An 88424-nucleotide genomic window follows, 5' to 3' on the forward strand; every position below is an offset into this window, starting at 1 on the left:
CGTTACGCCTGCGCCACAAATCGCGATCTACGCCTATGAGGCCTTGCTCGCCAAGCTCACGCTGGCCCGACGCGAGTATGTGGCCCAGATCAGAACCGGCAAGCGGCGCAGCGCCTACTCCCCTGAGACAGCCGGCGATCATTTCGCAATCGCCTGGGTTTCGGCGGTGCACGGCAAGATCCATGAACTGGTGCCCCGCGGCGAGGAAGATCCGGCCATCGAACAGCACTCCAATGGGAGCGACCTCGTCGCAGTGGAGAGCGAGGACAATGTACTGATCGAGCAGTACCTAGCCGGCAAGGAAATTGGCAAGCCACGCAAGGCGCGCCCGATCGAGCTCGACATGGCAGCTCAGATCGCAGGAATGCTTGCCGGACAACGGGTCAAGCTGAACCCTGGCCTGCCGACGGGCGGCGAAACACAGCTCCAGCTGACAGGCGCGTGAGGCACACCATGACCACAGCAATTGACCTGTTCGCCGGCCTCGGCGGATGGAGCATCCGATACGCGCCGCAGGGAAGCACATCCAGTCAGTCTTCAATCTCGAGAAAGAGCAGATCGGCAGCTATCGCGTCATTAATTTCCTCCGCGCTCAACCGCGCCCCCTTAAGATCACTTCTCCTGAGGACTTTTTTACCTATCGCAAGGAAATTACTTCTAAAAGAAAGATATTCCCTAACACCCTCATGACCTAAATTAAATAAACGATTACGCTCTTTCACCCCAAAGTCTTCAGCAGTTCGCAACGGATCTTCATAACCTACCGGAAAGCTCATGAAGGTATAAACCACATTAATTATCCTCGTGGGAATCCAACTTCTACCGCCTTCTGGATGAGCAGGACTACTAACAACCTCACCAATGGTCTGACCTTGCACGCCGCCGCAAAAAAAAGCACCACAAATTTCATCACCATCAAGCCGCAACAAATCATGGAATTTGTGCCGCTGGAAGTCACGCTCAGCTTCAAAAATCAAATTATGGGTTTCAGTTGTGATTTTGCTGCTCAACGCCTCAGCTCTAGAGATCAAGCGGGCACAGGTTACCCACGCAACTCTGTCGTTAGTTAATCTGCCATCGGACACGAGGACACTAGCTGCTCTATCAATCAACGACAAAGCACTTTCCAAGTTAGTAGCCGATTGCGAATACTCTTTTTCATGCCTATAAGATCCAATGCCAACAACCATCGTGCCAGCAATAAATAGCATAATAACCACTTGTATGCAGTCTGCTAGCTGCATGGTTTGAACCTTTAGGGCGCCGCCCCACATGAACAAGATGCACACAAGAGAGAATACTACCCCAATCATTACAGGCATCATCTCACGAGAGCACACCAATAAAGCACGGAACCATTCTCGAATCCAGCTACGCATTCAAACACCCTATAACAACTATTTTTGGCACAAAACTTTCGCGTTTAGAGCTAATTTCCGCGCCGGCCGTCAGTCTTATTAGATCCGAAAGACTGGTATGACGCGAGATTACCATTCATATCAACTGGACTACCAACCCGGCGAGGTACAGCCATGCCCACAGAAAACCGATCCAGCAACACCGAGATGGTCAGCGTGCCGCGCGAGCTGGCCGAGCGCATCCAACTGCGCCTTGACCACGCGGCTTCAGCGTTCAAGGCTGCAAAGCCTGAGCGCGACCATTTCCGAGCCCTGTTGGCCAAGCCAGCCCCGCAGCCCCACGCCGAGCCGATAGCGTGGATGGTTGGTACTGCCATCTGGTGGACCAAAGAAGAGGCGGAGCGGGATGCGGCGGCGACTGGGCTGCCGATAGTTGCCATCGGCCCTGTTGCTGATCCAGGCGAGGTTGAACGGCTGAAGGCATGGGGCAAGGCCAATCAGGATCTTGCGCAAACTTGCATGGATGAGGTCGAAACCCTGCGCGCCAAGTTGGCCGAGCGGGATGCCCTGCTGGACAGGATGTACTACTACCTCTCGCCAGCGCTTGCATCGCATCAGTACTCCATGAGTGAGGAGACGATACATGACGCACTATCGGCCTTGCATGAATGGCGTCAGATAAAGGCCAGTGCAGAGCCAATATCGCCGACCTGGTCGTGCCAACCATGCCAGCTTGAGCAACCGACTGATCGCCCGTGCGATGTGTGCGGTCAGGCGACAGAGCGCACCAGCGCCAAATCCTGACAAGAGCACATCTGTACTCCATCCGGCTGTAACCCCTCTCCCCTCTATTCACTGCCGCGATATGGCGGCCAAGGCGAAGCTATGCCTCAACCCAAGCGGACCTACTTGATTGGCTACCTGTGCTCCGGAGGTGGCGGCCGTTTCTTCCACTATCGGGAAACTGACGACGCGCCCACCAGGGAGCAGGTTTTAAGCATGGAAGCCAAGCTCAATGCCGACAACGGCAAGCCTTGCGCGATCACGACCATCTTCCTGCTGCAAAACAGCGAGGTGCCGGAATGACCCGCCTCGCCCTCTGCCTCCTGCTGCTGGCCACCCTGGCCGGCTGCATCGAGCAACCCGGCCACCTGGAAGTGAAGGAAGACAAGGCCCGCGCCGTCACCTGTTGCCAGTCGGATAGCGGCATGGCCTGCCTGCCCAACTGGATGCTTGCCCCGCCAGAGCCGGAGAAGTGCCTGATCAATGATCTCGGCAAGTCCGAGGCCTGCAAGAAGCTATTCAGGGAAAACGCCGGCAACCAGCGCCAGCTCTCCCCGCACGAAACACAACCCGAACCTACACCCGCACTGGCGCCTGGGCGCTGGATTGATGAGAGGTATCAGCTGTGACGGAAGACGAAATCATAAAGCTCTCTGCCAAGGCCATGGGCTTCGAACTGGAGTACCGGCGCGGCAGTGACGCCTTCTATTACGACGATCCCGAAACAGGGCGGGAGGTTTGGCTTCCAATGCAGGACGACCGGCAGACGATGCTCATCATCGCGAAGCTGCGGATGGACATTTGCTGCCTGCACAGTCTTGCTCGGGCCACAGCCCATGTGCCGTATGTCGGCTTCAAGCAAAGTGAGGTGTCGCATGCAGACGAACCCGCAGCCCGGATGAACGCACTGCGCTTGGCAGTTGCAACGGTGGCTGCCAAGTACGGCCAAGGCATGCTCGTCGGCGGGACAGATGAGCGAGTTCTGGGGCACTTGATCGGCATCGAGGGATCAACTGCCCACGCCATGCGCGGCGCCATCCGCGAGTCTCGCGAAGAGATCAGCAAGGCATGCCAGCGCCTGAAGCGAAAGGGGTTGGTCACCAACAATGGGCCGTTCTGGCAGGCGGTGCAGCCATGACCGACCTGATCGAAGTGAAGACTGCCGACCTGGTCGGCGAGCAGCTGGCCTGGGCCGTCGGCAAGGCAGAAGGCCTGGACGTTCGCCTTGCACCACCCATCTACGGCAACCCGTGGCGGGTGTTCGCCCGCTACACCGGCGAGGTCACCATCCGTGATGTTCGCTATGACCCACACGAAAACTGGGCGCTGGCCGGCGGCCTGATCCGCAAACACCAGATCAGCCTGCACGCGCCCCAAAGCGGCGGGGACTGCTGGGCAGCCTGGAAGACGACCGACGATAAAGACGTGGTCATGGGCGGCGCAACCGAAACCATCGCCTGCTGCGCGGTCGTGGTCGCGGTGACGCTCGGCGATACCGTCCAGGTGCCGAAGGAGCTATGCCAATGACCATCGATAAAGAGCACCTCAAGGCGCTGGCCGAGGCCTGCGCCCCATCCAAATGCGCGGACGAAGCGGAAGAAGGCCGCCGACTGGCCGAACTCTACAGCGAGTGCGAACCCGAGCACATTCTGGCCCTGCTCGAGGAGATCGAGCATCTGAAAGGTCTCCAGCCGGCGATGCCACCCCGCCCACCTGAAGGTGGTGGCCTCCCCCGTTTTGGGCTTCGCTGGAACGGCCCGCAGCAGCCTTTGGCCGTACCCATGGAGGATGGCTATTGGACGCCTTGGCACCTGGCCGAACGGCTGCGGGAAGATCGCGACGGCCTGCTCGAAGCCGGCGCCCACCTGCTGTAACCCCTCCCCCTACAACTCAAGCCCGCCGACATGCGCGGGCATGGAGAGCTATTGCCGCCACCGGCGGTGTGGAGACCATCCCATGGAAACCGAGATCCTTTCGGATGAAGAGCTGGCCGACCTGACCGGCTACAAAGCCAGGGGCTGGCAGCGCCGCTGGCTCAGCGAACGCGGCTGGCACTTCGTCGAGAGCCGAGGCGGCCGGCCACTGGTGGGCCGCCAGTATGCCCGAATGAAGCTGGGCGTGACCCTTGAGGTGGTGCCGCTGGCACCGCCGCCCCCGCCACCCGTACCGGCGTGGACGCCGGATTTTTCTAAGGTGAGGTGATATGCGCCCCAGGAGCACAGAGAACAGGGATTTGCCGCCGGGCGTGTATCGGCGCAAGCGCACCAGCAAGAGCAAGAAGAACCCGAACAAGGCTTGGGTCAGCTATTACTACCGCGATAAGGACGGCAAGGAAATTCCCTTGGGCACGGACCTCAGTCTGGCCAGGATGAAATGGGCCGAACTGGAAGCCCGGGAAAAACCGCGTGACTTGCTACTGATGGGAGCGATCTTCGATCGGTATGCGCGCGACATTATCCCCAAGAAAGGCGAGCGCACGCAGAAAGACAACCTGGCGGAGCTCCGCCAGTTGCGGCCGTTCTTCGACAAAGCCCCCATCGAAGCAATTACACCTGCGCTTGTCGCCCAGTACCGAGATGCGCGCTCGGCGCCGGTACGCGCAAACAGGGAAATCGCCCTGCTCTCCCACGTGTACAACATGGCACGGGAGTGGGGACTCACCACCAAAGAAAATCCCTGCCAGGGGGTGCGCAAGAACAAAGAGTTGCCGCGGGACTTCTACGCGAATGATGCGATCTGGAGCGCGGTTTACGCGAAAGCAGTGGGTGAGTTGAAGGACGCCATGGACTTGGCGTATTTGACGGGCCAGCGTCCGGCGGACGTACTGGTGATGAGAAGGGACGACATCGAGGATAAAGCCCTCTGCGTGAAACAGAAGAAGACCCACAAGAAGCTGAGAATCATGCTTGAGGTGGATGGTGTCGAGAGCGGCCTGGGCGCACTGATCCGGAAAATGATGGAAAGGAACGCATCGCATGGATCCCCCTACCTGCTGCTAACAGAGGCAGGCAAGCGGGTCACAGCCGCCATGCTTCGCCATCGCTGGGACGATGCCCGAGAGGACGCCGTGAAAGAAGCAGTAGCCGCAGGCGATCAGGTTCTAGCAGGCCGGATCGGCCAGTTCCAATTCCGCGACATCCGTCCTAAAGCGGCTTCGGAAATCACCGACGTCGACCACGCCAGCCTTCTGCTGGGCCACACCAAGGGCGACATTACAGAGCGTGTTTATCGCCGAGTTGGAGCCTTGGCGAAACCCACCAAGTAGGAAAGTATCGGAAGCGCTTCCGATATAAACCATTCCCAAGGGTGTTCGCATGGGTAGTTTTTCTATACCCCAGAAACGCAAAAAGCCCTGAATAATCAGGGCTTTGAATATGGCGGAAGCGTAGAGATTCGAACCGTTATCCAAGGTTCTCCCCCCTTTCGGAGATCTTAGCGCTCTTGATCTCCTTCCGCTTATGCCACTCTAGCCTAACAAAATCGGGCCTTTATCGCAAATGCTGAATGGTGCTTCAAGCGTGCAGCTGACTGCACGCTTACCCGAAAGCGTTCGCTTCAATTCAGATATCTCAGACATACCCCCGTTGCCACCATACGGAAGGAGGACGGGTGCGAGTAATCGATAAATGAGCGCGAGAGGCATCGCGAGCCCCCCTTTGCGCAGGTCAGCAAAAAGGTCTGGCAACAATCCAACAGGTCTTTTCGAGCCCGTAGCGCCGATGAGTTTTACGAAGCGGCTCTCCCCCTCAGCTGATGACCAAGCCGTATATGTCCATAATGATTCGGAAGGCCACGCCATGAGCCTCAAATCCCGGCTTCAGCCATTCAGACCTGTAATGCACACAATCATGATGGTGTCCGTGCACGGCCATGTTTACACCCATTGCTTGGCGGAGATCATCAATCTCTGAGTAACCGAAAATCTGTCAGCTAGGGGCCTCATGAAATGCCAGGATGTCCGTCTTCGGGACATACGACCCGATTGGCTGCATGGGCTATAGGCGCCTTGATGGCCGATTGCTAGCCTCCAACATGAACTCGGCCTGGTCGGCCTTCATCAATTGCTGAACGACCTCAGGAGAACTGCTTGGGTACCTCCGCAGCGCTGGGCAAGGAATAAAGAACACCGCAAACTTTGGAGCTCCACAGGAGAGTTGATGAGCTCGTCGCTCAGATGGGGTCTGTATTGTACGGTGTCCGGCATGCTCGGCTTCCTACTGGCCAGTGGCCTGTATAAAAAGGGTTGACATCAGTATCAACCGCCGTAGGATTGAGAAATGGTTGGCACTGAGCTCCAATGAGCGAAAGCTTACGACTCCTTGCGTAGACCACGAAACACCCGCCCCGGCCTCGAGCCGGGGTTTTCGTTTCTGGATCACACGAACCGTTCTATCCCCAGATCTGTCGGTGATTCCTCTACAGGATCTTACAGCGGCAGTAGCCCCTTCGGGGATTGGCGAGGGTTTTTGGGCTTCAGGCAGTATCGCGCAGGGAGGGAGGAGTACGCGGAAGTTGTGAGCCCTGGTCAGTCACGACGTACTACGGGGTGGGTGACGTGGCGCCGTGATTTCACTAAAGAGCCACCAAGCCACCTGGAGTACAAATGTACTCTACGGTCAAAAAACCACTGCACCACCACATCCCAGCCAGGCGCCTCGCGAAGTAATATCCTGATCAGACTGACGAGGGGACTTAGGCTTATGGCTCAACACTAATGCGATAACATATCTGTAAATGCGTTAACAGCTCGAGAGGTATGCCAGCTGTTGCGCGAGGTCGTGTTCGGACGACGGGCAATGACCAAGGTTGGTAGCCAGTCCTGGGAGCAGCTTTAACCATGCCATTTCCAAGTCGATGTAGAGGGTTGGCGGATCACGACCTACAACGACTGTGATGAGCTGAACTAGTCGACTCACTGAAGCTCCCTCCACTGCATACAGAGTTGACGGGTGCTTACCGGATCGCCATTGAAATGCTTGAAGACGCTCCTTCACCAGGACAGGAGTATGGATACTTCAGCGCATTTATGGATTTCGCACCGCCCTCTCATGCCGCTCGAGAGATGCGTCGTCTGGCAGATGAGCTCATCCATTGGAGGCATCGCCACATCTGGAAGTGAGAAATAGGCGGTCACTTCGTGTCCGTAGCAGCGACATCCTCATAGCTTCGGCGTCTGTGCCGTCGACAGCGAGCTATTTAACTGCTTGTTCCACACAAACGGTGAAGGAGTACGCAGGCCTTCTCAACCCTACCAATGCCTATAAGCAGTGGTAGGGGAATCTGGGGAATAATCAGAAGTTTAATCATGCAAATCGCAGGGAGCTTTCCGAGGGCCTCACCTCACAATCAATCCCGTGAAAACTCAAAAGCTTAAGCAACCCAGCCTTTTTAAATTCATAATCCGTACAAGGCCCGATCACAATACTTCTGATACTGCTCCTGTTAAAGCTGAGTGGTGCATAAGGGTAGATGGCTCCATTTCTTTCTCTAAACCTCATCCCTACAGACTTGTATTCATCATGAGAACTTATGTTCTTCTGAATCATGAGGAGTCGTCTTTCATCCTCATGCGCAAAGCCTTTATCTTTATAGGAGCAACTAGAAATTATCAGCCTGGAGAAAAGACCTCGCATCAAATCATTTGAAAAACTCATAATGAATTTATCTACATGCGCATTATCATGATCCTGAACATCCAGCCCAATTAAATTTGCAGTTTTTTGCCCATCTAGCATTTTTTCAATAATCGAAGCCCTAGATATTACCCTGCTCAGGTTTTCTGAAAATGCTTCCGCGTCAGCATAATTTACATCTTCAAACCTGATAATGAATTCTGAATCAGCATCTTCACCTATAAATTCCTCTTCATCAAACTCAATGCAGTAGCCTTGATTTTTTTCGCAATAACTGAACCAGTGAGCGATACTGTCATTTTTTTTGAGAAAGATACAATGTAAGTCTGACGATCGATAACGTTCGCCTTAGACGAACTAATCAACTGTTGATAAAGTTGTTTTAGCCACTCCCCAAAGTCAGGATCATTTTCTACCCCCTTTAAGGCCTCTATATATTCTATCGCGGCTTTATAACCAAGCACATGCTCCTGATGATCGTTTAGAAAGTTTATATCGGTCGCTCAAAACTCGCTATTATTAATAATACCTAGAAGGGCCGATCCGGATGTGTAATGATAAATAGAAGTCATGACTACCTTATACACCTAACAGCTGTGGCTTGCATTGCCTAAACTTTAATATACCCATGCAACTCAGCCTTGACGATACGGAGTTGCTGGTCAAAATCCGGAGAGGCGGCTGAATCCAAAATTGGCATTCAGCGAATAGAAAGGACTCATCCAAACTTGATGCATACCTCACCGGACAATGTGGCGAAAGCAACCCTCTGACCGATCGCCCAGAGAGTTGCAATTACGTAAAATCTCAGGTTGGGAAAAACTGGAACTTAAAGCGGAGCCCCCGCTTCAGGGTCAAGTAAATCTACAATCTCAGGGATTTTATGTTCCAAGACTTTTATCAACCGCTGCCGTAGACGCGCATCCTCAGTTTTATGAAGCCGGATCTTCTCGATTGCCAACGCCATCACGAACTCCATCGCTGCTTCTCCTCGCTCGTACCCGTAGCCTGCCGCTAGGCGATAGATAATGTCCGACATAGCCAGGCTCTGAGTTTCATCGGCACGATAATCCAGTTCGGTCGGTAACGCAGCGTGGAGGAATGCCGCCTGAATAACGCCATCGTCGAAGCGAGAAAAGACCTCTGGCGACAAAAGCACCTGCTGGAGCTCACCTGACTCCAACCGTTTCGCATTAGCAACCTTTTCGCCATACCTCGCATTCTGCAGAATCCACAAGATGGTCAGGAAAATGTCTGTGGACGTTGCGACCGTGACGTCAGTTTTTCCGTCGGGTTTGCCGTCAACGAAAGCGAAGCCCCGGGCTAGCCCCATTGGCTCACCAGTCTGGCTACTTGGCCAGAAAGGATTCAGCGCCAGTCCTTGGGTCGGCACTTGGTCAAAGACCTCCATCCGCTTCGCGATAGGGTCAGAAAACTCTGAGCGAATCGAGTGCAACGAGCGAAGCAGAGCTCGCTCTTTCTCCCAGTGATCGGCGCATGCCAGTTCGGCAGCGGGAATCTCCATATAGGTCTTAACGATATATCGACTATGGTCTTTCGCCGGCTGGGTCAGATTGGCTTGCAGCTCCTTCACCATCTGATAGCTTCGACCAAATAGCGCTCCTGCTATGTAAAGGCGTGTACCGCTTTGCTGGGCCGTACGCAACCGGCGACTCACGCTTTGGAGGCGTGAGCCACGCTCAACTGCCGCAGCCAAGACAATCACAGAACCGTCAAATTTTGTTCCGGCGTCAAATTTATCAAAGGACACCTTGTTCTCGATCTTAACTCCACACCCTTTTAGGTAGGCAATGGTTTTGTCCGCTAGATGAATACTCGCTTCATCGTCGTCATGAATAATCCACCGAGTGGATGACACTGCCTCTTCAAGCAAAACGGTATCGAACCATTCCTTGAATCCTGGGGTGCCGATCAGCTTGGTCTTATCGACATGCACCGTTCGCGATCGGGCGCCAGGTTTGTCCTGTCTGAAACAGCTAAACAAGCCTTCACCCATGTACAGATAGAATTTGGGTTGAAGAGCTGTGGGGGCGTGCTCAGTGGTGATGTTCAGAAGCCGGGTTTCGCTGTGCTCAGCTACAAACCGCTCCCCATGGATGCGGATGAGCCGAGTGCCACCGGAATCCCCCTCCTTGAGCACCTCAAAGTCATCTGGTTGCTTTAACGTATGCAAAATCGAGCAGCTTTTCGACGTGGACTCGAACGACAAGATGGTAGTGACAAGGCAATGATCGGCACTGTTGATCGTGGCCCACTGGTCTGCCAGCCCGCAGCGAGTGGAGGCTGAGATCAGACACATTGCGGAGGCACCTTTTGGCAGAGGCCCATCTTTCACCAATCCCTCATGTGAATGGAACGAGCGTATGTCCGCGAAAACAGGCTGCTCGAAACGCATGAGGTACATTTGCAAAGCGAAAGCCAATGGCAGCAACGCGATCGTGTCCAGATACAAGGTATCGGGAACCGGCCGGCCTTCATCCTTGATCTTTTTGATTAATGGTAGGCACGCAAATGCTAAGAAGTGGGCGTGGAGAGTTTCCGACAACAGATCCTCAGCACGGATAAAATAGTTTGAGGCGCGAGAGGAAGGTTTCGAGTAGAAGAATCCGGGAGGTGCTTTTTTCAAGACGTCTGAACGCTTGACCAGGCTAGCTAGGCCAGCTTTTGCAATGGCTCTCGATTGAGCTTTGATCAGCGCACCTACCTTGATATCCGACCCTGAAATGTGGACATAGTCGGTAATCGCCCCCGTTTCATCGTAGAATCCCGCCCCGTACGTTTGGGGTGACCCGGGCCCCTTCCGCTCAAACTGAGCCATCAACGGTGAGGCTTTATCGACTTTATGTTTCTTGAATTCTTCAAGCGTGTACTTAGGAAGCAGGAACAGCAGCGCATCCGGCATTACGTGACGGGGCAACTGAATCTGAAGGGCATGGGCAATCTGCTTTCCGGTGAGGAAGTCAGGGCCTGTAAAAAAGACAGCAAGATGCAGGGGCTTACCGTCCTGACGAAGCTCGGCTTCGAAATTCATTAAGTCAAACATATCAATTCACCGGGATGCAAATAGTGAATACCGTGCCTTCAGCGGCTACCAATCGTTCCTTAGTACCCCTGGCTGATGGTTCGAATTCCATTATCCCACTGCGTCCTTGAAAAGCCTGATTTAACGAAAGTCGCCCTGTACGCACTCGCACATAAGCCTTAAGTTTGTTTAGCGCCTGCAGCGCGGTATGAAGACCTATGCCAGACCTTTCAGGATCTGGCTTGGATGAAACATGCCTCTTGAAGCACTCCAGTGTCGCGCTCAACTCCTCTTCAAAATCCAATTGTTCAAGGCTCCCGACGGGACGTCCCTGTTTGGCCGTAAGCCATCTCCGAGCAAGGCCAGGCCCGCTGTCGATCACAGAAATCTCTAGGAAGTCCAGCACTTCCGACCTCAAAAAATGCTTGAGTATGAAGCGCGCCAGTTCGGGCTCTCTAGCTGAGTAACCCAAAGCGTCCTGACGACTGATACGGTTGAGCTTTATCGATGTACCACGGAGCGCTTTTCTGTACTTATTGCCTACAACATCGGTGGTAGCGTGCTGATTCGCATTATCGATCAGTTCGTAAAGAACGCTCCCTAACTCAGGAAGACCTGCCCTGAGGAGCGCGGCCCTATCTTTGTTAGCCGTCATGAGATTCGATGAGTGTGCAATCAACTCTGAGAACCACGAAGGCGGCTGAACCTGTGGCGAATTGTGATCAAAGTAGAACGGTTTGATGAATTCCCGTTTAGCGTAATTGACGCTGAACAGGTTGATAGCCGTGGGGCGAGCTCCCTTGCTGCTGGACGTGTTACGGATGTCCCCATCGAACATCGCTTCGATCAAAGGCCTGATTGCTACCAGAGCTTCTCGACGGTCAACAATCTGATGATCCTGTGAATGGATTTCACTGCTCATGATTAGAGCGAAGAGCCCTGCTGCGCTCTTGGCTACTTGCGGAATCTGGGCGATCGCTTCCTCGACCGGAGCGTAAAGGTGCAGCACTGACTCATCATATGCCCGCGCCCAGGTAACAATAAACTGAGCCAAGGCTGCATCGACCCCGAGCCCGCCCCCATGGCTCATGCTGATGGGCAGCCTGAGATGAGGATCCGTACCTAATGAGTCGTACAGACTTTCGATGTCATACAGGTTTAACTTACGGTTGATCTGCATTCAGGCCTCACGTTCCCTCGTTGCTTACACACCGGTCGACTACTACTAGATGACGCTTGAGTAGCCAAAATTTGTGGCAAATGTACCCGGAATTGAAAAATTCGGCGATCACACCCTCTCGTGTGGAATCGAGGCGTGTCTGTACGGTCAGCGATCCCCGCAGCCAGTCCCGTTTGGTATCGACCAATATGCCAAAAATTGCTGATGTCGGCCAATTGCCATTAGTGACAGCGTTGGGAGGCACCACGCGACCTCGTCTGATTTGCAGAGATCCAGTGGATGCCTGGTTTCTAACAAGTTCTCGCAATAGAGGGATGTCATGCTGCGAATTTCTAATCCAGCTAACAAAGGTGGGCCTGCGGCAAGGCAAGGTTTCGAAAATCAACATCACGTACGTGGTGATGAGGCTAGTCATTGTACTGGGCACAGCTATCGTGGCAATGAGCCTCAAGACCAGGCCTGCTGGCCTCGAAATTTTTTCCGATAGTCAGCAAACTGCCGACGGACTACCGCATTTGCCAGACAAGGTCTGGTCTGAGCGTAAGGCAAGCCATGCGAAGCCGTTCATTCTGGTTGATAGGCATCGCGTTCTTCCTGGCAGCCCTGGCCTTTTCAATGCACTTTTTGCCCCTGCTTACCGACTGGACGCAGTGTTACCGCATGCAATGCTTCCCACTCTACGAACGAAAGCGTGTCCGTGTCGCTTTACCGAATCACTGCGTCTGTACGCCCCCCTTGCTCAAACAGGGCTCAAGCGCCGAGCAGTGTGGCACACTGCCGCACGACTAGGCCCAGATGGATCGTCCAGTCGGCACGTCCCGCAATGGCATGCACCTCAGATACCGGGAAGTCTCGGTACCAGAGACAATTAAACAACGTGATGAAATCCCGTTCGACTCGCTTCATGTGCTTCCTTATTGACTGAGACAACTCAGCACTTTTTCGGCTGAACTCATTCAAAAATGAGTGACCCGGCAGCCACCTGAGACGGCGCGTAGCATGAGTATGAGCAGATTAGAGTACAGGCCCAGATCTTGGCGATTGGGCAGGGACGCTCCGGGCCTTGATTTCGCCTGCTTCAAAAACGACGAAGCCCGCACTAGGCGGGCTTTCGTTCGTCGATTTCAGTTGGGGTTATCAAGCCCCAATGTTAGCTGCAACTGATCCTTCAGATGGGCCACACGATACTCGAGGCGCGGCTTCTTATTGCGCCACTCAAGGAGCCCTCTTCCATGCTCGCTTGCCTCACGCCGACCTTCGTTCAATACCTTGCAAGCTGCGTCGAAACGCTCTTTGATTGATGAGTTACCACGCGCAATCCTGTCGATGGTGATGTCGCACCAACGAGCGAGCTTACGATCGATCTCTCTGACAAACTCCACTGCCACCTTCGGATGTAACCAGGTGCCGTCAGCACTGATCTGAGTAAGCTCCTGGGCATCCTCAACGCCAAGTGCCTGAGCAATATCTACCAGGTACTCCTGCGTTTCAGGTGATCTCAACCAGCCATCTACGGAAGCCGAGTAAAGCTCCGCAACGTGACCAGCATTCAGCCACCCGCTGATGCTGAACACGATGGTTTTGTTTTGATACTCAACGTGGATCGAGTCTTTCATATCAGGGCTCCGCCATTTTCTATGGACGTGCGTATGCCTCACGAACGAGTAGTCGCGATTCTTCGGCCATAGGCACGTAAATTTAAGGTCAACAGATGCCGCAGAGATGCGGCGAGAGGGGAAATCCAAGGCACAAAAAAACCGGCCAAAAGCCGGTTTCAGTGTCTTGCTGATGCAGTAACCACATCATAGGGCTTAAATTATAGTAAAAGGCAATTTGACGCAAGCCCCTCACCTACAGAAGCTTTACGCCATTACTTTGACATGCGTCGCAGGCAGGAATGGCAGACGCGATAGCTCGACCCTCTGGAGTCTTTGGTGATAGTAGAGAGCTCCTTGGTGGTGGGATTGCGACAGGATCTGCACGCCATGGTTCGCCCTCTGCTAGAGCGAGTGACGAGGTTATCAGGCTCACAATTCAGGAAATCGTCGTCCTGCATAACCACCTTCTTGCCAGGCAAACGTCCGCCCTGGGCAATCAGTTCAGCAAGGGTCAAGTAATCCCCCTCCAACTCACCCGCATAGGTGATACTGAGTCTGGATAGACGACCTCGTTCTGCGAAGAGATTCTCGGCGATCTGCTCAAGCCAATGCTGATGAGTCCCTTCCGCACCAAACTCCTTCGCGAGATTTTCCTTTTCGAATGGCTTCAAGCTGCTGAACAAAGCCGCTGGCGACTGCGAGCGAATCAGCGACCTCCAACCCACACTAATTTCGATCGTGATGCCGAGTCTGTCTTGGGGGATCTCTCCTGGTGGTAGCGCGAGCCATTGCTTGGGTTTCCTATACCCATCTGAACTGAGCTCTGATCTTCTATCTAGGTAGATCCAAGTGTTCCAGTACGGAAAATACCCGTACAGCATGAGCTCCAACAGTCGCGTCGTAGGAGGCGCTAGATACTCTGCACCGTGGTATACCCGCTGTCGGCTGAAGTGATACGCATGGTGGACTCGCCGCTTCGAATCGGTCGGGGTGAGGAATTGACTCGCGGGTGGGCATTTGAAGATTCCGTCTAAGTGGGCGATGAATTGAGCCTCAGCTTCTATGGAATCCAAGCGATGGCCCTCCAGCCCGAAGAGCTGCCACCAACGAACCGAGGCCTCAAGCTCCATGCGTTCTCGCAGCTTGATCGCGAGCTCGCGATCTAAGAACTCCTCCTCTGCAATCGAGAGCCTTCTGGCGTCCTTCGCCTTGGCACGAAGCCAGTCTAGGTTTCTTTCATTGTAAATGTAATCCACGAACACCTAACCTTAGTGATCATCGGACTGCTACTTTGAGCCATCGCAGACGACAGCCGGACTCTGCCGGGCCTCAAGAATTCAGGCTACGAAGCCGCCCGCACTCGCATCACTAGGCTTCTGGGACTTCTTCGCGCTTTTGTTCCAGGAGAATTTCAAGAAGCGCTTCGTCAGTTGCCATTCCCGATCGAATTTTACCCGCCAGTACATCAATCGCTTTCCATGAGTCTGGCCCTTCCAATGCACCTTGCAAAAACGACTGCGCCAAAGACTGCAAATGCTGGGATTCAGCAGCTTCAGCATGCCACCCCAGACGATGGAACATCCCGATCACTGCCTGACCTGGCGTAGTCTCGTCGATACCAAAGAGACTCGAAAACACCATGCCTAGTGATCCGGCCACATGATGATCCGGTCGATTCCAGATGTGCTTGATTCCGCCGCTCTTATCGGCTTGCTCAACCAGCTTCCGAATTTTGTTGGGAATGGTCGCTGCTGCTTTGGGCCGGTTGTAGTACTGCATGTTGGCCAAGCTTGCCGCGTCCTTAACAGCCTTCCACATCACCGACCAAAGCTCGGAGACGCTGTAACTCCGTAAGGCATGCCTCACGTTTGCTTTGATCTTCTCAACTGCTTCTGCTTCGAGTTCATGCTGATAGATGTTGCATTGATCGTCAAAGTACCGCATCACATCATCAAGGGCGTAGTCCAACCAGAGATCAGTCAGGGCCTCGGTGTCTGTGAAAATATGCTCTTCGAGATGCCGAAGAGCAGCAGGGCCGCGCCCAAGGTCAGCGTCCGGAGGTAGAAAGTACTGAATCCCGGAGACGTACGACCAGAGGTCACCGTCTTTGATGAAGTAGGTGCCTGGTTTGGCTGCTATCGGATCATCGAGCAGCACGCCCTCCCGCAGAAGGCGGTCGATAAAGTGCTTACCACCTTGGGGTGATAAATCATCGCAATCGCTTATGGTGAAGGTTCCGTTAGCCAGCTTTTGCCCCAAGAGGGCGTCCAACGCTAATAGCAGGATCACTGCCCCATCGGAAAGCTCGCCATAACACAAGGATGCGGAGGCGTTTCGCTCATTTTTATGAGCAAGCCGCTTGGAGATCTCAGCTTGCTCTAGCGCTTGCTGCTCAGCTTGTTGACGGCGGAGCACATCCTCGCAGCTTTCGCAGGGAAGGCTAGATTTCTGGGAGGTCTTTTTGGCATCTGCGCGCCCGTTGACTCTAATTGGCCCGCCGCACATGTAGCAGCACTGATTGTCATCATAGGCAAGGCAGTATTCCCTGACTTGCCTGGCAATTTGACCCGACTGGACGACATCCCTGAACGGTACCAAATCAGCTACGCGCTCGAGAAACGCCCCCTCCTCGTCCATAGCCCAGTACCGCGTCGCCAGAGCTATTTCATCTGGATTTTGGGTCAAAAATTGCAACCTGACTGCCATGCAGAATCCTACTAACGGTGGTTGGTCAATGCTCTACCTGAGCCATGTGCTAGCGGGAAAGACGCCGAGAACAGGTACATCGAGTTTAACATCATAATGCCTTCATTCGAACCGGCCTTATTGATTGCAGGACGCCTCTACCCCCCTTAAGGATTTCACATCGGCAGTAGCCCCTGCGGGGAGTGGCGAGTTCGAATGAAGTATCAGCCAGAATCGTCCAGGGAGGCGTGCCAGTCAGCGTAGGCCGTTTTGATTGCCTTCTTTAGGCTGTAGTCCGGGCTACAGTCGCTCCACCATACCGGGCCCCTCTCCCCTAGTGCCCTTTTGGCCTGATCCACTATTGCTCGAGCGGCACGCATCTGACTTTCATCATTTGATGCCTTCGCTTTTTTCACGGCTAGACGTGCATCCATCTGATCGCGCACCAGGTGCTGACGCTTTTCATCGGATAGTGCGGGATTGCTGCAGCGCCACAGCTGGCCTTTGACTAAGAAGTAGCTACCACCTGGTGTTGTTGGATACATAGTGCAAATCTCGTCAGCTGATACACCAAGGACACCAAAGACGACTCAAAGGCTGCACAGGAGGGTTGGACGAATCACTACATGGCGTTAACCAATCGACAAAGCCACGCCGACTCAATGAGCGAGATGGGTGCGTTAGCCTACGCCAGCCCAAAAGAGCACATTTGTACTCCACCTTTTTTGTCGGTCACCTCACCCCCGGCCAACGTCTGCTCAAAGCCGGTCTGCAACCTGTGCCAGCTTTTGCACTGGGAAGTATCTTCCAATTGATAACCGAGCGGCTTGGGCTGCTTATGATTCAACATGACGACGTACCACCAAGCACCCTGACGGCTCGAGAAGTCGGCCAAGTGCTGCGAGAGGTGGTGCTAGGACGGCGGATCACGATCTACAACGACTGTGATGAGCTGGACTACTGCGAGCGATGCGTGAGCCCAGAAGGAAGGCGCTGGGACTTCGATCCAGGTGATCGGACAGATCCGATTGCTCTGCTATCGACGTGGGAGCATCAGACCCTGGAGCGGATGTTGAAAGCCCTGTAAGGCAATGAGGGCGTCCATCCGTCACGCCGGCGCGCTCCGCTTGCGACGATAGCTTCATAGCGGCTAGAGGATGACCTGGCCGTTTACAGCCATGACCGACCTGAACGCAACGCCGTAAGCCTCAAACCCCAGATTGGGCCACTCCGACCTGTAATCCAGACAGTCATGATGATGGCCATGCACGACCATTTTCGCGCCCATTGCCTGGGCGAGATCATCGATCTCTGAGTAGCCGTATGGATGACAGCTAGGGGCCTCATGGCAGACCAGAATGTCCGCTTTCTCCATTGCGAGCGTAAAATAGTCGTCCGGAAAAATTGCCGAAAGCGCGTTCTGCTTTTTGGTGGCGACGATGTCTGCATGCTGCGGCCTGAGAGCGAGGCGCTCGAGAAAGTCCTCATAATTCTGGATGCCAGTGTCAGGGCTTCCAGGAAGCCAGACTTGCCGTTCGAAGGTACCACCCAGACCAGCTATGCGATGACCTGAAATCTCCAATACTCGACCATGCAGGCTGCGGTCAGCGAAGCCGCTGCCATGCAGATTGTGCCAGTAGCTCCTTTGATCCGTGTCGTGATTGCCATGTATGAACCAGATCTCAGTGAAACCACGGATCGGACGCAGGATCGTGTCGAGGGGCAGGCTGCATTCAAGGTCACCCAAGAAGATAATTGCGTCGGGACGATGGACTTTCACGAGTCGAATCACATGATCGAAGTGCCCATGCACATCGCCGAGAAACCACATCATTCCTTAGACCCTGCTGAAATGTTGGAATGGGTTAGCGCCTGGACGAACCGCCCGTGTGGCGCGCCATCCTGTTGGACATTCCTCCACTATCGTATCACCGACCGGTTCGACTCCGTTTCACGTTCAAGCCACGATTAATCCCGGCGCCCAGAAATGCAAACTGGTTTGTATGTGCTCGCTGGCTAAACGGCCGGGTCTAGTCCGCTCGAAACACCGCTCTCACCTATTCGGCTACCTTCCCACGAGGATCGTCGATGTGCTGTTTAGCCACATCGTAACGAATTCCCTCCCTATCCAGGATACGGACGTTTTTCACAACAGTGGCCAACGCTGTGAGGAAGGATTCGGAATTCTCATGACGTTCATAAGCCTCTTCATCCGCCCATCCTTCGGTCAGGTGAAAATTGTCCGGATTGCTCAGATCCTGGGCAAATGCGTAGTAGATGCAGCCCGGCAGTCTCTGGGCCGCCAGCATCTCAGGAATCACGGCGTCGATGAACGTCTGGCGGTCGTCCGGGTGAACACGATAGTAGGCACTTACGAGGATCTTGGTCGGCAGGGTCTTGTCGTGGTCGGATGCAGCTGCAGGATGAATGTTTTTCATATCAGTAGTCCTCGAAGACAAAAACTCAGGCGTTGGTAACGGGGGAAAATGCATTGGCGGCTGCAACGGTATCCATTGACTCACGCAGTAACTGGATTTTTCCGTCACGCGCTACCAGGCGACCCGCGTAGGATTGCCGATAGATTCGCCCTGTCGCTGGAACCAGAGCTTCGACGTCATATTCGGCGAATGCTTGCTCAGGCGTATCAATCAGGAAGCGGACAGACCGGAATTTGAAGTCGGGGACTTTGGTGAGCAAGGACGCGATGAAGGCTTCAATCTGCTCAGGGCCTTGCGCACGGTGATTGATGCCCAGAGACTTCAGGTAGGGGATTTCCAAAGCCCCCTCCTCAGCAAACAGCTGAGCGGCGACGCGAGGGGATTGAATGGTGTCCAGATAGGTCTGGAAAAGCTGCACGGCGTTTTTCATGGGCACGGGCCTTTGGCGAGTTGGCCTCCAGCTGTAGTCGCTGGAGATGACTCAACGCTACCTAAGCCCTGGCCAAATCAAAATATCAAAGATTGAAACCCATCATTTCAATTTTATTAGCACGGGTTTACGCATACCCAGGAGCCCAGCGCCACGCTGGCTCAGACAGGTGCTCAAAGAAAAAATCGGAAACAGCCCTGATCTTCACTGGCCGAGATCGCGCCGACGGCGTTACGAAATACAAGCCGCCCCGAGTCATGCTCCACTCCGGCAGGAGCCTTTCCAGGCGCCCATCCTTCAAGTACTCGCTAGCGATGAACTCGGGGAGCTCGGAAATGGCCAACCCTTCTAGCAACAACGGGATCATTGCGTCCGAATTGGTAACACGCATCGGCCCGGAAGGGACAACATCCTCTTCAACTCCAGATAGGTGAGTGAACCTCCAGACCTGCGTCCTGGCGCGATAGGCGTAGCTTAGGCAGGGCGCATTCGCGAGCTCTCGAGGATGCTGAGGTCGCCCGTATTTTTCCAGATAGGCCGGCGAGGCGACAAGAAACTGGCTCACCGCACATAGCTTTCTGGCCACCAGTGATGAATCTGGCAGCGCAGCGATTCTCAAGGCAGCGTCAAAACCATCCGCGATCAGGTCGACTGAAGCGTCGGACAAGTGAAGATCTACCGAAAGCTCTGGATATTGCCGGATTAGCTTCGGCATCAGGGGTGCCACCCATCGCAAGCCGAACGACATGGGAATCGCCAGGCGAACCTGGCCGCGAGGCTGGACAGAGAGCTCCATCGCCTCGCCTTCCACCGCTTCAGCCTGCCGATAGATCTCCCCTGCTTTGGCAGCCATGCTGTGACCGAACTCGGTTAATGACAGCTGCCGAGAAGTGCGGTTGAACAGCCGCCCTCCTAATCGCTCCTCAAGGCGTGCGACTGCTCTGGATACCGTGGGCACTGAAACGCCCATGATTCTGGCAGCGGCAGCGAACGATCCTTCTTCAGCTACTTTGGCGAACATCGCCAGCCCTTCAAAATCCGGAAGTTTGCTCATTTCATTTCTGCAACGATGAGTTTCCGACAATTCTATTTTGGTTTCTCACACTCGTCGATAGGCTTTATCCAACGCAGCATTTCACCCATTGGAGAACGATCATGACGGGCAAGCTTGAGAACAAAATCGCAATCGTAACTGGTGGAACCTCGGGTATCGGGCTGGCGACTGCCAAGCTTTTCGCCCAGGAAGGCGCACTCGTGTACATCACTGGACGCCGACAAGCTGAGATGGATAAAGCTGTTGCAGAGCTTGGAAACGCAGTGGGCATTCGAGTGGACTCCTCGAAGCCAGATGAACTGGACGCTCTGTACCAACAGGTCAGCTCAGCCCACGGACGTATCGACGTCTTGTTCGCAAATGCTGGTGGGGGCTCGATGTTGCCGCTGGGCGATATCTCTGAAGAGCACTACTACGACACCTTTGACCGCAACGTAAAAGGCACGCTTTTCACGGTTCAGAAAGCGCTCCCACTCCTGTCTCAAGGCGCTTCCGTGATTCTGACCGGCTCCACGGCTGCCAGCTCGGGCACGCCGGCATTCAGTGTGTACTCGGCCTCCAAAGCTGCGGTAAGAGCGTTCGCCCGTAACTGGATCCTCGACCTGAAAGATCGCAACGTTCGGATTAACACCATCAGTCCTGGCGCTACTCGTACTCCAGGTCTGGTAGACCTCGCCGGCCCGGACGCAGCCCAGCAACAAGGCCTGCTGGATTACTTGGCGTCGCAAATTCCATTGGGGCGAGTCGGTGAACCTGAGGAGATTGCCAAGGCAGCCCTGTTCCTGGCGTCCAGCGACTCCAGCTTTGTCAACGGAGCTGAACTGTTTGTCGACGGCGGCCAAGCGCAAATCTAATCCCAGGAGGCCGCTAAAAAATGCAGCCTCCCCTCACTCATCCGAGACGTTAATTATGAAGCTTGTAAAACCCGTCCTTGTGGCGCTGTCCATTGCGTTCACTGCCTGGGCTCAAGCCGCAACATCCAGCACAGCCGCAACAGCTTCATCAGGCGTGCTAGAGGTTTCAGTGATCGACCACGTAGGTATGAACGTTCCGGACGTCGATGCTGCGATTCATTTCTTCTCCGAACTCACCGACGCAAAAGTCATCTCCGACATACGTCCAGGTGCCATCCCGGAAGAATGGAAAACACAGTTCCGGTGGCACCAATCCAGCAAGTTGGAGCGCTTCGCCATGGTACAGCTCAAAGGCGGTGCAAAAGTGGAGCTATTCCAATATCGCGGCCCGGATATCAACCCCGAGCATCCGCACGAAGATGACATTGGAGCCAGCCATTTTGCACTCAGAACCAACGATATGGCGCGTAGCCTTGCCTTCATCAAATCCCAAGGTCTGAAAGTACTGAACGAACCGATCACCAACCCTGATGGTGTGCAATGGTTCTATTTCCTTACACCTTGGGGTTCGCAGATGGAACTGGTGTCCATGACCGAGAAATAGACTCGTACCCCTCAACTCACCCATCAGAAAGCATCTGGCCGCGCACATGGCATAGGTGCTTTTCAGCTAACGAACACCGAGGGCTGGCAATCTTGGTGGAATACTGCTGATTCGGCCAATTGGCGACATGTGCAACAAGCAACGACGACAAAGGAATTCCGTCATGGCAATCAATGTAAACCTCAGCGGCATGGGGAACACTTCCCTGCTTTATCCTACATCTGCGCGCCCTGAACCAACGGTGGCAGACGATGACTCAACAACCAGTGATCTAAGCAGCATCAGAGCTGATGCCCAGGCCGGCTCCGAGGCTGGTGCTGGCTCGTCCAAAAAAGACACACTCGAAAATCTGCAAAAGCAAATTACTGAAGTTGCGAAGCACATGCGGCAGCTGCAACAACAACTGCAGCAAGCGAAATCTGGTCTAGGATCCAGCGAGGAAAAAAACACGCAGGTGGTCGCGATTCAAGCCCAGATTGCGAGTGCCAATGCAACCATGATGGCGCTGCAGGCAACGATGATCACGCTGCAGCACTTCGTCGACACCACTGCATAACTCACAGCCAAGCAGATTTTTCTTTGAGTTCGCGCCTTGTCCGCTTTCACGTTGACGCACGGTATGCCCTGTATCTCGCTGGCAGCGCGGCGACCGAACCAAGACAAGTCGCACTGATCCGACATCCGCGTTGACTGTGAGGCCGAACTCGTCGCGGAACAACACCATGATTGGTGCGATCCTGATACAGCCAATTCATCACTGCGCCGCTCGGCGAGTGCTGAAGATCATTTCCTCAGAGCCTTCTCGTCGCGTCGGCTCACTCCATAATAGGATTTGCCGTCCTTTGCCATGCGCCAAGGATCAGAAAATTGACGAGGGTGAGGGAGCTCAGCGTCAGGGTCATTCGCGAGCTGCCGGCGTACAGCTGTACGGTAACTGCAGTGCCATGCTTGCTTGTCGGAACGCTCGCTTGTGGCTGAGGTAATGCCGCGTATCGGAGTTTTGCGACGACTTCTGCTCATAGTGGGTTCAAGGCTGGTGAAGCACGTTCGTACGCACTTGCCCTGCTCTGCAGAACATTTGAGCATAACACGACCATAGAGAATCGAATACGACAGCGCCCTTGGACTGGGATAGTGCCGGCTTTTTTCTGCATTCCTAGTGGCTAGGCTCTGTTGGCCCGCCAAGCGCGTGCAGCTGGTAGTCAGTGACTGCCTGAAAGCCGTGTTCAGCTAACAGCCGTAGGCGCTCAAGCTCAGCGCCATCTACACCGTCGGCTTGGGCTTGGTGATACCTCTTCATAGCCTCCACAGCATCGATATACATCCGATGATCAGGAGGCAATACGCTGCTGAGATCCTTCTCTGCCATGTTCACTCCGAGGGTCTGTGTAAGGGGCGTTCGGTGTCGATGACTACGCTCGACTCTTTTCAAAGTCACGACCATCGAGATCAGCTAGGTACCAGCTCAACGTCGTTCGAATACCTACGTCTCAGTTTAATGTACCGACGCACCCAAGCCCCCGGCTTTATGAAGCTGGTAGTCGATCACTGTTTGATAGAGATGGTCTGCCTCAACGCGCAGGAGTTCAATCTCAGCAGCTGGTCGCTTGTGCTCCACCGCATCGTTATAGGCTCGAATCGCTTGGAGAGCCTGCCTAAGCAGCGGCTCACCCGCTTCAGCCATACCCAAAAGGGTTCGCTTCAATCCAGGCATTTCAGGTAAACCTCCGTTGCCACCATTACACGCGACGCCGCTGAATCTCGACACAGAGGGAGACCCGCCGTGAGCAATAGGCAGCACCAAAGGCATCAAGGTGAAATCGACCTCACGAATTCGGAGATCTGCCTCCAGTAGCGAAGCAGCAGATACCCGCTGATTACAATTGCCTCAGGGAACGCGACGTAAGCCACAACGGGGTTCACGAATCTGTCATCGACGCCACATATGGGCAGCTCTTCGAGGCACAGGATGATGCACGGTAACAGGACGACAGTGAACACAGTCATAGCCACGCTCACCGCGAATACCAACTCCATGATCGCCCGGAACACCAGGTGTAACTCCTTAAAATTGTGCCATCGCTTGGAGGCAGATCTAGCCGTTAATGCCTCTACAGGATTTTACAGCGGCAGTAGCCCCTGCGGGGATTGGCGAGCTCCATTGAGCATCAGGGAGTATCGCGCAGGGAGGCGTACCAGTCAGCGTACGGCGTATTGACTGCCTTGTGGCGGTTGTAGTCCGGCCTACCGTCGCTCCACCAGACCGGTTCCCTCTCCCCCAACGCTACTTTAGCTGCGTCGACCCTTGCTCGTGCGCTACGAAGGTGGTCTGCGTTATTCGAAACCTTCGCTTCTTTCACGGCTCGCCGTGCGTCCATGAGATCGTGCACTAGGTGCTGGCGTTCCTCTTCCGAAAGCGCGGGATTGCTGCAGCGCCACAGCTGGCCTTTGACAACGAAGTAGCGACCGTCAGCTGTCACAGGGTACATAGCGGAAACCTCTTGGCCTGTTTGGGTCTCAGACCATCTACCGACGAGTTCGATTTATTTCCTCTATCCGTTTTCAGGCGCTGCCGGCGATCGCACAGCTTCAGCAATTTCATTTAGCAAAGCGATCGCGTAATGAACGGGCTGGCCTCGCTCCATCTCAGCTAATGACTGGGCCCAGACGAGCCGCCCGCCGCTATGAGTTGGTAGTCAGTCACCGCCTGGAAACGATGCTCAGCAATAAGTCGCAGACGCTCGAGTTCGCCACCGGAGATACCTGCGGCCCAGAATGCCGTGTGCTGATCAATCACGCTCAGGGCTTAATGGTACCGAGAACGACGGCTAACGCTCATCCCCATTCCATGTGTCTACAGAGTACAACCGACAACTCGTGTCGACGGTGGTATCGGGTCGAATGCTCAGTATCCGTCAATACCGACATGGTGGTTACGGCCATTTGACCCCAAAATGAGTGCCATTGTAGGCCCACCCGAACGGTGTCATCATCTGGCCATCAATCGGACATGGATTTCCATGATGAGACCTTTCGGATTAGCGGGCCTTCAAGCCAACCGTAGCGTGCGTGTCAATGGCTGAGCCTACCCTCCTATGCCGCCATACGGGGCAGAAAATACCCTATCAAATTCACCAAGGGTTGCTTCCTAAGTATGTGCTCCAGTTGCAGGAGCAATGGGAGGCCGAGAAAACCAGGGCCGTACGGCAGCTTCTTACTGACTTCCCTGCGGCGGCAGTTGACCGGAAACTATTCAGCCAGCAGCTACCGTCCTATGGCTTGTCGGATATCGGCTGGCGCTGGCTCGACAAAGCCATGGTACTCAATACCGACGAGTATCACTGGTTTTTCCTAAGTGCCCAGGGGCGCATCCAGGCGACGTGTGTGATCTACCATCCAAAGGAGAGCCGAGTGGATGGTGAACGAATTTTCTACGTGGATTACGTTGCCTCAGCGTATTGGAATCGGGATCGACCAACCTATCAGAAGCAGTTCGGAAGCGTGAGCCGGATCCTAATAGCCCACGCCGCCCACTTTGCAATCCATACCCTGGGTTACCGACCGGGGTTCTGCTTGCACTCGCTGCCAACTGCCGAGGGCTACTACAGACTCCTCGGAATGATTGAGTACGAAGCAGATGCCGAAAAGGAAAACCTCCGCTACTTCGAGGCCCCCGCTGATATTGCTAATGGGCTAGCTGGGGAGGCGCATCATGTCTGATGTTCCAAACGGCCATCCAGAAGATTTTGAGGTTTATCCATCCTCAAGGGCTGCTGTCGAAGATTTCACGGCAGCGCTCGAAAGACTCCGGCAGATTCTGAAACCAGCCGATGCTAAAACGCATGCCCGCCCTGGTGAAGCGTATGAAGACTTCATAATCAGGCTTGCACTCAATGCAAGCAGCAATAATGCCGTGCTCTATAGAAAAAATGACTCGGCTGAAGAAACCAAAATTCAGGCTTGGCTATCGATGGTCAGCGAGAAATCAAAACTCGAGTTCTTGAGTCGAGCTATTCCTCGTTTCCAAGGTTTAAGTCATGAGCAGCTCAGAGAAATAGCGCTCATCAGCCTGCAGCCTGACCGCGTCTCCACTCTCATAGATCACTTGGCAGGAGCTTACGGAGTCATATTAGTGGTTGAGCCCGGCTTTAAGGCCATGAAAATGGATGGATGCACTTTCAAGCTTTCACAGGGCACACCGGTTATAGGCATAACCATTAGATACAATCGGTACGATAATTTTTGGTTTACTCTAATGCATGAGTTGGCACACATCTCTTTGCATTATGATCAGCTTGATCAGCCAATTCTTGATGATTTCGATGTGAGCGTTGACTCCGACATCGAAATAGAAGCCAACATTATCGCTAAAAAGAGCCTAGTCTCGACCGAAGACTGGCGACATATATGGAACGCACGAACTGATAAGCGCCAATTCCTACTGTATTGCGAGCGAGCAAATGTGCATCCCGCTATCGCTGCCGGAATGCTACGTCATCAAGCCAAAAACTACAAGCTTTACCCTGAGCTTGTCCAAGTTATGAATTTGCGCGAGGCTTTTGGGTTCATCGATGATTAAATACATCCCTTTTTTAAAATTCAAACAAAATGAGATTCAGGGTGTAGCCCAACTCGACTCTGCCATTAGAAGCCAGATCGCACCGCTGTATGATGTACCTCGCTCTCAAAACATAATGACGGAAGCGGAAGTTTTAAAAAGGATAAAACTGGCTTCAGCCGATCTCAAGAAATCCAGAGAATCTGGCTCTGAGTATTGGTTCTTTGTAGACAATTTTGATATCGATGAAAGCATAAGCCTCGCAGGAGTACCTCAATACCGCTACATCCTTAACTTCCTCAAAGATTATCAAACAATTCCTGTGTTAGCTTTGGATCGTAATCCTGATCACAATATAGCAGCCTTAGACTTCATTAAGACCAAGCCAGGATCTATTGGGGTACGACTTCAAGAAGAAGATATCGAAAGCTACGGCATTACCAAGCCAAGACTAGCATTGCTTTGGAATGAAATAACAGCTGCACAACCGGCCAGTATCATTCTTCTAATCGATCTTAGAATTGTTAGGGATGCAGATGAATCTCGCAAGAAAGTGGATCGCTTTCTGTCCCGCTTTCAAATAGATTTTCATGTTGACGGCACGTCAATATCTGGCTCTGTAATTCCAGGAAATATTGCAAACCTGATAGGCACGGACGCTAAAAAAAATGTGGTGCGAAAAGAATTCATTCTTTGGCGTTCTTTGACCACCTCACCAGGCTATGAAAATATTTTGTATGGAGACTACGGAGTGGTCAGCCCAGAGTACTCAGATCTCGACCTAGGCCCCGAACTGATGAATGGTGTTTCAACGCCTAAAGTTTTCTACACACACAGTGATAAATTTTATATATCACGCGGCAGGCGATTCAAAACCCATGGCTATGGGCAGTACTTTGACATTTCAGACGACATTGTAGGTCAAGCCTTTTATCGTGGAGCTGCGTACTCGTACGGCGATAGGTACATCCATGATCGAAGCCTCCTTTCAGCGCGCAGGCCTCCTAAAGGTGGTAGTCCTAGTGCTTGGATAAAATCACTTACCGCCGCTCACATCACCTTCATCGTGAATACGATTTAACGCCCTTCCGACGATTGCGCTCTGAATTCCGTTCAGAGCATCGTCCTTAGTTATCCCGAAACTTATCGCAGCAGCGATGTCTGCTCGCGTGTATGATTTTTTAAGTCGAACTTTGGGGTGCGAGTTGGCAATGGCGGTCAACTCGGCTTTCCAGAGCATCAGCAAGGCCTTCTGCTTCGAGAAGTTTGAGTTCGACCCGGCTCTCCGTACATAACTAAGCACGACACGACCGCAAACTTCTTTCGCCACCATCAACCCCCAGTGCTCGGGGGAATAGGCCTCAGCCCACTTTATATGATTCTCGGTGGTTACCAAGGTCAGTTTTGGGAACGACTGGGAATAGAACTCCGACTGGGCGAGCAATCTTCGGACGTTATCTGTCTGTCCCTTAATTTCATAACAATGCATCTCGCGGTAGCACGCGACCACATCGGCAATGGCATTGCCATTATCGATGGTCAGTTCTTCAATTACACGTGCGGGTCGAGGCGACCGCTTCATTAAGTGATCGACTAAAGCCGCTCGGATCTCTTTATCTCTGAGCACTCAGAGCTCCAGGTGAAGGCAAACGCAATATTTTAGCCTATGAGCCTCTGTGTTGGGAGTCTGAACAGATTAAGAATCCAGTATTCCGGCCAGCCCCCTGCTTATGTGAGGTTGAGGCAACCAACGAGTGTCATTTCAAAACACAGTTCATCCCAACGCCAGCGACCTGCGGGCTGTCGTCGGGGGCACCCCGGCCCCCAGCCAGCTTGGCTACGCAAACCTGCAGCCCATGCCATGCCTCAAGAATTTGAAACCCACTTCCCCACCGATGGCACAGCGCATATGTTTGAGCGCAGCCCTATGCGCGCCCCTAGGCGGTGCTGAGCAGCCCCTGAAGCTAGGAAAGACTTGCTCTTCGATGGCTGAGCCTACCTTCCTCTGTATTCACAAAGGTGATTAGTTTTGCGCGCTCTGGTCGATTTCTTTGACACTACGTTCAAGGTTTCGCAAACCTGGTCAGCGCTAGCGTCAAGCCATAGACCAAATCTCTCAACATCTGACGAGGTGACCGCCCTGCGGTCACCTCGTCACATTCACAACGCTTCGATTTCCGCCCTCAGAGAAGGTCGGATGGCTCTCTCGATTCGTTTCTTACGAATGCCGCTTGCCTTTTTTATTTCCATATCCATTAATCGCACAACTTCCTTGATCCATTTGAGCTCCGACCTTAGCCCGCCTGAAAGCTGGCCCGCGTTGTAACGGTGTTCAAGCCCCCTGGATATAGGCTGCCAATTTTTAGCACTCGACCCCATCCATTCTTGGACGAAATCGCTGGGATCTATACCCAAAAGCGCTGGAATGGAAGCAAAAGTATTGCCGCCGCTAAATGTCAAACTAATTTCGCGAGAAAAATTCTCACCATCGCCTGATACTAAACCAAGAAGATATCTTCCATATTCCGGAAGCTTATTTTCACCAGCCTTAATTTGAGAGTCCTTTAGGTGCTCTACGATTCGTTGAAAGTGCGGCTTGTAACTATCCTCAACCCAATACCCATGGCCGTTATATGAACTCATGAAGCCCTCGCCCCACACAAGATCATTCCCCATATATGGGGCTAGTTTGCCTTGCTCCAACAGTTCATCAAGATAAGTCTTGCAGCCTGCTTCGACACCCTCATAATCATCATCAATCAGTCGCATCTGAGATAAAAGGAAACGCAAAGAGAAAAGATGGAGAAACTCTCCCGCCTCCGTCAAGCTCCGCTGATTAAATTGAACAATTAATTTTTCGGCAGCCTCGGCGGACTCTTTGTCACTTATATTATCAAAGTTTATGAAAGCCAACCAAGCAGGAAGATCCGTGGTTTTTGAAAAAAATATTGACTCCTCTAGGGTTTGCTGGATATCTTTCCTGGAATAGAATCCTTTAATCAGCAGATTTACAAGATCACGATCTTTTAGCAACGTACTGCTCAAATCGATTGAAGGGTATCTTTGGTTTGCTACATAGATAGGAGGAACTTCAGCATTTTCTTTAGCGCCTCGCATCTGATAAGTTATTATCGCATCATAACGCTTGACAAGGGATGACTCATCTAGCCGTCCCGACCTTACTTCAAGAGAGAGAGCCAAAAACAAACCCACAATGACAGACATCGCCTCTTGATGTTCCTTTTGAACATCAGTAAGCAATCCCAGCAGCCTTGCAAGATCTTCGATGGAATGTTTGAGAATGCGAAGCGAGTGAGTTTCTGACTGATCGAAAACCCCAAGAATGGTATCCTTCAGGTTATGCAGCAACGAGCTTGCCTGGCTGCACGTCAAACTCGAGACAAAGCTATCAAAAGCTTGGCTAGTCTGAGGAACGATCTCTATCGTCTGACCGAAAACTTTTTCCTTCGTTGCCCTTAAATCATCACTGACTTTTTTATCGTGAGCCAAAACTATGACTCGACATTTGTGATGCTCAATATATTTATTGAACACTCCAAAAAGCTCATTGGTCTTAAGACTGCTACGCTCCAAGTCATCAAAAATCAATATCTTAGAGTTATCCACCTCATCTTTAAGAACAGCTTTTGCAATATTTGATATTAAGCCGCCAAAAGCTATCGGGCCTAGTGTCACACCCTCCGTAGAACTTGCCATCTCTTTGGAAAACGCCTTTCCGGGAAACATCCTAGCATAAACTGAAGAATATACTTCCTCAGCAGTCTGCGCACCAAACAAACTCACGTAAGTATATTCTTCTTCTTTAAGAATCTTAGTTACCTGATGAGTTTTTCCAGCCCCCCAGTTCCCCGTAATTAAAACCGCATACCCTGGATCGTCAAGTTTTTTGTAATACTCAATATAGCCCTGCAGATGGTGGGTATTTTCAACCAATTCATTCGCTGTTGATGCAACATCTGCCATGGCGGATCTCCCTTATTGACTTTAGAACACCAAAACCATTGCAACCTTACAATAAAATACTGTACACAAACTGATTGGAACTTACGGCGGAGGCTTTTAAAACCCTTCGGCAGGATAGTCAGGCATTGAAAATATGGGCACACCTGGTAAGCCATTATGCTGGCTGGTGATCTCCCCCACATGTCTCATCCCTAAGAAATGATTAAGTCTAGACAGTAGAAAATGCTAGTATCCTAAAAATTCCGTGCCCTGACTATGCGAAACACTAACCCAAACGTCAGCGCTCCGCCTCGTCTTTAGACCCAGATAACTCTGCCTTCTCGTAACCAAAAATGCGACTTACAACCACTTTTCAGCCACACCGATGGGTGCAGCGTTGGTCGCCCAAGCGAATCGATGCTGCATGTCCATCTGGGCTTCATTTCCTCTGGCAGTGAAAGCTCAATCGTCCGACCACAACCACATGGACATTTGAAACCAACACACCAATCCTCCGAACCATCTTTAACGAGAATGAGAGACCGGAAAGGCAGCTGGCTCGGCAGTACATCGCCTTGTACAACCTGAAGCTTCCTGGCGGGTAGCAGCGGATCGACCAATCGATACACGGCTTTCTTTATAGCCCTCAGCATCACACTCCACCTGCTAGGTCAGCGATTCCAAGGAGTGGCTCGGCGGCGCCAATTGCAAGCCCTGGATCTGCGGTTTTCGGAAAGCCACTCTCGGCTGTGAATTCCTGCTCTGCCTCTCTGAACTTAATCATGGTTCGCGCGTAGTTGCAGTTCGGTTCCTCACGCATTGGGAATGCCCGGGCCAGAAACTCCATCACGCAGGTAGACGCTGCCAGCATATTCAGAGAAATCACAGCGGGAGCCTCCTCATGGAAACCTTGAATGTATCCATGCTGGAGTTGTTGCTGATAAGCCTCTGGACTCGCCGCCAGAAGACTTTCCGCACGAAGCGACTCACCTGAGTAAACCTCACGATCAGCGAGCGTTGATCCACCTGGCTGCACGTAATCTATGCGGCCATAAACCCCCGCGATCATCGCTCCCGTCCCATCATTCATCGTAGGAATGAGCACTCCAACATCGAAGAGCGGAATCAGGAAACGGCTAGCGATCCGGTCAGCGATCATCCTCGCGTATCGCGTGTCCACGCAGCAGAAGAGAAAGTCAGCATCAGCTACGGCTAATACAGCCTCGCGAGTGCCGATCGATTTAGCAATCGGGCGTGCCACCCCTTTTCCCCGCACACGTTCGATGGAGCTCGCAAACATCTCTACCTTGGAAGCTGACGAGGCCGCATCCTCCAAGGTGCTGTTGAGAATCCGGTTAAGGTTTTTTTCCTCAACGCGGTCATGGTCAACCAAGATGATCTCGCCGAAGCCCAAACGAGCAAGCTGCTCAGCCACCACTGAGCCTGTGCCAGAAACCCCAATGACCGCCACACTCAGCCTCGCCAATGCCTGAGTCATTTCAGACGTGAACGCCATGGGCGCTCCAGAGCTGACATTGATGACGGCCTGCCCTTCCACTTCGCCGAAATACAAGCGGATGTCATCACCGATCACCGAGATCAACGATACTGGGGAAGGACATTGCAAGTCGTCGTATGTACGTGCCAGCACTCTACCATCCGGAATCATGACAGCAGAACCGTGGATCACTTCCACTCCAGCGTACAAAGATCGCATGGTGATCTGATCGCTCTCATCATCCAGTTCGGAGAAGCCCAAGAAACCGCCTGGATGAGAGTGAACGAGCAAAATTGAAGACTGACTTTCCTCACTCTGGGCTACAGCCATATCGAGGTAGTCGCCTGGCCAGTTAATGAAATCCTTCTTCCTGACACATGCACCATGCGGTACCGGGATCACAGATTTCGCGAGCAACTTGGTGCGTTCACCTTCGTGCCGCGTGCAAATGAGGATGGCCGCTGCTTCTAAACCGTCCCCCGGGAACAGATGTTCCCGGAGAGCGGAGTGCAGGGCTTCGGTCATTACGAGCGTCGCCCCTGCTTTCATTGCCCAACCTCCTTGAGAAGGCATCCTTCAACGAGAGCCAGTTGGGAGATCACGTTATCAGCCTGCGGATTCCACGGGACAGTTGTCCGGTGGCGTGACCAACCCTGGAAACCACAACCGTCGATCTGAGCCGTCAGTTCAACATTCGCCAGAGGCGCGCCCGATACCAGAGATACATGCGGGTACAGATAGAAGCTGTCCAACTGCTCGACGGGATACCCTGGCGTCACAAGCAATGCCAGCTGAACAAACTGATGGCTGTAGCCTGCCGGCAGTTCATAGTCATGGATAAGCAGATAACGCAGGCCATCAGTGCCGATACAGGTCTCCCAGCGCAAGCCAAGCTGATCAAGGTACGCCGTATCAGCTGGCAGCACGTTGAAAACACGACGCTGAGCTGCGGCTACTTCACCATTCCCAACATCCTTTGGGCTGAAGCGGAGCTTCTCAGTGCCTGGAGCACTGAGGTCAACGATTGCGTCCATGCCATGCAGTTCGGAATGGTGCCCGGCAGCCGTGAGGGTAATTTTCCACTCAAGAGCGACATCCAGTCCTGCGCGGGAAGCGGCTTCCCGAACGGTTACATGAGGTTTGTCGAACTCAAAAACACGGCCTTGAATCTTCAGCTTCCAGACCGCCTTGCGGACAACAAAGCGTTCGATGCCCTCATCGCCCAGATTGACGACATCAGCGTCTGCGATCTCGCGATCAGCTTCCTCTTCCAATTGCTGCAGCAAGCGGAGGTTCTCTCCAACCTGTGCCAGCTTCCGAATGGTGTGGCCGTTGATGATTTTGCATGGCCATTCGTAACGCTGGCCATCCACCGCGAAGTAGTAGGAGCGATCGGACTCAACCACGATGAAACGGCGAGAGGTTGCCGCCAAATCTACGAGCTCATCCGGGCGGATATCTTCAAACGCACCAGAAGAAAGCGCTTGGAGAACCGTAGCCATCTGATCGGGGAGAAAACCACCGGCCCGGGCAATCTGCGTTCCGATTGGTGTCTCATCGTTGATCGGAACCGGTTTGAATTCGAGATCCAAACCAGCGATGAAAATATGACTCTGAGTAAATTCGTTCATACGTATCTCCACACGCCTCTTTTCAGGCGTGAACAAGTACCCTGACGGGCTTCGAGAGTGCGTCAGAGCATCGCGTAGCCTTGACTACCCGATGGCGCATGAAGATACTGAATGTGTGCTTGCATTCTTCATGCACTCGCTGGGGCGCAATGGCAGTTGCGTTTCCCAGCACCTCTGATTATGTGACCAGTCAATTTCTTCCTTCTCTACTCCATCCTCTCTCCTTCTTCCCCTTCCGTCGTGGCGCCTGCGCTCATCCGGACGTTAAGCCTATTCTCATTGTCATAAGGCCAGGCTGACCAATCCACCTCTCAGCCTGCCTAAACGTAGAGCCTATTCCAGCAGGCTTCCTCGGCTCTGCATTCCTTCCCACCGAACGCTGACATAACAGGTCACCGAACGATGACCTCACTGTGCGCCTGATCGGCCTACCCTGTCAACAGGGTTTTTTACGTTCGGTACAGTGGTACACTCACCGAACGACTTAGGAGGTGACTACGGTGGCATCAAGCCTTGGAATGAAAATCGGCGCCAGGAGGCGAGAGCTCGGCATTTCATTGGAGCGACTTGCGGAGTTAACAGACTCCAGCAAGAGCTACCTGTGGGAGCTTGAAAACAGAGACAAACCTAATCCGTCAGTGGATAAGGTGAACAAGATTGCGCTTGCTTTGAATCTCACACCTGAGACGTTGCTTGGGAGCGCAACAGAGATTTGTCCGGGTGAGGAATCCGATAGCGCTTTTTTCAGGAAGTACCAATCGCTTGAGGAGAGCGACAAAAAGCGCCTTCGAAAAATCGTGGATGCTTGGTGGGAGGAAGGCGATGGAGAAAAATCCGAAGAATGAAGCCAACAGAATCACTAAGATTCTGAGGATCAGTGGGTTTGATCAGTTTCCCGTAAAGGTTAGAGACATTGCGCTCGACTTCTCGAAATCGGTGTGCCCTGAAGCGCCTATTTCGGCTATCAAAGAAGTATCGATCCCTAGCTTCGAAGGCATGCTCATGCGGAGCCCCAAGAATGATAAGTGGATCATCGGAATCAATGAAAATTTGGGCTCATCGGGGCGGATAAATTTCACCATTGCTCATGAATTCGCTCACTACATCCTCCACCGTGAGCTGCAGCAAAAATTCGAATGCGCCCCCAAAGACATGCACACCTGGGACGCTCTCGGGAAAAAAATTGAAACGGAGGCTGACATTTTCGCCTCCTATCTCCTCATGCCCGCGGACGACTTCCGAAACCAGGTCGCTGGTCATGAGTTCTCGATCGAATTGATGAGACACTGTGCAGATCGCTATGACGTGTCTCTCACTGCTGCAGCGCTAAAGTGGCGGGAAATTGCTCCAGGGCGAGTAGTCGTAGCTGCCGCCAAGGATGGGTTCCTCGATTGGTCATCCTCGAATGATCGTGCTTTCAAGAGCGGAGCCTACTTAGCTACCTCAAAGCAGCCCATCGAGGTTCCAACAGGATCTGCGATTCACCGTGTCGTTCGCTCAGCGACCGGAGAAAAAGCGCGCCTTGATGCACAAGCTTGGTTCCCCAAGGAACCAGAAGGGATGGAGATAATAGAGCACGCATTTGTTATCGAGGGTGACGGATTCAATTACACCCTTGCAGTCTTAATCCTCCCCAAACGCGATGGCGAGGATGGTGATGACGAAGACCTTTTGACTCCCCTCTCGGGAACTCCTAGCTTCCGTTGAAGCATTTTTGCGAGCCGATCCGGCTGCGATCGGCCAGCACAATCCAAGAGCTTCGCTTAGATTTGCGCAGCCATACTCACTGATTGCTGGATCGTAGGCTTGGGCAAAGCCATGCGAAGGCTTTCACGATACTGCTCCGCCGGTGCCTCATGCATGACCTCGACGACAGCATCGTAATTTTCTCGAATGACCTTCTCGATCTCAGCAATCTCAGCTCGGAAGAATTCTTTCCGCCCGTTGACCTTGTTGAGCCGACCAGATGCAAAATGCTCGTGAAGCTTTGCTTCCAATGCTGGAGCGTTGTTCGAGAAAACCATCGCATGCACGTCGAACCAGAAAGGTACCGAGGCGTCGCCAAGCTCATCAACTCGATCCATAGGCTCAAGGCGACGAGTCATGCCAATCTTGTAAATGCCTTCTCCGAAAGCCCCCAGGTTCGAGATCACATACACATACCCGGCTTTGGCGTTCTGCTCGCGGTAGTCAATGAGCTTTTCTTCGCTCTCGAGCTCGGCTCGACCTGCCTCCACCTCAGCCAGCTTCACCAGCAGCGCTGAACGTTCTTCTTCAGATTGCACCTGTTCAAGGCGGGCCTGAAGGTCACGCATCGCGGTGGTGAAGTGCTTGCGCTCCTTGGCGATTTTCTCCCGGGCCGCGCGAATTTCCTGTTCGAGTTTCTGCTGCTCTCGAAGCTCTTCTCGGGCGCGTTTGGCCTCCTCCTTCTCTTCTTGCTTCTTGATCTGAAATTCATGAGCGAGGTGCAGCTCATCGAGCTTCAGGTCGAGGTAGACCCCAGAAATCTCTACGCTCATGATCTTGCCTAGCCGATTGCAAGCCTCAAACGACTTGAGGATTCGCTTTTCGCCGAGCTCAACGTTGTCGAATTTCACGTTGGCCACGCAGGCATCAGCTTCGTTGTTGAACGAGCGAATCACCAGCTTGATCATGTCGTTCACAAGCTTGCGACCTTGGGCCTGGCTGTTGTTCACCGTCCAGTTCGTATTGCCGGTGGCTGCCTGCCCATTTTTGATCAGGACTTTTTGACGATCACGTACGTGATCCAGTCGAGCCTTGTACTCCAGGCTGGTTATCAGCTTGAACTTAGGCTCATAGAGGGCGAAGCTTTCCAGGAGCACTGTCTCTTCCCAGACGAGTATCTGCCCCTGCAGATCAGTGGAGCGCTGTGCGAGTGCAGCCAACTCTCTCTCTGAGCGTTGGGTTTGCTCGCGTACATCCGCTAGCCTCGCTTGCTCTTGCTCAATCAGCTTCTGGATATTCACTACGTCCATGGCGCCGATTTTCGTGACGAGCTCTTGCAGCTGAGAATGCTGCACTTGAAGTTCCGCAAGCTGGGCCTCAAGAGCTTCTGCACGCTGTCGGTGAGCTGGGCCTTTCAGATAGTCACTAAACGACATGGGTTCCTTCCTCGTTTTGAGTCGAATGCATAGACCGGAGAAGCACGAGGTAGGTATCGGAACGCCCTACAATAATTTGCCGTGTAAAATCCCACGGCACTAGCTCAATGCGCCTCTTCCCTGCTACGAATGAGCGTAACCGGAGTGGAATCAGAAAGCCATCATGAAGGTAGCTGGGGTGGAGGGCTCTACGAGCGTTCTGTGGTGCTCATATCAAGCTGATGCCCTGCTGTCCCCGGAGAAGATCTGCGTCACCGCCAAGGTTATCGGAGGGGGTATGCCCGACTACGAATTCCGAGGTTCCATGACACCTCTGGAATTCAAAGAAGGGAGTTACAGATAGCATTCCTGCGAGTCGCCCACTGGAGGTGGCATGACATCAATCACGCCCGGGCGTAACTGGTGATGGGATGGTGAGCCAAGGCTCATTACTGCTCCAGGTTTCTTCAAGGATCGTTCTGAACACGTCACTGAGCCCAGGGTACCTCCCCGCCCCTTGTAGTTCTTTGACGAGCGAGCGCAGATCCTCAGCCTCTTGGGCTGTCAGGATCAAGTCGCAGTAATGCAGCCCTTCTGTAGCTTTTGTGACCTGTGCCTTATGGTCTTCGCGAATGAAAAACCCTCTTTGTGCTCAGGCTTCGGCCCGTTTGCCAGCGAAGCTGAAGAGCATGCAAACCGATCTACGACTGCGCAAGCAGCCAGGCGCGGCTCTGGAAGCCTACCTCTTTTGCGGCATAGCCTGAGTAGAGCATTCCACCCGATCCCATCTCAAAAAAAATGGGGGCGGCTCTGAACTTGAGTACAAAAGCAAAGCTAGCCGGCCTTAAGGCCGGAGGAAGCGACTATATATCGAGGCTCCAAAACCATAGTCAGTTAATCAAGGCGCGAGGAGAAGATTACTGATCAAAAAGTAGCCAGTAATCGTAGGGGTAACTGAAGGCCAGCGATGGGTTGGAAGCAGTAGGAGCAGCGCCGGATACGGTGAGGGAGCCCTAGCACACTGCTTTTTGTTGATTACAAAATATATACTCCGTCTCGCAAAAAAAATTTCAAGGGGGTGTTATGAAATTATTTTTCGTGAGCCCTTTTCTAATCCCCTGTCACCTACACAAAAATGGCTGCTCTGCTGGGCTAACCAGCTCTAGCCCGCACACGACGAGCCATCGCTCATATCCCGCCTTGGCGGGCTCAAAAGGCTCCGAACTGAAGGTGGTTTAGAAACCGGCATCGAGTCAGTACGTCCATCCGCTTGAAGAGCATGAAGTCATTGATCGTCTTGAGCCTCTTCTATCCGCCCTACCGAAAGCAGACTCGCGATCCTGCATATCCAGCGGGGCTACGCATGAGTTACCGTTGCTGGTGGGCTCAGCACATAAGACCTCGTTTTCAAGCCATAAGAAACCTCCGCAAGCGGAGGTTTCTTCAGCCCTTACGACTTACTTAGAGAGCCAGCTTTCTACTTCATCAGAACCGTATTCAGCTTTCCAGGACTTCAACTTCGAGTGGTTGCCACCTTTGGTCTCGATCACTTCGCCCGTGTGGGGGTTCTTATATTGCTTGACCTGGCGAGCGCGACGCGGAGCTTTCTCAACCACTGCAGGCGCAGCACGGCGACCGGATTGCGGATCCAAGAGGTTGATGATGTCCCGCAGGCTGAAGCCGTACTTGGCCAGCAAGTCACGCAGTTTGGTCTCAAACTCGATTTCTCTCTTGAGCTCAGAAGACCCCTTCATTGCTTCCAGCTCAGCCAACTGAGCGGCCAATTTTTGTTCAAGCTGACGGAATTCTGCCAGACGCGACATTGATGTTTCCTCATTATTCGATGGAAGAGATTGTGTCACTTTAAAGCAATTGGTTGATGCCGACTAACTATTTTGAGGGCGGTTCTTAGCCATTTGTTCAAATTTTAAGAGGACGGTAGGAACGGCCAGTGCGCTGGAGCCTTCGCTGCAGACACGGCGGCTGGAAACTTATCGGAATACTGAGAAAACCCACCCAGCAGTACCCTACGGTATGATTCAGGTTCGATCTCAGCTGCACTGCGGATACATGGACTGGTAAGGGTGTCTCTTCCATGACGAGCTGGAACGCTTTCTACGAGCGCAGGGAAACACGAACGCCCTCCCCGTTTCTAAGTAGTGCGCTGGATCTCGTCAGAACACTACAACTCCGGCATGCAATAGACCTGGGGTGCGAGTCAGATAATGAGACCTGACAGCTCATTCAAGGTGGGTGCCAGGTCTTCTCAAAGTTGGGTACTTGAGGATGAGGGATCTTCAGTGAGCCGCACTGCCCACCTGAAGCTGATACCTCGCCTGAGTCAGCTCTGTCTCCGCCTTCTGCAGCTCAGCTTTGACGCCCGTCCACATCAACACCAGCGTGGCAATCTTTTCGCGGGAGGCCGTCAATTCCTCGCCCATCACGGCCAGCTCGCTCTCCAGCAACAGGCACTGCTGCTCGAGCAGCTCCTCGCGCGAGAAAAAAGCAAAGCGATCATCAAGGGTCTGGTCTGGCTTGTTCATAACGCTCATCACCGCGAGTAGTACAAATGTTCTCCTCACGAGCTTAGCGAGATATACTGGATGCATCAACAGTGTTTCGACGGAACGGTAGCTCCTCCTGACCGCAGGGCTAGGCCAGCCCAAGAGCTTCGAGGCTGCGCGGAAATCCCACGTGGATTCAACCGGAGACACGCTCAAGCGGAGAGATCGCATATGTCACTGAAATCGTCTTTCGCCATCGTCCTTCGGGCGCTACGCAGTCAGCGAAAAATCACGCAGCGGGACTTTGGTGACACGAGTCGGACGTTTCTTTCAAAGCTCGAAGGCGGCAAGTCCAGCCTGACGCTGGATAAGCTTGAGCAGGTGAGTCAGCGGCTGGAGGTGAGCTCACTGACGCTGCTGACACTGAGCTTGGAATCTGGGAAATCCTCAGCGGAGCTTATCGATGATATTCGCTTGGAAATTGAGAGCCTGGAGCGTGATGGTGGCTTACCTCGCTTGGAAGAAGCCCCCCACCCTAGTGGCATCCGATTGGCATCGTAAATGCGACCCAGACGGTAGCTTCAGGACTGCGGGAAGCTGCTTGATGCAATGATGCCACTGGGCGTGCCCCTCATAGGGGACGGCTGTCGTGAACCGATCCCTGGCGTCGCCAGGGGTCGGCCCTAACGGGCTTCCATCCTCACGCCTCTGGCCCATCGGGCCGGCGCGCTCCGCTTGCTTCATTGGTCACAAATGGAGGCCAAGCGTAGCAGTAGCGTTGACGGTTTTTGGCCACTTGCGGCGCTCTAAGGAGTTACGGTGATCCAAGCAGCACTGTCACGGCTGGCTGTTTTCGACCCATAACTGCCATTGACAGAGGTAAGGCTGCTGGCAGCCGCTGCGGAGGCGGCTTGTCGATAGCTGCTTTTCAGTAGCAGGTTCTGCCTACCGCTCGACTGACCTCAAGAAGGGCATCGGCCTGCCTTCCGAAAAATCCTCTCAAAAAAAATCACGCACGTGTGAAAACCTGGCCCGCACGTTGAGAGTGGGGTCTTGGTACCGTTAAAAACTCCTATTGATAAGCCAGAACAGGGCTTTGCGTTGACGTGCGCTTACGTATGCACGTGCAAATTCCTGCTGCCTCTAATTAACACCTGCTGAGCAACATATTTTATCAACTGAATGTCATGATGCATCAGGTCTGACTCTTTTGAAAAAGGCAAGAGCAGCTCAATATCACTGTCACGCGAGTCCGATTTAGTATGAACAATTTTGCATCGCAACTCGTAGATCCTCCTTGCCACTTCCCCTTTGAGCTCACTATCCGCATTAGTTATGCTTAACTTAGTGTCCGCCAGCTTAGATTTGGATGACAGAAATTTTGTGCACTCCTCATCGCCACTCAAGAACTCCCTCAAGTCACCATCGTCAATGCATTCATCAATTGTCGCCTTTAGCTGTGTGCGCTCATCACCAAACGCTCCGCTCCGAGAGACCTGTATGGCACTCAATAGTCGAGAAATATCGGAATCTTTCTCAGTTCGAAACGTGGGATTTCTTAAAATGGATTTTAATCTGCGATGAGCTTCTGCCTGAGAATAAACAGGGTAATAGAACTCTATAACCTGATAGTATGCAAGATATTGAAGAAGAGGCATTCCGCTCGCGCTGCACGCATACCAATACAAAGATAGAGGGGCATGGTCAAATTCCCTGTCTGGAAACTTCACGTCGAGGGGCACGGCGACTTGGCTATCCTCGTGTTTATGATTTACTTTCCTGTGCCTTCTCAGAATTAGTGCCAAACCAGACATCAATTCGATTTGAAAGAGAAGTGATCCGCTCACCTTTTGAATGATGTCAAGCACCGAATCATGCTTCTTCGCTTGCACACCTGAAAACTTCAAAGTCACAGTGCGAGGTGTTGTAATTTCGCAGAGGGCATTAAAGGCAGGGCTTGCCAAGCCTATCTCAACACTAAATCCACTGGAGTTTGAAATCTGTATCGGCTCAACTTTATCTGGCTCTCTCCAGCTTGCACCAAACAGCTTTTCAAAAAGCATTACCGGGTTAATTGCTCCGGCCTGCCTGACCATTACTTCCACCACCCCCTCGTCGTAATTGCAAATAGCCTCTAGCCCCGTCAAGAAAGTGTACTTTTCGAATGGTATGGCTAAGATTAGGGGTAGTTTATTGTGATCGGTGATCTCTAGCTCTCGCAGCTCCCTCCCGCACTTAAAAGACATGCCGAGGCCCATATGGCCTTCATATCGCCCCGTATAGTCTATATCTTTTAGTTGGATGCCAGCAGCCTCGCATCGCGCCGCGAGAGTTTCTTTAAGGGCTTCAAAATCCCCTGCAGGCAACTTCCAAAATCTGTAAGAATTAGACACCTTCAATCCTTTAATAGCGGCCAAACTTCGTACGATATCACAAAGCCATCCTGGATAAACGGTGCAGGCAATTTATCGGCATCTGTCACTGTGAAGCCCTACATGCGTGCGATCCAGCGACTCCATAAGTGCGTCATTTCTATTTGTGTGGCTGCCAATGGTTCACCTCACCGCTCGCCGCACCTTGCGTTCACCGATTTCACAGAGACGAGGTTTGTAGCCGATGTCTGCCAACCTCACAGACCGCTATGGGTCAAAGCGGTCAGTGATGGGGGCGTTCGACCTAGAGCTGATGCGCCAACCTGGTCGCAGTCATCCCTCCTGAATACGCCGGAAGGCTAAGCGCAAAAGCTTAGGCACGGCCACCGGCCGCACTGCCTGCCGTGGTATCAAGAGGTGAGACGCTTCAAGAGGTTCCCATGGAGAGCATAGGTCTTAGGGAGGCTGTCGTGAACCGCCCCCTGGCGTCACTCTGGTTCGGCCCTAACGGGCTTCCATGCTCACGCCTCTGGCCCAGTAGGCCAGCGCGCTCCGCTTGCCATTTGACCACAAGATTGAACGAAGTAAACCGTCGCAAATCTCTGTCGCAGATCACGTGCACATGGCGGGCCTGCGTTGGTAGAGTTTGGTGATGACATTGTCGGTACTTTTCTTTCACCCAATTTTCACGACACCTAGGCAACACTTGCCCTATCCCTACGTGTGATAGAAGCTCCCATTAGCCCGCCTAGCAGCGGGCTTTCTTTTGCCTGAAATTCGTCATTGACCCAAGCCGTTTGTCTTCTGAATTATCCTTTCTTCTGGCCCGGGCTGTCCCTTGAGGACACTAGCCAGAGCCACTCTCATGCCACAGATCATCAGATTCTTAACCCTTCCCCTGGCCTGTAGTCTTCTGTGGGCTTGCTCTGCTCCTGCGACGGAGTCGCCTGTGGAGACACCTGGCAGGCCCGAATCAGCAAAGACTCAACTGTTGGAAGCCGGGGCCGCGACCTTGCAGGCCAAGCCGCCCATCGAGGCTATCAATACCTATCTGGATGGCTTCCACACTTACAACGGACATCCTGATGTGCAGATGGAACCGCATCACTACTGCTCCATCCTGAATGAGGATGTCATCCAGTGCGTCATCTTCGACGGTAATACCAAGGAAGCGAAGATCATGGGTGTCGAGTACATCATCGACGAGAAGCTGTTTGCTGGTCTGCCGACCAAGGAGAAGGCGATGTGGCACAGCCATGAGTATGAAGTCTCGTCCGGTCAGTTGATTGCACCAGGTATTCCTACACCTGCTGAACATGCGCTGATGGAGCGGCTTGCGCATACCTATGGGAAGACATGGCACACGTGGCACAGCGACCAGGACAAAGCCTTACCGGTGGGCGTCCCGCAGTTGATGATGGGGTTCATAGCGGATTGCCAGGCTGATCCAAAGATAGTGGAGCAGCGGAATCAGTGTCTGGGGATGAAGGCTACGAAGACGAGGGCTCAGCGTGCAGAGATCTCTATCTCCCCTACTGATACCGGTGCGGATGGCTGGCGGCATGGAAAGGTCATCCAGATCACCGATTCAACCGGTACCCATCTACACTGTCCGGCCACCTCGACTCCAACGACTACGACCAGCCGCTCTAGTCAATAGACTGGAGGTCAGGGTGTAGCAGCAACCAGAAGGCAAGCACTGAAGGCGCCTCTATCGAGAACGGCGCTGACGGGGAAATCCTTAAGTTGAAGACCCGCCTGCCTGAAGATGAGTTCCGAGCGGTAGAGGAGTTTGGCACGAAGCCAACCCAGCAGTGATAACAATTTTAGGAGTGAGCGCGATTACGACTCTCGAAGCTCCATTCCCATCAGGGCCTGCCAATAAAGCAAAGCCCTGAACCGCGACGGGTCACAATATTTATAGCCCCTCCAAAAATCAGCAAATTATTTCGTAGGTAATTGATGTGAACGTCCAGCCTCTTAGTTCCAGGATCGAAGTCGAAGCCCCATATCATACTAAAGATTGACTGTCTACTTACCACCTGACCCGAATTCATCACCAGCAACTCTAAAATCTTGAAAGGCGTCAGCCGCAAAATTATTGACTTATTACCTAAAGCAACCATCCTTTTAGCACCATCTAGCTTCAAACCTGAAACAACAACGCATGATCCTGCGGATAACGAGACCATTGATCAGAACCTTCAAAAGTCAAAATCACGAAAGCTAAGCAACCACCTAAAAACTTCTAATCGGCGAACCTAGCGATCGAACCACCCAGCGACAAAAAAATACGCGACCAGACAAAAAATCGACATAAAACACGATACCTATGAGCGAAGAAATTCACTCAGACCATCCGACCTCATCGTAATCTCATTCGTAACTGAGGCTCGATTTCATTGAAACCATTACGGAGATAAAATTCATACAATTTCTCATGGTGCGTACACGTCGAGGATGCGATCTCCAACATTTGCCACCCGCGCAGTATTGCTTCTTTATGTACCGCCTTAACCAGAGCGACTGCCAATCCATCACGACGGCGCTCAGGAACAACGTACAAATTTGTAATCAACCCACACCTCCCGCCGGCAGAAAAATTGACGACTTCGCACGAAAGTATGAGTCCAACAGGCCGTCCCCCTTCATAAAGCAAGTAGCAAACAACACGATCATCGAAACTCAAAAAATGCTCGAGCTCTCCATCATTGAGCTCCTTGCAAGACTGTGATGACATCCCGCTAAGCTCTTTTGATAACTCTGCAGACAACCGCTTAACAATTTCCCAGTCAGCCGAACCTGCTCGCTGAATCAACATAATAGACTCCGAACCAACTCACTAGGAACTTACATCCCAAACACAGTAATTTCAGTGCTGCAGGCCGCATAACACGGCCTGCACCAAGCTCAATTACTTGCCGACATCCGGTAGAGCGTAGGCAATAACATAGTCACCACGATTATCGTTGGTACCTGTACGTGTTGCGCCTCCAACTGTCACAACTATGTACTGCTTCCCATCTCGTGCGACGTAAGACATTGGAGCACCTTGCCCACCCACTGGCAGACGTGCACGCCAAACTTCTTTGCCTGTGTCGCTATCAAGTGCCCGAATGTAATAATCCAGAGTGGCGTGGAAGAAAGTAAGTCCACTTTTGGTAACAAGAGGCCCACCCATTGTCGGCATGCCCAACGGCATGTAGACACCAGGCACGATACCGCGCACTGGAGCATCTTGAATGCTGCCCATAGGTACCTGCCACTTGGTCTTACCATTGGTCAAATCGATAGCAGTCATGGTGCCGAAAGGCGGTTTGAAGCACGGAACACCAAGTGCTGAAACGAACATCGAACGTTCCACGCCCCACGGAGTGCCCAGTTGCTCCGAGTATTCGCCTTCGGTGCTTGGCTTGAGCCCGATACGCTTGGCGTCTTCACGTTTGATGAACCGACCCCATTGCGCCATACGAATATCATTAACAATCAGTGTGCCTGTGGATGCATCGAGAGCACCGCCGCCCCAGTTGAAGCCGCCATAATAACCTGGGTAGATCAAAGTGGCCTGCCCCTCCACCAGCGGTGTGAATTCACCCTCCCAGCGCATTTCTTTAAAATCGATGCGGCACATCAGTTGATCGAAGATTGTGCCCCCCCACATATCCGATTCCTTGAGGCGTTCGGCCCCAACGGATAATTGTGAATACGGTTGAGTTGGGGAAATCCGCATTCCCGGTACGCCATCAGTTGCAACCCTACGTTGCTCGACCGGGAATACGGGATTACCGTTCCGACGGTCAAGCACAAAGATTTGGCCACGCTTGGTAAGCGCTATCACAACCGGTGTGGTTCCACCGTCTTTATTAGGAAGGTCATAAAGGATGGGTTGAGCCGATACATCATAGTCAAACATGTCATTATTGGCGGTACGGAAATGCCACTTGTCAACGCCAGTTTTGACATCAATAGCTACGATCGAATCATTGTACGCATCCGATCCTGGGTTGCGGTCGCCGTTCCAGAAGTCAGGAGTCTGATTGCCGGTGGGAATGTAGGCCAGCCCCAAATCAGCATCGTATGATGCTGTACCCCAGAAGTTTGGAGAATCGGTCGGATAGTTTTCGCCCGCCGGTAGTGGATCTCCGCGCTTGGGATTCAGAGCATCCCACGCCCACAACAACTCCCCCGTACGAACATCAAAACCACGTGTGACGCCTGAAGGCTCACCGGTTGTCAGGTTGTCGTTGATTTTCCCACCAACAATGACGACATCGCCCGCCACCAACGGTGCAGATGTGAGGTAGTAGGAACCATCGGTATTTGGGCCAATCCCTTTCAGCAGGTCTACAACACCGTGATCACCGAAGCCTTCACACGGTTTGCCAGTTGTTGCATCAAGGGCAATGAGGCGTGCATCGACAGTGGTAGTGATGATGCGACGACGGCATTCTGCTGGTTCGATACCGGCACTCGTGATAGAGGACGGCACAGTTGTTTCTGCTGATGCCTGAACACGCTTTTCCGCGTCGTAGTAACCGACACCACGGCAACGTTTCCAGCTCTTATTTGCTGGGGTCTCTTTGATCTGTGGATCATATTTCCACTTCTCTGCCCCACTGACCGGATCGAGCGCAAACACCTTGTTCAAGGGAGTACAGAGGTAAACAGTGTCGTCAACCTTCAGTGGAGTCCCTTGGTACTCTGCGCCGTTGATGGCCATATCACCGGTACGAAAAGTCCAAGCAACCTGCAGATCCTTAACATTGCCCTTGTTGATTTGATCGAATTGGGCAAATCGCTCACCGTGAGTGTTTCGACCATAAGCTGTCCAGTCATCACCGTCGGACGCTCCAGCATTAGGTACAACAACCGGGGAGACCGCCCCCTTCTGGGCTGTCACAGTGGCATGCGGCCGGAACATACCGACGCCAAATCCAATCAGGCTGATCGCCAGTGCTGCGCTGATCACGCTACGGGAGGCGACGCCCAGGAAGCGACGATTACCCTCAAGCAGAGGCACTAGCAACGTCAAAACCAGAGCAATCACGATAAAGGTGATCAGCCGGGGTACCAGCTGCCAAAAATCGAAGCCCACCTCCCACAATGCCCAGACCAAGGTCAAAGCCAGAAGCCCCAAGCCAACCCAGGTAGCTACGACCTTACGGCGGATCAATGCAATACCGCTTGCGGCCATAAGCGCGCCTGCTATCAGGTAATACCAACTCCCCCCCAGAGAGATCAGCTTGCCTCCGCCATAGCCGAGCCCAAGGCCCAGCGCAACCAACAAGACACCGATCCCAATCGGTACAATTCCTCTCAATTTCATACTAATTCCTACCAGAAAACACAAAAATGTCAGCCATCACGGTTGAAGCTGTTACCTCATTGAGCTGCGTCCTCAGGTGATGAACGTCTCCACGACTCACCCCGCGCCGCCTCGATTAAGAGCGCTCTCATTCACCCGGATGAGATAGGCGCTGTAGGCACACCGTGTCTATATGAGAGCGCTCTCATTGACTCGATTAAAAAAACGACCCTGCAAGGTCGTAGAGGAAGCTGGAGGATGGTAAGGACAGCCGCCAGCTGAGTCAATGTGACGCAGTGCCTAATCTGAATTATTACCAGTTCTGATAGCAGCTCAAAATCTTCTCCAGAAGAAATCTAAACGGGAAGTCCTCAGAGCGCGGCAGGTTCGCCACGCCCGTCCAGACGATTCAAGCCACCGCTTTCACCATATCTTCGATTACTTTTTTGGCGTCGCCAAACACCATCATGGTCTTGTCCAAGTAGAACAGTTCGTTATCTAGGCCAGCATAGCCGCTGGCCATGGAGCGCTTGTTGACGATGATGGTCTTGGCCTTGAACGCTTCGAGGATCGGCATGCCGGCGATTGGCGATTTGGGATCATTCTTCGCCGCCGGGTTGACTACGTCATTGGCCCCCAGTATCAGAACGACGTCCGCCTGGCCGAATTCTGAATTGATATCATCCATTTCATGCACCTGGTCGTATGGCACTTCGGCTTCGGCCAGCAGCACGTTCATGTGCCCGGGCATGCGGCCCGCCACCGGGTGGATGGCATACTTCACGGTCACGCCGTTGTGGGTCAGCTTCTCGGTCAGCTCCTTCAGCGCGTGCTGGGCACGGGCCACCGCCAGGCCATAGCCCGGGACGATGATCACGCTGTCGGCGTTGCTGAGCAGGAAGGTGGCATCGTCGGCCGAACCGGACTTCACCGGGCGTTGCTCTTTCGAGCCTTGAGCGGCGCCGGCGTCGGTATCGCCGCCAAAGCCACCGAGGATGACGTTGAAGAACGAGCGGTTCATTGCCTTGCACATGATGTACGAGAGAATGGCACCGGACGAACCCACAAGCGAGCCTGCAATGATCAGCATCGAGTTGTTCAGGGAGAAGCCGATACCGGCGGCTGCCCAGCCCGAATAGCTGTTGAGCATCGACACCACCACCGGCATGTCGGCGCCGCCGATCGGGATGATGATCAGCACGCCCATGACGAAGGCCAGGGCCAGCATCAGGGTGAAGGCGCTGTAATGACCGGTGAAGGTGAACAGCAGGCCCAGGGCGATGGTGGTCAGGCCGAGGATCAGGTTCAGCTTGTGCTGGCCGGGGAACTGTACCGGGGCACCCTGGAACAGGCGGAACTTGTACTTGCCCGACAGCTTGCCGAAGGCGATCACCGAACCGGAGAAGGTGATTGCACCGATGGCAGCGCCGAGGAACAGCTCCAGGCGGTTGCCGGTGGGGATCGGGTCGCTGATTGCGGCAACGATGCCCATCGACTGCGGCTCCAGCACGGCGGCGATGGCGATGAACACCGCAGCCAGGCCGATCATGCTGTGCATGAAGGCGACCAGTTCCGGCATCTTGGTCATCTCGACGCGCTTGGCCATGATCGAACCGGCAGTGCCACCGACCAGCAAGCCGACGAGCACGTAGCCTATGCCGGCAGTCCCCAGCTCAGCACCCAGCTTACAGATGAGGCCAACGGTGGTGAGGATCGCCAGCCCCATGCCGATCATGCCGTACAGGTTGCCGCGCCGCGACGTGGTCGGGTGCGACAGGCCCTTGAGCGCCTGGATGAAGCACACCGAGGCGACGAGGTAGAGAAGCGTTACCAGATTCATGCTCATGATTAGTTCTTCGCCTCGCTCTTAGTTTTCTTCTTGAACATCTCAAGCATGCGACGGGTGACCAGGAAGCCACCAAACACGTTGACCGCAGCCAAGGCCACGGCCAGCGTGCCCATCAGCTTGCCGGCAGGGGTCACGGTGAGGGCGGCGGCCAGCATGGCACCGACGATCACGATGGCAGAAATGGCGTTGGTCACGGCCATCAGCGGCGTGTGCAGTGCCGGGGTGACGTTCCACACCACGTGGTAGCCCACATAGATGGCCAGCACGAAGATGATGAGGTTGTAGATGCCATGGGAAATCAGCATGTCTTCCATTGTCGTGCTCCTTAGCCGTTCTTGCGGACGACTTGACCATCACGGCACATGAGGCAGGCCGCGACGATGTCGTCTTCGAGGTTGATGACCAGCGCGCCGTCTTTGTCGAACAGCAGCTTCATGAAGTCCAGCAGGTTGCGCGCATACAGCGCCGAAGCATCGGCACCCAGCTGGGCCGGCAGGTTGGTCGGGCCGACGATCGTCACGCCGTTTTCCTTTACCACCTGGTCAGCAACGGTGAGCGGGCAGTTGCCACCCTGGGCTGCTGCGAGGTCGATCACCACCGAGCCGGGCTTCATCTGCGCAACGGTTTCGGCGCTGAGCAGCGTGGGTGCCTTGCGGCCTGGGATCAGCGCCGTGGTGATGACGATATCCGCTTGCCTGGCGCGCTCGTGCACCGCCTGGGCCTGGCGGTGCATCCAGCTGGCGGGCATGGGGCGCGCGTAACCGCCGACGCCTTCTGCGCACTCACGTTCCTCATCGGTCTCGTAAGGCACGTCGATGAACTTGGCACCCAGCGACTCGATCTGCTCCTTCACGGCCGGGCGTACGTCGGACGCTTCGATCACTGCACCCAGGCGTTTGGCGGTGGCGATGGCCTGCAGGCCGGCAACACCCGCCCCCAGGATCAGCACGCGCGCGGCCTTCACGGTACCGGCGGCGGTCATCAGCATGGGCATGAAGCGTGGGTAGTAATGGGCAGCCAGTAGCACGGCCTTGTAACCGGCGATGTTGGCCTGCGACGACAGCACGTCCAGGCTTTGCGCCCGCGAGGTGCGTGGCGCGGCTTCCAGGGCGAAAGCGGTGATGCCGCGTTCGGCCATCTTGCCGATCAGCTCGCTGTTGAAGGGGTTGAGCATGCCCGCCAGTAGGCTGCCACTGTTGATCAGGGCCAGCTCCTGGTCGTTGGGGGCGACCACCTTGAGTACCAATTGGGCGCCGTAGGCATCGGCTGCGCTCCCAAGGGAAGCGCCCACGGCCTCATAGGCACTGTCCGGAATGCTGGCGTTGAGCCCCGCCCCCCGTTGGACGATGATTTGATGGCCTTGACCTATCAATTTCTTAATGGTTTCAGGCGTAGCAGAAACTCTCGTTTCACCAGCTGATGTCTCCTTCACAACCCCGATAAGCAAGGCACTTCCCCCTTCTGAAATTAATTGACTACCTACAGCGGTCTAACAAACCTTCAAGATGAGAGCGCTCTCATTCGAATGCAAAAACATTCCACCTAATCTCCTATGAGCTAGACGGAATAGTGTTTCTCGGCTTTCCGCTAAGAGCGCGGTGCAGCGGTGGACGATCTAATGATCAGAGACACGGGCATGCTTAACCGCTCCCCAACTGCTCCTTCGTTCCTCAACATCTTTTTAAGGCACGCGACAGCCGAGACGGCTTGTTCATCTACATCTTGTCTCAATGTTGTCAAAGAAAATAGCTGATTCGAAGCATCTGGGATATCGTCAAATCCTACAACTGATACATCACCAGGAACATTGACACCCATACCTTTCAAGCGATCAAGCGCACCCACTGCGATCAAATCATTCGATGCAACAATTGCAGTAGGACGATATGCACTTTTGAAAAGAGTATCAATACCATTTCGTCCAAAAACGGAATTATGCTCACCGCGAATTATGATCGGCTCGAGGCGCTCCTCGGACATCACCTTTATGTAGGCTTGAGCACGCTCATTAGCGGACGACTCTGTATCACCAGCAAGTAAAGCTATGTCCGAGTGCCCCAACGACACTAAATGCTTGATGGCTTTTCGAATGCCAGATTCATCGTCAACCACGATCTCACTTACGCGAGGATGGTCAATCTTTTTGCTACCTATATAAATACACGGTAACTTCTGAGCAATTTTACCTACCGCACTTGGGTTTCTAGGGGTAGCGATGAGAATCAATCCTGCTGCTCGCAGCCTAAGCCAACGGTCAGCCTCAGCGTCAGCGGAATCATCAACAATTTCACGAAGGGACGCTACAGGGTCGAACCCCTCCGCCATTAAGCGTCGATCTACAGCCCGGGCCAATTGAATATGAAACGGGTTATCAGGGTCTCCCAGAACTACTCCAACAATCGACGACTTTGCAGAAACCAAGCTCCGCGCAGCCAGATTAGGCTGATATTCAAGCTCAGCAGCGGCCTTGTCTATTAGCTTACGCGTGTCAGGATGCACGCCTGGATCACCGCGCAATGCACGGGACACCTGTGCTCTGGACATACCGACCGCCTTTGCCACATCGTCGAGGGTACTGAAGCGCTTTGTCATATCTACTCGTTGCTATTGCTCTGCCTGAGGATGCCGCCACACGGATGGGGACGAACCGCGACGGCTCCGTTTGCCAGGCGGCATCATATCAGACGCGATCATCCGCTGAGTTAAATCGCATGGAGTCACCAGGCCAGCCTATCAAAGGCTGGCGCGCTAAGCATTTGTCCATATACGTAAAGAAGGCTTTGATGCGGAGCACGAAACCCGGAACGGTCAGAAAATGTCGTATTTTCACTTTCAAAGCCATGCTCGTGACCTCGCTCAACTCGAAGACCTCAAACGCAGATTCCATCACTCAAATCATCATGAGATCTTTTTAGGGCGCTGGCTTAAGCCGTAGAGAGAGATAACCATGAAGCACACCATGGGGACAGAAAAGGCGACCTCGGTGCCATAGCTATCCCCCAGTGCGCCCATGATCAATGGCAAGATCGCACCACCCACTAAAGTCATCACCAAAATTGATCCAGCGCGCTTGGTTTGTTTACCCATGCCACGAACACCCATGGCAAAAATCGTCGGGTACAACGTAGACATAAACAAGTAAATACCTGCCACTGCAATCACAGAAACTTTAGGAATACCTATTACAGCTACAGCGCACAACAAACTTGCCATTGTGGCATTGAAAATAAGAAGGTACCTGGCAGAGACGTACCGCATGATCCAAGTTCCGGAAAACCGCCCAACCATATACGCAAGCATGCCCCCAGACAAGAAATAGGCCGCGTTACGAGGCGTCATCTCCGGCCAGTGATCTAAAGCATAGTTGATGAAAAAAGCACCAACACCTACGTAGCACCCCACAAAACAAAACTGTGCGATCAGGGCTCCACGAAAATTACTTTTGCGCCATATACTCACACTGCCATCACAGGTGCTGTCAGCGTTCGCCTCCAGATTTGCTTCTGGAAGCCGAATGCGTGCAAAAACCACCATCATAAGGACAACTACTGCCGCCAGGGCGACATAGGTAAGGGAGACAGGCTCAACCGAACTACCACCAACTTCGAATTTTGGCAGAAAAAAAACTGACCCGCCGATGATAGGGCCGATAAATGCGCCAAGGCCATTGAAGGATTGTGCAAAGGTCAGCCGCTGTTCAGCCTTGGCGGGATCGCCTAAAGTTGCCGCATACAGATTCGCGGCAGTTTCCAAGCAGGCGAGACCACTTGCCAGCACAAAGAGCGCAACTAAAAATGGCAATAAGCTATTACCCCATGATGCAGGCAAGAACAGTAACGACCCTATAGCGAACAGTGCGAGGCCTGAGAGAATTCCGGCTCGATAGCCACAGCGTTCAATCAAGACCCCGACAGGAAGAGCAACAAAAAAATAAGCACTGAAATATGCTGTTTGAATCAATGCCGATTGAGCATGAGAGATCCCAAGGGAATCCTGAAAGTGCTTATTCAAAACATCTAACAGTCCGTGCGAGAGACCCCACATAAAAAACAAAGTTGTGATAAGGACGAAGGCCAGCTGATTTGTGGCAACTGGTCGCCGGGCATAGGCAGAAGAACTTATTTTAAATGAATCAGTAGAAGTTGACATGACCGGAACCTTTATCTGTTTTATTCGTCGTTCAGTACTAACTTAGCAGCTGAATCTGCCGCTTCACCGAACCAAAACCATCGAGACCGCCATTGCTGAAATTTCCAGCAATGGTCGGACTACGATGCCGTATTGGTGTTTACCGCATGCTATTTGGATACGGGCATTGTGAACTCAGCGCCTTTCTCGATACTCTCCGGCCAGCGCTGCATGATCGACTTTTGCTTGGTGTAGAAGCGAACGCCTTCAGATCCATAGGCATGCATGTCGCCGAATAAGCTCTTTTTCCAACCGCCGAAGCCATGCCATGCCATGGGCACAGGAATAGGTACGTTGATCCCCACCATTCCAACCTCAACCCTGCGTCCAAACTCACGGGCGACGTTCCCGTCTCTGGTGAAGCAACTGACCCCGTTGCCAAATTCGTGATCGTTCACCAGCTTCAGCGCCTCTGCAAAATCCCGAACACGGACACAGGCCAGAACCGGGCCAAAGATTTCCTCACGATAAATGCTCATGTCAGGCGTGACATGGTCGAACAGAGTAGCGCCCAGCCAGAAACCATCACGCAACTCTGCTTCTTGAGGAGTGAAATCTCGACCATCCACAAGCAAATGAGCACCGGCTTCCTGGCCTTGCTGGATGTAACCAGTGATACGCTCCAACGCAGCGCGACTCACAATAGGCCCCATCTCAGCCTTTAGATCACGACCATCGGTGATGCGCAATTCTCGCGCCCTTGCAGCCAGCGCAGTGACCACTTTGTCGGCTACATCACCGACGAGTACCGCCACCGAAATCGCCATGCACCGCTCGCCAGCACTACCATATGCTGCCCCAATCAACGCGTCCACTGTACGATCGATGTCTGCATCAGGCATAACAACCATGTGGTTTTTGGCGCCGCCCAAACCCTGCACTCGCTTACCGTTGCGCGCGCCTGCCTCATAAATGTTCTGAGCGATCGGCGTTGAGCCGACGAAGCTGACCGCCTTGACATCAGGATGCTCAATCAAGGCATCAACAGATTCCTTATCGCCCTGGATAACGTTAAATACGCCTTTCGGCAGACCTGCTTCCCGCAGCAGGTCTGCCATGAACAGCGAGGCCGTTGGGTCAGTCGGACTAGGCTTCAGGATGAACGTGTTGCCCGCGGCAATGGCAACCGGGTACATCCACATCGGAACCATGACAGGGAAATTGAATGGGGTAACGCCTGCAACGACGCCCAAAGGTTGGCGGAGAGTCCAGTTGTCCATCCCTCGGGAGACTTGATCCGAGTGATCACCAGTCAACAGATTAGGTATGCCACAGGCAAACTCGAGGATGTCGATGCCGCGCTCAACTTCGCCTTGAGCATCGGTAAATACCTTACCGTGCTCAGCGGTGATGATGCGAGCCAGGTCGTCTTTGCGCTCCTGCAGCAGATGCAGATAGCGGAATAGAACGCGAGCGCGGCGGATGGGGGGCGTTTCACTCCAGGAGGTAAATGCGACCTTCGCGGCAGCTACCGCCTCCGAAACTGTACCTGCACTGGCCAAAGCCACCCGACCGGTGACCTCACCTGTGGCCGGGTTGTAGACATCTTGGTAACGATCGTCACGAGAAACCCGCTCATCGTTAATGTAATGCTCGATAGTATTTTGCACAGCCCTAATCCTCCGCTAGATCAGCTGGTTGCTCATCGGTTGTCCCGGCAAACCAGCTTTGAAAAACACAATAGGCTTTGAATTTGTTCGAATCTAGACCAATATAAAGAACTCATTGTCCGTATTTTTGAACAATAACATCATGGAAAAATCTGAGATTGAAGGGCTCTGGTCACACATTCACTGGCTGTCGGTGCTTGATGAACAAGGCACCTACACAGCAGCTGCCGTGCGCCTCGGTGTGAGCAAGTCAGCAGTCAGCCAGCGTATTGCCGAGCTCGAAAAAGCCTCCGGCACACAACTGGTTATACGAACCACCCGCAGCGTTCGCCTTACTGATGCTGGCCTATCACTCACCCGCGAAGTCCGTTCAGCCTACGATCAGATCGCTCGGAGCTTTTCGTCTTTGAAGGATTCGGTAGGCGGCATAAGGGGGCTGATTCGCATAACAGCTCCGGTTGCATTCGCCCGACAGCAACTCATCCATCACATATCAAAATTCCTCCAGTTGTATCCCGACGTTCGTATTCAGTTGGATGTCAGTGATTCGCTTAGCTCCATAGCAGCCGAGGGATACGATCTGGCGGTGAGGCACAGCTTCCAGGTGCCAGAGACGCACGTTGCCTGGAAACTGTGCGATACCAAATCAATGCTGGTGGCATCCCTGGAGTATCTGAAACTCTATGGAACCCCAGCACAGCCAACTGACCTAACCTCGCACAACTGCCTCTACTACCCCCGTAACACCGAACAGGCCGCTTGGACGTTTGAACGCTCCAAACGGGGACAGACCGAACCTCAACGCCTCACGGTGCCCATTTCTGGTACCTTCGCTACCAACAACAGTGAATCCCTACGTGATGCGGCGCTGAATCATGTGGGAATTGCGCTCCTCCCTGACTTCAGTGCGGTCTCAGCTATTGCACAGGGTCAGCTAGTTCCAGTGCTTCCTGACTGGAAGCTGAAAGGGGTTTTCGCAGACGAGATCCACCTCATACGCCCCTACTCTCCTCATGTACCTCGCTCCGTCACAACGCTTGTCAGTTTTTTGAGGGAATCCTTAGCGACTGGATTCCGGTAACCTCCCAGCCCCGTCAAATGCCCACTCAAGAGTGGGCATCTACGCCTAGGTCAAATTCACCTTAAAACTTGGTAATGAATTTCAAACCGGCCACGAATGCGTCATCAATCTCACTGACTCCGCCTGGATGCGCGATGTACTGCAGGTTCGGCCTTACAGTCAGCCAATTGGTGACAGCGAATCCATAATGAATCTCTGCGTCATACTCTGTGTCACGAACAGGCATGAACGCAGGATTATCGTAATCATCGATCCCGGACACCTGATTCACCAGCTTGGCATGACGTGCAACGTCATCATTGACATGGATCCTCGCGATACCAATACCAAAATCATCGTTTGGTCGAGAATCAAACATCCCCTTATAGGTGAAGCCCAGCTGAACGAAGTTATCCACCAAGCTTGTAGCGCCATCCATAACAGTGGCATTGAAGAAAACACTCAACCCACGATCAGGACTACCCGAACGCGTTGTCAGTTGCTGTTGCGCAACAAACCACGAGCCGTGCTTGGAACCATGCGACTTGAAGTCGCCACCGCTCAAAGCCTGAGGCTGGCCATTCTCGCCCTCGTAAACATCCTGAGATTTCGCGGAGCTGTAGAAGTAGCCGATTCGATACTCACCAGGTAACCCTGCAACCTTTGGAGACCATACCAGTTCTGCGGGCAGCAGCATCCCTTTCGCACCACTACCACTCAGCTTGAAACCATTACCCGTTTCCAGGTAACTAGGGTTCACCTCAAATGCACCTACTTGTGCGAAGAATGATGGAGTCAGGTTATATTTAACACGCATCCCCCATTGACTCACAGGCCAGTTAAACCAAACATCACCGGCCCAGTTCGCCATTTGAGGGCCGCAGAAAGCGTTATTCTGAAACTGGCAGGGGAAGGAGTTAAAGTCTTCACCTTCACCAAAGCGACCGAATTTAACGTTAAGGGTATCGTCGAGAAAACCTTTGCTAAGCCACATCTGAGTCATCCGCCAGGTCTGCCCCCTACCGTAGACCTCTTGGGGCGTGCTCAGCATTCCTGCCCTAGGATCACTGATACGATCATTTGACAGATTTCGCCCGCTTCGCTCGGTCACAGTGATCTGAAAAATAGCGTCGTCCCAGCCTGCTATTTTGCTCAGGTCGAGCTTAGTCCCTAAAGCAAGCTGATCAGCATAGCGTGCAGTGGTATCTGTGTTGTATCCGCCACTGAGGTTGGAGGCCGCCTCGCCTACGTATTCAATGGTGAAATCGTAACCCTTATCGTACAAATCTTTGCGAAGACCACCCCAATCTCCTAACGCGTAGTTAGAAGCGTCGAAGTCTTCTACAGCAGAGGCGTGCTGCGACACTACCGCAGCAAGGCCAAGAACGGCCAAGTTAAAGCCCGGGCGTACAGCCGGCGCCCGCTTAAAAGCAGAACACAACATAGATAGCACTCCTATTGTTTTTATTTTTACACTTTACGAGATCGAATCATTTGAATGAAACGCCCCTTGGCATCGCCCCACCAGAGCAGGGCAACCAAAGAAAGTCAGGTGCATTAAAAACTATGTCACGCTTCTCACTGTAAAGATTTCAAATCTCAGAACCGTCAAAAATCAACACTGACGAATATCCAAGCGAAACCCTCGCCAGTCGCACCAGGCTCGGACTGGTGCGACTGCCTCGAACCTTCACAGCATGAAGTATTACCTGATAATTATTTAGCCACTTCGTAGCCAGCAGCGGCCATAACCCGCAGCAATTCCGCATGTCCTTTAATTGCCATATCAAGCGGCGGATTGGTGCGAGGATCTTGTTCGGCCTCAACGACAAACCAGCCTTGATAGCCTTTGGCAGCCAGAGCTTTGACGATGGCCTCGAAATTCAGACTACCGTCGCCAGGAACGGTGAAGGCCCCCTTCATTACTGCATCCAGGAAGCTCTCTCGCGAGCGGTTCAAACCATCGACGACCGAACCTCGAATATCCTTGGTATGGACGTGCAAGATTCGAGCGTGATGGTTTTCGATTACTCGCATCAGATCACCGCCGGCGAAGGACATATGACCAGCATCGAAAAGGAGAGGAATCGAGGAATGCTTCATGAAGCTGTCGAGCTCTGATTCAGTCTCGACAACAGCCCCCATATGGTGGTGATACGCCAACGGCATACCGTGCTTCGAGCACCAAGCGGAGAAATCGGACACTTTACGTCCATAGGCCTCCATCTCAGCCTCAGTAATCGTAGGCTTGGAAGACAAAGGGGCAGACCTTACCCCTTGAATCGATCGAGCTGTCTCACCATAAACCAGGCACGGCGCCTCAGCGGCTACGAAAAACTCGAGCTGTTGCGAGATCCGATCTTTCTCCGCCTCGATATCACCATCCAGGAGCAACCCGGAGAACCACCCACCACAAACAGAGATGCCGTGCCGCGAAAGCACCGGCCCCAGTTCGGCCATGTTCATCGGGAAACGACGCCCTGTTTCCATGCCCGTGAAACCTGCTAAGGATGCTTGGCGCAAGCATTCATCGAGGCTGACATCATCCGAGAGTTCTTCGAGATCGTCGTTCCACCAAGCGATCGGAGCAATTCCAAGTCTGGCTTTCATTTTCAAACACCCAGTCGTTGAGCTTTGCGGATTTTTTCCTGAGCGGCACGTGCAGCCCGGACACTTTCAAACGACGAAATCTCTGGGACACCGACATCCCAATCCGCATCGCCAGGCACCCATTTCCACGCATCGGATACGATGGAGATCAGGGTCACACCCTCGTTATGCTGGGCCCACTTCATAGCCTCTTCCAGGCCAGCCAGGTCATCTACATGACGGGCCTTAGCTCCCATAGACTCTGCATGCTTGACGAAATCGACGTGCAGCGGATCCTCGCGGTTCTGAATACGGCAGTCCGCCAACAGGTTGTTGAAGCCCGGAACGCCCTTCGCCTGCTGCAGCCGGTTGATCACGGCGTAGCCACCGTTGTCACAGACGATCACGATCATCTTGTGACCGGTCAATGCGGCAGAATAGATGTCGGAGTTCATCATCATGTAGGTACCATCCCCGATCATTACAATTGGTGTACCGCCTACACCACCTGGGCCCTCTTGCGCCATAGCGCACCCCCAGCCAGCTGCGATTTCGTAACCCATGCAAGAAAAGCCAAATTCGCAGTCAAACGTGTGAGGGTTTTTCACTCGCCAGCCTTTGGTGACTTCGCCCGGCGTACCACCTGCTGCCGAGATCAGCGTATCTCCTGGGCCCGCTACTTTGTTCAGCACACCAACTACCTGAGCGTAGGATGGTACTGGCGCATCCGAAACGCGTTGATATTGGTCGAGAAGCGCATTCCACTCGGAGAAGAGTGCCTGGGCCTCTTCCATGAGAGCTCCATCTGCTCGATACCCACCCAATGCCTCATCGAGATCGCCAATACCTTCCAAGGCGTCACCGATTACTGCATGCGAGCGGTGCTTGATCGCGTCGTAGCGAGCGGCATTGATGGAGATGAATTGTGCATCCTCGGAGAAAGCCGTCCAGGAACCGGTGGTGAAATCTTGCAGACGGGTACCGATGGCCAAAATCACATCGGCGTCTTTAGCCAACGAGTTTGCTGAAGTAGAACCGACGATTCCGATCGGGCCCGCATGCACCGGATGCTCATGGGTAAGCCCACCTTTACCGGCAATCGTTTCCACCACCGGAATACCACGCTTATGCGCAAATTCGGCCAGCGCTTCCTCTGCCAGCGAGTAACGCACACCGCCACCAGAGATGATGAGAGGGCGCTTAGCTTTCTTCAGAATTTCTGCTGCGACAGCGATCGACTCACGATCAGGGCGAGGACGAGGAATCTTCCAAACCGTTGGTTCAAAGAAGACTTCTGGGTAGTCGTAGGCGATTTCCTGAGTGTCTTGCGCTAGCCCGATGAAGGCTGGGCCGCAATTTCCTGGATCAAGCATTGCTGAAATCGCTTGCGGAAGCGATTGCAGGATCTGCTCAGGCAGCACGATCCGATCCCAGTAGCGAACGACCGACTTGAACGCGTCATTGGCAGTGAGCGACGGATCACCGAAATGCTCAACTTGCTGAAGCACTGGATCCGGCAAACGGCTAGCAAAGGTATCGCCTGCAAGCAGCAGAACTGGCAAACGGTTCGCCATAGCAACGCCTGCAGCCGTGACCATGTTCAATGCGCCAGGGCCAATTGACGTAGCAGCCACCATGATCTGGCGGCGACGTTTGGCTTTGGCAAATCCGATAGCTGCGAGCGCCATCGACTGCTCATTCTGCCCACGCCAAGTAGGCAGCTGATCCTGAACCGTTTCCAGCGCCTCCGACAGGCATGTCACGTTGCCGTGACCAAAGATGCCGAACAAGCCCGCGAACAGCGGAACCCTCTGCCCCTCGATCTCGGTGTACTGGTTGCAGAGGTAGCGCACCAAGGCCTGGGCAGTGGTCAAGCGCACAGTTTTGCGGGTCATTTGAATTCCTCCGGTGAGCCCTGCGTTTGTTGTTATTGGAACACATATTGACAATATGAGCATTTCGCAACGAATATTGCAATCGTATCTTCAAGCGAAAAGCGCGAATGCTCGGTTGCTGCCTATGACGAGCCTCAAGACGCATGGAGAGCGTGATCATCTACCCAGCTCCAAAGGCCAGGCACCTGATCACTACCGGTAGCAAGAGGGGTTCCTCGACGAGGAACACACCATCGAAACCAGCGAAGTCGAATAAAAATATGTACGAACAATACGGACTTTTCATCAACGGGCTCTGGGTCTCCGGCACCAACTCAGCCGAGGTCATTTCACCTGTTACTGAGCAGCCGCTCGGCCAGGTGCCAATGGCGACCATCAACGAAACCAAGTTGGCTCTGGATGCCGCTTACGCTGCGCTATCGCCGATGCGAGAAATGGGCGGCTTCGCGCGAGCCGAGGCACTGCATAAAGTCGCCAACGAGATGGCCAGCCGCAGTGACGAGGCTGCGCAAGTTATTACGCTGGAGACTGGCAAACCACTGGCTCAGGCAGCACGTGAATGGGTTTTGGCTACTGAGCAGTTCCGCTGGTACGCCGAGGAGGCTCGCCGCATCTACGGACGTGTCGTAGAGAGCCGCGTACCCGGTGGCCGGTTTGAGATTACGCGGGAACCTGTAGGCATCGTAGGTGCGTTCACAGCTTGGAATTTTCCTGCCGCACTGCCCGCTCGAAAGCTCGCGCCCGCGCTGGCTGCTGGATGCTCCGTAGTACTTCGCCCGTCCTCCCAAACACCGGGTGTGGCAATGGTGATGGTCGACTGCCTGCGAGCGGGTGGCCTACCAGCAGGTGCAGTCAACCTACTGGTCGGATCAACTTCAAATACCTACGCACCGATCATGGATGACACCCGAGTGCGCAAGGTGTCGTTGACAGGGTCAACCCGCATTGGGCAGCAAATGATTCGTGACTCCGCCGAGACCGTTAAGAAGGTATCGATGGAACTGGGTGGAAATGCGCCGTTGATCATCTACGACGATGCTGACCTTGAAAGCGCCCTAGATATGACTGTCGCAGCCAAATTCGCCAACTGCGGGCAGGTCTGCGTAACCGCTGACAGAATCTTCGTTCACGACAGCCTTTACGAGGCATTTGTAGAAGGCTTTGTGGCTCGTGCAGCGAGGATCAAGCTTGGGGATGGCCTCAACTCCGAATCGACCATGGGGCCTCTCATCAACCGAAACCGCCTGGATGAGATCGAATCGATCGTCGCTGCCGCCGTTGCAGAGGGAGCCACTGTAGCTCTCGGCGGTAAACGCCCAGCCAATCTAGAACGCGGCTTCTTTTTCGAACCCACGGTGCTCGTGAACGTGCGCGATGACATGAAAGTCTTCGCGGATGAGAACTTTGGGCCGGTTGCTGCCATTACCCGCTTTACCACCGAAGAAGAAGTGTTGACCCGGGCCAATGCCTCAAACATGGGCCTGGCTGCATACGCGTTTACGAAATCCCCTGATCGCGCTCGGCGCACAGTGGCTGCACTGAAGGCCGGTATGGTTGGGATCAACAGCTTTGCGCTGGCTGCAGCAGAAGCGCCTTTTGGCGGCACCAACTGGTCGGGCATGGGGCGAGAGGGCGGTTCAGAGGGGATTGATGACTTCCTGGACACCAAGCTTGCTCAAATCGTCTTCTAAGAGAGGCCTCATATGAAAAAGAATAACTTGCGCCAAATCTGGGCTGAAGGTCGGCCAGTACTTCATGGCTGGCTCTCCATGCCGTGCAGTTTCAGTGCTGAAATCATGGCGGCACAGGGCTACGACGCCATCTCAATTGATATTCAGCATGGCGCAGTGGACTACAAAGACGTGCTTGGTATGTTCCAAGCAATGAGGGCATCGGATGCCGTGATAATGGCCCGCGTCCCATGGCTGGATCCGAGCTGGATCATGAAAGTCCTCGATGCCGGCGCTTACGGGATCATCTGTCCCATGATCAACACCCGCGAGCAGGCAGAACAGTTCGTACGCTTCATGCGATACCCCCCATTGGGCGAACGCAGCTTTGGCCCTACGCGAGCCGCCTATCCAGCCGGCGCCAATTACGCGGCAGAAGCTAACGACGAAATCCTCGCTTTCGCGATGATTGAAACCGCTGAAGCAATGGCGAACCTGGAAGAAATCGCATCCACGCCAGGGTTAGACGGAATCTACGTCGGCCCTGCTGACCTCGCCTTCTCACTTTCAAAAGGGGAACTGACCCCTGCGTTTGATCGTGAAGAGCCGGAGGTTATCGCCGCCATCAAGACGATCCTCGATGCATGCAAACGCAATGGCAAGAAAGCTGCGTTGCATTGCGGAACAGCGGAATACGCCGCCCGAGCAATTGAATGGGGTTTCGACATGACGACCGTGTCCGGTGACACCCGTCTGCTAGCGGCAGCTTCGGCGCAATCCGTATCAACCTGGCGCAATCTGACTGCCGGGGCAACCGAGCAAAAAGCTTCGAAGGAGGGATACTAATGCCTCGTCTATTAGTTGCAGGAAAACTCCATCCCTCTGGTGTAGCGCTCCTCAAAGATTATGAGAGCCGTGGGGTTGAAGTCGATTATGTTGAGGAGGTGTCTGAGGCTTCCTACGAGCACCTGATCTCCGAAGCTGATGCTTTGATCATCAGAACCCAGCCGCTGTCGGCCGCAACTATTGCGAAAGCAAAGAAGCTGAAAGTGGTGTCTCGACACGGCGTGGGCTATGACTCTGTTGACCTTCAGGCGCTTAATGCAAGGGGGATTGGGTTGACGATCGTCGGCGACGTCAACTCTATTTCTGTGGCTGAGCATGCCATCACTCAGATGCTGGCTGCAGCAAAGCGCACCATGCTGGCTGATCGCTCTGTTCGGCAAATCGGCGAGTGGGGGTGGCGGAACGGATTGGAGCAGCAGGAAATCTCTCGCAAGAATCTGCTGATCCTCGGCTACGGCAGAATCGGCCGCCACTTGGCCCGCATGGCTTCGGGCTTTGAAATGCGAGTTAAAGCATTCGACCCGTATCTAGAAAAAGCTGGGTGGCCAGAGGGAGCGGTTACGCCGGTCTCCCTGGAAGAGGGACTTGTCTGGGCTGATTTTATCTCAGTCCATACGCCACGCGGCGATCGCCCTATTCTGGGAGCCAAAGAGTTTTCGCTCATGAAGCCGGGGGTGATCATTGCCAATACAGCCCGAGGCGGAGTGGTGTGTGAACGAGCTCTGGCCGAGGCTCTCACCTCTGGCCATGTTGGGGCAGCTGGTGTGGACGTATTTGATGAGGAGCCCCCTAGCAAGCGGATACCGCTATTCAGTCACCAAAACGTAGTCTTGTCGCCGCACATCGCCGGCTTAACTGCAGAGTGCGGTGAGCGCATGGCCATTGCGTCGATCAACAACGCAATGGATTTCCTCTCAGGCACCGTCGATCCGACCCTGGTGGTAAACCGGGAATGCCTAGAGCCGACAAAGCAACAGGTGTTAGGCTAAACAGATCTGAACGAGGCTCCCTCTAGGAGCCTCTTTCACTTAATCTGATGAAAGAAATTGCAGCCGAGCTGAGGAAATACCTGGCAGCGCAATGGTTTTGGAGCACCAGCAGTCGATGCTGACCGCCGCTTGGATCGAACCGAAACTGGTAATTTCGATCTGGCGCGGAAGCACCGTAACCGCTCTAACGATAAAAATTTTTACAGGCGATCGACGCACCAGGTTGCATGAATAGCGAAACGGGCATCGCTCAAGCGCTACTCAGTGAACTGAGCTTGATTCTCCCAGCCTAGATACCGCGACCTAGTGAGCAAGCCAATATGCAAGACTTGGATCCACCCAAAGACTACGAAGAGCTCATTCGAGTAATCCATGAGCGCCATGAGCACATGAGTAAAACCTATCAGCTCATCTCAGTCTACCTCACACAGAACCCAAATGAGGTTGCAGTTCAGTCGGTTAACACTATTGCTGAACGCTGCAAGATTCATGCATCAAACTTTGTACGTTTCGCTCAAGCACTTGGTTATAAGGGCTTCAAAGAGCTGCAGACGTTATTTCAGCGCCGCTTGGAGACAGCAGCACCAGGCTTCGAAGCAAGGCTCAGAGTCCTAAGCAGCGAACTACAAAATCGCCAAGACACATCTGAATTTGGCTTCCTACACGAGCTGGTTTTGAGGGACATGGCCTCACTACAAGATATGCTCGAGCGCACTAGCCCTGAGGACTTGTCGAAAGCCGTCGACCTGATTGAGAAAGCTGATACCATTTATTTGATAGGCCAGCTTAGATCCTCACCAGTTGTCGACTTGCTCAGATATGTACTAACCATGCTAGGCAAGCGCTGCTCGTTATTGGATGCAGGGGGGGGCCTTGCGACACACATTGCTAGAACGATGCGAAAAGAAGACTTGCTCATCGCAGTCTCGTTCCGCTTCTACGCAACAGAGGTAGTGAATGTCGCAGAGGAGGCAAAGGCTGCCGGGGTACCGATCGTGGCAATTTCGGACAGTACGCTGTCACCAATAGCTAAAACAGCTTCCGTATTGTTCTCAGTTCCTGAGCATGATTATACTTTCTCACGCTCGCTCGCTGCGCCTATGTGCCTGGTGCAGGCTCTTACGATCGCTGTTGCCTCCCGTCTTCAGAAAGCTCCAGAACCACGGATTCCAACTGTGACGAACGCTTGATTGTGCGTGCCAGGCCTTACTCGGCCTGGCGCAGTCTTTCCCTCCGCCCCTTCTCTCGCCCATTCCCTGCCTGATTGATGGCCACGACGTCGCCCATCTGATGAACTGCTCCCCCGCAATTGGAAATATCCATTATCTGCTGAGAGGACGTTAGCAATACCTTTTCAGGTACAACGAACGATCCCATGATGTCACTAGAAATCATGGGCCAGAGTCATCACTCGTCCTAAGCAACTAGAGCCTGAAGTGCTAGCCATGGCCAGCCAACCGAATTCATAGGCCATCCTATTCCAAGCGTCAGCAGGATGGAGGATAGTCGAAAGGACGAACCGTCATCAGCGCTGCTTTAGGGTTCCCTAACTAGCGGCTACAGGCAGCAAGATTGGCTAACCGAGGTTTTAGCTCTTCCCCTTGATATTCGCACTAACTAACCGCGAGTCTCGCTGCAGTCTGACTGCTACAACTGACGCCGCAGCAAATGCTCCAAGCACTCTTAAATCAGTTCTGCACAGAGACTTCTTTAGCAGTCGATTCAGATAAGACGCTCCTTATAAGTCCAAAAAAAACCCCTACCAAAAACTCCTGGCAGGGGTGCGCAATATTTGCAAGCCATTCGATAAATCAGGTTCGGGTTTTAACTCCGGAGGAGCGGCGGCTTGCCAGTGTAGTCAGAATCGCTGCGATGATGATTACCGCGCCAGTCGAAGCCTGAACATAGAAGGAGGGAACTTGGGCAAGCGTAAGGAGGTTATTAATCACCCCGATAAGCAATACTCCGCTCACCACGCCGACGATGGTTCCACGTCCACCGCCGAGGCTCACGCCGCCGATCACCGCCGCCGCGAACGCGGAGAAGATAATCCCTTGACCCTGCGTGGTGACTGCCGAGTCCAAACGACCGGTCATGAGGACACCAGCCAAGCCACCAAGCAGAGCCGCAAACACGAAGGCAGACCAGATCACCTTATCAACATTGATCCCGGCAGCACGAGCAGCCTCTTCGTTGCCACCAATCGCATACAACGCACGGCCATAGCGGTGGTATTTAAAGATCAGGCCTACAACGGTTGCGACGATAATGAATACGACCACTGACAACGGTACACCAGCGATTTTCTCTGCGCCAAGGAAAGTAAACTCTTTACCTGGTGAGTAGATCGAACGGCCGTTCGAAATGATCAAAACCCCTCCTCGTAGCAAAACCAGCAGACCCAAGGTTGAGATGAAAGGATTCAATCCTACTTTCACCACCATAAAGCCATTGAACCAACCGATAAGCCCAGCAATGCCAAGGGCAACGAACAGTCCAGTCCAACCCGGCAACTCAAGGCCCAAACCACCCATTGCGGCAGGTACTAGCGCGACAGCTGCGACCATCGGAGCGAAGCCGACTACACCCTCGAGTGACAGGTCAAGACGCCCAATCAGCACCACAAAGGTCAGACCGATTGTAGTAAGACCAAGAACGCTAATCTGCTCCAGAATGTTTACCAAATTGGTTGCGGTCGCAAATCTAGGAGCGACAACGGCGCCTACAATCACCAGCAACAGGATCACTGGATACATCGTGTATCCATCAGATACAAATGAGCTTCCGAAAGACGCCCACTTAGAACGATGTGCAGTCGTCTTGGTAGAATCCGATTGGCTAACCATGTCTGTGCTCATATCACACCTTCCATCCGCAAAACCAAATCTTTGATAGTGTAATCGCCGCTCAACTCATCCATCACTTGCCCTTCAAACACAATCACGACACGATTGGCAAGCTGCGCGACCTCGTCTTCTTCATCTGATACAATAATTACGCCTAAGCCTTCTTTAGCCAGATTGCGTAGCAATGCATATAGCTGCTCTTTTGCACCTACATCCACACCTCGCGTCGGACTCATGGCGATGATGACTTCAGGGTTTCTGCACAAAGCTCTGGCGAACACCACTTTCTGCTGATTACCACCACTCAACTGACTTACTGGCTGCTCGAGCGAAGAAGCAACAACGTGTGTTTGCTGAGCCAGTTGTCCAACATGGGCAGCTTCTTTATTCCGATCGATGAACCCAAATCGATTGGATAAGATGTCCAGCCCCCCTACCACCACGTTCTCGCGGACACCCAGCAACCCTACGTAGCCGCTGAGATGTCTGTCCGTCGGAACCAGGCCGATTGTTGGCATTCCACCTCGAGGGGACAAAACCTTGCCACTCGCCGGAATCTGTTGGCCCGCCAGAATCATAGCAAGAGCTTCTTTGCCACCACCTACAGGGCCGGCAAGGGCTACGATCTCACCAGCCTTGACCTCAAAGTTAATATCGTGAGTGGCACGCTGATCTATCCGAATTTGCTTGGCTTCTAGTAAAGATGGCATATGCGACTTCACATGATCTTCACGGGTACTACGCACCGTCTTCTTGCCCATCATAAGATCAGCAATACTTTCAACATCCAGCCCAGCGACTGGCTCTCTCGCCCTAACTACCTGTCCGTCTCGAAGAATAGTTACGGTGTCGGCAATTTCGAATATTTCATCTAAATGATGCGAAATGTAAATAAAAGATACACCCTGCGACTTCAGTGCCCTCACATGCTCAAAAAGAATCCGTTTTTCTGCATTACTGAGTGCAGCTGTGGGCTCATCGAGGATCATCACTGGCACGCCACGACTGAGAGCCTTAATGATCTCCAGGAGCTGGCGCGTTCCGGCATCGAGCTCAGCCACAAGCGCATCTGCGCGAATATCAATATTCCAACTGCTGAGCAATTCCTTCGCAAGTTTGATAGTTCGTTCCTGGCTGACCAAGCCAAACCTTCCACGAACCACCGGATTTTCTAAAAACAGATTCTCAGCCACCGACAGCAAGTTAAAGAGCTGAGGAGTTTGTTGAACATGACCAATTGCCTTCCGTATACTAGCTGAGTAGCACTGGCCATTCGCGGTGACTTTAGTTTCAGCAACTTGGATCGTACCGGTGTCTGCCGGGGTAAAACCGCTCATTGTCGAGACAAGAGTACTTTTGCCGGCGCCATTTCGCCCCAGTAGTGCGTGAACCTCACCGCGCATGACGGTAAAATCGATACCTCGTAAAGCACGAGTTGAGCCGAAGGTCTTTGTAATGTTCCGCATTTCGACTATCGGACGCGAGGAATTATTAGTGCTCAGTTCCACGATATTAAGCCTCAGTAGCGGTTTACTTAGCGAGCATGTTGGCCCATAACGTCGGAGAGTCGACGTTATCAGAAGTAACCAGGGTAGCTTTTAGCTGATACTGAGGCCCTACAGGCGTCTCAACAACTTGACCATCCTCGCGGGGGCCTAGCTCGATTTTTCCACCTTTGGAGACCAATTCAATCAGCTCAGCGGTCTTCGTCGCATACGCATTCAAAGGCTGAGAAATGGTCGCATCTAGAGCTTTGTTTCTAATCAGTTGAAGCCCTTGTGGCGTTCCATCAATGGCAATGCGAATGATCGATTCTGGATCACCGACTGGGGCACCTCTTCCGGAAGCACTGACCTGGGCATTTACAGCCGTGGCCATCAGTTCAGAGGCCATAAAAATGCCATTAAGCGCTGGAACCTGAGTAATGACGTTCTGTGCGGCATCAGCTGCCATGTCGGCAGTCCAGTCAGTGGGGCGCTGGATCAACTTCACATCAGGCCCAAGTTCCCTTAATTTTTCCGAGAACCCCTTTGAACGATCAAGACCGTTCGGAGTAGTCAGCCCGCCCTGCAGCTCTAGGACGGCACAACTTTTCTTCTGCCAGCAGGAATTTTTCTGCAAGCGACTAACCATCTCTGTAGCAGCCTGCGAACCGGCGTCAACGTTATCAGCACGAATTGACGACGTCACCTTCCCACCCGACGGGACATCATCGATGGAAAAGACCATTACATTCTGAGTATTAGCCTGCCTCACAACAGGTACAATACCCGCTGCATCGATCGGAGCGAATACGATGGCATTCGCTCCATTCGCGATAAGGTTTTGGAGAGCATCTACCTGGGCCGCTACATCACCATTCGGATCAGGAGCACCCAACAGAGTGAAACCCTTGGCTTTAAACGCTTTTTTGGAAAGATCCAGCATCAGCGTTTGAAAGTCATCTTTCAGAAATTTTGGTGTGAATCCAACCCGTACCTCTTGAGCATCACCCGCTAAGACTGAACCTGCGGCCACAGAGACAAGCACGGCACTTGCGAGAGTCAAACAATTAAACTGTTTTTTATAACTGGCGATTTTCATATATCCCACTCTTTATTTTTATTAACGGAACAGCTATGGATTGGCATGCACCTATCCTTAGCACAAAAGCGCTTTGCTTTAGATGAAAACAGTTACCAACGGTGGTACATGGCTTAGCAGCCTGCACACTCGCGGCTTTGTGATGTTAGGCCTTGGTCTGTTAATTTAATGGGACGTGTACGTAGGTACCCGGCTTCATTCCCTGACCGGTAAGCAAGAGAAGCGCCAACCAATCAAATTTTCGAGCAAGCCTGATACCAGAGGATCGCCCCTGGAGGGTACCAAGATCGAGAGGACGGGATGATTCATCAGAAGATGATTTCGTCAGATTGATGCTGCCCATTTGCCTACTCCTTATTTTTATTTGAAGCTAGCCTAATTGAGTGACGTGGAACTTATACTCAAAGTGCTGCTATCGTTTCGGACAAAGTTGTGACTGAGAGGAGGTCGTTGCACTATCCCGACAGGTGGACAATGCAACTTCCCCTTGGACACTATTTTGGAGATTTAATCAGTCAACCTCATGTACCCGAACCAAACGGCGTTCGCGCATAGAGATGTAGGCAGCTTCGGCGAGGCGGAGCGCCTGACGACCGTCTTCAAAACTCGCAAGAGGCTTGGCGCCCTTCTCAACACAATCGACGAAGCCATCAATCTCTGCCATGAACGCCTCGTTGTAGCGCTCTAGGAAGAAGAACTGATACGGCTGGCCAGTCTCGACGGTAGTGCTGGTGTAACGACGCAGCTCGTGCGGCTTACGGTTGTCGGAGATGAGCATGCCTTTGTTACCCATCAACTCAACACGCTGGTCGTAGCCATAAACTGCTGCCCGCGAGTTATTGATGATGCACTGCTTACCCGAGTCGGTACGGAGGATGAACATAGCGGTGTCGACTTCGTTCAACTCGGCACCGAGTGCAGGGTCGATCAGTGCGTCCGCCAAGGCAAAAACTTCTGTCGGCTCCTCACCCAGCATGAAGCGCGCCAGGTCAAAATCGTGAATTGTCATATCACGGAACAGACCGCCGGCAGCCTCCAAGTAGGCTCGTGGTGGCAGCGCTGGATCGCGAGAAGTGATGATGACTTGATGCAGATCACCGATCTCACCGTTAAGCATCGCGTCACGAGCTGCGCTGTGGCCTGGATCGTATCGACGGTTGAAGCCGATTTGAATAGGGAGCTTGGTGTCACCGATCTTAGCCGCGCAAGCGTTGACACGCTCCAGACTCAGATCGATTGGCTTCTCACACAGGACTGCTTTACCAGCAGCAATCGCCTGCTCGATGTAGTCCGCGTGGGTGGGGGTCGCCGTCGCGATCAAAACAGCATCAACCTGATCAGAAGAGAAGATCTCCTCTGCAGTGGCAGCCGCTGGTACCCCTTGAGCAAGGGCTACCTTTTCAGCTGACGGGCGGTGCACGTCGTACACAGCGACGAGCTGAGCACGTGGGTGTTTAGCGACGTTGTCGGCATGCATTTGGCCGATACGGCCACAGCCCAAAACAGCAATGCGAAGCATAGGTACTCTCCTGCTGGGATGCATCTCTGCATCGTTTTTTTGTTCTTGGTTGCAGCGAAATATGTTGCATCCTTGGGCGGTTGTCAATATAAATTCCATGCCGACAAAAATCGCAATTTCCATTGCAAGAAGAGGGCTTTTTGATGAAACGGTTCGAAGGCAAAATCGCAGTAGTGACCGGTGGTACTCAGGGGCTTGGCGCCGCTGTCGCCATGAATTTGGCTAAGGAAGGTGCAGCAGGCATCGTGATCTGCGGCCGAGGCACTGAGAAAGGTGAAGCGGTTTCGCGCAAAATCCACGAAGCGACTGGCTGCCAGGTTCGCTTTGTACAGGCCGACCTCGGGAAGGTTGCTGACTGCCGTGCTGTAGTAGAAGCCGCAGATGACGAGTTCGGCCGCGTCGACATCCTGGTCAACGCTGCAGGACTGACTGATCGGGGCGACATCCTCACCACAGATGAGGAGCTATTCGATCGTATGTTTGCGATCAACACACGTGCACCATTCTTCCTGATGCAGGAGTCGATCCGCCGGATGATTCGCGATGGTGTGGAAGGCTCAATCATCAATATCGGTTCAACCTCCGCACTGGCCGGACAGCCCTTCATCTCCCCGTACTGCGCTTCCAAGGGAGCACTGGCGACTCTCACCCGGAACACTGCCTTTGCGGCAATGCGCAACAGAATCCGCGTCAACCAGCTGAACATTGGATGGATGGCATCCGACGGTGAAGATCGCATCCAGCGCGAATACCATGGCGCAGAAGAAAACTGGCTGGAAAAGGCTGCCGCCGCTCAACCGTTTGGTCGCCTCCTCGCTCCAGAAGAGGTTGCCAAAGCAGTAGCATTCCTGGCCTCGGACGAATCGGGCATGATGACCGGCTCTGTCATCAATTTCGACCAGTCGATCTGGGGTGCCTATCAGTTCTCCCCGCCCACCCCTGAGTCCAAACTGAGCCTTTAACTCTGTAGAAAGGTGCGACTCCTCCCATTGCTCCGGTTCATCATTTAACCGATATGAGTCCAAGAGGAGTTTCACCAGCCCATAGCCGCTGACAGGACTTTCCTCCAAGTCGTTAAGCTATGTCGTCCCAAGCTTTTGCTAATTCAAAGCTGAGCTCTGTGCATCCGGAGTTTTACCGAACTCAATGTTTTGATAACTGGCTTCTTGCAGTCGCCATTGAATGACCTGGCCTGCAATTTCAGTTGACTCCAATCTGTCGGTTCTTACCACACGGTTAAAAAAATGACGCATCGCATTGTTATTGTCGGCGGGGGCGCTGGCGGACTGGAACTTGCTACACGTTTGGGTAGGCGCCTGAAAGGTAGTTCCACAGCATCCGTAACTTTGGTTGACAGCAATCTTACCCACATTTGGAAACCGCTATTTCACGAGGTCGCGGCAGGGTCATTGAACACCGGGACTGATGAAGTTAACTATATAGCTCAGGCGAGGTGGAACGGATTCAGCTTCCAGCATGGAAAAATGATAGATCTCCAGCGCTCGGATAAAAATATTGTCTTACAAGACCCGTACTCCAGAGAGAGCCGTACCCTCGAATATGACACGCTTGTCATTTCCGTTGGTAGTCTCAGCAACGACTTTGGTACGAAAGGTGTCCAAGAACATTGCTTGTTTTTAGATAGCCGCTCACAGGCAGAACGCTTACATCGTGAATTGCTTATGCGCCACATGAAATCACATGTAGAGCACGCCCGTTCACCACTGAGGGTAGCCATCGTAGGAGCAGGCGCAACTGGAGTTGAGCTAAGTGCAGAGCTACATAACTCAATGCATTTGATACACGGTTATGGCCTGAAAAACTCCGAACCCGGAAACCTAGAAGTAACATTAATTGAAGCGGCCCCACGGGTTTTGCCTGCCCTAAACGAGAGGATATCGACGCTTGCCAAAAGAAATCTAGAAAAGCTTGGGGTTACCATAAAAACTGGGGTTGCGGTGAAAGAAGTGAATGACTCCTGCATGCTCCTGAGCGATGACACAAAAGTTATAGCTGACTTTAAAATATGGGCCGCCGGCATTAGAGCTCCTGACTTCCTAAAGAGCCTTCACGGACTAGAAGTCAATAGAATTAATCAGTTACTCGTGAAGCCCACTCTCCAGACGACTCTCGACGATGATATCTTCGCGTTCGGTGATTGCGCTTCATGTCCAATTGTTGGGCAGGATAAGATGTTCGTACCGCCTAGAGCGCAAGCTGCAAATCAACAAGCAAAGTTTCTCGTAAATAGCTTGACAAATGCAATACTGAAAAAGCCTCTTTCAAACTTTATATACCAAGACAAAGGCACTTTAATTTCGATATCAACATTTAATGCTGTTGGCGTCCTCGGCCAACAATGGTTCACTCATGGTCGGATCGCGAGATTACTGTACCTATCACTCTACCGCGCTCATCAGACAGTACTGTTCGGAATCGGCAGAACGTTGTTGAAGCTATCATCGGAATTTTTGCAACGAAAAATCAGGCCCAGGCTTAAAATGCACTGATTAATATTTTTATCAACATTATACCTTTACCCGAGGCCAGGGCTGTTTCGGTAGGCACCAAAACTTTACAACTGGCCAGGTAGGTGCTGTTCTGACGGAGTTCAGTGCCATGTGGCCATCACCCCCACACGGGTGGTGGCCATTTTTTACGCTTACGCGGCTTCGGTATTAGTCGCACCTTCCATACGTAGGTTGCCTCGCTAGGCTTCTCGATCATCCAATACCCGAGCGATTACCCCGCTCACCGCAGGCTTGTGTAGAAGCTCTGCATTCTTCAGCGATGCGAAGCTCTCTCCTGCTCCCTCGCCAGATCATTGCTGGAACACAGTCGTTAGGAGCATCAGCAACCGCACCGCCGCCTCTACCCCGTATGAGTCCTCTCTAGCTAAGCAGTCAGGCTATCAACGGCGACTTGATTTGAACAGGACGAGTCCATGTGGCCCCTCGGCCGCTAAATTAAATGGTCAAATATCTCTGTCAGCGCGCAGCAGGCGCAGCACGCAGCCGTGTGAAAGCCCGAAAGGCGGATCAGGGTTAGCGCCAGGCTCAGAATTACTAAAAATTATCCCTGATCAATAATTATTGGTTATCCATAATTTGAACTAAAACGGGATCGGCTTCGCGTTCAGCAATGCTTACCACCACCATCTCAGGTAGATTGTTTTACCAGACCGTAGGCGCCATTACCTAAAATCGCATCCCCTGCCTCATCAAACATTGCAGCGAGCCAGCGCACCCGCCTCATTTCCGCCGCCTGGGAGAAAAAGCAGCTTTCACAGAGATGAAGCTCATATTCTTCACCGCTGTGACATGACGCCCTGCCCCAGGCCGCATGCATCGTCCCGTATTGAATCTCACCTTCGCCATCTCGCGTAGACATACCGCAGACATCGCATACCACGTCGACAACTACATCGGGCTCACCTGCTTGTGCGACCTTCATTCTGAACCTCCGTTACCCTCTGCCATCATGAGTCGCACCTTCCGGTCTCAACCCATCCAGACTCCGCAACCTAATGCTCTGGTCGATCTGACCGATTCGGGTAGCCTGCCCCTGCCGGGGCAGTAACAGGCGATTGAGTGTACGCATGATAAAATCGCTCCAGGTTTAATCTGTGGAGCTTCTCGCTTGAGCACGCAACCTGCTATCGGTTACTACGATTCACTGATTCACGCTCCGTCTTTCTCCAGCGACCCAATCGGCAAACGCCAAGCTGAGCGATGGAAACGTCTGGTGGATGACATCCACAAATCCACAACAGAGCAAGACCTGCGCGAGGCCCGAGGGAAAGCGGAGGGTTACATCATCGGCCTAATGGAATGTGGTCATCTATCACCAGATGGCGAACGCGACTACGTGATTCTCAGCTCGATTCATCGCCGTCAGGATTTTTTGCGTACACTTCTCACGACGCTGAACTGATCCGTATATTCGACCCTTCAGGCGCCCGCAAAGGCGCCTGGCTCGCGCCCTAAAGATGCGTCAGGATCGTCAGAGGTTGCGATCAGTTTTCGAAGACTCTTCCGGCCCGCTCCGCGCTTGAATGAAGTCAGTACAAAATTCCCAGCCTTTGTAACGACTACCCAGAAGCGCTCTACTCTGATCAACGAGAAGACCGGCGGCGTCGTCAGCAAATATGCTCCTGTGCGCCTCTCAATGAGCCCTGGAACGATTTGGCCAACCACAACCCCGACTGCGCAATCGTTCGAAATATCTGCGTCGCTCAGATAGGCAGTAATCGGCATAGGGTACTGCTGACCCATCGCTTGTATGATGCGCGTGAGCTGAAGAATCGATGGCTCTTCACCTGGGTAACTGATGATCTCATCTGTCATGTGTTCTTGCGCTCCTGCGTCCAAATCAACAACCTCCCTGAGAGCCTGCGCCCCAGGAGGCGCTTAGATCTCAATGATTAGTTCCGGTGAAAAGCCCGTGTTTTCACCTGGATACCCCTTCGGGTTCGAAACGAGCCGACATCCCGAAACGACCGTGTCGACCGCGTGATGGGTATGACCGAAGATCCAGGCATCAGCCTGCGAAACTAAGTCATTCCACTGGTTGAAATACGCAGCACCGAGATGGCCCACGTGGCCATCACCCGCTACCTCTTGGATCGGGCAGTGATGAGTGATCACAACCGTTTTTCCGTCAAACCGATTAGCGAGCTCGGTGGCGAGAAAATCGCGAGCGGTAATGTTCCGAGCAATGAGGTCGACGGGGCGAAGCTTCCTGAAACCCTCCCCGCTCCGGATAACCCTGAAGTCATTCATCCACTCCCAACACTCGTACATTGCAGTTTTGTAATCGCCAGTTGAGGTGAAGTCTGTCCAAGCGGTGGTCACCAAAAATCGGGTATCACCAATGACCATGCATTCGTTTTCGAGGACATGCACATGATCCTCCGCTGCCTCCTTCATCTTGATGAGCGTACGATCCAGGTGCCCGCCCTTGTAATACTCGTGATTCCCAGGGACGTAGATCACCGGACAGTCAAATTTCGCGTTTGCCCACGTTACCCCTTTGCCACGCACTGAGATGTCTCCGGCAAGCACGACCAGGTCGACGTCCAGCTTAGGTGGGTCAAATTCCGAGAACTCATTGTGTAGATCCGAGTAGATCGCGATCTTCATACGGCGCTCCATAGGACTGCGTCGCTACTTCCGGGCCAGTCCGAAGGACGACCGGGCTAGAAAATCTGCAATGTTCAAGGACGAAATGACATCACCAATTCCAGTGATGCTTGCTTTCTGAATCCGTCGCCGACAAGCAGATAGATTGTGTTGCGAGTCTCGAACATCCATGGGCACTCATGCGAAACCGCATAGGTCGATCTCACCCAACTGCCAGGTACAAAACGCCCTCGACTGTCGTAGATGACCTCATGAGCGAGCACGACCATCGGTGGGATTCCACCCGGCAACGGCTCAACCTCATTCTCGGGAATTTCGACAATGATCCATCGCTTCACAAGGCAGAATGCTTTTTTAGGAAAGCGCTCCTGGGCAGCTTCGATCAGGTCGACCCTCTCTCCAGCCCACCCTTTGGCGACCTCCCCAGCGCCGTACAGAAACGACATCGCGTCTTCCATAGAGACGGACATCCTTCAGCTCCTCGCGCTCGAAAAAATTTGTCCCTCATGAGTGACAAATTCGTAGGTCGGGCTCGCCTCAGTCCCTTCTTTGATGCGGATCTCTGAAAGCAGCCGCATCGAGAACTCAGATTGCTTCGTCATCGCCGGCGGAGTGAGCAGCTGCACCCGATTGACGCTCAGAAAATCGACCGATTCGCCCTTGCACTGAGAGTCGACTGCTTCGACGCTTGAGACGATACGCATGGAAGGCCCAAGGCATCCGTCAACGAAGCCACTGACCCAAAGGCATTTGATAAGTCGAGACTTAAGCAACCTCATCGCCTACTGAGCTCTTCACTGCGGGAACCTCGCTCAAGTAGACCTCTCCTGAGTCAGTGACAAACTCAAATTTCGGTCTCTGCTTACAATCCGATATCAATCGAATCTCGGACAGCGGTTCAAGGACGAATGACGGCCTTTCAGTCAGCGCAGGTGGTGCCAGCAGGTGGATTTTGTTCACCTGCAGGAAATCCGAGCTCTCGCCGTTGCAGACACGCTGTACCAACGCTATGTCGCTGAAGAATCGAGCGATCGGGCCAATGCCATCTTCATCAAGACCTACACCTTCGATCAAGAAGCTGTACCGCGAACGATCGAGGCGGACACGGTTCCAGAAAAGCAGAGCATCGTCCCCACTTGGAAACGTCCCCTGAAGCTCACTTCGATTAGTCAAAAACACGTTTAGTCCTAATTTCCTATGGGCATACCACAGCAGTCGCCGCCCTTGTGGCGGGGCTCAACGAGCTAATCTCATTCAGCCAATTGATGTGAATCGTTCAGCCGCGAAAGTCGCTCTACAAGCCCAGTACCCTTGCGTTGAGCACAAAATGCCATGTAGTTGCACAAGGTACAATATACCCAATGGCGTGAAATCGATCAATGTGGCTTTATCCTTGCTTTTTGGGGGCCATCATGGTCACACGGAAGACGCTGGCAGCTGTCATTCGTGAAGCTCGCGCCATTGCAGGGACGTCCAGGGATCAGCTGGTCAGCAAGATCCACCCTAACCATCTGCATAACCTTGAGTACGCCAAGAGCGGCGCCACGCTCGAGAAGCTTGCTGAGCTGTGTGAAGCCCTAGGGACAGATCCACTTGCCCTTCTCGTCATTGCCTCCAGCCATGATTTATCAATCACCCCTCAGGCTCGTCTGACCTCCATCAGCAGCGAGATCGATCGACTGTCTGACCTTGGCCTGGTCAAGGGTCTGGCTAAGCACATTAAGAATGGCGAGCTCACAGTCGAGAGAAGCGGCAGAAGCATCCCCCCAGAAAAATTGAAAGCCGTCCTGCAATGCAAAGAAGAAGGAATGTCACAGAAAGAAGCCGCTGAGCTTGTCGGAGTTTCAACCGCAACAGTGAGTAGGATCTGGAGGAGAACCTGATCTCAATTGGCCACACGTGCCAACAGAATGTACCATGGCGTCTTTTTTTATAACTCTAGATATCCATGACTGACTCATCAAAAACAAAAAACTCGGCCTCAGAAGTGATTTGGTCGGGAACTGCACTGCACATAATTAAAGCTGCCGCTAAGATTATCCAGGAAGACGGAATCAGCAAAGCGACCATGCGAAATATCGCATCAAGCGCAGAGATACAACCGCCCCAGATATATAGCCACATCGGTGATCGAGACAAATTATTAGAAGCAGTTGCCATCTATCTCTGGACTGAGCATCACAGCACCACTATTTTAGGTGACGATCCAGTCACAGACTTCCACCATGCAATCGACAAATTTATCTACTTTGGATTAAGTCACTCGGAACTATATCTATATGTAAGTCGGCCTCGACAGGGAGCAGGATCGAGGTTATGGAGCCATCAATCAGACTTCTTGAGATTCCATCTTAACCGAATCGCCAAAGCGCGACGTTTACGTGGAAGCGTAAGTCAAGCAGTAGATTTTTTGCTGCCATTCTGCATTGGGACAACGATCACGTGCATGAATGCACTCAGCCAGCCAAGCGACTTGAGCTGGCTAGTAATGAAGGCGGTTCAACCACTCATTGTCCGGGATAAGGATCATCCAATCGAATCTCAAGAAAGCATGAAGGCGTCAGCGCTAGCCGCAGCCCTAGCGACCAGTATGAATGAAATGACGAATTTCACTTTAGGGGAGAAAATTCTGTTTAAGGAACTACTGACGCGCCTGGCCTCCTCTTGAGTTGCTACGACCATCGGCTTCACCCTTGGCGGGCGCACGGCTTATCGAAGCCTAACGCCCAGTCCACCCAGCATAAGAACAGCTCCGTTTCAGCTAACCCGTTACGCCATCTAAATGCCCGCCCCTCCCTCCACAGAGCCGTTATCAGACAGCGCTCAAGCCTGATTCGCGGAGTACGCGATAGCTATGACTGACCAAAGCGTGCAGCTGAGGCCGACCAAAAATGTGAGCCACGTCACAGTTTTCACTCCGCGAAAAATTTCCGAGTGTCCATTGACAAAACGAATAAAAAACAGATCAACAAGCAAAAGGCGACGTAGAAATAGCATTGGTCTCAAGCCGATAACTTGGTTACCAACTCATCGGGCGCGCAACATTGCCCATAACTGCTAGGGGCGACCCGCGGTCAGCCCATACTCTACAAATAACGATGTTATATATCATTATATAACACCGTTCAGAGACATCGACACACAATAAAAATCTTGCTCATAAACATGCAGCAAGGTGCAGTTGCACGCTTAAACACCTCATGTCAGCATTTTCTCAGCCCTCAACTTCGGAATTGAGAAATGCTTGTCGTAGAACATCCAAAACCTAACACTCCCCCTTCGCCACCGATAATCATACCAGCCCAGAAGAATGGTCGTTCTTACTACACAATTGTCTCTCATGACAAAATGACCGACGACCTCTTTAACGCATGGTCATATCAGCTTAGAAAGAAGAAATCAAAGAACACTAATAAAGTATACACTGAATACAACGGTGTATTTCTAGGCTATGTTCACCATATCGCATTCCAGCATGGGGAATTAACAGCTCCACTGCTATCAGAAGCTATTGAGCACTATGAAAGCTTTCTTGTTTTCGGCACAGAAAGCGACGTGCCAATGGTGCGCAGAGCTGCGCGTGCACTGGGTAATCGCAATTTAAGCGGCAGCTCTGTCGGGGTAGCGCTCGCGGCGCTGAATAGTTTTGTTGATGCAAGTGAGCGCTTTCGTCTTGGTATGATTGAGCTTGAACAACGCGGTTATATCGCTTCGAAATCCCTGTCAGGGTTTTCCCTAGCTCAGACAGTAAGGATCGAGTCGCCGCAAAAGGTACGCACAGCTATCAAAGAGAATAGCTGGCTTGCGGGATGCTTGGCAGGAGGCGCTCGTCGAATCAAGCGCAAAGGCCTATCTGCAATTTCGAAACCATCAGACCTGGCTCATACAGATATGTATGGAGGAGATGAGTTCGCATTCCCGATCGATAAATGTGCAGAGCTGATCCACAGCGCCACATGTAGCCGCGATCGAATGTTGTGGAGCTTACTTGCTGCCTGCGGCGCACGAGTTTCAGAGGCGCAGACAATGCTCAACATTGATATTAACCCCGGCCTAGAGGAACACCTAAGTCGAGTTAAAATTGTCGACCCAGATACGCGACGAAATACTTTGATCAAATATCTCTCAGAAGAAAACATTAATGGTCTTCCTCACAAGGGACGCGCTCATCCACAAACATTTCTGATTGAGCCTTTCGCTTCTATGTTTTGGATTGCACTTGAAGAATACAAAGCCGATCTTCGAAAGCAAAACTACATGGCACCCATTACCCATGATTTCCTTCTGAGAAACCAACAGACTGGCGCCCCCATGACGAACAGCTACCAAACTCTATATGAGCGATTTAGAGATGCAGCAAAGAAAGTGACAGGTAGGCAGTATGGTTTCCATAGCTTGCGCCATATGTACGGTTACTATCTGGTAAACCACTGCCCGAATCCGCTTCCGGGAAGCAATAGAAAGTACGGACTACCCCTGGAAACCGTTCAAAAACTCATGGGGCACGCACGCCTAAAAACGACTAGACGCTACGCTCGCCAGGACGCGCATCTACTCCAAGCAACTTTAGCCGCTGCAAACATGGCACGCCTCACTGGTGGGCCAAAAACAGTGATCGAAGCACGAATCGCTTTTCATGTTGAAGAAATTACTCGCTTGAAACAGCTTGCTTTGGAGGAAAAATGATTAATCCATCCAGCACTAATGCCTTGTGGTTGATTGATGACAATGAAGTTGGGCCTGCTTTTGATCTTGCGATGTCAGATGCCCGCCACCGCTTCTGGAAAATTTATGGAGTACCAAATGGGGGCCGACAAAAAGAACTACTTGAAAGTTTAAATAAATCCGGAATTCGACCATTCTCCAAACTAACGAGACCTCAAGTAGACGAGCTAGTATACTGCTGCTTCAAACACCACCCAGGCCGCGAGTCAATTATCGCCGATTTGCTTCCCACAGTTGCCCCTGAGCGAATTCAGCAGCTCAGTTCGGTTATGAAAATCGCTTTTATCCGCCTTTGGATCGAGCGAAAAGTTATTCTGCCGATAAAATGGCAGTGCCCTATACACTGCGATCGAATCCTAGACGACATGATCAAAGAGCAAATACCTCTAGGAAACTGCCCGCTGCTGGCAAAAATCCGAGGCATCAACCCGTATTCGAGCATCGGCTATACCGGCCCAATGTCGTTAAAGAACCGCGAACTCAGGTCGACTTTTTGGCTCCGCTTAGTTCTCGGTTCTAATCTCTACGAAGCAGACAACTTCACCGCCGAAAATGCCCGCGACCTGATACTTCGAAGTTTTGGTGCGCGCTCCGAACTAGGAAGGTTCTATACGGACGACTTCTCCTTATTTGTTGCTGATGCTGCTTCGAATGAGTGGTTACGCCCTGCAATTGACAAAGTTCTTTCCGAAAATCGTGAAGAACTTATGAAATCTAGAGCACTAAAGAAGACCCACTTTAAAGAAACAAAATCTGCTAAAGCCCATAGAGCAATGGTAGAGAAAACTCTCGAGTTCCTTGAGGGAAGTGATCATTCTGTAGCAAAACTCGCCCAAACCTTCGGTGAAGTCAGGCATGTAAGAAAAGCGTTTGGGATCTTAAAAGATGAAGAACTCCCGGGAGGGCTTACCTTGCTACCACAAAAAGTAGTCGATTTCTGCAAGATGATCACGTCAACTTTTAATGCTTTCATCCGGTCGCGACGCATCCAGCGGCCCGACAACTATAATATGGCACTGTCTTTCCTTATAGCCTATTGCGGCCCATACTTGTACAAATACTTTATGAATCGTGATGGCAATCTTAACGATTACCCAACAACATTCAATGACTTTACCTGCGCATTATACATTACTGCTGATCACGACCTTCTTAATGAGCTCAACGTACTTAAAAAGTGCCCGCCTGAAACGCTATTGAAATTTATAGCGGAGCTGATCGAACTGAACGATCTTTCAGCAGACACTCACTATCAACGTGTCTACCCGCTTGAGGACTTCATAGATTACATTATTTCACAGGCAGGGATTATCCCTCATTCGGATCAGGTTCGAAATAGTTTTTCCACTGATTGCTATCCAATGCTGCGAAAGCGTAGCGGAACGGTAAAAAAGACCGTTCCCCGGACTTATTTTGCTACGTTCCTAAGCATGCTTAACTCACTCGAGTATCTCACAATGCATTTGAATGAGATGGCCGATGGGAAAATGAACGGGCTAGTCCAAGGCGAACTAAAAATCCCTAACATCAACGAACTTATGTATAGCTCTGAATGGGCTGGGCTTTGGGGTATCAAAGGACAAAGTTGCCAGTGCGTTGATTTTTCAGCATTAAACTACACCCCCATATTTTATTATGACGGAAAACCACGCCGTTTTGAGTACATCCCGAAGTTCTATCGGATTTCGGACACACATATTGATGGCCTTGTTCAGCAACGTGTAGTAATGAATGACATTCGCATTACGCAGCTCATGTGCGAGACCGGCATACGACAAAAGCATCTCCTTTGGCTCGACCTAGATCGCTATAAGGCTCACGCGCATAATCTAGGACGACCACTTGACGCGCTACTAGTAAGTACCGACAAATCTCATGGTGAGTGGACGGCTATTGTATCTAAGAGGGTTATGGATCTATTAGAACGGCAATCTGGCTGGTACGAGCGTTGCACTTCGCCTGAGTACAAGGAGAAAATTTGGTACAGCTTCCAAAAAAATTCATCATTTGGAAAGCTCAGACCTTTATTCAGGCTGCATCTTAATCAGAATAGCTGGGCAAACTATGAAAGCTATCACCTTATTCTACTTTGCCTAGATTACTTCATAAAGACCGAAGTAGGCGACACTAGGCAATCAAGTCTTGTTTGGCTCAAGCCAGCAAGCCGCACAGATGAACCTAGCGATATCAAAGACTACTCTATCGAAGGCCTCAGCAAATTGACGTCAAACATTGTAACAAGTGATTGTACACCACATGGACTAAGAGCCGGCTTCGTCTCGGAAGCGATTAAATTTCTACCTCCGAGCCTTGTTGGCCAGTGGTTGACGGGGCAATCGGAACCGTTAGTCAACTATTACTCGATATTTGACCCTGATGATATCGGTATTTCTCATCAGCAAATGTTGTGCAATGCACTGATGAGCAATCAAGACAAACTTTCGACAGGCGACTTACCAGATCTTGCTGCAGCAATCTCAAGCATTAACCAGAAGATGCATGGAGACATTGTTCGAAACCCCGAGTTAGCGATCTCCAAGCACAAACTTATGAGCCTCTCAAACGGCAAAAATGAGAACGGCCTTGACCGCTTGATAGCCAAAGAAGTGAGTGAGCTAGCATTTAACCCAACACACATCTGCCCCTTCAACAACATTTGTCCTGTAGAGGTCTTTGCTCTGTTCGGGGAGAAAAATTGCTGCTCGGCTTGCCCTTACGCAATCAGAGGAGTAGCACATCTTCCTGCGATATCAGCCAAAAAGGATAAATACAAAGAGCTACTGTCTACCAGTCTAAACCTGATTGAAGAATACTTAACTCGTAAGCCGTCTGCGAGGATTCGAGAGGAGCTGGAGCAAATGGAGCTTGAAAATGATCGATTTGCTCGCGAAGCTTGTTTGCTAGAAACCATCGAACAAGAACTCATAACCATGCACGACCGGGGGCAAGAGCAAGAACTGGCTGTTAAAAACAGAGAAGAAATCCTTATTCATTACAACAGGCTCAATCTTACCGAAGAGGCGGGGCTGCTCAAGCGACTCATTGACGTTCAGAATTTCCCAGATGCAAGCAGTGAGGATCTTACAATGCGGCTTACTCACCTGCGCCATGCTCTGCTGATGAGGGACGGAGATGTCGCTACACTTTTGGGCGTTGGAGACAATAAGTCCGTTCCACTCCACACTAAGGTAGCTCTCCAGATCAGCACCATGATTAGTTCTGGAGCTATTGACGAGTTCGAGCTGTTCAGAGTCAGCGCTGACAGGGAAGAGGCTCTCAAACAACTCGTAGCTCGAGCCGCAACCGTCCCGAGGTTGACGCACATGGTCATGTGAGAGGTTTCTGATGAAAGGACAAACAAAAAAATTTCCATCAGCAAAACGTTCTACTTTTGAGAAGTATGTGGCGGAGAGATCCGCCCATATCGAATTAATCATTGAACAATCGCTACGCCTTGTGAACGCCAAAAATTTTAGCAATCTTACGGATTACTGCAAATCGCTAGCGGCAGTAGTCTCTGATATTCGCGCAGCCAAGGCAGGTGATCCAACGACGCCGTTTTTCAATAAAATAGTGAAACCGCTTAGCTATGTAACACTACTGCGAAATGAGAGTTATCGTCGAATTGTACAGGGGATGTACGATCACAGCAGGGAGGTTCTGGAACAGCCCGAGGCATTATCCGAGGATGCCTTGATTAGGATCGCCAGCCTTCAAGGTCAAGTTAACTTATTGAAGGACAGGCTCAGCGGCATAAAAACTGATTCCGGCTCGAATGCCTTGGCAGATGCTGAAGCTCAAGCAACCATAGCGAAGCTATCGGAATATCTAATCGATACACTTCGAGTTTATACAGAAATGCGGAAAGTATTTGATAAAGCTTTAAAGTTATACAGCGAGCCTACGACCAGCCACCCAATTATTGGTCTTTACGGCCCATACGGACTGATTGCTGAAGCGGAAGCATTACAGAGAATCGAGGAAGGAAGAAAGTTTTTAGAAAAACTTGCCCGCTCCTTAAGCCCGGCGGGTGGTTAATGATGTACCTATAACGTGCAGACGAGCGACGAGCGCTTCTGGCCCCCTTCTCTCAAAAACCTTTCTGATGGCATTGTGGCGAAAATTCCATTCTGGCAGCACCTCAGGGAGGTGAGAGCTTCGTGTCTTTGCGCATCAGCACGCAGCACACAGATTCGCTCGTGTCTAAACACTTCATGGAGGTCATGAACCAGCTGAAGATTACGGTAGGCGAGGCCCACATATTCTGCAGCTTAATATTTTCCAGGAACGTCACTTCTCGAAGAAGGGGTGAACTTACTTTCCGATCAGCAAACAAGATCTGAATCCAATCATATAGCCTTGAGACCAGAGAGCTCCTGCACGCTATCATAGCTGCATGACACCCGTCTCAAGAACTCCACGCACGGGTGGCCGAGGACGCCCGCGCCTGAGTGACCGACTAATGCTTGATGGCATGCTCTGGATGCTCTGATCGAGCGCTGCGTGGCGAGATATGCCGGAGCGCTTCGGCGCGTGGTCAACGGTGTATCAAAGGGTTCAGGGCTGGCGAAATCAGGGGACGTTCGATCAGATACTCAAACGCCTGCACCTGAGATCGAATGAGCAAGGCTTGATTGACCTGCACACCTGAATGATCGACTCAACCACAGTACGCGCAACCCGAAACTCTTCTGGCGCCGAAGAAAAAGGGGCCTGACGAGCCTGCCGATCACGCTCCAGGTCGCAGTCGCGGCGGCCTGACAACCAAAATCCACATACTCTGCGACGCCAACGGGATACCGTTGCGCTTCCTTCTCTCTGGCGGTCAAGCCAGTGACATCAGCTACGCCCAGCCACTGCTGGATGAAGTCAGCATTCCAACAAGCCAACGTAGCCGCCTGCGTAATCGCTGTAAATGACTGCTTGCCGACAACGGCTACGACGCGGAAGCGCTACACCGCTACTGCAATCACTATCGAATGCAGCCCGTCATCCCGAAGCGCAAACCCAAACCTGGCTTACCCAGACTTTTTGATCGACCCGAGTACCGGCAGCGCAACATCATAGAACGGATGTTTAGCTGGCTGAAAGAGAACCTCCGGATCGTAAAGCGCTTCGAAAAGGTCGCTAAAAGCTACGCCGCAATGGTCACACGGGCTTGTTCCAAGCGGTGTTTGCGGCATCTCTTTTCGTACAGAGCCTATGCAACCACGAGCTAGGATCTATAAAACTCAAGCTCGCTCAGCTTTGAGAGTCCCGAAGGGAAGCAGAGACTTTGATGGCCAAATGCACCCTAAAAGCAGCTCCAAAGCATGCAGTTGGGTCATTACGAGCCCGCTAGTATGCAATGGAGTGCAGTAGCATGCGTTAGGCTAACTGCACGCTTTAAGAAGCGCTTGTGATCGCACCTCTTAGGGTCGAAATTCGAGCACAAAAAAGGGCTCTAGATTTCTCTGAGCCCTTTATTTACTGCAATTTGGCGGGGAACCAGGGATTCGAACCCTGGGAACGCTCTCACGTTCGCCGGTTTTCAAGACCGGTGCATTCAACCACTCTGCCAATTCCCCGGATGCATCTGGAACACTGACTGAAGCATGCAGCTGGGATTGGCCTTAGATAAGAACTCTAGGATAGTTGCCCATCGACGGTTTTCAAGACCGTTGCCTTAAACCACTCGGCCACGCTTCCAGCTTGTTTTGCGGCCGCCATCATACCGTAATGAAACACGCTGTCAAACTCTCTGTGTCGCGGGTTGCAGTGGCTCTGATAGACTCCTAGCATCTGAACGTTCGAAACCACAGGTTTACCCAAGGAGTGTCGCCATGCGCGAACAGGATTACGCCGTACACCACGGCCAGCAGGTCGAGCAGCAGGAGATCAGCAAGGTCCTGCGCAACACGTACAGCCTGCTGGCACTCACCCTCGCCTTCAGCGGTGTCATGGCCTTCGTTGCCCAGCAGATGCGTGTTGGCTACCCGAACGTGTTCGTGGTGCTGATCGGCTTCTACGGGCTGTTCTTCCTTACCAACAAACTGCGTGATTCGGCCTGGGGCCTGGTGTCTACCTTTGCCCTCACCGGCTTCATGGGCTTCATCCTCGGCCCGATCCTCAACCGTTACCTGGGCATGGCCGGTGGCGCTGAAGTGGTCAGCTCGGCGTTTGCCATGACTGCACTGGTGTTTGGCGGCCTGTCGGCTTACGTGCTGATTACCCGCAAGGACATGAGCTTCCTCAGTGGCTTCATCACTGCTGGCTTCTTCGTTCTGCTGGGTGCGGTAGTGGCCAGCTTCTTCTTCCAGATCAGCGGCCTGCAACTGGCGATCAGCGCTGGCTTCGTGCTGTTCTCGTCGGTTTGCATCCTGTTCCAGACCAGCGCGATCATTCATGGTGGTGAGCGTAACTACATCATGGCTACCATCAGCTTGTATGTGTCGATCTACAACCTGTTTGTCAGCCTGCTGCAGCTGTTTGGCATCATGGGTCGTGATGACTGATTGATTGGTGTTTGAGAAAGCCCGCTTCGGCGGGCTTTTCTTTGCGTGTTGGAAATGTGGTGGGGGTGGCGGGGTGTTCGCCTTGAGGGGGCAGCGCCTGTGAGACCGAGCGCCGCGCGGGCGGCGCTCGATTTCTGCCCCACCTCAAAACCCCAGCCAGGCACCTGTCAGCCCCCATCCCCTGACAACCTCCCCCAAACACTGACTTAAAAGTCAAAAAACCAGGCAAATGGTCGCCGATCATGCCGCTATCGTGCTTTTCTCTACCCCAATCCGCCATCACCCCGTAGAATGCGCTCCTTTTTTCTTCCGGGGCGGCTTTCTGCAATGAGCTCACACGAACACAGCCCAGGCGCGGCGGCGCCTGCCAATGAACTGGTGCTTGGCCTTGAGGACAAGCCACGGCTGTTGATCGGCCTGTTGGCTGCCCTGCAGCACCTGCTGGCGATCATCGTGCCGATCGTTACACCAGGCTTGCTGATCTGCCAGGCGCTGGGCGTTTCGGCGCGGGATACCAACCTGATCGTGTCCATGTCGCTGGTGATCTCGGGTATTGCCACCTTCGTGCAGTGCAAGCGCTTCGGGCCGTTTGGCGCCGGGCTGCTGATCGTGCAGGGCACCAGCTTCAACTTCGTCGGCCCGCTGATTGCCGGCGGTGCGCTGATGGTCAAGCAAGGCACGCCGGTTGAAGGTGTAATGGCGGCCATCTTTGGTGTGGTGATTGCCGGCTCGTTCGTCGAGATGGGCGTTTCGCGTATCCTGCCCTTCGTCAAACGCCTGATCACCCCGCTGGTGACCGGCATCGTCGTGCTGATGATCGGCCTGACCCTGATCAAGGTCGGCCTGATCAGCATGGGCGGCGGCTTTGGCGCCATGGCCAATGGCACCTTCGCCAATGGCGAGAACCTGCTGCTGTCGGGCGTGGTGCTGGCGATTATCGTCATCCTTAACCGCATTCCGGTGGTCTGGATGCGCAGCTGCGCCATCGTTATCGCCCTGGCGGTCGGCTATGCACTGGCTGGCTACATGGGCCGCCTGGACTTCACCGGCATGCATGAGGCCGCGCTGTTCCAGGTGCCGACGCCGCTGCACTTTGGCCTGGGCTTCTCGTGGGCGCTGTTCATTCCTATGCTGGTGATCTACCTGGTGACTTCGCTGGAAGCCATTGGTGACGTTACCGCCACCAGCAAGGTGTCGCGCCAGCCGGTCGAAGGGCCTGTGTGGATGCAGCGGATCAAGGGCGGTGTGCTGGTCAACGGCGCCAACTCGCTGCTGGCGGGTTTGTTCAACACCTTTCCTAGTTCGATCTTTGCCCAGAACAACGGGGTGATTCAGCTGACCGGTATCGCCAGCCGCCATATCGGCATGTGGATTGCCGTGATGCTGGTGCTGCTGGGCCTGTTCCCGAGTGTTGCCGGTGTGATTCAGGCAGTACCGGAACCAGTGCTGGGTGGTGCGGCCATGGTCATGTTCGGCGCGGTTGCGGCTTCGGGGATCAATATCCTGGCCAGTACTCGGCTGGATCGTCGTGCTTTGCTGATTATCTCTGTTTCCCTGGCCTTGGGCCTGGGTGTGGCGCAGGTGCCGGAGTTCCTGGCGCATATGCCGGCGGCGATTCGCAATGTGCTGGAGTCGGGGGTGGCTACCGGGGGGATTTGTGCGCTGGTGCTGAACTGGTTCTTGCCGGAGAGCAAGGGACAGGCTTGAGGGCGTGAGCCTCAGGTCTTGCGCTAACCCTGTGGGAGCGGCCTTGTGTCGCGAAAGGGCTGCAAAGCAGCCCCGGGGTTTCAGCGCAAATGCACAAATTGCTGGGGCTGCTTCGCAGCCC

General features: G+C 52.8%; 81 protein-coding genes, 1 tRNA gene and 1 pseudogene (1 of these 83 only partly in view). 37 read left to right on the forward strand and 46 right to left on the reverse strand.

Annotated elements, in window-relative coordinates; all coding sequences use genetic code 11:
* A protein-coding gene (locus ABE456_RS04230) for a DUF2786 domain-containing protein (RefSeq protein WP_346642854.1) crosses the window boundary here: on the forward strand, positions 1-445 show its 3' portion. The gene continues 335 nt to the left of window position 1, outside the view; the window shows 445 of its 780 coding nt (coding positions 336-780); the start codon falls outside the window, past its left edge; the stop codon is at positions 443-445.
* A gap of 85 nt (positions 446-530) precedes the next feature.
* Here the strand turns inward: ABE456_RS04230 and ABE456_RS04235 are convergent, their stop codons facing one another.
* Entirely contained in the window at positions 531-1379 is an 849-nt protein-coding gene (locus tag ABE456_RS04235; protein WP_346642855.1) for a hypothetical protein, read from the reverse strand.
* Positions 1380-1532: 153 nt separating this feature from the next.
* On the opposite strand from ABE456_RS04235, the gene ABE456_RS04240 reads away from it, so the two are divergent.
* From ABE456_RS04240 to ABE456_RS04275, 8 genes are all read left to right on the forward strand, one after another.
* Positions 1533-2162: a hypothetical protein gene (locus tag ABE456_RS04240; protein ID WP_346642856.1), complete on the forward strand. Its 630-nt coding sequence runs from the start codon at positions 1533-1535 to the stop codon at positions 2160-2162.
* Positions 2163-2243: 81 nt separating this feature from the next.
* On the forward strand, positions 2244-2444 hold the full coding sequence (locus tag ABE456_RS04245; RefSeq protein WP_346642857.1) for a hypothetical protein: 201 nt from the start codon (positions 2244-2246) through the stop codon (positions 2442-2444).
* Positions 2441-2770 (forward strand): hypothetical protein, encoded by a 330-nt coding sequence (locus ABE456_RS04250; protein WP_346642858.1) that lies wholly within the window; start codon positions 2441-2443, stop codon positions 2768-2770. Before ABE456_RS04245 ends, ABE456_RS04250 begins: the two co-directional genes overlap by 4 nt.
* Positions 2767-3279 carry a hypothetical protein gene (locus ABE456_RS04255; RefSeq protein ID WP_346642859.1) on the forward strand — a complete coding sequence of 171 codons (513 nt, stop codon included), beginning with the start codon at positions 2767-2769 and terminating at the stop codon, positions 3277-3279. The genes ABE456_RS04250 and ABE456_RS04255 overlap by 4 nt, the downstream gene beginning before the upstream one ends.
* Positions 3276-3668, forward strand: coding sequence for a phage protein NinX family protein (locus tag ABE456_RS04260; RefSeq protein ID WP_346642860.1), 393 nt, complete (start codon positions 3276-3278; stop codon positions 3666-3668). The genes ABE456_RS04255 and ABE456_RS04260 overlap by 4 nt, the downstream gene beginning before the upstream one ends.
* Positions 3665-4015 carry a hypothetical protein gene (locus ABE456_RS04265; RefSeq protein WP_346642861.1) on the forward strand — a complete coding sequence of 117 codons (351 nt, stop codon included), beginning with the start codon at positions 3665-3667 and terminating at the stop codon, positions 4013-4015. Before ABE456_RS04260 ends, ABE456_RS04265 begins: the two co-directional genes overlap by 4 nt.
* Before the next feature lie 82 nt (positions 4016-4097).
* Positions 4098-4343, forward strand: coding sequence for a DUF4224 domain-containing protein (locus tag ABE456_RS04270; RefSeq protein WP_346642862.1), 246 nt, complete (start codon positions 4098-4100; stop codon positions 4341-4343).
* 1 nt (position 4344) lies between these two features.
* Entirely contained in the window at positions 4345-5406 is a 1062-nt protein-coding gene (locus ABE456_RS04275; protein WP_346642863.1) for a tyrosine-type recombinase/integrase, read from the forward strand.
* 2586 nt (positions 5407-7992) lie between these two features.
* Here ABE456_RS04275 and ABE456_RS04280 read toward each other — a convergent pair.
* From ABE456_RS04280 to ABE456_RS04310, 7 genes are all read right to left on the reverse strand, one after another.
* Positions 7993-8238, reverse strand: a complete 246-nt coding sequence (locus ABE456_RS04280; RefSeq protein ID WP_346642864.1) for a hypothetical protein — start codon at positions 8236-8238, stop codon at positions 7993-7995.
* Between the two features lie 365 nt (positions 8239-8603).
* Positions 8604-10838, reverse strand: coding sequence for a hypothetical protein (locus tag ABE456_RS04285; RefSeq protein ID WP_346642865.1), 2235 nt, complete (start codon positions 10836-10838; stop codon positions 8604-8606).
* A gap of 1 nt (position 10839) precedes the next feature.
* A complete protein-coding gene (locus tag ABE456_RS04290; RefSeq protein WP_346642866.1) occupies positions 10840-11997 on the reverse strand; it encodes an ATP-binding protein in 1158 nt (385 codons plus the stop codon).
* 1124 nt (positions 11998-13121) lie between these two features.
* Positions 13122-13613 carry a KilA-N domain-containing protein gene (locus tag ABE456_RS04295; protein WP_346642867.1) on the reverse strand — a complete coding sequence of 164 codons (492 nt, stop codon included), beginning with the start codon at positions 13611-13613 and terminating at the stop codon, positions 13122-13124.
* 254 nt (positions 13614-13867) lie between these two features.
* The gene (locus ABE456_RS04300) at positions 13868-14851 is read right to left on the reverse strand and encodes a hypothetical protein (RefSeq protein WP_346642868.1); all 984 of its coding nucleotides are present in this window, start codon (positions 14849-14851) and stop codon (positions 13868-13870) included.
* Between the two features lie 112 nt (positions 14852-14963).
* Entirely contained in the window at positions 14964-16301 is a 1338-nt protein-coding gene (locus ABE456_RS04305; RefSeq protein ID WP_346642869.1) for a hypothetical protein, read from the reverse strand.
* A gap of 203 nt (positions 16302-16504) precedes the next feature.
* Positions 16505-16825 (reverse strand): hypothetical protein, encoded by a 321-nt coding sequence (locus ABE456_RS04310; protein ID WP_346642870.1) that lies wholly within the window; start codon positions 16823-16825, stop codon positions 16505-16507.
* A 293-nt stretch (positions 16826-17118) separates the two neighbouring features.
* On the opposite strand from ABE456_RS04310, the gene ABE456_RS04315 reads away from it, so the two are divergent.
* Positions 17119-17367: a hypothetical protein gene (locus ABE456_RS04315; RefSeq protein WP_346642910.1), complete on the forward strand. Its 249-nt coding sequence runs from the start codon at positions 17119-17121 to the stop codon at positions 17365-17367.
* Between the two features lie 63 nt (positions 17368-17430).
* Here ABE456_RS04315 and ABE456_RS04320 read toward each other — a convergent pair whose 3' ends face one another.
* The 4 genes from ABE456_RS04320 to ABE456_RS04335 form a co-directional block, all read right to left on the reverse strand.
* Entirely contained in the window at positions 17431-18114 is a 684-nt protein-coding gene (locus ABE456_RS04320; RefSeq protein WP_346642871.1) for a metallophosphoesterase, read from the reverse strand.
* Between the two features lie 223 nt (positions 18115-18337).
* Positions 18338-18718 carry an antibiotic biosynthesis monooxygenase family protein gene (locus ABE456_RS04325; protein ID WP_346642872.1) on the reverse strand — a complete coding sequence of 127 codons (381 nt, stop codon included), beginning with the start codon at positions 18716-18718 and terminating at the stop codon, positions 18338-18340.
* Positions 18719-18743: 25 nt separating this feature from the next.
* Positions 18744-19148, reverse strand: coding sequence for a nuclear transport factor 2 family protein (locus tag ABE456_RS04330; protein ID WP_346642873.1), 405 nt, complete (start codon positions 19146-19148; stop codon positions 18744-18746).
* 127 nt (positions 19149-19275) lie between these two features.
* Positions 19276-20202, reverse strand: a complete 927-nt coding sequence (locus tag ABE456_RS04335) for a LysR family transcriptional regulator (RefSeq protein ID WP_346642874.1) — start codon at positions 20200-20202, stop codon at positions 19276-19278.
* A 101-nt stretch (positions 20203-20303) separates the two neighbouring features.
* Here ABE456_RS04335 and ABE456_RS04340 point away from each other — a divergent pair, with 101 nt between their 5' ends.
* The 3 genes from ABE456_RS04340 (at position 20304) to ABE456_RS04350 (ending at position 22216) form a co-directional block, all read left to right on the forward strand.
* Positions 20304-21056, forward strand: coding sequence for an SDR family oxidoreductase (locus ABE456_RS04340; RefSeq protein WP_346642875.1), 753 nt, complete (start codon positions 20304-20306; stop codon positions 21054-21056).
* 55 nt (positions 21057-21111) lie between these two features.
* Positions 21112-21660 carry a VOC family protein gene (locus ABE456_RS04345; RefSeq protein WP_346642876.1) on the forward strand — a complete coding sequence of 183 codons (549 nt, stop codon included), beginning with the start codon at positions 21112-21114 and terminating at the stop codon, positions 21658-21660.
* Positions 21661-21823: 163 nt separating this feature from the next.
* Positions 21824-22216 carry a hypothetical protein gene (locus tag ABE456_RS04350; RefSeq protein ID WP_346642877.1) on the forward strand — a complete coding sequence of 131 codons (393 nt, stop codon included), beginning with the start codon at positions 21824-21826 and terminating at the stop codon, positions 22214-22216.
* Positions 22217-22816: 600 nt separating this feature from the next.
* On the opposite strand, the gene ABE456_RS04355 is transcribed toward ABE456_RS04350, so the two are convergent.
* From ABE456_RS04355 to ABE456_RS04365, 3 genes are all read right to left on the reverse strand, one after another.
* Complete coding sequence (locus tag ABE456_RS04355) at positions 22817-23029, reverse strand: hypothetical protein (protein WP_346642878.1); 213 nt, start codon at positions 23027-23029, stop codon at positions 22817-22819.
* Positions 23030-23155: 126 nt separating this feature from the next.
* Entirely contained in the window at positions 23156-23374 is a 219-nt protein-coding gene (locus tag ABE456_RS04360) for a hypothetical protein (RefSeq protein ID WP_346642879.1), read from the reverse strand.
* Positions 23375-23828: 454 nt separating this feature from the next.
* Positions 23829-24149, reverse strand: coding sequence for a hypothetical protein (locus ABE456_RS04365; protein ID WP_346642880.1), 321 nt, complete (start codon positions 24147-24149; stop codon positions 23829-23831).
* A gap of 586 nt (positions 24150-24735) precedes the next feature.
* On the opposite strand from ABE456_RS04365, the gene ABE456_RS04370 reads away from it, so the two are divergent.
* From ABE456_RS04370 to ABE456_RS04380, 3 genes are read left to right on the forward strand one after another with little or no spacing between them, the layout of a single operon-like run.
* Positions 24736-25380 (forward strand): hypothetical protein, encoded by a 645-nt coding sequence (locus ABE456_RS04370; protein ID WP_346642881.1) that lies wholly within the window; start codon positions 24736-24738, stop codon positions 25378-25380.
* Positions 25373-26239, forward strand: coding sequence for an ImmA/IrrE family metallo-endopeptidase (locus ABE456_RS04375; protein WP_346642882.1), 867 nt, complete (start codon positions 25373-25375; stop codon positions 26237-26239). Before ABE456_RS04370 ends, ABE456_RS04375 begins: the two co-directional genes overlap by 8 nt.
* Positions 26232-27299, forward strand: coding sequence for a hypothetical protein (locus ABE456_RS04380; protein ID WP_346642883.1), 1068 nt, complete (start codon positions 26232-26234; stop codon positions 27297-27299). Before ABE456_RS04375 ends, ABE456_RS04380 begins: the two co-directional genes overlap by 8 nt.
* Here ABE456_RS04380 and ABE456_RS04385 read toward each other — a convergent pair.
* The 5 genes from ABE456_RS04385 to ABE456_RS04405 form a co-directional block, all read right to left on the reverse strand.
* Positions 27255-27845, reverse strand: coding sequence for a sce7726 family protein (locus ABE456_RS04385; RefSeq protein ID WP_346642884.1), 591 nt, complete (start codon positions 27843-27845; stop codon positions 27255-27257). The genes ABE456_RS04380 and ABE456_RS04385 overlap by 45 nt on opposite strands.
* A 533-nt stretch (positions 27846-28378) precedes the next feature.
* Positions 28379-30202, reverse strand: coding sequence for a P-loop NTPase fold protein (locus ABE456_RS04390; protein WP_346642885.1), 1824 nt, complete (start codon positions 30200-30202; stop codon positions 28379-28381).
* Positions 30203-30498: 296 nt separating this feature from the next.
* Positions 30499-30834, reverse strand: a complete 336-nt coding sequence (locus tag ABE456_RS04395) for a DUF6527 family protein (protein WP_346642886.1) — start codon at positions 30832-30834, stop codon at positions 30499-30501.
* The gene (locus ABE456_RS04400) at positions 30834-32204 is read right to left on the reverse strand and encodes a ThiF family adenylyltransferase (RefSeq protein ID WP_346642887.1); all 1371 of its coding nucleotides are present in this window, start codon (positions 32202-32204) and stop codon (positions 30834-30836) included. The genes ABE456_RS04395 and ABE456_RS04400 overlap by 1 nt, the downstream gene beginning before the upstream one ends.
* A 20-nt stretch (positions 32205-32224) precedes the next feature.
* Entirely contained in the window at positions 32225-33310 is a 1086-nt protein-coding gene (locus ABE456_RS04405) for a multiubiquitin domain-containing protein (RefSeq protein ID WP_346642888.1), read from the reverse strand.
* 500 nt (positions 33311-33810) lie between these two features.
* Between ABE456_RS04405 and ABE456_RS04410 the strand changes: the two genes are divergently transcribed.
* On the forward strand, positions 33811-34155 hold the full coding sequence (locus ABE456_RS04410) for a helix-turn-helix transcriptional regulator (RefSeq protein ID WP_346642889.1): 345 nt from the start codon (positions 33811-33813) through the stop codon (positions 34153-34155).
* Positions 34133-35017 (forward strand): ImmA/IrrE family metallo-endopeptidase, encoded by an 885-nt coding sequence (locus ABE456_RS04415; protein WP_346642890.1) that lies wholly within the window; start codon positions 34133-34135, stop codon positions 35015-35017. Before ABE456_RS04410 ends, ABE456_RS04415 begins: the two co-directional genes overlap by 23 nt.
* Positions 35018-35073: 56 nt before the next feature.
* Here ABE456_RS04415 and ABE456_RS04420 read toward each other — a convergent pair whose 3' ends face one another.
* The 3 genes from ABE456_RS04420 to ABE456_RS04430 form a co-directional block, all read right to left on the reverse strand.
* Complete coding sequence (locus tag ABE456_RS04420; RefSeq protein ID WP_346642891.1) at positions 35074-36432, reverse strand: DUF4041 domain-containing protein; 1359 nt, start codon at positions 36430-36432, stop codon at positions 35074-35076.
* 1436 nt (positions 36433-37868) lie between these two features.
* Positions 37869-38234, reverse strand: coding sequence for a histone-like nucleoid-structuring protein, MvaT/MvaU family (locus ABE456_RS04425; protein ID WP_319006751.1), 366 nt, complete (start codon positions 38232-38234; stop codon positions 37869-37871).
* A gap of 474 nt (positions 38235-38708) precedes the next feature.
* Entirely contained in the window at positions 38709-38954 is a 246-nt protein-coding gene (locus tag ABE456_RS04430; protein WP_049276385.1) for a hypothetical protein, read from the reverse strand.
* Between the two features lie 192 nt (positions 38955-39146).
* Between ABE456_RS04430 and ABE456_RS04435 the strand changes: the two genes are divergently transcribed.
* Positions 39147-39476: a helix-turn-helix transcriptional regulator gene (locus ABE456_RS04435; RefSeq protein ID WP_346642892.1), complete on the forward strand. Its 330-nt coding sequence runs from the start codon at positions 39147-39149 to the stop codon at positions 39474-39476.
* A gap of 551 nt (positions 39477-40027) precedes the next feature.
* Here the strand turns inward: ABE456_RS04435 and ABE456_RS04440 are convergent.
* On the reverse strand, positions 40028-41308 hold the full coding sequence (locus ABE456_RS04440) for a hypothetical protein (protein WP_346642893.1): 1281 nt from the start codon (positions 41306-41308) through the stop codon (positions 40028-40030).
* A gap of 844 nt (positions 41309-42152) precedes the next feature.
* On the opposite strand from ABE456_RS04440, the gene ABE456_RS04445 reads away from it, so the two are divergent.
* The gene (locus ABE456_RS04445) at positions 42153-42947 is read left to right on the forward strand and encodes an OBAP family protein (RefSeq protein ID WP_346642894.1); all 795 of its coding nucleotides are present in this window, start codon (positions 42153-42155) and stop codon (positions 42945-42947) included.
* Between the two features lie 208 nt (positions 42948-43155).
* Here ABE456_RS04445 and ABE456_RS04450 read toward each other — a convergent pair whose 3' ends face one another.
* The 9 genes from ABE456_RS04450 to ABE456_RS04490 all read right to left on the reverse strand — a co-directional run bounded on the left by ABE456_RS04450 (position 43156) and on the right by ABE456_RS04490 (position 54239).
* Positions 43156-43479, reverse strand: coding sequence for a winged helix-turn-helix domain-containing protein (locus ABE456_RS04450; protein WP_080983720.1), 324 nt, complete (start codon positions 43477-43479; stop codon positions 43156-43158).
* Between the two features lie 173 nt (positions 43480-43652).
* Positions 43653-44108: a GNAT family N-acetyltransferase gene (locus ABE456_RS04455; RefSeq protein WP_080983719.1), complete on the reverse strand. Its 456-nt coding sequence runs from the start codon at positions 44106-44108 to the stop codon at positions 43653-43655.
* A 93-nt stretch (positions 44109-44201) separates the two neighbouring features.
* A complete protein-coding gene (locus tag ABE456_RS04460; RefSeq protein ID WP_049276373.1) occupies positions 44202-46613 on the reverse strand; it encodes a membrane-bound PQQ-dependent dehydrogenase, glucose/quinate/shikimate family in 2412 nt (803 codons plus the stop codon).
* A 388-nt stretch (positions 46614-47001) separates the two neighbouring features.
* Entirely contained in the window at positions 47002-48438 is a 1437-nt protein-coding gene (locus tag ABE456_RS04465; protein ID WP_346642895.1) for an NAD(P)(+) transhydrogenase (Re/Si-specific) subunit beta, read from the reverse strand.
* A gap of 2 nt (positions 48439-48440) precedes the next feature.
* Complete coding sequence (locus tag ABE456_RS04470; protein ID WP_049278353.1) at positions 48441-48755, reverse strand: NAD(P) transhydrogenase subunit alpha; 315 nt, start codon at positions 48753-48755, stop codon at positions 48441-48443.
* Positions 48756-48766: 11 nt separating this feature from the next.
* On the reverse strand, positions 48767-49888 hold the full coding sequence (locus ABE456_RS04475; RefSeq protein ID WP_346642896.1) for a Re/Si-specific NAD(P)(+) transhydrogenase subunit alpha: 1122 nt from the start codon (positions 49886-49888) through the stop codon (positions 48767-48769).
* Between the two features lie 140 nt (positions 49889-50028).
* Positions 50029-51033, reverse strand: coding sequence for a LacI family DNA-binding transcriptional regulator (locus ABE456_RS04480; protein WP_080983727.1), 1005 nt, complete (start codon positions 51031-51033; stop codon positions 50029-50031).
* Between the two features lie 306 nt (positions 51034-51339).
* Positions 51340-52590 (reverse strand): sugar MFS transporter, encoded by a 1251-nt coding sequence (locus tag ABE456_RS04485; RefSeq protein WP_049276816.1) that lies wholly within the window; start codon positions 52588-52590, stop codon positions 51340-51342.
* A gap of 149 nt (positions 52591-52739) precedes the next feature.
* Entirely contained in the window at positions 52740-54239 is a 1500-nt protein-coding gene (locus tag ABE456_RS04490; RefSeq protein WP_049276814.1) for a CoA-acylating methylmalonate-semialdehyde dehydrogenase, read from the reverse strand.
* A gap of 142 nt (positions 54240-54381) precedes the next feature.
* On the opposite strand from ABE456_RS04490, the gene ABE456_RS04495 reads away from it, so the two are divergent.
* Positions 54382-55320, forward strand: coding sequence for a LysR family transcriptional regulator (locus tag ABE456_RS04495; protein ID WP_049276812.1), 939 nt, complete (start codon positions 54382-54384; stop codon positions 55318-55320).
* Positions 55321-55381: 61 nt separating this feature from the next.
* Here the strand turns inward: ABE456_RS04495 and ABE456_RS04500 are convergent, their stop codons facing one another.
* The 3 genes from ABE456_RS04500 to iolD form a co-directional block, all read right to left on the reverse strand.
* On the reverse strand, positions 55382-56743 hold the full coding sequence (locus ABE456_RS04500) for a carbohydrate porin (RefSeq protein ID WP_346642897.1): 1362 nt from the start codon (positions 56741-56743) through the stop codon (positions 55382-55384).
* 272 nt (positions 56744-57015) lie between these two features.
* Entirely contained in the window at positions 57016-57909 is an 894-nt protein-coding gene (gene iolE, locus ABE456_RS04505) for a myo-inosose-2 dehydratase (protein WP_049276818.1), read from the reverse strand.
* Positions 57910-57911: 2 nt separating this feature from the next.
* A complete protein-coding gene (iolD, locus tag ABE456_RS04510) occupies positions 57912-59783 on the reverse strand; it encodes a 3D-(3,5/4)-trihydroxycyclohexane-1,2-dione acylhydrolase (decyclizing) (protein WP_049276809.1) in 1872 nt (623 codons plus the stop codon).
* Between the two features lie 143 nt (positions 59784-59926).
* Between iolD and ABE456_RS04515 the strand changes: the two genes are divergently transcribed.
* The 4 genes from ABE456_RS04515 to ABE456_RS04530 all read left to right on the forward strand — a co-directional run bounded on the left by ABE456_RS04515 (position 59927) and on the right by ABE456_RS04530 (position 64478).
* Positions 59927-61474, forward strand: coding sequence for an NAD-dependent succinate-semialdehyde dehydrogenase (locus tag ABE456_RS04515; protein ID WP_204373685.1), 1548 nt, complete (start codon positions 59927-59929; stop codon positions 61472-61474).
* A 12-nt stretch (positions 61475-61486) separates the two neighbouring features.
* A complete protein-coding gene (locus ABE456_RS04520; protein ID WP_346642898.1) occupies positions 61487-62299 on the forward strand; it encodes an aldolase/citrate lyase family protein in 813 nt (270 codons plus the stop codon).
* A complete protein-coding gene (locus tag ABE456_RS04525) occupies positions 62299-63288 on the forward strand; it encodes a hydroxyacid dehydrogenase (protein ID WP_049276805.1) in 990 nt (329 codons plus the stop codon). Before ABE456_RS04520 ends, ABE456_RS04525 begins: the two co-directional genes overlap by 1 nt.
* Positions 63289-63608: 320 nt before the next feature.
* Positions 63609-64478 (forward strand): MurR/RpiR family transcriptional regulator, encoded by an 870-nt coding sequence (locus tag ABE456_RS04530; protein ID WP_049276804.1) that lies wholly within the window; start codon positions 63609-63611, stop codon positions 64476-64478.
* Between the two features lie 621 nt (positions 64479-65099).
* On the opposite strand, the gene ABE456_RS04535 is transcribed toward ABE456_RS04530, so the two are convergent.
* The 4 genes from ABE456_RS04535 to iolG all read right to left on the reverse strand — a co-directional run bounded on the left by ABE456_RS04535 (position 65100) and on the right by iolG (position 70236).
* Positions 65100-66044, reverse strand: a complete 945-nt coding sequence (locus ABE456_RS04535) for an ABC transporter permease (protein WP_049276801.1) — start codon at positions 66042-66044, stop codon at positions 65100-65102.
* Positions 66045-66142: 98 nt separating this feature from the next.
* On the reverse strand, positions 66143-67642 hold the full coding sequence (locus ABE456_RS04540) for a sugar ABC transporter ATP-binding protein (RefSeq protein ID WP_152906073.1): 1500 nt from the start codon (positions 67640-67642) through the stop codon (positions 66143-66145).
* 22 nt (positions 67643-67664) lie between these two features.
* Complete coding sequence (locus ABE456_RS04545; RefSeq protein ID WP_049276798.1) at positions 67665-68717, reverse strand: sugar ABC transporter substrate-binding protein; 1053 nt, start codon at positions 68715-68717, stop codon at positions 67665-67667.
* Between the two features lie 511 nt (positions 68718-69228).
* The gene (gene iolG / locus ABE456_RS04550; RefSeq protein WP_049276797.1) at positions 69229-70236 is read right to left on the reverse strand and encodes an inositol 2-dehydrogenase; all 1008 of its coding nucleotides are present in this window, start codon (positions 70234-70236) and stop codon (positions 69229-69231) included.
* Between the two features lie 143 nt (positions 70237-70379).
* Here iolG and ABE456_RS04555 point away from each other — a divergent pair, with 143 nt between their 5' ends.
* Positions 70380-71198: an SDR family oxidoreductase gene (locus tag ABE456_RS04555; RefSeq protein WP_049276796.1), complete on the forward strand. Its 819-nt coding sequence runs from the start codon at positions 70380-70382 to the stop codon at positions 71196-71198.
* 282 nt (positions 71199-71480) lie between these two features.
* Positions 71481-72746: an NAD(P)/FAD-dependent oxidoreductase gene (locus ABE456_RS04560; RefSeq protein ID WP_049276795.1), complete on the forward strand. Its 1266-nt coding sequence runs from the start codon at positions 71481-71483 to the stop codon at positions 72744-72746.
* 649 nt (positions 72747-73395) lie between these two features.
* Here ABE456_RS04560 and ABE456_RS04565 read toward each other — a convergent pair.
* Positions 73396-73689, reverse strand: a complete 294-nt coding sequence (locus ABE456_RS04565; protein ID WP_346642899.1) for a hypothetical protein — start codon at positions 73687-73689, stop codon at positions 73396-73398.
* 186 nt (positions 73690-73875) lie between these two features.
* On the opposite strand from ABE456_RS04565, the gene ABE456_RS04570 reads away from it, so the two are divergent.
* Positions 73876-74169 (forward strand): hypothetical protein, encoded by a 294-nt coding sequence (locus ABE456_RS04570; protein WP_049276023.1) that lies wholly within the window; start codon positions 73876-73878, stop codon positions 74167-74169.
* A gap of 17 nt (positions 74170-74186) precedes the next feature.
* Here the strand turns inward: ABE456_RS04570 and ABE456_RS04575 are convergent, their stop codons facing one another.
* The 4 genes from ABE456_RS04575 to ABE456_RS04590 form a co-directional block, all read right to left on the reverse strand.
* Entirely contained in the window at positions 74187-74582 is a 396-nt protein-coding gene (locus ABE456_RS04575; protein ID WP_049276021.1) for a hypothetical protein, read from the reverse strand.
* A gap of 63 nt (positions 74583-74645) precedes the next feature.
* Positions 74646-75377 carry a metallophosphoesterase gene (locus ABE456_RS04580; protein ID WP_049276020.1) on the reverse strand — a complete coding sequence of 244 codons (732 nt, stop codon included), beginning with the start codon at positions 75375-75377 and terminating at the stop codon, positions 74646-74648.
* A gap of 74 nt (positions 75378-75451) precedes the next feature.
* On the reverse strand, positions 75452-75847 hold the full coding sequence (locus ABE456_RS04585) for a hypothetical protein (RefSeq protein WP_346642900.1): 396 nt from the start codon (positions 75845-75847) through the stop codon (positions 75452-75454).
* Positions 75848-75850: 3 nt separating this feature from the next.
* On the reverse strand, positions 75851-76081 hold the full coding sequence (locus ABE456_RS04590) for a hypothetical protein (protein ID WP_346642901.1): 231 nt from the start codon (positions 76079-76081) through the stop codon (positions 75851-75853).
* A 241-nt stretch (positions 76082-76322) separates the two neighbouring features.
* Between ABE456_RS04590 and ABE456_RS04595 the strand changes: the two genes are divergently transcribed.
* The 7 genes and pseudogenes from ABE456_RS04595 to ABE456_RS04625 form a co-directional block, all read left to right on the forward strand.
* Entirely contained in the window at positions 76323-76562 is a 240-nt protein-coding gene (locus ABE456_RS04595; RefSeq protein WP_346642902.1) for a hypothetical protein, read from the forward strand.
* Positions 76563-76789: 227 nt separating this feature from the next.
* The gene (locus ABE456_RS04600) at positions 76790-77260 is read left to right on the forward strand and encodes a helix-turn-helix domain-containing protein (RefSeq protein WP_346642903.1); all 471 of its coding nucleotides are present in this window, start codon (positions 76790-76792) and stop codon (positions 77258-77260) included.
* A gap of 65 nt (positions 77261-77325) precedes the next feature.
* The gene (locus ABE456_RS04605) at positions 77326-78045 is read left to right on the forward strand and encodes a TetR/AcrR family transcriptional regulator (RefSeq protein ID WP_346642904.1); all 720 of its coding nucleotides are present in this window, start codon (positions 77326-77328) and stop codon (positions 78043-78045) included.
* A gap of 572 nt (positions 78046-78617) precedes the next feature.
* Positions 78618-80063, forward strand: coding sequence for a site-specific integrase (locus ABE456_RS04610; RefSeq protein ID WP_346642905.1), 1446 nt, complete (start codon positions 78618-78620; stop codon positions 80061-80063).
* Positions 80060-83437, forward strand: a complete 3378-nt coding sequence (locus tag ABE456_RS04615; RefSeq protein ID WP_346642906.1) for a hypothetical protein — start codon at positions 80060-80062, stop codon at positions 83435-83437. The genes ABE456_RS04610 and ABE456_RS04615 overlap by 4 nt, the downstream gene beginning before the upstream one ends.
* Before the next feature lie 10 nt (positions 83438-83447).
* Positions 83448-84140 carry a hypothetical protein gene (locus ABE456_RS04620; protein WP_346642907.1) on the forward strand — a complete coding sequence of 231 codons (693 nt, stop codon included), beginning with the start codon at positions 83448-83450 and terminating at the stop codon, positions 84138-84140.
* A 397-nt stretch (positions 84141-84537) separates the two neighbouring features.
* Positions 84538-85321: pseudogene (locus ABE456_RS04625) on the forward strand (IS5 family transposase); the annotation flags it as partial.
* A 258-nt stretch (positions 85322-85579) separates the two neighbouring features.
* Here ABE456_RS04625 and ABE456_RS04630 read toward each other — a convergent pair.
* Positions 85580-85669 (reverse strand) — tRNA-Ser (locus ABE456_RS04630).
* Positions 85670-85924: 255 nt separating this feature from the next.
* Between ABE456_RS04630 and ABE456_RS04635 the strand changes: the two genes are divergently transcribed.
* Both ABE456_RS04635 and ABE456_RS04640 read left to right on the forward strand, forming a co-directional pair.
* Positions 85925-86596: a Bax inhibitor-1/YccA family protein gene (locus ABE456_RS04635; RefSeq protein ID WP_003251184.1), complete on the forward strand. Its 672-nt coding sequence runs from the start codon at positions 85925-85927 to the stop codon at positions 86594-86596.
* Between the two features lie 327 nt (positions 86597-86923).
* On the forward strand, positions 86924-88303 hold the full coding sequence (locus tag ABE456_RS04640; protein ID WP_346642908.1) for a uracil-xanthine permease family protein: 1380 nt from the start codon (positions 86924-86926) through the stop codon (positions 88301-88303).
* Positions 88304-88424 lie beyond the last annotated feature (121 nt).

Source organism: Pseudomonas sp. TWI929 (assembly GCF_039673335.1).
GTDB lineage: Bacteria > Pseudomonadota > Gammaproteobacteria > Pseudomonadales > Pseudomonadaceae > Aquipseudomonas.

What these genes read in the sequence shown, in the direction of transcription:
- ABE456_RS04610 (WP_346642905.1), top strand. Translation starts at nt 78,618, where the DNA reads ATGCTTGTCGTAGAACATCCAAAACCTAACACTCCCCCTTCGCCACCG.
- ABE456_RS04580 (WP_049276020.1), bottom strand. Translation starts at nt 75,377, where the DNA reads ATGAAGATCGCGATCTACTCGGATCTACACAATGAGTTCTCGGAATTT.
- ABE456_RS04245 (WP_346642857.1), top strand. Translation starts at nt 2,244, where the DNA reads ATGCCTCAACCCAAGCGGACCTACTTGATTGGCTACCTGTGCTCCGGA.
- ABE456_RS04435 (WP_346642892.1), top strand. Translation starts at nt 39,147, where the DNA reads ATGTCACTGAAATCGTCTTTCGCCATCGTCCTTCGGGCGCTACGCAGT.
- ABE456_RS04525 (WP_049276805.1), top strand. Translation starts at nt 62,299, where the DNA reads ATGCCTCGTCTATTAGTTGCAGGAAAACTCCATCCCTCTGGTGTAGCG.
- ABE456_RS04345 (WP_346642876.1), top strand. Translation starts at nt 21,112, where the DNA reads ATGAAGCTTGTAAAACCCGTCCTTGTGGCGCTGTCCATTGCGTTCACT.
- ABE456_RS04620 (WP_346642907.1), top strand. Translation starts at nt 83,448, where the DNA reads ATGAAAGGACAAACAAAAAAATTTCCATCAGCAAAACGTTCTACTTTT.
- ABE456_RS04450 (WP_080983720.1), bottom strand. Translation starts at nt 43,479, where the DNA reads ATGGTCTCGTTATCCGCAGGATCATGCGTTGTTGTTTCAGGTTTGAAG.
- ABE456_RS04640 (WP_346642908.1), top strand. Translation starts at nt 86,924, where the DNA reads ATGAGCTCACACGAACACAGCCCAGGCGCGGCGGCGCCTGCCAATGAA.
- ABE456_RS04520 (WP_346642898.1), top strand. Translation starts at nt 61,487, where the DNA reads ATGAAAAAGAATAACTTGCGCCAAATCTGGGCTGAAGGTCGGCCAGTA.
- ABE456_RS04360 (WP_346642879.1), bottom strand. Translation starts at nt 23,374, where the DNA reads ATGCCTGGATTGAAGCGAACCCTTTTGGGTATGGCTGAAGCGGGTGAG.
- ABE456_RS04515 (WP_204373685.1), top strand. Translation starts at nt 59,927, where the DNA reads ATGGAGAGCGTGATCATCTACCCAGCTCCAAAGGCCAGGCACCTGATC.
- ABE456_RS04395 (WP_346642886.1), bottom strand. Translation starts at nt 30,834, where the DNA reads ATGCTGAGGGCTATAAAGAAAGCCGTGTATCGATTGGTCGATCCGCTG.
- ABE456_RS04250 (WP_346642858.1), top strand. Translation starts at nt 2,441, where the DNA reads ATGACCCGCCTCGCCCTCTGCCTCCTGCTGCTGGCCACCCTGGCCGGC.
- ABE456_RS04615 (WP_346642906.1), top strand. Translation starts at nt 80,060, where the DNA reads ATGATTAATCCATCCAGCACTAATGCCTTGTGGTTGATTGATGACAAT.
- ABE456_RS04320 (WP_346642871.1), bottom strand. Translation starts at nt 18,114, where the DNA reads ATGATGTGGTTTCTCGGCGATGTGCATGGGCACTTCGATCATGTGATT.
- ABE456_RS04240 (WP_346642856.1), top strand. Translation starts at nt 1,533, where the DNA reads ATGCCCACAGAAAACCGATCCAGCAACACCGAGATGGTCAGCGTGCCG.
- ABE456_RS04365 (WP_346642880.1), bottom strand. Translation starts at nt 24,149, where the DNA reads ATGTACCCTGTGACAGCTGACGGTCGCTACTTCGTTGTCAAAGGCCAG.
- ABE456_RS04575 (WP_049276021.1), bottom strand. Translation starts at nt 74,582, where the DNA reads ATGACAGATGAGATCATCAGTTACCCAGGTGAAGAGCCATCGATTCTT.
- ABE456_RS04380 (WP_346642883.1), top strand. Translation starts at nt 26,232, where the DNA reads ATGATTAAATACATCCCTTTTTTAAAATTCAAACAAAATGAGATTCAG.
- ABE456_RS04275 (WP_346642863.1), top strand. Translation starts at nt 4,345, where the DNA reads ATGCGCCCCAGGAGCACAGAGAACAGGGATTTGCCGCCGGGCGTGTAT.
- ABE456_RS04430 (WP_049276385.1), bottom strand. Translation starts at nt 38,954, where the DNA reads ATGAACAAGCCAGACCAGACCCTTGATGATCGCTTTGCTTTTTTCTCG.
- ABE456_RS04290 (WP_346642866.1), bottom strand. Translation starts at nt 11,997, where the DNA reads ATGCAGATCAACCGTAAGTTAAACCTGTATGACATCGAAAGTCTGTAC.
- ABE456_RS04370 (WP_346642881.1), top strand. Translation starts at nt 24,736, where the DNA reads ATGGCTGAGCCTACCCTCCTATGCCGCCATACGGGGCAGAAAATACCC.
- ABE456_RS04400 (WP_346642887.1), bottom strand. Translation starts at nt 32,204, where the DNA reads ATGACCGAAGCCCTGCACTCCGCTCTCCGGGAACATCTGTTCCCGGGG.
- ABE456_RS04635 (WP_003251184.1), top strand. Translation starts at nt 85,925, where the DNA reads ATGCGCGAACAGGATTACGCCGTACACCACGGCCAGCAGGTCGAGCAG.
- ABE456_RS04405 (WP_346642888.1), bottom strand. Translation starts at nt 33,310, where the DNA reads ATGAACGAATTTACTCAGAGTCATATTTTCATCGCTGGTTTGGATCTC.
- iolE (WP_049276818.1), bottom strand. Translation starts at nt 57,909, where the DNA reads ATGAAAGCCAGACTTGGAATTGCTCCGATCGCTTGGTGGAACGACGAT.
- ABE456_RS04260 (WP_346642860.1), top strand. Translation starts at nt 3,276, where the DNA reads ATGACCGACCTGATCGAAGTGAAGACTGCCGACCTGGTCGGCGAGCAG.
- ABE456_RS04350 (WP_346642877.1), top strand. Translation starts at nt 21,824, where the DNA reads ATGGCAATCAATGTAAACCTCAGCGGCATGGGGAACACTTCCCTGCTT.
- ABE456_RS04480 (WP_080983727.1), bottom strand. Translation starts at nt 51,033, where the DNA reads ATGACAAAGCGCTTCAGTACCCTCGACGATGTGGCAAAGGCGGTCGGT.
- ABE456_RS04415 (WP_346642890.1), top strand. Translation starts at nt 34,133, where the DNA reads ATGGAGAAAAATCCGAAGAATGAAGCCAACAGAATCACTAAGATTCTG.
- ABE456_RS04455 (WP_080983719.1), bottom strand. Translation starts at nt 44,108, where the DNA reads ATGTTGATTCAGCGAGCAGGTTCGGCTGACTGGGAAATTGTTAAGCGG.
- iolG (WP_049276797.1), bottom strand. Translation starts at nt 70,236, where the DNA reads ATGCTTCGCATTGCTGTTTTGGGCTGTGGCCGTATCGGCCAAATGCAT.
- ABE456_RS04590 (WP_346642901.1), bottom strand. Translation starts at nt 76,081, where the DNA reads ATGCGTATCGTCTCAAGCGTCGAAGCAGTCGACTCTCAGTGCAAGGGC.
- ABE456_RS04310 (WP_346642870.1), bottom strand. Translation starts at nt 16,825, where the DNA reads ATGTATCCAACAACACCAGGTGGTAGCTACTTCTTAGTCAAAGGCCAG.
- ABE456_RS04340 (WP_346642875.1), top strand. Translation starts at nt 20,304, where the DNA reads ATGACGGGCAAGCTTGAGAACAAAATCGCAATCGTAACTGGTGGAACC.
- ABE456_RS04270 (WP_346642862.1), top strand. Translation starts at nt 4,098, where the DNA reads ATGGAAACCGAGATCCTTTCGGATGAAGAGCTGGCCGACCTGACCGGC.
- ABE456_RS04560 (WP_049276795.1), top strand. Translation starts at nt 71,481, where the DNA reads ATGACGCATCGCATTGTTATTGTCGGCGGGGGCGCTGGCGGACTGGAA.
- ABE456_RS04535 (WP_049276801.1), bottom strand. Translation starts at nt 66,044, where the DNA reads ATGTATCCAGTGATCCTGTTGCTGGTGATTGTAGGCGCCGTTGTCGCT.
- ABE456_RS04605 (WP_346642904.1), top strand. Translation starts at nt 77,326, where the DNA reads ATGACTGACTCATCAAAAACAAAAAACTCGGCCTCAGAAGTGATTTGG.
- ABE456_RS04420 (WP_346642891.1), bottom strand. Translation starts at nt 36,432, where the DNA reads ATGTCGTTTAGTGACTATCTGAAAGGCCCAGCTCACCGACAGCGTGCA.
- ABE456_RS04495 (WP_049276812.1), top strand. Translation starts at nt 54,382, where the DNA reads ATGGAAAAATCTGAGATTGAAGGGCTCTGGTCACACATTCACTGGCTG.
- ABE456_RS04375 (WP_346642882.1), top strand. Translation starts at nt 25,373, where the DNA reads ATGTCTGATGTTCCAAACGGCCATCCAGAAGATTTTGAGGTTTATCCA.
- ABE456_RS04265 (WP_346642861.1), top strand. Translation starts at nt 3,665, where the DNA reads ATGACCATCGATAAAGAGCACCTCAAGGCGCTGGCCGAGGCCTGCGCC.
- ABE456_RS04545 (WP_049276798.1), bottom strand. Translation starts at nt 68,717, where the DNA reads ATGAAAATCGCCAGTTATAAAAAACAGTTTAATTGTTTGACTCTCGCA.
- ABE456_RS04425 (WP_319006751.1), bottom strand. Translation starts at nt 38,234, where the DNA reads ATGTCGCGTCTGGCAGAATTCCGTCAGCTTGAACAAAAATTGGCCGCT.
- ABE456_RS04465 (WP_346642895.1), bottom strand. Translation starts at nt 48,438, where the DNA reads ATGAGCATGAATCTGGTAACGCTTCTCTACCTCGTCGCCTCGGTGTGC.
- ABE456_RS04470 (WP_049278353.1), bottom strand. Translation starts at nt 48,755, where the DNA reads ATGGAAGACATGCTGATTTCCCATGGCATCTACAACCTCATCATCTTC.
- ABE456_RS04555 (WP_049276796.1), top strand. Translation starts at nt 70,380, where the DNA reads ATGAAACGGTTCGAAGGCAAAATCGCAGTAGTGACCGGTGGTACTCAG.
- ABE456_RS04390 (WP_346642885.1), bottom strand. Translation starts at nt 30,202, where the DNA reads ATGGCAGATGTTGCATCAACAGCGAATGAATTGGTTGAAAATACCCAC.
- ABE456_RS04485 (WP_049276816.1), bottom strand. Translation starts at nt 52,590, where the DNA reads ATGTCAACTTCTACTGATTCATTTAAAATAAGTTCTTCTGCCTATGCC.
- ABE456_RS04585 (WP_346642900.1), bottom strand. Translation starts at nt 75,847, where the DNA reads ATGTCCGTCTCTATGGAAGACGCGATGTCGTTTCTGTACGGCGCTGGG.
- iolD (WP_049276809.1), bottom strand. Translation starts at nt 59,783, where the DNA reads ATGACCCGCAAAACTGTGCGCTTGACCACTGCCCAGGCCTTGGTGCGC.
- ABE456_RS04335 (WP_346642874.1), bottom strand. Translation starts at nt 20,202, where the DNA reads ATGAGCAAACTTCCGGATTTTGAAGGGCTGGCGATGTTCGCCAAAGTA.
- ABE456_RS04500 (WP_346642897.1), bottom strand. Translation starts at nt 56,743, where the DNA reads ATGTTGTGTTCTGCTTTTAAGCGGGCGCCGGCTGTACGCCCGGGCTTT.
- ABE456_RS04315 (WP_346642910.1), top strand. Translation starts at nt 17,119, where the DNA reads ATGATTCAACATGACGACGTACCACCAAGCACCCTGACGGCTCGAGAA.
- ABE456_RS04285 (WP_346642865.1), bottom strand. Translation starts at nt 10,838, where the DNA reads ATGTTTGACTTAATGAATTTCGAAGCCGAGCTTCGTCAGGACGGTAAG.
- ABE456_RS04565 (WP_346642899.1), bottom strand. Translation starts at nt 73,689, where the DNA reads ATGAAGGTCGCACAAGCAGGTGAGCCCGATGTAGTTGTCGACGTGGTA.
- ABE456_RS04305 (WP_346642869.1), bottom strand. Translation starts at nt 16,301, where the DNA reads ATGGCAGTCAGGTTGCAATTTTTGACCCAAAATCCAGATGAAATAGCT.
- ABE456_RS04325 (WP_346642872.1), bottom strand. Translation starts at nt 18,718, where the DNA reads ATGAAAAACATTCATCCTGCAGCTGCATCCGACCACGACAAGACCCTG.
- ABE456_RS04355 (WP_346642878.1), bottom strand. Translation starts at nt 23,029, where the DNA reads ATGGCAGAGAAGGATCTCAGCAGCGTATTGCCTCCTGATCATCGGATG.
- ABE456_RS04460 (WP_049276373.1), bottom strand. Translation starts at nt 46,613, where the DNA reads ATGAAATTGAGAGGAATTGTACCGATTGGGATCGGTGTCTTGTTGGTT.
- ABE456_RS04330 (WP_346642873.1), bottom strand. Translation starts at nt 19,148, where the DNA reads ATGAAAAACGCCGTGCAGCTTTTCCAGACCTATCTGGACACCATTCAA.
- ABE456_RS04530 (WP_049276804.1), top strand. Translation starts at nt 63,609, where the DNA reads ATGCAAGACTTGGATCCACCCAAAGACTACGAAGAGCTCATTCGAGTA.
- ABE456_RS04295 (WP_346642867.1), bottom strand. Translation starts at nt 13,613, where the DNA reads ATGAAAGACTCGATCCACGTTGAGTATCAAAACAAAACCATCGTGTTC.
- ABE456_RS04235 (WP_346642855.1), bottom strand. Translation starts at nt 1,379, where the DNA reads ATGCGTAGCTGGATTCGAGAATGGTTCCGTGCTTTATTGGTGTGCTCT.
- ABE456_RS04445 (WP_346642894.1), top strand. Translation starts at nt 42,153, where the DNA reads ATGCCACAGATCATCAGATTCTTAACCCTTCCCCTGGCCTGTAGTCTT.
- ABE456_RS04600 (WP_346642903.1), top strand. Translation starts at nt 76,790, where the DNA reads ATGGTCACACGGAAGACGCTGGCAGCTGTCATTCGTGAAGCTCGCGCC.